Here is a 113,379-nt window from a genome sequence, read left to right on the forward strand (position 1 = left end):
GCGGACGTGTACGCGGTGGGCGTGTTGCTGTGGGAGCTGTTCGCGTGGAAGCCGCTGTCGCAGCGGGGAGACCCGGTGGAGCGGTGGCGGCGCGCGGCGTATCCGCAGTGGGAGCCGGCGGGGAAGCATCGGGAGGGGCTGCCGTCGAGCATCGAGGCGTTCCTGGCGAAGGCGCTGACGTCGGAGCCGGCGCAGCGCTTCCCGGACGCGGCGGCGATGGGCGCGGAGCTGGCGCGCTTGAAGGCGAAGCTTGCGCCCGGGGTGGGGGACGCGGAGCTGGGGAAGTTGTTGGCGCTGGTCTTCCCGCGGGAGAAGAAGGCGGAGGAGACGCTGCTCGAGGAGCTGCTGCGCGAGGAGGCGAAGCGCACGAACACCGAGCCGCAGCTCGTGGCCACGCTGGCGCCGCCGACGGCGCTCGCGTTCGAGCACAACGCCATCTACACGCCGGATGACTTCGTCCCGTCCGAGCGCGTCCAGGTGGGCCCCGCGCCGACGGCCGAGGACGAGACGATTCGTGAGCGGGGTGGGGGCGCGAGGCCCGGCGGCGACGAGACGATTCGTGAGCGGGATGGGCGCACGGGTCTCGGCGAGGACGAGCCGACGCACGCGATGGGCAGGCCCGGGCGCGGAGACGAAGCCCCGACGCTTCGGAGCGGGCGCACGGGGCATGTCAGCGGGTCCGCCGCGGGCCCCGGTGAGGATGAGCCGACCCATGCGATGGACAGGCCCAGGCGCGCGGATGAGCTGCCCACGCTTCGGGGTGGACGAACGGGGGCGGGTGATACCGGGCCGTCGCGTGTCGGCGGTTCAGCCGCGGGCCTCGGCGATGATGAGGCAACGCACGCGAGTGGTCGGCCTGGGCTCCAAGATGACGTCCGTCTGCCTCGTGGTGGCAGTGCGGCGTCTGGCGATGATGAGCCGACGCGCGCGAGCGGCAGGCCGGGACGCGGAGATGAAGTCCCCACGCTACGTGGAGGCGCTGCGGCGCCTGGTGATGATGAGCCGACACGCGCAAGCGGCAGGCCGGGGCTCGGCCATGAAGTCCCCACGCTTCGCGGTGGGAGCGCTGGCTCAGAGAGAGATGCGCCGACGCACGCGGCGAGAAAGCCCGGGCTCGGAGATGACGTCTCCACGCTTCGTGGTGGGGGCGCTGCCTCGACTGACGATGAGCCGACGCACGCGGCGAGAAAGCCCGGGCTCGGAGATGACCTCCCCACGCTTCGTGGTGGGAGCGCGACCCCAAGTGATGCGGAGCTGATGCATGCGCGCGGGAGCCCACGGCTCGGAGACGAAGTCCCGACGCTTCGTGGAGGGAGCGCGGGGCCGGGCGATGATGAGCCGACGCATGCGGTCGGCAGACCCGGTCGAGGAGTCGACGAGCCGACTCCCACGCAGGGTGCTCGAGGTCCTGGCGACGATGAACCGACGCGCACGGAGGTCGACGGACGCCGCTTGGGTCACCCGGGGCTGGACACCGAGGCCGCTCGCGGTATGGGGCCGCAGGGCGCGATGCGAGGCCCGGTCATCCCCACGTCGAGCCGTCCGGAGTTGGCGCACGAAGAGGGCTGGCGACTCGCCGACGAGGACGAGCCCACCGCTGTCGCCGTGCCTCCGCGTGTGGTGGCGGCCGACCCCTCCATCACGCTCCCGCTCGATATCGAGGCCATCGAGTCGCGGACCGCGCAATACGGCGTCGACACCGGAGCGCAGCGAGCCGCGCCTAAAACCAATATCGAAGCCACCGAGGCGCTCGAGGCCGCGAAGGTCCTGGTGGCCATCGAGAAGCAGGTCAAGGTCGCGCGGGCCAGCGCCCCCAGGTCCGAGGACACCGTGACTCCCGCCATGCCGAGCCCCCACCCCAGGCGTGCGCCCCGGGAGACACAGGTGGGCTTCGGCATCGACATCTCCCAGACGGTGGCCACCCAGGCCATCGAGGCCCGTCGGTTGGAGCTGGTCCGCGCCATCACCGGAGAGGACGAGGCGCCCGTGGTCGAACCCGAGCGCCCATCCGGGCGCTGGCTCCAGGCGCCTCGACTCGGGCTCGCCCTGGCGCTGTTCGTTGGCGCGGCCCTGGTAGGCCTGTTCGTGGTCTGGCTGACGGTGTGGCGGTAGGTCCCGCTCAGTCCGTCACCGCCATCCGGTAGCTGAAGCCCAGGCTCACCGTGGCCGTGGAGATCCAATTGCTGGTGAACCCGTCTCCGAACTCGTCGTCATTGTCATCGGACACGCCGCGCGCGCCGCCGCCCAGGTAGCGCAGGTTGAGGAAGGCCTCCAGCTGCGGCGTCACCCGAATCCCACCGCGCACCGACGCATCCAGCAGCGCGCCCGTGGTGTCGGAGTTGTCATCCCCGTTGATGAGGGCCGTGGGCGCATAGCTCCCATCCGCCTCCAATCCCAGCCACCACCGCTCGCTCAGCGCCCACTTCCCGCGCACCTTGAGCAATGGCACCGGCCCCACGTCGCGAGTCGCCCGCCGCAGCGTCCCATCCGCCGACGTGAAGACGAAGTTCGCGTTGCGCAGCTGCAATGAGACACCCACGGCCAGCTCGTCCTCGGAGACCCCGAGCAGGTCGAACAGGTAGCTGGCCCGATAGAAGGGGAAGCTGTAGCGCACGTTCAGCGGAGTCCCCTCGGGGAAGGTGAGCGCGTCGATGCGCACGTCGCGGCGCAGCACCACGTCCGTGTCGAACAACAGCGGCTGCACCAGGAACCCCACCGTGTGTCGCTTGCCGAGCGTCAGCTCCGCCGACAGGCGCACGAAGGTGTAGAGGTTGTCCTGTCCGCCATCCTCCGTGTAGCGGAACAGCGTCCCATCCCGCCCCTGGCGCAGGCTGTGCGAGAGCACGTCGAGGAAGCCCAGCTCACCCACGAACCGCAGGGACGTGCGCGGCTCCGCACGCGCGGGGATGCTCCCGAGACACAGCAACACGACCAGGACGCCGACAGGACGGAGCATGGACCTTCCTTCTCGAGGAATCACGGGACGGCGAGCAGTGGACGCGAGGACGCGGGTGCCTCCAGCGGCAGGTAGAGCCGGAAGCACGTGCCGGTTCCCGGCTGCGAGTCCAGGGTGAGGTGACCCTGGTGCGACTCGATGATGCGCTTCACCACGGCGAGCCCCAGCCCCGTGCCCTTGGCCTTGGTGGTGAAGAAGGGCTCGAAGATGCGCGCGCGCACCTCGGCGGTGATGCCCGGGCCGGTGTCGCTGAACTCCACCATCACCTCGGGCGAGCCGGCCGCCCTGCGCACCGCTGCTCGCAGGCGTCCACCCTGGGGCATGGCCTGCATGGCGTTGATGGCCAGGTTGAGGAAGGCCTGTCGCATCATCCGCTCGTCCACCGTCACCGGCGGCACGTCCTCCTCCAAATCCAGCTCCACCCGCACGGCACCAGGAGACTCCGCGAGCGCTCCGCGCACCGCGTCCTCCACCAGCGGCGCCAGGGGCACCGGATGTGGATGGGGCGCGGGCGGCCGCGCGAAGGTGAGCAGGTCCGCGACGATGCGGTTGAGCCGGTCGGCCTCCTCCGCGACGATGTCCACCAGCGGCTCGGCGGGGCTGTCCGGCCCGAGGATGCGCCGGATGGAGGCCACCGAGTTGAAGATGGCGCCCAGCGGGTTGCGCACCTCGTGGGCCACCACCGCGGACAGCTCGCCCAGGGCCGCCAATCGCTCACGGCGCACGAGCTGCTCCTGCGTCCGGGCCAGCTCCACGTAGCTGTCCTTCAGGTCCTCCACCAGCCGGGCGCCCTCGAGCGCCAGCGCGAGCTGGTTGGCGATGGCGCTCGCGCGCTCCACCTCCGCGGGCGTGAAGCGCCGGGTGCGCCGGGTCTCCGACGCGACCATCACCCCCACGGGCCGCTCGCGCACCACCAGCGGCAGTATCAGGAAGGATTGCGCGGAGGCGCTCTCGCGCAGGTCCTGGTCCACCCGGACGTCGGTGATGGCCTCCTCCACCATGAGCAGCTCGCGCGTCAGATAGGCCAGCCCCGTCGCGGAGCTGTCCGGCGCGCGCGCGGGCAGACACCGCCCGAGCAGCTCCGGGTGGCTGCCGCTCACCGCGCGCACCTCCAGCCACTCGCCCGAGGGGTCCGGCATCAGCACGTATGCATCCGGTGTGTCGATGATGCGCGCCAGGCTGGTGACGCCCGTGGCGAGCAGCTTGTCGAGCTCCAGCGTGGTGGCCAGCGCGCGCGCCACCTCGTGCAGCAGCGCCATGTCCTCCGCGCGCCCGCGCAGCTCCTGCAACAGGCGATGCGTCTCGATGGCCGCGGCGAAGTGCGTGCCCATGGCCTGGAGCGTCTCCAGCTCCAGCGGCGTGAGCGTCCTCGGCTCCCGGAACAGGACGCTCAGCGTGCCCACGCCGCGCGAGCGCACGCGCAGCGCGATGATGACCACGGTGTGGAAGCCGCGCTGCTGCAAATCCTCACGCAGCCCGTCCGGGCACTCGCGTGTCTCCAGCACCCGGGGCGCGCCCTCCTGCTGCGCCTGCGTGCACAGCCCGCCCGCGAGCCACAGCCGCGCGAAGCGCTCCGTGTCCGCCTCCTCCAGGTCCATCCCGCGCGCGTACGTCACCTCCATCCCGTGGTCCTGCGGCAGCAGGATGGTCACCGCGTCACAGGCGACCAGCCCGACAATCTCCTCCGTGCCCGGGCCGAAGAACGCGCGAGGGTGGGGCGCCGACGCCGCCTCCGACGCCAGCCGGTTGAGCGCCGCCAGCGCGTTGTTCTGCGCGGACAGTCGGGAGATGGTGAGCGCCGCGTCGAGCGCCGCGGACACCTGCGCGCCGAACAGCCGCACCGGCGCGAGCTCCTCCTCGCGCAGCCAGTCCCCCGCCAGGGCCAGCATCGCCCGGGGACGTCCCTCCACGTCGATGCGCACCGCGACGGTGTGGGACGTGCTCGCCCGCGACAGGACGCCGCGAGCCTCCTCCGCCAGCGCGCCCTCCAGGAAGTGGCCGACCTCCACCGACAAGTCCTCGGAGTACGCCGAGCCCTCCTTCCATGCCCGGGCCAGCATCGTCGGCCAGCGCCCCACCACGTCCCGCACCCACCTGCCGCTCAGCTGCCGCGCGTCCGGCGGAACCAACGGGATGGGGACATAGGTCTGTCCCAGCCGGACGCCCTCGCCCTCGGGAGACAGCCACGCGAAGGCGAACCCCAGCTCCTCCAGCCCGGAGAACATCCGCCGCAGCACCTCGCCCTCGGTGCGCAGCGAGGGGAGCCCCGCGCCCAGCTCCGCCAGTCGTTGCAGCACGCCCCTGCGCTGACTGCGGGACGTGACGTCGCGGACCAGCGCCACCCAGTCCGGGCCGCTCGGGATGAGGGTCATCTCCACCTGTCGTTCTCCGGTGGCCGTGCGCAGCGCGGCCTCATAGGTGCTGGGGACCGATTCGCCGCGGAGCCTGCGGGACTGGCGCTCGGTGACCTCCATCACGCTCGACTCCGTCAGGAGGAGCGTCGCCGGGCGGCCCACCAGCGTCTCGCGCGGGTGCCCCACCAACATGCCCAGCGCGTCATTCACATACACGAAGCAGCGCTCGCGGATGACGCAAACGCCCACGGACATCTCGTCGAAGGAGCCATAGGGGGCCCCGCCCCGGAGGGATGGATTCACGGCACCCACGACTCTTCCACCGCGTGCAAGCGTCGAGAAGTGCACCCGCCCGCGCTTCGATGACCAGACCACAGACGCGGCCAACGACTCGCGGTTTCCCCTTACATCCAACGTCTGTCAGGACATATCCAGCCGCCTGGACCGTCCTTGGATGGATGCAAGGGAATGCGGGCGGGCCGCCCTCCCGCAGCCACACCCGCAAGTCATTGAGGTCGAGGCCCGCCCGTGCTCCCAACGGGCAGGCTCCCGGGAACGTCCGGCTCAGGCCGACGCGCCCGGCACCGCCTCGGCGGCGCGGTGGTGGACCTTCTCGTACAGGCCGATGAGCTCCGCCTGCCCCAGGATGTGCCCCTCCATGGCCTTGAGCAGGTCCCGGCGGGTGGGCCGCCCCAGGTTCGGCAGCACCAGGTCCAGCGCGTACAGCTTGAAGTAGTAGCGGTGCCGGCCCACGGGCGGCATGGGGCCGCCGTAGGCCTGGTGGCCGAAGTCGTTCAGGCCCACGCGAATCCCCGGCGGCATCGTGTCCAGCTGGGCGCCCTCGGGCAGCTCCCGGGCGCCAGGGGGGATGTTGTAGAGCACCTGGTGGCAGAAGACGCGCTGGGGCCGTTGGGGGTCCGGCGCGTCCGGGTCCTCGACGATGAGCGCCAGGCTCTTGGTCCCCGCGGGCGGGTTCTCCCAGCGCAGGGGTGGGGCGATGTCCTCTCCCTCGCCGGTGAAGGCGATGGGGATGAGGTCCCCGTCGTTGAAGCGGGGGGACGACAGCACGAGGGGCTTGGGCATGGAGTCCTCCTGAAGTGGGCCAGGAGCAAGCTGGCGATGCGCCCACCCCGGCGCGGAGGGGCGACACCCCAGCCGCTGGAGCGCCGGGCACCAGGGGGACGAAGCGGCCGGGCCCTCGGTGTACCCCGGGGAGTCCTGCCTGCCCGCGCTGGAGGTGATAGCTGCGCTTGCGGCTCCCTCAACCCCCGCTGGGGGTGGCCCCTCCAGTGAGCTTGTACCGGTTGCACCTGTCGCGCATTCGGTGTTAAGCGGCGCCCGCGTGTGAAGGGGTTGGATCGGGTGGCATGGAAATCCGAGGGTTTCCCAGGGTTTGGGGAGGCGTCCGAATGGCGGCGAAGGAACCCCGGGAGCAGTCGGATGGGAGCGAGCTGGGGACCACGGCTCGCCAGATGAGGGCGGCGCAGCCCTACATCAACGCGGTGTGGAAGCTGGTGGGCGGGGCGGTGGTGGGGGTGCTGGGAGGCTACTGGCTGGACCGGAAGCTGGGGTCGGGGCCGTGGTTGCTGGTGGGGTTGAGCTTCCTGGGTATCTGCGTGGGCTTCTACGGATTCCTCCGGGAGATGGCCCGACTGGGGAAGCGCAAGTGACGGGGCAGGACGGCGAGGAGAAGGACCCGTTCAAGTCCCACGCGGGGCTGGCGGCCGGGGTGATGGTGGTGGGCGTGGCGGTGGGTGGGCTGCTCCCGACGGTGGTGGAGGACCGGGTGTCGGCGTTGTGGGGTGTGGGGCTGGCGTCGGTGACGGGCGTGGTGGCGCTGCTGCTCAAGCGGCGGGCGATGAAGCAGGACCTCAAGGCGGCGTTGAAGGTGGTCGGGGTGGTGTTCGGCCTGAGGATGGTGGCGGTGGTGGCGGGGCTCTTGGGGATGGTGTCGCGAGGAATGCAGCCGGTGCCGTTCATCGCCGGCTTCTTCGGGGTCTACTTCGCGCTGCAATGGATTGAAGTCAGCTACGTGATGGCCGCGTCGAAAAGCGCGGCGGGCGGAGACGAGTGATGCGCAAGGCAATGGTGCTGTTCGCCAGTCTGTTCGTGGCCACCGCGTGGGCCGCCGGGTCGGAAGGCCACGGCGAGGGGCACGAGCCGAGTGTGCCGGAGTACATCCTCCACCACGTCTCGGACACGAACGACTTCGAGCTCGAGGTCCCGCTCAGCAAGCCCATCCACCTGGGCGCGATTCCGCCGCTGCGCATCGGCAGCTGCGAGCCGGTCATGACGGACCACGGGCTGGTGGCCCCCTCCGGTTGGAGCGGCCTGTTCGCGGGCTGCCTGGACCTCTCCATCACCAAGCACACGGTGATGATGTGGCTGGCGGCGCTGCTGCTGCTGGGCTCCATGCTGGTGTGGAGCAACCGCGACAAGACCAAGCTGGTGCCGCGCGGCGCGGGCGCCAACCTCATCGAGATGCTGGTCCTCTTCGTCCGGGACGAGATGGCCATCAAGAACATCGGCAAGGAGGACGGCCCGCGCTACGTGCCTTATCTCCTGACCGCGTTCTTCTTCATCCTCTTCATGAACCTCTTGGGCCTGGTGCCCTGGATGGCGACGGCGACGGGCAACCTGGCCGTGACGGCGGGTCTGGCCATCTGCACGTTCATCGTGACGCAGGCGGCGGGCATCCGCGCGGCGGGCCTGGGCGGCTACCTGAAGCACCTGACGGGCGGCGTGCACTGGCTGCTCTGGCCCATCATGATTCCGGTCGAAATCCTGGGCCTGTTCACCAAGCCCTTCGCCCTCACGATGCGTCTGTTCGCCAACATGCTGGCGGGCCACATCGTCCTCTTCTTCCTCATCGGCCTCATCTTCATCCTGGGCCACCCCGCGGTCGCGGTGGTGAGCGTGCCGTTCGCGTTCGCCATCTACCTGCTGGAGCTGTTCGTGGCCTTCGTGCAGGCCTACGTGTTCACGCTGCTGTCGGCGCTGTTCATCGGCATGGCGGTGGCGACGGGCCACCACCACGACGAGCACGGCCACGCGGACGACCACGGCCACGGGCACTCGGAGCTGGGCCCCAGCCACGACCACGGCAAGGCGCACGCCTGAGACAAGTTAGCGGGGCGCCGGCAGTCGGGCGCTCCGGTCGGAGACCTGGCGATTCGAAAGGTCGCCAGAGGTAGTCCTGAAGGGCATCACGACCCCCCCACAAGCGGGTCCTTCGCTACGAAAAGAGAAGCACCGCCATGACCAACCTCGCTCTTGCCTTCCTCGCCGCCGGCCTCGGTGCCGGTCTCTCCATCATCGGCGCCGCCCTCGGCATCGGTAAGCTCGCCGCCGCCGCCATGGACGCGACGGGCCGTCAGCCCGCCGCCGGTGGCGACATCCGCACCACGATGATCATCGCCGCGGCCCTCATCGAAGGCGCCACGCTGTTCGCGCTGGTCGTTTGCGTGCTTCTGGCCACCAAGGCTTAAGGCCGCTTCGCAGGAAGCCTGGAACGCGCCGGCGCTCGCGACTTCGCGGGGGCCGGTGCTTCCCGGTGGTAGAACCCTTGAGATTTTCGCCGTCTGACTGACTCCCTCACGCCGGACACGCCGCCATGTTCCTGCCCTCCGTCCTCGCCGCCAGCAACCTCGTGAGCGTCCAGCCGGGCCTCATCTTCTGGACCCTCGTCACCTTCGTCATCGTCTTCTTCGTCCTGAAGTCGAAGGCGTGGGGCCCCATCCTCCAGCTGGTCGAGGAGCGCGAGAAGCAGATCTCCGCCGCCGTGGAGAGCGCCAAGCGTGAGCGCGCCGAGGCGGAGAAGCTGCTGGCCGACCAGAAGACGGCCATCGCCGAGGCCCGCCGTCAGGCCGCCGAGGAGACGCGCCGCAACCAGCAGGAGATGGAGAAGTTCCGCGAGGAGCTGATGGCCAAGAGCCGCAAGGAGGCGGAGGAGCTGAAGCTGTCCGCGCGTCGGGAGATCGACGAGCAGAAGACCAAGGCCATCGCCGAGGTGCGCTCCATGGCCGTGGACCTGGCGATGGAAGTGGCCGGCAAGCTCATCAACGAGCGCATGGACGACAGCAAGCACCGCGCGCTGGCCGAGCAGTTCGTGCAGGGCCTCCCCCTGAGCGGCACCGGCAACGCCGGCGTTCGCCGGTCGGCCTAGTTCGGGGAAGCGCGCCCACAGGCGCGCTTGTTCCAGGGAAACACCATGGCGCTATCCATCGGCATCGTCGGGCTGCCCAACGTGGGCAAGTCCACCCTGTTCAACGCGTTGTCGGCCGCGGGCGCGCAGGCGGCCAACTACCCGTTCTGCACCATCGAGCCCAACGTGGGCGTGGTGCCGGTGCCGGATGAGCGCCTGGACAAGCTTTCCGAGCTCATCAAGCCGCTGAAGAAGATCCCCACGTCGCTGGAGTTCGTGGACATCGCGGGCCTGGTGCGCGGCGCCTCCAAGGGCGAGGGCCTGGGCAACCAGTTCCTGGGCAACATCCGGCAGGTGGACGCGGTGCTGCACGTGCTGCGCTGCTTCGAGGACGACAACGTCACCCACGTCGAGGGCGGGGTGAATCCGGTGAGGGACCGGGACGTGGTCGACACGGAGCTGTGCCTGAAGGACCTGGAGACGGTGGACAAGCGCCGCGAGCGCACCCAGAAGAACACGAAGATGGGTGGCAAGGCGGGTGAGGAGGCCAAGGCGGAGATGGCGCTCCTGGACCGCGTGAAGGCGGGCCTGGACAACGGCGTCACGGTTCGCGCGCAGAAGCTGACGGAGGAGGAGAAGGCGGTCATCCACGACCTGTTCCTCCTGACGGACAAGCCGGTGCTGTACGTGGCGAACATCGGGGAAGGGGAGATTGGGAAGGAGGACGCCAACAAGCACGTCGCGGCGGTGAAGGAGATGGCCGCGAAGGAGGGCTTCGAGGTGGTGGTGTTGGCGGCGGCGCTGGAGTCGGAGATTCAGCAGCTGCCCGAGGCCGAGCGTCCGGGCTTCCTGGAGAGCGCGGGGCTGAAGGAGCCGGGTCTGCACAAGGTGGTGCGGGCGGGCTACAAGCTGTTGGGCCTGTGGACGTACTTCACGGTGGGCGAGCAGGAGTGCCGCGCGTGGACCATCCACCAGGGCTACAAGGCGCCGCAGGCGGCGGGCGTCATCCACTCGGACTTCGAGCGCGGCTTCATCAAGGCCGAGGTGATGCGCTGGGAGGACCTGGTGAAGCTGGGCAGTGAGTCCGCGGTGAAGGAGAAGGGGCTCCTGCGGATGGAGGGCAAGGAGTACGTCGTGCAGGACGGTGACTGCATGCACTTCCGCTTCAACGTGTGACGGTGGCGGCCCTTGGGGGCCGCGAGCCGGGAGTACCGCGCGGACGCGTTCTGGAGGGCCTTGGGGCCGTCTGGGAGCGCCCGCGAGGCGTTTGTGGGGTCAGAGGGTGATGCGCGGGCCGCGCACGGCGGTGAAGACCCAGAGGCCCAGGCCGACGAGGGCGATGAGGGTGGTGAAGATGGCGGCGCGCCGGGCCTGGGGGGCGGTGTCCGTCTGGCGGGAGGCGTAGAGCCACATGCCGCCCACGCGGAGGACGAAGAAGAGGGTGATGAGGATGCCGCCGACCACGGCCCAGCCCGTGGGCCGGGACAGGAGCACGCCCCAGGAGGCGAGGAAGGCGATGTTGCCCAGCAGGGCGGCGACGGCGAAGCGCGGGTAGGTGCGTCGAGGGTCCACGACGGACAGTGTCCACTGTGGAGGCCTTCCGGCCAACCCGGGAGTGAGTGGGGTGGTCGGAAGGTGACATCGCCTGAGTCGGAGGACGCAACACCATGACATCAAAGACAATCAAATAGGGCGCTCAGCGTGTCTGGGTGGGGCTCGAGTAGTTCGGCCATTCACATGACTGGAGCGTCCAATAGCTGCCATCCGTCATCTGGAAGATCGAGGCCACCTGATCCCCAACCAGGCAGAGCGCGACATCTTGGTAGATGACGCATTCGTTTGAGCAAAGTTCCACCTTGAAGAGTGGTGGATCGAGGCGGCAGGGACCCTTGGGGATTCCGCCCGAGGCACAGGGCTTCCCGCACCGGGTGATGACATGCTCGAGCTTGTCTCCGACGGAGACCATGCATCCGGCTCCATGTTGGGTGGGAATCGGCTCTTGTTTGGAGCAGGCCGCTATCGTCAGCGCTCCAGAAACCAGGAATGAGATGAGGGCGGAGGATTTCATATGCCATCCCTACTTTCGCGACGACTCCGTCGATGCCACGTAGCGCGCCCTGGGACGCAGCAGGTGCCCCTGCTCACGTTGCTCCAGGATGTGCGCGACCCATCCTGTCATGCGCCCCACGGCGAACAAGGTGGCTGCGGCGCCGGGCGGGAGGCCCAGTGCTTCCGCGAGCATGACCAACCCCAGGTCTATCGTCGGCTCCGGATGCCCGGCCTTGCGCATCGCATCGAGGACCGCCCTCGCCACGCGCACACTTTGCGCTTCGGGCTTCACCTCTCGCGCCGCGTCCATGATGGGCGGAGACCTCGGGTCGCCGTCGGGATACAGCTGGTGCCCGAAACCTGGCACCGCGTCACCTCGACGCAGGCGCTCGTGTACCACCGCCGTCGCTCGCTCCGGCTTCCCCACTTCCGACAACAGCGCCTCCACCCTGTCGCAGGCCCCGCCGTGCCTCGGCCCTGACAACGCCGCCAGTGCCGCGCTCACGCATGCGTACAGGTCCGCTCCCGAGGACGCCGTCACTCGGGCCGTAAAGGTCGACACGTTCAGCTCGTGGTCCGCGCACAACACCAGGGCTCGATTGAGCAACTCCGGCGCTCGCTTCACCTGAGTGTCCCACGCGATGGCGAGCGACTCGGCCACGGTCGGCGCTCGCAAGGCTCGGACGACTCGCCCGGGTGCTTGCGCCACGCTTACCCAGCCCGCCAGCTGTCTCAACAGCCGCCTCGCCCGTGTCTTCTCCTGCTCTGGCGGCGCCGCGAAACGCCCCGCATCCCTTGCCGCCAGCAACGGCACCAGTGCCGACAACGCCGCCACCGGCGTCGTTCCTCGCGGCAACAGTCTCGCCAACTCGGAGGGCGGCAACGCGGGCTCCTCGCTTGCCCAGCGTGGGTCCTCCTCGGGCAGCGCCCCCGACCACAGCAGCTCCGCCACGGACTCGAGGCTCCTCCCACTCGTCGCCAGCGCCACCGCGGAGTGCCCCCGGTACGCGAGTCCCTCCGCTCCCACCTGGGACACGGAGGAGTCGATGACCGGCTCTCCCCACCTCAGTGCACCCGAGGCCACAGCCGCGTGCCCCGCCCGCGCGTCGTGTCTGACCTTCAGCCGCTCCAGGTCCGAGCGCACATAGCGGTTCTCCTTCGAGCCCGGCTCCGGCACGCAGCGCACGAGCCCCCGGCTCACGTAGGTGTAGAGCGTCGCCCGCTTCACTCCCAGGAGCGCCGCGGCCTCCACCGCCGTCACCAGTTCGTCCTCAGGTCGATGGACGAATCGAGATTGAGAGCGTCCACCCTTGCGTCTACTCATTCTCTCGCAACCTCCCCGTCTCTCCATTCTCGACTCGACTCGATTCACTTGTCGATGTGAGCCTTTCCGCTCGCGTCCCACTCGTGATTGCGCCGAGAGGAGCACCGTCATGCCTTCTGTCGTCGACTTCGGACGCACGTCCTCCGACTACTCGAAACACCGCCAGGGCTTCCCGGACGCCTTCTTCACCCGGCTCGCTCGTGAAGGTGTGCTGCGTCCTGGCTTGCGCGCCGTCGACGTCGGCTCGGGAACCGGCACCGTTGCTCGGGGACTCGCCCGTCATGGCTGCTCCGTCACCGCGACCGATATCTCTGAGAACATGCTCTCGGCGGCCTGTCAGCTCGCCTCGGACGCGGCGCTCTCGATGGACTTCCGTGAGGCCCCCGCCGAAGCCACGGGGCTCCCCGCCAGTGCCTTCGACCTCGTGACCGCTGGACAGTGCTGGCACTGGTTCTATCGGCCCGCGGCTGCTCGCGAGGCACTGCGCCTGCTCGTCCCTGGTGGTCGGCTCATCATCGCCCACCTCGACTGGCTGCCACTGCCTGGCAATGTCGTCGAGGCCACCGAGGCGCTCATGAGCGCCTTCAATCCCGACCCTCCCGACCACGCACGCTTCGGCTGTGGCGTGGGACTCTATCCCCAGTGGCTCCGCGACGTCACCGACGCTGGCTTCACGCCCCTGGAGACCTTCTCCTTCGATGTGCTCTTGCCCTACACCCACGAGTCCTGGCGTGGTCGCTGCCGCGCCAGCGCCCTGGTCGCCGCGACCCTGCCTCCCGACGACGTGGAGCGCTTCGACGCCGCCCACGCTCGTCTCCTCGCCGAGAGCTTTCCACAGGACACGCTCGACATCCCTCACCGCGTCTTCGCGCTCCTCGCCACGCGTCCTTGAGAGAGGGCCCGTCAATCCCTCCGTCTTCTTCGCCACGCATCCCTGTCTCATCCCCACGTTGCTTGCGCCTCGGGCGCCGCACCCTCCCGAACCCACGGATCACACCCCATGTCCTCACATCCCCACGTCATCCACGAGCCGGACCTCCCGTGGACCGAAGTCACTCAAGGCCCTCGTGTGGCCTATCGTCGCAAGCAGCTCGGTGCCGCCGCGAAGGGACAGAAGCTCGGCTGCAGCCTCATGGAACTCTCGCCGGGCAAGCACGCCTTCCCGCTGCACTTCCACCTGGCCAACGAAGAGGCCTACCTCATCCTCTCCGGCACCGGCCTGCTTCGCCTCGGTGACTCGTCGCTCCCCGTGAAGGCCGGTGACTACGTGGCTCTGCCCCCAGGCGCCCAGTCCGCGCACCAGCTCCTCAACGACGGCACCGAGACGCTCCGCTACCTCGCGTTCTCCACCATGGTGGAGCCGGACGTCATGGTGTACCCGGACTCGAAGAAGCTCTGCGTCACCGCGGGCTCCGCCCCCGGCGGCGACAAGGCCTCTCGAACCCTGTTCACCGTCCTGCCCCTCTCCGCCGAAGTGGACTACTGGAGCGGCGAGGAGCGATAGGCTCCGCGCCCTCATGTCCTCCCTGCTCGACACCCTCACCAAGGAGCGCCTCCTCAAGGACCGCGATGCCGCCGCCGAGCTCGTGCGCCACGGTGAGCCGCCCCACGTCTCCCTGCTGCGCCTGTGCGACGCGGGCCTCCTCCAGGGCGGCCTCTCCGTCGCCTACGGCGTCCGCCCCGACGAGCTCATGGGCCCCCTCACCACCGCCATGGGTGGCCCCGCTCGAAACCTCAAGGTCGTCGACGTCCGCGAGCGCTCCGTCCTCGAACTGCACGTCCAGGTCGGCGACGTCACCGAGAAGTGGGAGGTCGAGGACCTCTCCGTCCTCGTCCACAACCTCAACGACCTCTACCGGGACGCCCCCGACGCCCGCGCCATCGCCGAGCTGGGCGAGTGGGAGGACGCACTCCAGCTCTGGTGTGTCGACAAGCGCACCCTGCAACGCTTCGCGCGGCAGCCCTTCTTCGCCCCTCGGAACGCCCGGGATCTGCGTTCCCGCACGGGGGAGTGAGGTGCGGGAGGACCTGTCACGCTCTCGCGATAATCCCGGGTTCTGAGGCAGCATGGGGGGACATGCGTCTCGTGTCCTGCCTCCCGCTGCTGTTGCTGTGGTCCTCGGCCGCCCTGGCCGAGCCTGACTCGTTCGGTCTGGGCGACGCGCTCAACGGCGCGCTCAGCGTCACCACCGCCAACACCGTCATCAACACCGCGATGCCCCTGGCGCTCGGCTCGGCGCGCGGGGACAGGTCGCTCGCGGTGACGTCCTCCGCGGCGCCTCCCGTGGGCGGCCTGGTGATGGTGCACCAGACGATGGGCTTCCCGGCGAGCACCCCCTCGGGCGGCACCGGCCAGACGAGCCCCGGTGGCGTGGGTCGCTGGGAGTTCGCGCGCGTGTCCCGGGTGACGATTGGCAGTCCCACCGTGCTCGAGCTCTCCGCGCCGCTCGTGAATCCCTACACCGCGCCCGGCGCGCAGGTCGTCACGGTCCCCGAGTACTCCCGCGTCACCGTGTCCTCCTCGGGCTCGCTCGTCGCGCGGCCCTGGGATGGGAGCTCCGGGGGCATCGTGGCCTTCCTCGCCACGGGCGCGGTGAGCCTCGAGGGCAACATCTCCGCCGACGGCGCGGGCTTCCGTGGAGGCGCCGCCATCAACAACATCTCGAGGTCCGGCTGCGCGGGAAACGACCTCGCTCCGTCCCAGGGCGGCACCTTCAAGGGCGAGGGCGTGGTGGTGCAGCGCTACGGCACGGCCTCCGGACGCGGCAACCTGGTGAACGCGGGCGGCGGCGGTATCTGCCACAACTCCGGTGGCGGCGGTGGCGGACACCGGGGCTTCGGTGGAACGGGCGGACGCTCCTCCTCCACGCTCGACAACTCGCGTGACGTGGGTGGCCTGGGCGGCACGTTGATGGAGTACTCCATCGTCGACGCCTTCCTCTTCGGCGGCGGTGGCGGCGCGGGCGAGGGTGACAACACCGTGGCGACCGGAGGTGGCGCGGGCGGCGGCGCGGTGTTCTTCCGGAGCGCCTCCCTCTCTGGAAGCGGGAGCATCACCGCCAACGGTCAGGCCGCGCTCTCGGTGACAGGGGAGGACGGTGCGGGCGGCGGCGGCGCGGGTGGCTCGGTCATCGTGAGGACCTCGGGCACGCTGGCGTGCAAGGTCGCGGTGCTCGGCGGGCGCGGGGGCGATGTGCGCGGCACGACCTCCCAGTTCGGACCGGGCGGTGGCGGCGCGGGCGGCTCCTTGCTGCTCCATGGCTCGTCGGTCTCGTGTGACATGGGGAGCTCGGGAGGCGCCGCGGGGGTGACGTCCACGGTGGGGGCGCATGGCCCCACGCACGGGGCGGGCGTCGGTGGGGGAGGTGACGCGAAGCTGTACTCGTATGCGTACGCCACGCCGACCAGGCCGGTCATCACCGCGCCCACCCAGAATCAGACCAACGTCTCCGAGCGTCCCCGCATCACGGGCCTCGCGGACCCGGGCATGCGCATCGTCATCTACGTGGATGGCGTGGAGGTGGCCCAGGTGACCTCGGGCGCCAGTGGTGACTTCTCCGCCGCGGTGGGCGATGGGCATCCGCCCCTGTCCTCGGGAGGCCACTCCGTCACGGCCATCGCCGACTCGCTGGGCGCGTACAGCAAGCCCGCGGACCTGGTGGCCTTCAATGTCTCGGGGCCGGATGCGGGCGCCATTCCCCAGCCCATCATCGTCGTGCCCGAGGAGGGCGAAGTGGTGGGGCCCACCCCTTACATCGCGGGCGTGGCGCCCAACGCGAGCACGGTGGGCCTATACGTGGATGACCGCGAGGAGGTCATCGTCTCCGCGGACGCGTTCGGTCGCTTCCGCTACCAGATTCCCGACGACGCGCCACTCGGGCCCGGTCCTCACCGCGTCAACGCGCACGGGCATGCCGCGAACAACCAGGACTATGGACCGGACTCGCCCAACACCGTCTTCGAGGTGGTGGAGGACGTCGACGGTGGAACGACGCCGCCTGATTCGGGAACGCCGGACGCGGGTTCTCCGGACGCGGGTTCTCCGGACGCGGGCTCGCCGGGCACAGGGGACGGAGGCTCCGTGTTCTCGGGTGACACGCCCGTGCTCGTGGTGCCCGCGGAAGGCGAGGTCGTCGACCCGACGCCCTTGTTCGCGGGAGTGGCTCGGCCCGGTATCTCCGTGTCGCTCGAGGTGGACGGGACTCGCGTGGCCACCGTCACCGCTGACTCGACGGGCGCGTTCCGGCACTCGGTGCCCACCGACAGCGCGTTGGCTTCGGGGGAGCATGCCGTGTCGGCGTACATGCTCAACGGCGAGTCCGGGACGCCGGGCCCCCGGTCCGCGGACACGGGGTTCCAGGTGCGTGGGCCCATGGCACTGGACGTGGGCTGCGGCGGTTGCGGCGCATCCCCCGTGGGAGCGGGGGCGTGGGTGCTGCTCGTGGGCGGGTTGGCGCTCCTGCGTCGTCGGCGCAGCTAGCACTCGAAGGGGGGCGTAGGGCGGAGGCCTCACGGACCTCCGCCGCCGCTGGAGACTTCCGTCCCTCAGTCGTCGCCGAGCAGCGAGCCCAGGCCGACGTTGCCGAGCACGCTGCCCTCGTCCCGCGCACCCCCCGGGCGCGCGGCGGAGAGGATGCGGCCCGCGAGCCGGCTGAAGGGCAGCGACTGGAGCCACACCTTGCCCGGGCCCCGCAGCGTGGCGAAGAACAGGCCCTCGCCGCCGAAGAAGGCCGTCTTGATGCCGCTCACCATCTGGATGTCGTAGTCCACCGTCGGCTGGAACGCGACGATACAGCCGGTGTCCACGCGCAGCACCTCGCCCGGGCCCAGCGTGCGCTCGCGCAGCGTGCCACCCGCGTGGATGAACGCGAGGCCGTCACCCTGCAGCCGCTGCATGATGAAGCCCTCGCCGCCGAACAGGCCCGTGCCCAGCTTCTTCTGGAACGCGATGCCCAGCGACACGCCCTTCGCCGCCGCGAGGAAGCTGTCCTTCTGCGCAATCAGCTCGCCGCCGAGTTCACCCAAGTTCACCGGGATGATCTTCCCGGGGTAGGGCGCCGCGAAGGCCACCTTGCGCTTGCCGCCGCCCCGGTTGAGGAAGACGGTGGTGAACAGCGACTCGCCCGTCAGCAGCCGCTTGCCCGCGCCGAGCAGCGAGCCCAGGAAGCCGCTCTTCTTCTCCGAGCCGTCACCGAAGATGGTCTCCATCTCGATGCCGTCCTCCATGTACATGAGGGTGCCGGCCTCGGCCACCGCCGCTTCCTGCGGGTCCAGCTCCACCTCGACGAACTGCAGGTCATCGCCGTAGATGTGGAAGTCGACCTCGTGCATCTGCGCCATGGGATTGCTCCGTCGAAAAGGGTCGGCGCACCATAGCCGCCCTCTCGCGGGGCTCAACCCATGTCTACTGCGCGAGCACGATGGAGAGCGCGGTGACCAGCCCGGCGTCGTCCTCGGCCAGCGCGGGAGGAATGGACAGCGTCACGGCATTGTCCAGCCTGCCGCCGCAGGTGCGCCAGCCGGTGTAGAGGTCCTTGCTCTTGCTCTTGGTGACCAGCTCGTAGCTGCATCGGCCGATGTTCCCGGCGATCTGGTCGGGGCTCACCCGGAAGTTGGAGAGCTGGCCGCCGAACGTCCCCACGGCCTCGAGCATGTCCCCGTCCTCCGTCACCTTCAGGTCCACCGGCCCCTGGCCATAGATGCCCTTCACGGTGTCGCCCTCCACCTGGAGGTTCACCGGTCGACCGAAGGCCCGGCCGCGCACGACGTCATCGCCGAAGTACAGCTGGAGCTGAGGGCCCGAGAGGTTGTCCTCCGTGACGCGGAGACTCACGGCGCGCTCCCGCGTCCGCAGGTCGAGGTACTGGTCCGGGGAGTTCGCCGCCAGCACGGGAGCGCTGGCGAGCAGGCCGAGGGCGAGGAAGCGCGAGGGTTTCATGTCCTTGAACCTACGCAGCCCGTGGCGTGGGTGTGCTCAGTCCGCTGGCAGGGCGGGCGTGCTGCCTCCGGCGGGAAGCTCCACGGAATCTTCTCCCTCCGGACGCAGCACCAGCCTGCGCAGCGTCCATGTCTCCGAGGTGTAGAACACCTGGGCCTCCAGCACGCCGCGCCCCTTGGGGCCCTGCACGGTGAGGTCGAAGTCCACCTGTCCTCCCCGGCGGTCGGTGGCGTCATGGGAGCGCAGCGTGATGAAGCTGCTCGTCAGGGGCGCGCCCAGCCGCTCGGTGGCGAGCGGGCTGGCCTCCGCGGTGCGCAGCGCGAGCCGGTGCACGTCGTCCCGGCGCAGCGCCTGTTCGATGTCCTGGAAGAGCGAGCGCGACACCCAGGCCACCCCCGCGGCGAAGCAGCCGAGCCCCCCGAGGACGAGCGCGGCCGCCACCATCCAGCTCTGCCAGGGGCTGTCCACGCGGCGCGAAGGCATTCGGGTCTCCGGGAGCCCCACACTAACGGGCGGGCGCGCGGGTTGCCGGGCAGGCGACACGGGCGGCCATTATGCTCCGCCTTCGCACCGGAGGTGCTGGACGTGGCGGAGCAGTCTCGAGCGGTGGAGCAGCAGTCACGACAGCGCCGCGCGGGCCCTGGGCGGGTGCTGCGCTGGCTGATGTCCCTGGGCGGCATCCTCGCGCTGATGGGCGGGCTGCACGCGTACCTGGCGGTGCGGCTGTTCGTGAGCCCGGCGTGGCCCTCGCCCTGGGGCGCGCTGGGCGTGGTGCTGATGGTGCTGCTCTTCGTGTCGATTCCGGCCGGCCTGTTCGCGGGGCGGGGCGAGCCCTCGACGGCCCAGCGCGTGTTGCAGTGGACGTCGTTCCTGTGGCTGGGGAGCTTCGGCATCCTGCTCAGCGCCGTGGTGGTGGCGGACCTCGTGGGCGCGGTGCTGGGGTGGACGGGCGTGGTGCCGGACGCGCTGGTGCTCGCGCGAGGCAAGGCGCTGGTGGTGGGCGCGGTGACGGTGCCTGCGGTGCTCTACGCGTTCGTGACGGCGCGGGGGCGCGCGACGGTGGAGCGGGTGACGGTGCCGATGACGGGGCTCGGGCCGGGGCTCGATGGCCTGCGGGTGGTTCAGATTTCAGATGTCCACGTGGGGCCCACGCTGGATGGCAAATGGCTGCGGCGCGTGGTGGAGCAGGTGAACGCGCTGAAGCCGGACATCATCGCGGTGACGGGGGACCTGGTCGATGGACACGTGGAGGCGCTGCGCGAGGAGGTGAGCCCCCTGGCGGAGCTGCGCGCGTCGCTCGGCGTGTTCTACGTGACGGGCAATCACGAGTACTACCACGGAGGTCCCGCCTGGGAGGCGGAGGTGGCGCGGCTGGGGCTCACCGTGCTGCGCAACTCGCACCGCGTGGTGGATCGCGACGGCGCTCGGCTGGTCGTCGCGGGCGTGACGGACCACGACGCGGGACACATCATCCCGGCTCATGCGAGCCGTCCCTCCGCGGCGCTCGCGAATGCTCCCGAGGGCGTGCCGGTGGTGCTGCTGGCGCATCAGCCCCGCTCGGCGCTGCACGTGGCGCGCGACGGCGTGCGCGTGGACCTGCAGCTGTCCGGACACACGCATGGCGGGCAGGTGTTCCCGTTCATGTTCTTCATCAAGCTGCAGCAGCCCGTGGTGCGGGGGCTCGCGACCATCGCCGGCGTGCGCGTGTACACGCATCGGGGCACGGGGTACTGGGGCCCGCCCTTGCGCCTGGGGCCGTCGCCCGAAATCGCCGAGCTGACGCTGGTGCCGGCCACGGCGTGAACGGGGCCGGGCGTGTCATGCTCGGCGACGTGCCATCGTCGAGCCGTGGGGAGGTGTTCACATGACGTCTTCGGGATTCGAGGCGCTCCTCGAGGCCGTGCGCGGACCGGCCTCGGTGAATGTCCTGGTCCTCACCGGCGCGGGCATCAGCCTGGCCAGTGGCATTCCGACGTTCCGGGGCACGGACCCGGGCGCGGTCTGGTCCAACGAGGTGATGGAGAAGGGGACGCACGCGTTCTTCCAGCGCGCGCCGCACGAGTCCTGGAAGATGTACCTCCAGCGCTTCGAGCTGGCGCGGGCCGCGAAGCCGAACGCGGCGCACCGGGCGCTCGTGGCGTGGGAGGCGTGGCAGGAGGCGCAGGGGCGCGGCTTCGCCGTCGTCACCCAGAACGTGGACTCGCTGCACGAGGACGCCGGGAGCCGGCAGCTCGTGAAGGTGCACGGGAGCCTGCGATTGGCGCGCTGCTCCGCCCAGGGGTGCGAGCTGGGCGCTCCTCGCGGCACGGTGCCGATGGCGTCGGTGGACTTCTCGGCGTTCCACGCGAACCCGAGCCCGGAGACGGTGCCGCGCTGCCCTCGCTGCGACAGCCGCCTGCGGCCGCACGTGCTCTGGTTCGATGAGAACTACACGGAGCACGACACCTACGAAATCGAGCGGACGCTCATCCTGGCGCGACAGAGCCGCGTGATTGTCTTCGTCGGGACGTCCTTCTCCGTGGGCGTGACGGAGCTCGTCTACCGGCGGGGCCGGAAGCTGGACGCGAGGATGTTCAGCATCGACCCCTCGAACGTGTCGCTGGACCGGGGTATCGAGCCCGTGACGGCCCGCGCCGAGGAGGCCCTGCCCGAGCTGGTTCGCGCGCTCCAGTCCTGAGTCATCCCAGCACCTCCGGGCACCCTTGCGGCCCGGAGGTGCTGCTGTATGTCGAACCGAGGCACGCGGACGCACCTGTCAGGTCGATGAGAAACCCCTCGTCGGGTGGCGTCCGCCGTCGGGCGGCTTGAGTTCACACGACATGACGAGGGAGCGTAACCGTGACGACCTTCGCAGTGGACGCTGTCGAGGAAGCAAGGACTCCGCTGGACACCGTTCCGCTCGGGACGCTGGTGGGAAAGACGCACTGGATGGCGCCTGGCGCGGACACCCCGGTGGTGGACCCCCAGGGCATCCACCCGCTGCTCGCCGCGGTGCATCAGGCCTTCGCCGAGCACCGGCCCCTGGTGCTCTCCCCGGACGTGGTGTGGCTCACGCTGGCGCAGGGCGTGGCCCAGCACATCCGGTTGAATGCCGAGCGGCTCCGGGAGCGACTCGTCCGTCACGAGGGGCGCCGGAATCTCAAGGTCCAGGTGGGCGCGGTGCCTCGGACGGACGAGGACTTCCTCGCCATCCTGGAGGACTTCCGGGGACAGCTCCGCGAGGCGATGGGACCGGGCCTCCCCCGCCTGATGTCGTGTGACTTCTCCACCAGCACCGACATCGAGCGCATGGCTGGCGACGTCGTCCTGATGGATGCGATGTCGCCTTACTTCGACTTCACGTTGGCCATCCGGTGCGGCATCCCTCGGGTCACCCTGCTGGGCACGCCCGAGGACTGGCGGGCCATTCGTCGCCGCATCGACGTCATCGCCGAGCTGGACCTGGCCTGGTGGACGTCCTCGCTCATCCCCATCGCGGACGAGCTGGTGCGCGCCTCGGAGGGGCAGCCGGACCGTCAGCTCTGGACGGAGCTCTACAAGCCCGCGGCCGCGTATGGCTGGGACCGCATGGCGGGCTGGGTGATGCGGCTGTTCCCCTACATCGGCCAGTCCGGGAGCTTCGACCAGCGAAACCCGCTGCTCGCGCAGTCCCACGCGGAGTTCCTGAAGTCGCGGGACGCGGCCTTGGACGACTTCGATGTGCCGGGCGTCGCGCTGCACTGGGTGCCCGCGGGCCTGTCGTGTGTGCCGTTGCGCGTCCAGGACGAGCCGATGACCTGGCGGGAGACGTGGTCCCTGGAGGCGGGCGTGCTCGCGGTGACGGTGGCGGCCGACGGGGCCCTCATGCCTCGCGCGGGCGTCATGGTCCGCTCGGGGGGCGCCTCGGTGGACCTGCTCATCGAGCGGCTCGTCGCGGAGCACTCCGTCGTCCGGGCCACCCAGCCGAGCACGTACCGGGGCCTCGCGGAGCTCAACGCGCTCTATGACCACCTGGCCAGCGCCACGCTCTTCCCGGGGACACGGCCCTGGCGCGTGCGGCCCACCGCCGAGCATGTCGAGGTCCACATCCCCCTCGAGGGCGACGACTTCACGCCGGTGCGCTGCGTGGTGGACCTGCCGGACGGGACGGTGCTCGCGCTGCGCTCCTGCAGTGGCCGGCGCCCCTCCTGCTTCGTCCGGCTGCGCGCGGATGCGCTCGAGCCGATGGGGCTGGCACCCGGCGTGACGGCCGCGGAGACGGTGATGTTGGACTGCGAGACGCTGCGCACCCCCCTGCGCTCCCGCCAGCGGGCCACCGACATCCCCGTCGTGGGGACCTCGCTGACAGCGCTGCTCCTCCAGGCGCTGGACCAGGGCGGCGCCACCGAGCTGCCCGCCTCGGGCTCGCTCGCTGATCAGCTGGAGGCCTGGGAGAACCCCGGGGCCCGACGGCGACCGTCGTCTCCCTGACACTGTGTCGCGAGGGGTTGGGTTGAAAGAGACCCACTGAACGGATGGCATATCCCACGGGCCTGTGACGGGGCTCGTGGGATGTGGCATGGCTGCCTGGAGCAAGAGCGGACTAATCGGATAATTGAAGTGGAATTTGATATTTCCGCTATTGCTGGCTACAGTCCGATGCGTGCCCCCCTCCACGATTGCCCAGCCCCGGCTGCTCGAGTCCGTTTCCGTGCCTCGCTTGAGGGAGGTGGGCGTCCTGGGCGTGTCTGGGGCGCGACGTTCCCTGAAGGGCTCGGGTGGGCCGACGGTGATGGTGGTCTCCGAGTCGCCGTTCTCGCGGCTGCTGATGGGGCGGGAGCTGGCGCCGTCCTTCGGGTTGATCCACGCGCAGGGCGTGGCGTCGGCGGGGCGCAGGTTGGAGATGGGGACGGTGCCGGCGGCGGTGGTGGTGGACCTGGACTCGGAGCCTCGCGCCGTGTCGCACGCGTTCCTGGCTCGACTGGTGGAGAAGGACTTCCAGGGGCCGCGGGTGCTGGTGTCGTCGCGCTTCTGTCCGGAGCTGGCGGAGGCGTTCAGCGGCTCGTGCCTGACGCACTTCGCGCTCGCGCGGCCGTGGCGTCCGGGGATGCTGCGCTCGCTGGTGGAGTCGGTGCTGGGACAGCGCGCACCGCTTCGCGCCGCCGCGGGGCGCTGAGGGTTTCGTCGTGAGTCGGGTGTCTGGGGTTCCCGCCCGTCTGGCGGACGCGGGGTGGGGTCTGCTCACCGGTGCGTTGAGCGCCGTGCGCGGCCTGGTGCTGGGGCTGGTGGTGGTGCTCTCGGGCGTGGTGCGAGGGCTCGTCGCGCTCGTCCTGGGGCGTCGCCGCGAGGGGTGGTTCCAACTGCGGCGGGGACTGGTGCGCGTGGCGCAGCTGCCGGTGGACGTGGTGCTGATGCTGGCCGGGCGGCTGGTCAGCGCGGTGCAGGTGCTGCTGGGCCTGGAGCCGGTGGGGCGTCGGCTCACAGGCTTCGAGGTGTCGCTGCTGCGGCCCGTGTTCGGCACGAGCCTGGACTACGCGGCGGTGCGGGTGAAGGAGGGACCGGTGGGCGTGCTGGGCATTCCCGGGCGGGCCTTCGTGCATGGGGACACCGTGTTCATCCCGCCCAGGAGCGGGCCCACGGACGCGGCGTTGCTGGCGCACGAGCTGACGCATGTGTGGCAACACCAGCACGGTGGCACGGCGTACTTGAGCGCCGCGCTCGCCGCGCAGTTCTGGGGAGACGGGTACGACTGGCGCAAGGGCGTGCAAGCGGGACTGCGCTGGGAGGAGCTCAATCCCGAGCAGCAGGCGCAGCTCGTCGAGGACGCCACCGTGGCGGGCCTGGTCCATCCGGGCCAGGCGGCGCTGTCCCAGCGGGTTCGATTGAAGGGATGGACCGAGACCGCGCTGCCGGTGCTCGATGAGGCCCTCGCGAGCCTGCGGGCAGGGCGGGGCGCGCCGTAGAAGCGCTGGCTCGCGGACAGGGTGAGGGGGCGTCACGCGAACTCACGGGACGTTGGCGCGGTGGCGGCGCCTCCGTCGCCAGGCCCGCGACGCGGTGAAGATGCTCGGAGCCAGCCCACGACGAGGCCCTTGTGGGCGGTCGTCGCTCAGGCCTGGGTGGCGCACGCGATGCACCGCGCGGCCTCGCTCGCCACGCAGCCGTTGAGCCCGGCGCCCCAGGCGGCGTTGGCCTCGAGGAGGACCCAGCCTCGTCCCTCGACGAGGGCCGCGTCGAGGACACAGGTGCGCGGGAGCTTCTCCCACGCCGCCACGGTGGCGAGGAATGCCCGTGCGTCCTCGACGCTGCCTTCACCTTCGTACATCGCGCACGTGAGCACGCGGCCGTCGAGCATCCACGCACGGGCCTCGGCTCGCACGACGACGACCTCGGATGACAGCACCGGCGTCTCGGGTGGCAACCCCCGACACTCTTCCATCAAGGGTTCTGGCCCGGGCCACACGGCCGCGCGGAACACCTTGGGGACCATCGGCTTGATGAAGCGTGGGAAGGGGCCCGTGACGACGCGCTCCAGCGTGGAGCCGTGCACCTCGCGCTTCACCCAGACCGCCTCCGCCTGGAGCAACAGGTCATCGGGCGGAGAGACGAGGGTGAGCCCCAGCTTCTGGGCGACCACGAGGCAGAACGTGTCGTTGCCATACAGACGGGTCCGCGCGGGCTCGACGTCGGGCGGGCTCCAGAAGCGGTCGAGTCGCAGCACCGTGCCGCCCCCATCTTCCCAGGCGCGCGCCACGGCGTCGCGCTCCGGGTCGACCTTGGCTGGAATCAACAACTGGAGTCCCTGGAACATCATCGCTCGACGTTAACGCATCCCGCGCGGACCCAAAGGTGACGCGGAAGCCGGCTACAGCTTCGGAGGCGCGATGGGGTCGTGCTCGGAGAGCATCTTCGCCACGCGCGCCTCGTCCAGACGGGCGCCGAGCTGCTCCATCTCGTGCTGGTCGCGCACCGTCTTCGACAAGCTGAACGCGGAGCCCACGCTGAACAGCAGCCCCATGGCCATGAAGGACTTCACCCACGTGTCCACCGGCAGGTGCCAGATGCCGATGGCGGTGACTCCCACGGAGAGGGCGAAGGACAGCCAGGTCTGGATGACCCAGGCGGAGCTGTGCGCGACGACGACCTTGGGCGTGGAACGGGACATGGTTTCTCCTCGGGAGCGAGCCTTGGCTCGCTGATGGGGAAAACATGCCGCGTCCCATCGAAAAGCGCATGGAACTAATCGATGCGTGATTGATAACCTGAAGTGTATGATTCAGCTCCAGCGCCTCGAGGGCTTCTACCGCGTGGCCCGCGCCGAAGGCTACGCGCGAGCCGTCCGCTCATTCCCGTACCCCATCACCCAGCCCGGCATCCACCAGCAGGTCAAGCGACTGGAGTCCGAGGTGGGCGTGGCGCTCTTCGAGCGCGTGGGCAAGGACCGCGTGGTGCTCACCCCCGAGGGCCGCGCGCTGTACTCACACGTCGCGCCGTTCCTGGAGGGGCTCGACGCCGTGGTGCAGTCGCTGCGCAAGGGCGAGGTGGGCGGCACATTGCGCATCCACGCCTCCGGCCACGTGCTGCGCCACCTGCTGCCCGCGTGGCTGCGGCGACTGCAGGCCCGCCGCCCGGACATCGAGGTCGTCCTGCACGAGTCCAAGGTGCCCGCCGTGGACATCCTCTCCGCGGGTGACACGGATCTGGTGGTGGACCACCTCCCGGAGGTACCCGAGGACGTGGAGGCCCGCGTCGTGGGTCACACCGCGCCCTTCCTGGTGCTGCCCTCGAATCATCCCCAGGCGAAGAGCCGACGCGTGCGGCTGGACCTGCTCCGGGACGACGCCTTCATCGCTTACAGCACGGACAAGTACCTGCGTGAACTCCAACTGGCGGAACTGGCGCGCGCGGGAGTGCGGCCCCGGCGGTTGCACGCGGCGGACTCGTCAGAGACCATCCTCGGCTTCGTCTCGGCGGGGCTGGGCTATTCGCTGCTCGCCTCGCTGCTGCCGGGAGGTCCTCGCGAAGCGGGCGTGGTGGCGAGGCCGCTGCCGGGCGCACCATCGGGCGCGATTCAGGCCGCGTGGCGGCGGTCCTCCGCGCGCAGCCCGCTCATCCAGGCCGCGCTCACGCTCGCGCCGAAGCCTTGAGACGCCCCTGACGTACGACGGGGCCTCGCTTCCGCGCGTGGCGGAGGCGAAGCCCCGTGGGCACTGCGAAGGCTCGGTGTGGGCTCAGCCCTGGTACTGGTGCACCGACATGATGGGGTAGTTCATGCTGCTGATGGTGATGCGCTGCGAGCCGTCGGGGTTGACGTTGTTGGAGCCGATGAACATCGGCTTGCCGTTCTCCCAGCCGGCGAACATCACCACGTGCTGGCCGCTGCCCACCTTCATGGAGACCACGTCGCCGGGCTTGGCGTCCTGGAGCGACACGCGCTTGAAGTCCGGGTCCCGGTCCAGCTTGGCCTGAAGGCCCATCACGCTGTTGTCGTGCTGCGCGTCGGAGATCTGCCCCGCCTGCTCCAGACACGCGGAGACGAAGTTGGCGCAGTTGACGTTGTTGGGGACCCAGTCCTCCATGTCCGCGCCAACTCCGCTGCCCTCGAGCTTCAGCGAGCCCGCGTTCTTGTTCAGGTGCGAGCGCGCGATGTCGAACGGGCTGCCACCGGGGCCCTTGGTGCCCTCGCCCGTCGTCATGTTGGCCGGGTAGTTCGTCGTGCCGCCCGTGAGGTTCGGGCCCGAGCGCGACGGCGCCGAGTCGAAGCCGTCCTTGGCGCCGGGGATGTTGAGCGTGTCCCCCGTGTAGATGAGGTCCACGTCCTTGATTTGCGGATTCGCCTTCTGCAGGGCGTCCACGGTGGTGCCGTAACGAAGCGCGAGCGCGGACAGGGTGTCGCCGGACTGGATGCGGTAGCTCATGAGCGAAGGGCTCCGAATGGGGGGCGGTGACGCGCGGGGAAGGTCGCGTACAACTTGCCCCTATTCTCGGAAGCCAAGAGCGCGAGTTGCGTGGACGCGTGCCTGATTCCGCTGATCTGTCGATCACCTCGATGCAGGTCGCGCACTTGCGCGAGGGCGGCTCACGGAGGGTGCGACCTCGACCCCCTGCGTCATCCACGCTGCGAGTCGTGCTGTCACACAGCCGCCATTGAGTCGGCCGTGGCACCAAGGTCCTTGAACAGGTGGGACGCTCCGCGCATGGTGGCCGGCGTGAGCACCTCCATTCCTCATCCCGACTTCGCGGCCGAGCAGTTCACCCGCTGCCCGGACGCCCGCTTCGAACCCGCGCCGGCGGACGGCGTGCTGCCGGAGGGTTTCTTCACCACCACGAACCTGCCCACCTACGTGCGAATCGACGGCGCGTGGCGCATGCCGCGGGAGCCGCGCATGGACGGCGCGCTGGTGCTGGATGCACAGGGCGAGTTGTGGATTCGCGAGGGACGCCGCGTGAAGGCGGGCGAGCGCGTGGTGGTGGGACACGCGGAGGACGGCTCCGAGGGCGTGTACGTGAACATGGCCTACCTCGGCGGAGGCGGGGAGGGCGAGTTCAAGTTCATGACGAGCGAGGTGTCCCGCGAGAAGCCCATCGACTACGCGCAGATGGCGCGGGTGCTGGTGGAGGAGCGCGAGCGCGGCGGCTACCCCATCTGGGTGACGGGGCCGGCGCTGGTGCACTCGCGAGCGCGCGCGGACATGACGTGGTTCATCGCCAACGGCTTCGTGGGCGCGCTGCTCGCGGGCAACGCGGTGGCGGTGCACGACATCGAGGCGTCCATCTTCGGCACCACCCTGGGCATGAGCGGCACGGGCGAGGCCACCAGCGGAGGCCACGGCCTGCACATGCGCGCCATCAACAAGGTGCGCGCGGCGGGCTCCATCGCCAAGGCGGTGGAGGCGGGCGTCATCACCAACGGCATCATGCACGCGTGCGTGGTGCACAAGGTGCCCTTCGTCCTCACCGGCTCCATCCGCGATGACGGCCCGCTGCCGGACGTGGTGACGGACAACGTGGGCGGCCAGGACGCCATGCGCCAGCACGCGAAGAAGGCGACCATGGCGGTGCTGGTGGCCACCGCGCTGCACGCCATCGCCACCGGCAACATGCTGCCCGCGTTCGTCACGGAGAAGGACGGCTCGCTGCGCGAGCTGGCCACCATCTGCGTGGACTCGTCCGAGTTCGTCGTCAGCAAGCTGAAGGACCGGGGCACGCACCAGGCTTTCGGCGTGGTGACCAACGCCCAGGACTTCATGCACATCCTGCGGCTGTATGTGGAGCGCGAGCTGTCCGCCCGGAAAGCCTGAGTCGCACGGGGACCCGGGCCCGAGCGCCGGGTCCCCCGCGCCGGTGCCTCACTGACAGGACGAGGCCTCGGCGCCGACGCAGCGGCCGCTCACGCAGCTGTTGTCGATGTCGCACAGGCCCAGCGTGGGGCCGCAACGCTCTCCCTGGTGGACGATGGGCAGGCAGCGCGACGTGCTGCCTTCGAGGCAGGCGTAGCCCCTGGGGCAGAAGCGGCTCACGTTGTCGCACGCGTCGTCGGGACCCGTGGCCTTCACGCAGATGCCCCAGACCCCCGCCTCGGGACGGGCGTCCTTGCACCACAGCCCCTCCTGGCACTCGGTGTCCAGACGGCACTCCTGCCGCTCGGCGCGGCGGGGACGGCACAGCCCGGGGTTGGACGGGTCCGCGTCGCAGAAGAGCTCGCGCTGGCACACGGTGACTAGAAAACCGAGGCTCACGTCATAGGGGGGCGCGTTGCACAGATGGCCCTCCTTCACGTGCGGCGCGCAGCGGTTGCCATTGCACACCAGCGAAGGTCCACAGGGGTAGTAGCCCACGTCCTCGCAGACGTCCCCCTCCGCGCCCACGGGCCGACAGGTCCGGTAGCCATTCCAGTCGCACCAGAGCCCCTGCGCGCAGGGCAGCGAGAAGCTCGTGCCGTTGGGGTGCTGGCGCACGCACGAGACGTTCTCCTCCACGGGCTTCATGCAGGTCCGGGTCGAGCCCTCGAACACGAGCCCGGGCGCGCACTGCCAGGGATGGGTGACGGCCTGTCCCTCCGCGCCTCGCGGCGTGCACGTGCCCTCACAGGCGTTCTGGGAGGTGTGGCCGCAGTAGGCCTCCGCGCCGCAGTCCAGGTTCATCCCGCACCCGCTCGCGGAGCCCTGCTGGACGAACAGCTGACAGGCCGGCTCGTACTCGATGCCGTACTGCCACGCGGCGTCGGACAGGGCGGGCTCGGAACAGCTCCTGCCTCGGAGCGCGTCCAGACAGCGCTGGGCCGCGGCCCCATCGAAGCGCAGCCGGCCGGACTCCAGCGAGTCCTCGTACCGCGTCCCCAGCCCCAGGGACTGGGGCCGGTTCCACTGGCGCATGTCGTCCTCGCACGCGCTCGCCCGGACGTATTCGCCGCACCGCTGGGCCCGCGCGCAGAGCGCCTGGACGACCTGGGTGCCGAAGTCCTCCATCGACACGTCCTCGTCGCCGCCACATGCCCACAGCCCCAGCAGCATCACCCCGAGTACCGCTCGCCAGTCGCGCATCGCTCGCCTGCCCATCCGTGATGGGGCCCGGCCCAGCAGGCCCCGCCTACGACATACGGACCGAATCCATACTTCAGGCCAGGCCGGCGCCGCACCCCTCGACGAGGTGCGGGTGGGCGACGGCTCGCGACTCAGTACGACTCCTCGGGGACCTCCATGAGGTCCAGCGTGCCGGACTCCACCATGCGCGCGGCGTGGGCGAGGCCCGGGAGCACTTCCGCGCAGTACCAGCGCGCGCTGGCGAGCTTGCCCACGTAGAAGGCGCGGTCGCCGGGGTTGGCCTTCATCCGCTCCAGCGCGACGCCCGCGTGACGCACCAGCAGCCAGCCGATGACCACCTCCGCCACGCCCGCCAGCACGCGGTTGCCCTGCAGGCCCACGTGGTAGACGGACTCGCCCAGCTTGCCCATCAGCGTGCCGAGCATCAGCTCCAAGTCACCGAGCGCCTTGCCCAGCGCGGCGCGCTCCGCCTGGAGCTCCTTGCCGCCCAGCTCACCCTCGGCCGTCTCGCGCACCTGGCCGAGCAGCGCCTGCAGCGTCGCGCCGCCGTCACGCGCCACCTTGCGCATGAGCAGGTCCAACGCCTGGATGTGCGTGGTGCCCTCGTAGAGCGTGTCGATCTTCTGGTCCCGGATGTACTGCTCCACCGGGTAGTCCGTCAGGTAGCCGGAGCCGCCGTGCACCTGGAGGCTCAGCGCGAGCAATTCGTACGCCTTCTCCGAGCAGTAGCCCTTCACCAGCGGCAGCAGCATGTCGTTGAGCGCGTCCATCTCACCGGCCTCGGTGGCGCGGTGGCCGCCCTTGAGCTCCACGCCGTCCTGCACGGAGGCGGTGTAGAGGCACAAAGCGCGCATGCCTTCCGCGAACGCCTTCTGGGTCATCAGCATGCGCCGCACGTCCGGGTGGCGGAAGATGGGCACGCGCGGCGCCGTCTTGTCGCGCGCCTGCAAGAGGTCCGCGCCCTGGAGCCGGTCCTTGGAGAACGCCAGCGCGCGCTGGTAGCCCGCCGACAGCGTGGCCATGGACTTCACACCCACCGCCATGCGCGCCTGCTCGATGATGTAGAACATCTGGCGCATGCCGTCGTGGACCTCGCCCAGCAGCAGGCCGCGCGAGGGCTTGCCGTCGCCGAACGTCAGCTCGCACGTGACGGAGCCCTTCAGGCCCATCTTCTTCTCGAGCTTGGTGCACACGACACCGTTGTGCTCACCCAGGCTGCCGTCCTCGTTCACCCAGTACTTGGGGACGACGAACAGCGACAGGCCCTTGGTGCCCGGGGGACCGCCTTCCGGACGCGCCAGCACCATGTGGATGACGTTCTCGGACATGTCCGAGTCGCCGTTGGTGATGAAGCGCTTGACGCCTTCAATCTCCCAGACGTCGCCGCCCACCGGGCGCGCCTTGGTGCGCGCGGCGCCCACGTCGCTGCCGGCGTCGGGCTCGGTGAGCACCATGGTGCCGCTCCAGCGCTTGTCCAGCATGTGCGGCAGGAAGCGCTGCTTCTGCGCGTCCGTGCCCAGCCGGTCGATGATTCGCGCGAGCAGGTTGCCCAGCGTGTAGAAGGCGAGCGAGGCGTTGGCGCCCACCATCAGCTCGAACGCGGCCCAGCCCAAGGACGGCGGCGCACCCAGGCCGCCCAGGTGCGGCGGCTGCTCCAAGAGGTGCATGCCCGCGTCGAAGAACGCCGCCATGGACTTCTTCAGCCCGGGGGGCAGCGTCACCACGCCGTTCTCCAGCTTGGGCGGGTTGTGCTCCGCCTCGTCGAACGACGGCGCCAGCTCGTTCGCGCACAGCACGGAGAACGTCTGGAGCATCTGCCGGGCGGATGTCTCGTCCAGGTCGCCGAAGGGCGCGCGCCCCAGCGACGTTCGGCCGATGTCGAGGAACTCGAAGAGGTTGAACTCGATATCGCGCAGGTTGGGGACGTAGTGGTTGGCGGACGACGACATCTCAAGCTCCTCACGAGGACGAAAGGCCCACGAGGGTAGCCGAGATTGATTTTCGAGTCAGCCGAAGGCGCCCGCACCGCACCCATGGTGCATGACGCATGGAGCCGTGATGCACGAAGGGCCCCCGGGGAACCGGCCCCAGAGGCCCTTCGTCACGACAATTCCACGTGCGTGTGTGCTCAGCCCTTGAGCTGGAGCGACGGCACGGCGCCCTCGCCGAGGACCAGGTGGACCTGGCCCACCTTGGCGGCGAGGTCCTTGTAGGCCTCGAGCTCCTTGAGGCGCACGAGCAGCGGGTTCTCGGCGAGCACCTTGGCCGTCTGGGCGAGCGAGCGCGTGGCGGCGGTCTCCTCGCGGCGGGTGATGACGTTGGCCTCGGCCTCCTTCTGGGCCTGGATGACGCGGTTGAGCAGCTCCTTCATCTCACCGGGCAGCACGACGTCCTTGATGCCGAAGCGCAACAGCTCCAGGCCCACCGACTCGGCGCGCTCCTTCACCTGGGCGAAGAGGCCGTCGGCCAGGGCCTCGCGGGAGGCGAGCAGCTCGTCGAGCGTGCGGGTGGCGACGGCCTCGCGGGCGGCCAGCTGCATGGCGAGGTAGAGGATGTCATCCGGCGCGCGGGCGACGACGGCGAGCCGGCGCGCGTCCGCGACGCGGAAGGCGGTGGACAGGTTGAGGCGCAGCGTGACGCGGTCCTGCGTCATGACCTCCTGGCCGGTGACGTGGAGCAGCCGCTCGCGCAGGTCGATGACGGCCAGCTGCACCTTGTGGGCGACGGTCCACGCGGCGTGGCGGCCCGCGGGCAGCACGGCGTCGAGCGTGCCGTCCACGTAGCGCAGCGTCACCGAGCCCTCCGTGGCCGTGGCCTCCGTGTAGTCGCTCGCGGGGACGATGGCGCGCACGTCGTCGCGCAGGGGCGCGGTGGAGACGCCGGTGGTGTCCACGAGCTCCACGCGCACGGCGGGGGTGGGCGGCGTCAGGGCGCGCGCGGGGACGTGCTCCACGGTCCAGACCTGGTGCTGGCCGCGGCCGAGCCACTTCAGGGGGCGGCCCCGGTGGTAGAGGATGGCGCGCTCGTCGGCGCCCAGGTCGACGACCTGCAGGTCCGAGGGCGGCACGAGCGCGAGCAGCTCCGCGTCCAGGTTGGCCAGGGGCAGGCCCGTGGCGACGCGGACGATGCGCACGTTGCGGAAGGGGTAGGTGAGCCGGTAGCGGCCCGGCACGAGGTAGCGCGTCGGCACCTCGTCGACGAGGACGAACGCCCGCTCGTGCTGCACGACATCCACACGCATGAAGAAGCTCATCGCGCACCTCCTTTCCCCCGGAGGGGGGAGTGGTGAGACCGGGGCGCGAGGTGGCGCGAGAGGCGCGCGTCCCGGGGACTGCGAGAAAAGTGAAGGCTCCAGCCTTCGCGGGTGGAGAGCGCCGACTGCGTGCCCGGGCCCCATCGACGCATCCCGCGCTCGCGGGCCGGACCGGGCGCGGACGACGACAGACATTCCGCTGACGGCGCGGAAGGGGACTGTCGTCCTGGCGGACGGCGTGGCTTCGCGGTGGGGGAAGGTTGGGTGGAGTGGGCCAGCGCTTCTACCGGCTCGGGATGGAGCCTTCTGGCGGAACCGATTTTTCAGATCGGGTCAGAACGAAGGATTCGAACCTTCTCCTCAAGATCCAATATCTTGTGCTCTACCGGGTGAGCTAGTTCTGAGCAGTCCCTGGAAGGGGTTGCTCGCTTTGGCTTTCGCGGCGGCCGGCCGGACGCCCCGATGTGAGGGAGTCACCGCGGACGATGGACCCGGGGGACACCCTGTCCGGGACACGAGCGCAGAGCACCCATGTCCGGATTCGGGAGCCCGGGGACAGCCCCGTGACACCTCTGGAATGCGTCGGGGGCGAGGGACGCGGGTGCCGCGCCGGGGCTGACAGCGGGAGATGCGAGGAGTTCGACTCAGTAGGCGACGAAACTAGCGAACTCGCCTGCGGCGAAGGTGCGCAGGGTGCCCAGGCCCACGGCCTGGCCGGTGCAGTCCGCGGTGCGGTATGCGAGGACTTGCTGGACGTTGCTCCAGCCCACGAGCGAGTCCGCATCGGCGGGGAAAGCCGTGCACGTGCCGTCTGGCTGCGCCACGTTCAGGACCGGCTGGGTGAAAGTCCTGGCGTAGAACGTGAGCCCGGTCTGCCCCTCATCGGACGAGGCCTGCGCCACGCCCGTGGTGAGGGCGGCTCCCATGAGCGCCACGGTGGTGAGGACGAGCTTCGAGCGCATAGCCGCATCTCCTGTAAAACGAGTAAATTCGCTGTGCATCCTGAACCCGCCGGATGGGAGGGTCAATCGGGGGGGGCGAGCGGGGCCAGGGGATGTCTGGAGCCAATGTTCATGACGAAGCCCTTCGTGTTCTGGAGCCTGTGGGTGGTGTGCCTGGGGTGTGCGGGGAAGCCCGGAGGTAGAGCCGCGAGGCTCCTCGGCATGGAGCACCCGTGATGGGTTGGCCGAGGAGTACACCTATGTCGAGCTCACGTCCGACGCGGACCTGGAGACTCGTGCAGGCGCATTCCTCCCCACGGGTTGGGCGCGACAGGCGCTCGGCGATGATGTGGATCCACTCAAGGGCGCCATCGCCACCCGCCCCGTGCGACGCACGCCAGGAGCAGGTCCGCTGCGCAGACCTCCTCTCCTGACTCCACGACCCGCGCCACTCCAGGCTCAAGTCCAGGCGCGACGCACAGTGGATGCTGCTGTGGTGCTCCAAGCAAGGAAGCTCTACCAGCAACGCCTTCAGGAGGCTCAGACCACGTACCCGAACAGCGCGGGATACGAGAACCATCACCTCGTTCCGTTGTACCTGGGAGGGGCGAAGGATGGGCAGACGTACCGTTTGCCCACGGCGTATCACAAGGCCATCACCCGGGCTTTCCGTGAGGAGTGGCGTTATGGTCAGGGACAGCGACCGGATGCACGAGCACTGACGGACATCCTGGTGCGGGTCTATTCCCGGTACCCCATCCCTCAACTCATCGGAATCCCTCCCTGACGATGCGCGAGACGTTCGAGTTCAGGATTGCGGAGGAGCGGGCCCGGAAGTTCCTGGCGCCTGGGCTCGGCATGCTCGTGAACGAGGGGCTGCGCAAGGTGGTGTTGCCCGGGGATGATCCCCGCGTGCGGGAGATTGGCGCCATCGAGCGCAAGCTCCGCGCCGAGGGTGACCTCTTCTTCACCTACTGGAACGTCGAGCGCCGCTACTCGGCTCGGGAACTCGAGTCGGCGGAGTTGTTGAACCTCGTCATCCGAGGGGCCTTCGCGCCCACCGGAGCCATGTGCGGCACGGGCTATGATGCGTCGGAGGCCTGCCCGCATTGTGGCGTTGGAGCACGGCAGACGACGGACCTCATCCTCGACACGCGCCGGATTGCCAAAGACCGTGACTTCGCGAAGACGCTCGCGGGAGAGGTCGTGGTCTCTTCCAGGTTCGTCGACGCCTTCCAGGAGGCTGGACTGCGAGGCGCGGAGTTCCGCCCCGTGCTGCACCTGGGCGGCAAGCCTTCGCGCCAGCCGGAGTGGTATCAGCCCGTCACGACCTCGAAGCCGCTGAAGCTGGATGCGAAGACGGTCTCGGGCAACAACCCCTTCGACCTCGACGAGCGTGGTGAGCACCGGTGCCCGAAGGGGCATGTCGCGGGCCTCAACCTGCTCTCAGCGCTCCATGTCGACCGGGCCTCGCTCGATGGCTCGGACCTGTTCATCACGGACACACGCTGGGGCGACAGGCGCGGCGAGCTTCGCCCAGAGCCTCGCTGGCTCATCTCTGCTCGGCTCCGGGACCTGATGACCACCCTGAAGGTGAAGGGGCACGTGCTGGAGGTCGCTCACCTGGCCTGAGGTCGCGGCACGCTTGCTTCAGCTCATCTTCTCCAGCAGGGCCCGCAGCTCCGCCTGCTGGGCGGCGGTCAGCCGGCCGAGCTTCGTGCCGAACGCCTCCGAGAGCAGCGTCGTCCCCTGCTGCATGACCTTGCGGCCGGCCGAGGTGAGCTGCAGCCGGTGACGCCGCAGGTCCGCGGTATCAATTTCACGGCGCAGGAACCCAGCGGCCTCGAGCCGCTTCACGTACAGCGTCACCGAGGGCTTGGGGATGCACAGGGACGCCGCCAGCTCGGCCGGGTAGGGGTGGTCGTCCACCTCCGCCAGCACGAACAGCTCCTTCGTCTCCACGCCCAACGCCGCGATGTCCGAGGCGACACTGGCTATCACCGACATCAACAGCCGGTGGTTCAACGACCAGATTCTCGCCGGGTCGATTTTCGACATGGGCCCTTGCGCGGAAATTGGTTCAAAATTAATCCAGTTCCGGATTGAACTAAATCGTCGTCCTCACAATGTAGCACTCCCCTGGAGCCCACATGCCTCTCAACCACTACGTGACGCTGGGCCGCTCGGGCCTGCGCGTGAGCCCGCTGTGCCTTGGTGCCATGACGTTCGGTGAAGACCTCGGCTGGGGGTCCAGCGTGGAGGAGTCCCAGCAAATCATCGACCGCTACATCGAGCTCGGCGGCAACTTCATCGACACGGCGAACTTCTACACGAAGAGCCACTCCGAGAAGATTCTCGGAGACCACGTCGGTCGCCACCCGGCCCGGCGGGACAGGCTGGTCCTCGCGACGAAGTTCAGCGGGAATCTGTACCCCGGGGACCCGAACGGCGGCGGCTCGGGCCGCAAGTCCATCATCGCGGCCGCCGAGAACTCGCTGCGCCGCCTGCAGACCGACTACATCGACCTCTACTGGCTGCACAACTGGGACATCCACACGCCGATTGAAGAGACGATGGCCGCGCTCGAGGACCTGGTGCGCGCCGGCAAGGTCCGCTACCTCGGCGTCTCCGACACGCCTGCGTGGAAGATTGCCCAGGCCAACGTGATGGCCCACTTCCGCGGCTGGTCCTCCTTCATCGGGCTGCAAATCGAATACTCCCTGCTCGAGCGCAGCGTGGAGCAGGAGCTGGTGCCCATGGCGCTGGAGCTCGGCCTGGGCATCACCCCCTGGTCGCCGCTCAAGAGCGGCGCGCTCAGCGGCAAGTACACCCGCGCGAACGCCGGCCAGCAGAAGGGTGACCGCGGCGCCTTCGTGGAGTCGTACCTGAACGAGAAGACCTACGCGCTCGTCGACGCGCTCGGCGTCATCGCCAAGGAGCAGGGGACCAGCATCGCGCGCGTGGCGCTGGCCTGGGTGCAGGCACAGCCGGGCGTGAGCTCGACCATCATCGGCGCCCGGCGCCTGTCCCAGCTCGAGGACAACGTGGGCGCCCTCGAGGTGAAGCTGAGCGCCGAGCAGCTCGGCCGGCTCGACGCGCTCAGCAAGCCGACCTTCGGCTTCCCCCAGAGCATGCAGCCCATCTTCCCCGCCATCCACAACGGCGGCACGACGGTGAACGGCGTCTTCATGGAGCCGTCCCCGTTCGGCGTGGTGAAGGGCGAGAAGCCCTACTGAGGCTGGAGCCTGGGCAACAGCGGCAGGGGCACTGAGGCCGTCGTCTGGGATTGCGCCGGAGGCACGAGCGTGGGCTCGGCCTCGGGCGGCTCGGCGGGCGTCATCGGCTGACAGCTCGCCGGCTCGGGGGACGCCTCCGCCTCGCTCGACGTCGTGGCCCTCGGGGCGCCGCGCTTCGCGGGCAGCGAGCACATGGACGCGGGCGTCGCCACCGTGGGCCGTGCCACGCGGGGCGGCGTCGCGTCACCGCGCGCGCGCGAGTCGCCTCGTGACTGCGAGTCGCTGCGCGTGTCCGCCCGGCCTTCACTCGTCGACGAGGAGGTGGCGGTCGCCACCGCGGACGGGGTCGGGCGCTTCGCCGCCTCGCCGAGCGCCGTCGCCAGGCGCCCATTGCTCTCGTGCATCTGGTCTCGCGCGCGGTCCAGGCTCGCCTGCGAGTGCGCGCGCTGCTGGTCCATGCTGTCCTGGAGCCGCTCGCGCTCCTTCAGCAGCTCCGCCTGGGCGGCCTCGCGCTGGGCATCCAGCTTCGCGCGGTACTGCTCCCGCTCCTGCTCCTGGTGGGCGCGCAGGCTGTCGCGCTCCTTGGAGACGTCGCTGAGCTGCGCCTCCAGCGCGCCCTTCTCCGCGGAGAGCATCCGCTCCGTGGTCACCATGCACGCCTCGAGCACCTTCTCGTCCGGCTCGCGCACGGGCAGGGGCTCACCCCGGTTCCACGCCACCATGGCGCTGCTCTGCCAGCGGTAGTCCGCGTGCATCACGCACTCCTGCACCAGCCGCGTGAGCCGATCCGCGGACCACTCGGGCTTCGGCCGCGAGCATGGGCCCACCTCCTCCCTGAATGTGGAGGGGAACGTGCGGGTCTGCTTCACCCAGCAACCGTCGCGCTGCTCCACCTTCACCGATGCGCACCCGCTCGCCGCCAGCACGAGCACCCACGTCGCCACTCGCCTCATGACGCCCCTCCTCCGTCCCACCCGCCGGCCCAGGCTCCGCGCTTCGCCCCGGATGCACGGTAGGAACGTCACCAACACCTGCCCATGCGGCGCAGCCTTCGCGCACCAGACGCATGTCGTGCATCGGACGGCTGACGGCAGACAGCCGAGCTCGCGATGACCCATCCCCGTGTGCTGCCCAACGCTCTCACCTGAATCCGAGGGTGAGCAGCCGGACGAGAGCCCTGCGCCTTGCTCGTGCGCGCGAGATGCGGAGGCTCAGCGGAGCAGGGCGCGGGTGTGGTTCAGCAGCTCAGGGCCACCCGGAGCGCCATGGCCCGGGACGATGATGCGTGTGTCGGGATAGCGCGCCTGCACACGCTCGAGGCTCGCGGGCCACTCGGAGACCACGGCGTCCCCCAGGTTGCCCAGGTCCTTCGCCGCCGCGTCCTTCACGAAGCACCCACCGAACAACACCTGGCTGTCGCGGTGCACCACCACGATGTTGTCGGGCGCGTGGCCCGCACCAGGGAAGAACAACTCCAGCGGACCGAGCGTCGCGACTTCCGTGAAGGCGCGCGTGGGCACCGGCTTGCCGCGCTCCTTCGCGATTCTCACGGTGTCCTCCAGGCCGTGCACCGGGATGCCCCTGGCAACGAGCACGGGGATGCCCGCGGTCCGGTCGTCGTGGAAGTGCGTCGCCACGGCCGCGCGGACGGGCTTGCCCAGCGAGCTCGCGGCCCAGTCGACGAGCTGCTCGGCCTGCTGCTGGTTCCAGCCCGTGTCCACGAGCAGCGAGCCGTCCCCGTCCTCGACGATGAGTCCGTTGGCGGGAACGAAGCCGAAGTCCTCGTCCGAGAGCGTCGTGTGCATCCAGACCCCCGGAGCGATGCGCCGCACCGTGATGTCCTTCGCGAGCGTGTACTCACCTGCCCCTGTCGCCCGCGCCGCCTCCGCGGCGTTCGGACGCACGGGCGCCGAGGTGCAGGACTGCGTCAGCACGAGAAGGGGAACGAGGACGCGAAGCGGGCGTGAGGTCATGGGTTCAGTCTCGCGAGAGAGAGGAGCGGTGCACGCCTTGGCAACCTTCAGGCCAGTCCATCGCCCGGGTCCGTGTGCATCCTGGCGCGCGCGTGGCCCCCGGATGTGTCCGGGCAGCCACGGCGCCGTGTCCACGGGGCCGCGCTCCTGCCCGGGACTTCAGCTCGGCGCGTCGACGATGACGGTGCACTGGCCGGCGACCACCTGGGGGCGCTCGTCCACCCACTGCCAGACGCGCGTGTAGCGCAGCTGCGCGGCGAACCCGGTGCCCGCGGACTGGCCCGCGACGGAGGCCTGCACGACGACCACCGCGCCCGCGGAGAGGAACCGGATGACGGGGGGACCCAGCTCCAGCCGGGTGAGTCGCAGCGCGCCCGAGCCATGGCCTTCCAGGTCCGCATCCTTGTTGAAGACCTGTCCCAGGTGGTTGACGAAGACGAGGTCCTCGGAGAGGAGCTGGTCGAGCATGTCCACGTCGCTGGCGAGCATGGCCTGGCGCAGCGTCTCCTCCGCCGCCAGGATGTCTTCTTCCGTCATCATCCGCAGTGCGCTCCTGGCTGACCGACCGGGCAGTGTCGCCCGACACGTCGCGGGACTACCGACGCTCGACCTCCCACCAACCGAACCACAAAGTCCGCTCCTCGGCGAGCTGAACCCACCCGGGGGCATGCACGTAGGCACGCGGCTCCAGCCCCGCGTCCGTGACGGCGCGCGAGGCCTCCTCGAAGGAATACAAATGCAGCGTCACGGCGGGCCCCGCGGTCCGCACCTCGCGCGTGGGGGCCTCGTGTCCCTCGTGGCCGGGCCTGCGCTCCAGCGCGGTGAACAACAACCGCCCGCCCGGCGCCAGCATGTCCGCGATGTGCCGCAGCACGCGCCGCAGGTCGTCGCAGAAGTCCAGACAGCCCAACGCCAGCGCCACCTGGAAGCGCCCCCACTCCGCGGGGAACGGCTGGTAGTAATCATGCGCGTACCACTCGCCGGAGGGACGGGCCTGTCGCGCCAGCTCCAGCATCTGCGGCGACAGGTCCGTGCCCACCACGTGCACGGAGGGCTCCAGGCCCTTGGTGTGCAGCCCCGGCCCACAGCCCACGTCGAGCACCCTGCAGCCCGGGGACACCGCGTCCGTGAGGAACCGCTCGACGCGGTCCTCGTACCGGCCCAGCACGGGGAAGAGGGCCTCGTAGGCGGACGCAATCTCCCCGTAGATGGCCCGGACGGCCTCTTCCTGGGGACTACCGCGGGACATGGCGCTTCGCTCGCATGGGGACGGCCGTTCTACCGTGCCCCGAGTCCCAGGGCGCGCTGAACCTTCACGTGTGTCCACTGTCGAAGGACCACTCGGACGCAAAGTGTCTTCACCCGCGCACGCATCGCGCTCCAGGCGTGCGCGCACGCGTCCGCCGACAAGCGAGCACCCCGAGCCACGCATCGCCCGGGGTGCCGCGCTCCTTCAGCGCTCCACCTGCCGGAACACCGCCATCGAGCGCCCCTCCAGCTGGAACCTGCCTTGGGAGGGCACCTTCTCCGCGCCCCGCGCATCGTCCGCCGTGTACAGCTCCAGCTCCCACTTCTGTCCGTCCGTGAGGGCGGGCAGCGTGTAGGCCACCGGCTCGTGGTGGGCGTTGAGCAGCACCAGCAGCGCGTCGCCGATGATGCGCTGGCCGCGCTCGTCGGGCGTGGGGATGGCGTCGCCGCCGAGCAGGAACGCCAGCGAGCGCACGAAGGGCTTCTGCCAGTCCTCCTCGCTCATCTCCGAGCCGTCCGGACGGAACCACGCCAGGTCCTTGTGCTCGGAGTCCCACAGGTGCGCGCCCTTGAAGTAGCGGCGGCGCTGCAACACCGGCTGCCGGTGACGGAAGTGGATGAGCTTCTGCGTGAAGGCGAGCAGCTTCTTGCGCCGCTCGTCCAGCGACCAGTCCACCCACGACAGCTCGTTGTCCTGGCAGTAGGCGTTGTTGTTGCCCTGCTGCGTGCGCCCCATCTCGTCGCCCGCGACAATCATCGGCACGCCGGTGGACATGAACAGCGAGGCCAGGAGGTTTCGCTTCTGGCGCTCGCGCAGCGAGACGACGCCCGGGTCGTCCGTCTCACCCTCCACGCCGCAGTTCCAGGACTGGTTGTCGTCCGCGCCGTCGCGGTTGTGCTCGCCGTTGGCCTCGTTGTGCTTGTGGCTGTACGTCACCAGGTCGTGCAGCGTGAAGCCGTCGTGCGCGGTGACGAAGTTGATGCTCGCCTGCGGCTTGCGCCGCGCCTCCGCGTACAGGTCCGAGTTGCCCGTGAGCCGGTAGCCCACCTCGCCGGCGAGGTTCTCGTCGCCCTTCCAGTAGCGCCTCAGCGCGTCGCGGTACTTGCCGTTCCACTCGCGCCACGGCGCGGGGAAGCCGCCCACCTGGTAGCCGCCGAGCCCCACGTCCCACGGCTCCGCGATGAGCTTCACCCGGCTGAGCACCGGGTCCTGGTGCAGGATCTGGAACAGCGCCGCCCTCGGGTCGAAGCCGCCCTCGCCCGTGCGTCCCAGCACCGTGGCCAGGTCGAAGCGGAAGCCGTCCACGTGCATCTCGTCCACCCAGTAGCGCAGGCTGTCGACGATGAGCCGGGCGCCGTTCGGGTTGGACGCGTTGATGCTGTTGCCGCACCCGGTGAAGTCCAGGTAGTAGCGCGCGTCCGGCATCAGCCAGTAGTAGCTGGCGTTGTCGATGCCCTTGAGCGACAGCGTGGGCCCCAGGTGGTTGCCCTCGCACGTGTGGTTGTAGACCACGTCGAGGATGACCTCGAGCCCCGCGGCGTGCAGCGCGCGCACCATGGCCTTGAACTCGGCCACCGCGCTGCCCGGCGTCTTGCGGCTCGCGTAGTACTGCTCCGGCGCGAAGAAGCCGAGCGTGTTGTAGCCCCAGAAGTTGGACAGCTTCTTGTCGTCCAGGAACGAGTCGTCCGCGAAGGCGTGGATGGGGAGCAGCTCCACCGACGTGACGCCCAGCTTCTTCAAATGCTCGATGATGGGCGGTGAGGCCAGGCCCGCGTACGTGCCGCGCAGGTGCTCGGGCACCTCCGGGTGGCGCATGGTGAGGCCGCGCACGTGGGCCTCGTAGATGACCGTCTTGCGCCAGGGAATCTCCGGCCGGCGGTCATCGCCCCAGTCGAAGGAGTCGCTCACCACCACGCTCTTGGGCACGCCCGCCGCGCTGTCGCGCTCGTCGCGCGCCAGGTCCTGCTGCGCGTGGCCCAGCGGATAGCCGAAGACCGGCTGCTTCCAGTCCACCTCGCCGTACAGGGCCTTGGCGTACGGGTCCACCAGCAGCTTGTGCGGATTGCAGCGGTGGCCCTTGGTGGGCTCGTAGGGGCCGTGCACCCGCAGGCCGTAGAGCGTCCCGGGCTCCAGGCCGGGGACGTAGCCGTGGTGGACGAAGTCCGTCGCCTCCGGCAGCGTGAAACGTTCGATTTCGCGCGTCGGGTTCGCCGAATCGTAGAGGCAGACCTCGATGCGGGTCGCCGCCTGGGAGAAGACGGCGAAGTTGACTCCGGTGCCATCGAACGTGGCGCCGCGCGGCCAGGGCTTGCCCGGCCAGACCTCCCTGCTCATACAGGCTCTCGATTCCTCTCAAGGAAAATGCCCGCTGAATGTGGGATGGCCCTGGCGGACCGGCAAGCGTCAGGCCGCGGCGGCGTGGTCCAGCGAGCGCCATGTCCCCAGGGCCCAGTCCTCCTCCTCCGGGTCCGCGAAGCTCACCACGCACAGCGCCCGGTGGCGCCCGGAGCTGCACAGGGCCGTCAGCCGGCACTCGCCCGGCTCCATGTGCAGCGACGCGCGGCCGCTCACCCGCTCGCCCTGGTACTCCAGCTCCAGCGCGCGGCGCTCGGCCGTGGTGGTGGCGAAGTGCTCCTCCGCGTCGTCCTCGAGTGGCACGAATCGGACACTTCGCCGATGGTCCCGGGCCACCCACGTCCCGTCCTCCAGGTGCGCCTCCGCGAGCGAGCCGGGGATGCGGATCTCCCAGCCCGCCGGCAGCGCCACCTGCACCGCCCCGCGCCGGTAGCCGATGGACGGGCCGCGCGCCCCGTGGTGGTCCGCGTGGTGATGGACCGTCTCCGCCAGCGTGCCGCCCACGCCCAGGTAGCCGAGCACCTCGCGCCACTCGCGCCAGGGGTAGGCCAGCTCCGGGTCCTCGCGCCACGCCAGCTCCAGCGAGCGGGCCACGTCGCGCAACAGCCGCCGCTCCTCCTCGAGCAGCGGCGGGCGCCACACCACCTCCGTCCACAGCCGACACAAGGCGCGCCCCAGCCGCGCGTGCGCGCCGACGCCCTGTCGCCACCAGGGGAACACGTCCATGCCCACGCGCGGGTCCTCGTACACACGCCGCATCCAGCGCTCGTCGCGAGGCCCCAGCGGCGTGAGCAGCGCGCCGGGGTGCTCGAACATGTGGCCGAAGCGCAGGGACATGGAGAAGCCGGACTCACCCAGGCTGCGCATGCGCAGCACCTGGGCCACCGTCTCCTGCAGCCACGCCAGCATGTAGACCTCCACCGGCCCCGCGTCGCCCGTGTGGAAGTAGCCCGTGGGGTCTCCGACGTCCAACGTGTCGTCGGCCTGCACCCACTGGATGTCGAGCGCCTGGCCCAGGGCCTTGAGCGTGTCGCACAGGAACACGTGGTAGCCGGGGCCCACCGCGGAGGTCTCCGCGGAGATGACCACGCGCGAGCCGCTGGCCGCGAGGAACGAGACCTCGCCCGCGGCCGGATGCAGCCGCAGCCGCAGCTGCGGCGCGCCTCGGGGACCGGTGCCGAAGCGACTGCTCTCCAGCCACTCCGACACATTCATCTGGAACCAACGCTCGACCTGACCCAGCCACGTGCGCGCGTTCTCGGATGTCGGCGAGTGCGGTGCGTCCCCCCCACGCCAGCCGGCCAGCAGCAACTTCAAACTCATCACGCCTCTCTTGGGTTCGGGGCCCCCCGCGCATCGGGGACCGGGCATGTCTCCGCGCCTTGTCAGGAAAGCGCGTTTCACGCTGAAGGTGCCACCGACCCGGTGTGCCGGCCGGCCCGTGCTCCACGTCGCGCGAAGGCCCGAGTGCGCGACGGAGCGCTGGCTCGCTCGGCTGCCGTGTGGACGGGCCAAGGCGAGGTGCCGGGTCTTCCGCGCCCCGGTGAGTGCGGGCGCGGAAGGTGAATGGTGATTCAGTTTTTCAAGAAGGGTGAAGCGTCAGTTCTGGGTGGTGGCGGCCGGGGCGTCCTTGCGGGCGTTGGCGGCGACCTTCTCGGCGATGCGGCTCCAGGCGGCGTGGGTGCGCACGGCCTCGAGCGAGGGCTCGGTGGTGAGGGACTGGGTGGCGGAGAAGCCCTCGTCGGCGGCGCGCTCCAGCCAGACGATGCACTCGTCGAGGCTGCCGGCGCGCGCGGCGATGACGCCCGCGTAATAGAGCCCGTCGGGGTGGCGGAAGCCGTCGTTCCACGCGCGGCGGTAGAGGAAGAGCGCGTCCTCGTAGCGGCCGTCCTCGAGCAGCTTGTCGGCCTCGGTGCCCAGGCGGCGCGCCTCGCTGGCGTCGGGCGGGACGGGACGCGGCACCGGCGGTGTCGGGTTCTGCGGGTCGTTGGTGTGCGTGGTGGCGCAGGCGGTGAGCTGGAGGAGGGCGAGGACCGCGAGGAGACGGCGCATGGCGTGAATACTCCGGGTTGCGAGGTTATCCGGAGAGGACGCTGCCAAGGCCGGGGCCACCATTCAAGCAGGCGCACGCTGCCCGCAGGCACTGGGGACATCACCTTGCGGGAAAGGAGGCCGTCATGAGCAAGAAGGACGTGTTGAAGATTCCGACCGAGAACCTCCCCACCATCCCCAAGCATGACGCTGGCGCCGAGGACGAGCCCAGGCGTCGTGCCCCCAAGACGCTGGACCCGAACACGGGGCCGGGTGGGACGCCGGGCGTGGATGACACCCCGCGCATCATCGAGCCGCAGACGACGCCCGGGCGCTATCCCGGCGTCAGCGTGAGCTGAGCGTCGACAGCGTGACGCGCGGCGAGCAGGCCCATGCCCGAGGCGGGGCGTGGGCCTGCTGTCGTTGCGCGGTCGTGACGGGGTGGGCGCGTCCCCGGGTCGGCCGGAAACACAGAGGCCCGCGCCGGTCGGGGCGCGGGCCTCCGGAGCTCCACTCGCCTTGGCGCCACGGTCAGCGCCTGGGCAGGGGGCTTTGCCTAGCGGCCGGACTCGGGCTCACGGGGCAGGGCGTCCGGAGCGTACGGGTCCTCGCGGTTGCTGGAGTCGGGCGCCGTCAGGTCGCCGTCGCCCGTGGTGCCGGGGTCCACGGCGGTGTCATCGGCGGGGTCCAGCGTGCCGGAGCCGCCGGTGCCCGGGTCCGTCGACGGGTCCATGCCCGTGGGCGGGCTCACCGGCGTGTCACCGGTGGAGGGCGGCGGGCTCATGGACGGGTCGTCCACGCCGGTGCCACCGGTGCCCGGGTCCAACGTGGGGTCCGTGGCGGGCGGCGGGCTCATCGTCGGGTCATCCATGCCCGTGCCGCCCGTGCCCGGGTCCTGGGTGGTGCCGGTCGGAGGCGTCGTCGTCGTGTCCGTGCCCGTCGTGGTGCCCGTGTCCGTCGTCGTGGGCGCCGTGGTGTCGTCGCGCTTGGCGCTCGAGTCGGACTTGCACGCGGTGCTGAACATGAGCGCGCCGGCGGCGAGCGAACCCAACACGACCTTCGTCTTCATGAACTTCTTCATGGTGGTTCCCCTCATTGGAAAGTTCTGGAGTGCTGCGGTGGTTGTGGCTGGCTGCTGCTGGCCGGGAACGTGAGCAGCCGGAACGCGGTGTGCAGGGAACGCTCCTCCGGCTGCCTGCTCTCCTGACGACGGCGGGGGCCCGACGTGGGGGCGACTTGTCGGGGCGGGACTGTCATTTGTCACCCGCACGGGGAGGCGGCCGCCGTTTCGATACCGTCCCGAGGTGCGGGGTGGAGTGTTTGTGATTGACGCCTGTCCCAGGCGTCGCGCGTCTCGTGGTGGTGTCGAGACAGGGCGTTTCCGGAGGTCCTTCGAGCGCCGCTTCGCGCGGCTCAGCCGTCGCTGTTGGGGCCGGTGAGCCGGGGGGCGTCGTCTCCCCGATTCCCCTGGGCGCGGCGGTGCAGGGACTCGCGCCACCTGGGGGTGAGCAGGAGACAGTCGGCCAGGGCCGCGGCGTCCTCGGGCCGCTGCTCGTGCATGGCCTGGTTGGCGAAGGTGACGGTGAAGCGGGGGTGGGGACGCTCCACGAGCTCCAACACGTCTCCCGCGCGGACCTCGCCCTCCTGGAGGACGCGGAAGTACCAGCCGGTGCGGCCGGTGCGTTGGATCAGCAGCGCCAGCTCCTTGTGGCGCCAGCGCCGCGCGGGCTTCCAGCAGGGCTGTCTTGGCTGGGACACCTGCACCACGGCGGTGCCGACCTTCAGCACGTCGCCGATGCAGACGCTCTCCTCCGCGCCGCCGGAGACGACCCAGTTCTCGCCGAAGGCGCCCGGGCCCAGGTCCTCGCGGCCGAGCTGCTCGCGCCAGAAGGCATGGTGTGACGCGGCGTAGGCGAGCACGGCCTTCTCGGGGCCTCCGTGCACGCGCAGGTCCGCCTGGCCGTCACCGGTGAGCCCCGTGCGGGTGAGCCACACGGGCCCCGTCACGGGCTGCTTGTGGATGCCGCTGGTCCACGGCCGCTCCATCGGGTCGGCGGCGCCGGGCGTGCCGAGCTCGCGGGGCATGCCGATGTGGAGCGAGAGGATGCGGGGCGTCTGGGTCTGCATCGGCTTCGCGACAAAGCAGGCGCGAGGGGGGCTGTCCAGCGTCGAGCCTGTGCCTGGGCCACGCGACGGGAGCGGAAGACGTCTCCAGCGAGTCGCCCTCCGCTCCCTCAGGTCGCGCTCAGGCGCGAGCGGACGTCAGTACGTGCCGCCGTCCAGCACCGAGCCACCCGCGGGCGGCGTGAAGGTGCCGGAGGCGTTGTCGTCCGCGGGGCCCGGCACGGTGGTGGGGCCCGAGCCGCCCATGCCCGCGTCGCCGTCGAATGTGGGCAGGCTGCCGGGCGCCGTGGTCGTGCTGCCCGGAGCCGTCGTGGTGTCACCCGGCATCGTCGTGGTGCTGCCCGGGTTCGTGTCCGGCGTGCTCGGCACCGTGCCCGGCGTCGACTGCGTCGGGTCCTGCGTCATCGGGTCCGTCGTGGTGGGGCTGGGCGTCGTCGTCGTCGTGCCCGAGCCGCCCGTCGCGGGCTCACTCGTCGTGGTGCTGGGGTCCGCCTGGGCCACCATCACCGGCGCTTCCGTCGCGCTGCAAGCCGTGCCCAGCGCCAGGGTCCCCGCCATGGCACCCGCCCACATCCACCGCCTCATGTGCTTCACCATTGCCGCCTCCGTTCGTGGGTATGTGTTGCTTCAGCTCAAGGCGTCGCGTGCTCGGGCCCCGTGCCCCCCGCCGCCGCCCTCTCCTTCACCTCCGAGTCCAACCGCGCTCGCCGCTTGCGGTGCCCCCGCGCCGTCAGGACCAACAGCAGCGCGGGGAACGCCACCAGCATGACCAGTAGATTGGTGGCGAATCCCAGACTGGCCAGTGCCCCCACCGAGTTCAGGCCTGGATGCCTGGCCAGGAAGAGCGCGCCGAACCCCATGGCGCTCGTCAGCAGGCCGCCCGCAATCGCACGCCCCGTCTCCGAGTACACCGCCACGAAGTCGCTGCCCGGCGACGCCAGCCGTGTCAGCAGATGCACGCCCGCGTCCACCGTGGTCCCGATGAGCACGGGGATGATGAGGATGTTCAGATAGTTGAACTCCAACCCCACCACCGGCATCAGGCCAATCAAGGCCAGCAAGGACACCACCGTGGGCAGCAGGCACAGCACCGCCATGCGCAGCCCTCCCAGGGTCATCCACATGGCGAGCAGCACCGCCAGCGTCGCGCCTCCGAGGATGAGCGGCGCCTCGTGCGTCACCATGTCCAGGATGTCCGCCATCACCATGGACTCGCCCGCCGCGGACACGCGTCCGCCTCCCGGGGGCGTGACGCCGCGAATCTCGCGCGCCAGCGCTCGCACGGCCTGGCCGTCCGACTGGTTCACCGCCGGGTACACCAGCACGAAGCCACCCGTCGTCCCCTCGCGTCCGGTGAACTGCTGCCGCACGCTCGCCGGCAGGTCCGCGAGCGTGAAGGGCGGCGCCTGGGTCTGCCGACGCAGCTGCGCCACCTGCGCGCGCTGCTCCGCGGACAGCCGCTCCTCCGGGACGTTCTCGAGCAGCGCGTGGATGTCGCGCAGCACCACCTGTTTGCTCGGCTGGTCCCGGGGCACCAGCGAGGACAGCGAGGCCACGAAGTCGATGGTGGAGTCCTTGCCCCGCTCCCGCTGACGCCGGGCGAGCGCGGACGCCATCGCGTGCTCCTCCTGCTCGTCCCGCGTGAGCACCACCACGGGCGTCTGTGAGTAGCCGATGATGTCGTTGACCTGTCGGTCCAGGACGAACGACGGCAGGTCCTGGTCCTCGAGCGTCCCGAAGTCGTAGTCGAAGCGCACCCGAGGCACCTGGGAGAAGAGCCCCACCAGCACCACCGCGGAGATGGCGGTGATGGCCACGCGGTGGCGCACCAGCACCCGGCCCATCGAGGACTCGCGCGGCGCGACGCGCGCGTGTCGCGGCCGCCAGCCGAGGCGCGCCGTCAGCCCCAGCAGCGCCGGCAGCACCAGCACGTACGCCGCCACGAGCACCAGCATGCCGATGCCGGCGATGACGCCGAACTCGCGGAACGCTCGGAAGCGGGACGTGCCCAGCACGAAGAAGGTGAGCGCCGCCACCAGCGCGGACACCAGCGCCGCGCCGCCCGTGTGCGTGAAGGACTCGCGCGTGGCCCGCTCGGAGTCCTCTCCCTGCGTGCGCAGCTGGAGATAGCGGCCCAGCAGGTGGATGCCGTGCTCGACGCCCAGGCCCCCCAGGATGGCGCCGAGGAAGCCCGTCAGCAGATTCACCTGTCCATACAGGAGCGCGACCAGCCCGTACGTCCACGCGAGCCCCGCGCCCACCGGCGTCAGCACCAGCCCCACCGCCACGGGGCTCCGGAAGTGGAAGAGCAGGTAGAGCAGCATCAGCGCCGTGGCCACGGCGGACGACACGGCGATGTCGCGGACAATCTGCTGCTGCTGGTCCAGCTTCTTCTGGAAGGTGCCGGTGATGTCCACCCGGAAGCCGGGGCCGTACTTCGACAGGTCCTGCGCGTCGATGAGCCCGCGCACCTCGTCCACGATTCGCCGCGAGTAGGCCAGGTCCGCGGACGTGGTCTCCGGCTTGGCCAGCACGACGACGCGCCCGGCCTTGGCGTCCAGGTAGTAGTCGTCCTGGGCGCCCGACAGCTTCTGTCCGGCCGCGCCGCCGTACTTCGCCTCCAGGTCGGAGAAGTCGAGCGACGGCTCCGGCTCGTCCACCAGCGGCACGTAGAGCGGATTGGCCCGCTGCCGCTCCCACGCCAGCCGCGCCTCGAGCCGACGGTGGACCTCCTTCAGGTCCTCTTCCGACAGGAAGTAGAGCGCCCTGTCGCGGAAGAACGCGCCCGTGCGCTCCTTCTCCACGAAGCGGATGCCCGGCAGCTTCTCCAACTGGGGCGCCAGGTCATCGGCGAAGCGGCGCAGCGACGCGGTGTCGCCTCCCTCGCCCACCACCGCCACCCAGCCGAGCGCGCCGAAGCGCGACTCCAGCTCCCCCAAATCTTGGACGCTCTCGAAGGAGCGGGGAAGCAGGTCCACCAGGTTGGCGTTGAGGCGGAGCTTGAGCGACAGCACTCCTCCCACCGCCGCGAGCAGCACCGCCAGGCCCAGCGCGAGCACCGGCCGCCGGTGGCTGCGCGCGGCCAGGGCGCCGAGCCCCCGCTCCACGCGCTGCATCCAACGGCGCTCTCCCTGCGTCGATGTGGTCGGCTCCGAGTCCATCCGTCGCGCGGGCGTCCCAGCCTCCCACCCCCGGAGAAGTCCGACGGCGTGGAAGGTGGCACGGCTTCCCCTCCCTCGGGTGTCCGCGAGAGCGGCCCCATGTGGGCGGGAACCTGGGGACGCGGCGCGGGGTGTGCAGTCCGCGCCGCTCGGCCGTCTGCCCTCCAGGAGGCCTTCGGGCCCGGTGCGCGCGGTCCAGATGCGCGACGCAGGGCCGTGGGCGTCACGAGCCCGCAGGCGGCCGTGCGGACAGTCGAGCGGGGGACGTGGGGGCCTGTTACAGAGGGAAAGTCATTCGGGGCCTTACATTCCGGCTTACGGCATAAACGCGTTGACTCCCCGGTTGGCGCATGCCCAAGGTGGGCCGCGGGTCGGCCCGAAAACAACACAGCAGGTGTCGCAACATGGGTGAGAAGCGTTGGTCGGAGCGGTTCGAGGGGGCGATGGGCCAACTCGCCGCGCGAAGCCATCGGCGTCCGATGCATGCGGTGGTGGTGGCGGTGGTGCTGACGCTCCTGGGTGCGTACTTCGCCAGGAACCTGACCCTCAGCGCGGACTTCGTGGGCCTGCTGCCCAAGTCGTTCCCGAGCGTCCAGGACATCGAGAAGATGCGCAAGCGCTTCGGTGGCCAGGGCAACGTGGTGGTGGTGGGGATGGGGGCGGAGCCCGAGGCGCTCAAGCGCTTCGTGGATGACCTGTCGCCGAAGCTCGCGCAGCTGTCGGAGATCCGCTACGTCAACTCGCAGCGGCCCAGCGAGTTCTTCAACGAGCACGCGCTGTATTACGTCGACCTGGAGGACCTGAAGACGATTCAGGGCCGCATCGACGCGCGCATCGCGTGGGAGAAGGAGCAGGCCAACCCGCTCTTCGTCCGGCTGGACGAGGAGCCCGCGCCGTCGGTGGACTTCTCCGACATCGAGCAGAAGTACACGGGCCGCGCCAACCAGCGCCTGTCGGGCCAGGGGGACCTGTACTACCTGGACACGACGGAGCGGATGGTGGTGCTGATGGCGAAGCCCAAGGGCAGCGCCGCGGACCTGAACTACTCGAAGAAGGTCGTCACGCAGGTGGAGGAGTTCCTGGCGACGCAGGACCTGTCGAAGTACGGGCCGGGCTTCAAGACGGCGGTGACGGGGACCTTCAAGAAGAAGATCGACCAGCAGCGCGTCATCGTGAGTGATCTGGCGCGGGCGTCCACGCTGGCCATGGTGTTGCTGGTGGTCTACCTGGTGTTCCACTTCCGCAGCGCGCTGTCGGTGGTGCTCACCATGGTGCCGGTGATGGCGGGCCTGGGGTGGACGTACGGCTTCGTGGGCCTGGCGTACGGGCAGGTGAATCTGCTGACGGGCTTTCTGGCGGCGGTGCTCGGCGGCCTGGGCGTGGAGCACGGCATCCATCTGCTGGGGAGATACGGGACGTTGCGCTCGGAGGGGATGACCTCCGAGGCGGCGGTGCAGGAGTCCTTCCGGCACACGGGCTTCTCCGCGCTCATCGCGGCGCTGGTGGCGGCGCTGACGTTCCTGAGCCTGGCGATGTCGGAGTTCAGGGCGTTTCGCGAGTTCGGCATCATCGCGGCGGTGGGCATGCTGGTGAGCATCTTCGCGTACGTGCTCATCCTGCCGGCGCTGTTGGGGATGGCGTCGCGCTTCGGGTGGGCGCCGCGCACGCAGGAGGAGGGGGCGGGGCCCATGGCGCTCCTGGGGCGCTGGCTGCCGCGCTCCTACCGTGGGGTGGCGGTGGTGATTGGGGTGGGCGTGGTGGTGCTCATCTCGCAGGCGTACCGCATCTCGTTCAACTACGACTCGCGCACGTTGGAGGACTACAAGCAGGCGTCGGCGGTGCTGGACCAGAAGGTGAACAACATCCTGGGCTACTCGCAGACGCCGGTGGTGGTGCTGACGGACTCGCAGGACATGGAGCGCGAGGTGGTGCGGCAGCTCGAGGCGCGCAAGGCGGCCCGGGGCAAGGAGTCCACCATCGACTTCGTGGGGGCGCTGGAGGACCTGGTGCCCCGGCAGCAGCCGGAGAAGCAGGCGGTGCTGGAGGCCATCCGGGCGCGGCTGGAGAAGCTGGACCCGGAGCGGCTGCCGGAGGACACGCGGGTGGCGCTGGCGCGGGCGTTGAACATGTCGAAGGCGAAGCCCTTCACGCAGGCGGAGCTGCCGGCGAGCGTGCGTCACCAGTTCGAGAGCCTGGATGGGAGCACGGGCGGCGTGGTGCTGGTGTACGCGGGCGGCGGGGTGAGCCTGTCGGACGGTGAGGGGACGCGGCGCTTCTCCAAGGAGGTGCGCGGGCTGCAGATGCCGGACGGCAGTCAGGTGTCGGCGGCGGGTGAGGCGCTCATCCTGGCGGACATCCTGGACATGGTGTCGCGCGAGGGTCCGCGCATCCTGGCGGCGGCGGTGTTGAGCGTGCTGGCGGCGATGTGGCTGACGTTGGGGAAGCTGCGCACGGCGCTCATCTGCATGGTGCCCACGCTCTTGTCGGTGGCGGGGCTGGTGGGGCTGATGGCGCTCTTGGATTTGCAGTTCAACTACCTGAACATCATGGTGCTGCCGGTGCTGGTGGGGACCACGGTGGACGCGGGTGTGCACCTGGTGCAGCGGTTGGGTGAGCCGGGGGCGGACTTCATCTCCGTGTACGCGGAGACGGGGCGGGCGATTACCGGCGGCCTGCTGACGAGCGCGATTGGCTTCGTGGCGCTGGTGTTGGCGAAGCACCCGGGGTTGAACTCGATTGGCGACCTGGCGAATCTGGGGTTCGGGTTGAACCTGGTGATTGTGCTGTTGGGGTTCCCGTCGCTGTTGCTGCTGGTGGAGCGCTGGCGGCGCAAGCACGGCGCGACGGCGGAGGAGCCGGCGCCGGGGGCGTAGCTCAGGAGGGCAGCGTGATGATGCGAGGCGAGGCGCTCGGGTGGTTCGCGGCGGTGTCGATGGCGGTGGCCCTGGTGGGGTGTTCCCACGGGGGCCAGCGTGAGGAGAAGAAGGGCGACACGCGCTGTGAGGAGTCGCGGAATCTCTCGTGCATCACGGGCACGGAGTGTTCCATGGACCGCGACCGGGGCTGTGAGGTGTGCCGCTGCTCGCCCGCGGATGCGCTGACGCCCACGGACAAGCGCCGGCCCACGGCGATGGAGCCGGAGCGGCGCTGGTAGTCAGAGCTCCGCGAGGATGCGTCCCCTCGCGTCGATGGCGTAGACCGCCCCCGCATCCATGATGGGGGTTTCGAGCTCGATGCCGCAGCGAGAGAGCTTCGGGAGGAAGCTGACGAAGTAGAGGTCGTCATTCTCCTTCAGCACGGTGGTGTCATAGGTGTCACGACGCGCCAGACAGCGCGCGAGCGCTTCATCACGTGCCTCCGGGCGGCGGTTGGGCGGTAGGAACGCGTTCATGGCGACCTCGAGTGCCGCCATGGCGGGTCCATCGAGATGCGTTCCTTGCTCGAACGAGTCGGGGAACGTCACCTTGGTCGACTCGGCGGCTGGTGCTCGCTCGGCCTGCTTCGGTTTGTAGTGGCCCGGCAGGGAGCACCCACTCAGGAACACCGGGCCACCGATGATGGTGGCCATCACGAACCACGACGTGGTGCTCATCGCTTCCCTCCCTCCGGGCTTACGAGCGTAGCACCTTGGGTTCGAAGCGCAGTGGCAGGCGCTTGGGGCCGTGGATGTGCAGCGCCTGTCTCGGCTCCCACGGCGCGTCGCTCGCGAGCCTGAAGTCGCCCAGCATCTCGAGCAGGTCCGTGAGCGCCACCCTCGCCTCCATCCGCGAGAGCGCCGCGCCCAGGCAGAAGTGGATGCCGTGTCCGAAGGCGAGGTGCGGATTCGGCTCCCTGCCGATGTCGAACCGCTCCGGCTCCTCGAAGTGCCGCGGGTCCCGGTTCGCCGAGCCAATCATCGGCAACACGAACTTCCCCGCCGGAATCACCCGACCGTTCAACTCCACCGCCCGCTTCGTCGACCGATACATCGACTGCGCCGGCGACCGGAAGCGCAGCACCTCCTCGATGGCCGAGCCCAACAGCTCCGGCTGTCTCCTCAGCCGCGCCAACTGGTCCGGGTACTCGAGGAAACACAAGAGCGCGTTGTCGATGAGGTCCGTCGTCGTCTCCGTCCCCGCCGCCAGCAGCAACTGGAAGAAGCCCAGTATCTCCTTCTCGTCCAACCGTTCCCCATCCACCTCCGCCTCCACCAGTCGCGTCAGCAGGTCATCCCTCGGCTCCCTCCGACGCTCCTCCAGGATGGTCGAGAGATACCCCCGCATCTCGTCGCGCATCGCCGCGTTCTCCGCCCGCGCCCGCTCCGCCTCCTCGCCCTCGGAGATGGTGTGGCTGAGCTTCTGGATGATGTCCCCCCACCCGAGGAGCCGCGCCCGGTCCTCCACCGGAATCCCAATCATCTCCGCGATGACCATCGTCGGAAGTTGACTCGAATACTCCGCCACCACGTCCATCTCCCCACGCCCCACCAGCGGCCCGAGCAACCCACGCGACAGCTCCCGCACATGCGGCTCCAGGTTCGCGATGGAGCGCGGCGTGAACGCACGCATGATGATTCCGCGCAGCTTCGTGTGCCGGGGCGGGTCCGAGAACAACAGCCAGTCCGGTGTCCGCCCCGTCACCGTCGTCACGACGGAGCTGAACACCTCATGGTCCTGCAGCGCCCGCTTCACGCTGTCGTAGTCGAACAGAATCCACAGGTCCGCTCGCGGCTCGTGCAACAGCGGCGAGCGCTCACGCAGCTCGGCGTACAGCGCGAAGGGATTCCGACGCACGTCATCGGTGAACAGTCCCAACATGACGAGAGGTCTCCAGTGGACGGAGCACGCGCCCGGAGCACAGGGGCCGCGCCACCCGCCGCGCACATCTCCAACGTAGGAGCCCGCAACCGCGGAACGCAGTCCCCGCCACCACGAGTGTCCGTTCGTGGAAGGCCCTACCGTTGCCAGGAGTCGAGGTCTCGAAACCACGCCGCGCCCACCGTCGAACGGCGAGCACCACGAGCCGCCGCTACGCCGCGCGCCCGGACCGACGGGCCACCCACGCGGTGACGAAGTCCGCGAGGCCGCCGAGCTGCCGGTCATTCAACGTGCACTGCCACCGGGCCTTCCTCAGCGCGCGGTACGCATCCGGCGCCTCCCAGCCCTTCGCCACCATCACCGCCAATCCCATCAGCGGCCCACGCCCGACACCGTGCTCGCAGTGCGCATACAGGTGCCCGCCCCTCTCCAGCCGGGGCAGCGCCCACTCCACGCCCTGCACCAGCTGCTCCACCGTCGGCGGATACCGGTCCGTCACCGGCAGGTTGAGCAGCTCGATGCCCAGCGCCGCCAGCGCCTTCGCGTCGTCCACCCGCTCCGCGCGCAAATCAATCACCGCCGTGATTCCGCGCGCCTTGAGCTCCGCGTACCGAGACGGCGACACCGAGCCGCCCACGTGCAGCCACTCGTTCACCTGCGACACGTTGAGGCCCTGGCCCGGCAGCTTCGTGGTCCACTCCACGCAGCGCGCCACCGAGCGCAGCACCTGCTTGCGCACCCAGCCTCGAACCCCCGGCACGTGGTGCACGTCCCGCAACAACGACACGCTCACAAATCACCCTCGAGCGTCACTTCCATCAGCCCCGCCACCGGCGTCTTCCCCGAGCGCTCCAGCACCGCCCGGTGCAGGTACGTCACCGGCGAGCCCACCACCGGCTTGATGAGCCCACCCAGCATGCCCAGCTCCTCCACGGGCGCGCTGCGCTGCAGGAGCGACGTGGACTTCAGCACCATGGCCTTCGCGCCATCGCCGCCGAACACGTCCACCGTCCACACGCTGCGCTCCTTCGCGCCCTCGCGGCTGAGCGTGAACGACTCCATCGCGTTCGGCGCGCCACCCTCCGTCCACGAGTACACCGGGCCGAACTCACCGTCCTGTCCCTCGCGCGCGAGCAACACCATCCGCTCGCCACCGTCGCGCAGCGCCCGGAAGCGCACCCACCGCCGCGCCAGCTTCCCCGGGGGAATGGTGGACCGCGTGTGGTCCGCGTACCCGCCGCCCGACAGCGTCACCGCCGCGCCCTTGGGCTGCTGCACCGTCGCCTTCAGCGGGCTGAACGCCAGCGTCACCTCGTGACGGTAGCGCGCGCTGCCCACCTCCACCTCGGAGCCCTCCGGCGAGCGCGGCTCCACCTGCGCCGCGTACTCCAGCACCACCCGCCCGCCCTCCAGTCCCGCCTCCACCTTCGTCACCCCGTCCGCGGAGCGCGCCGAGCACGCTCCCACCCGGAAGGTGCTGGTGGCCGCGTCATAGCTCCACTCCTTCGCGCCCACCTTCTTCTGCGGCGTCCACGCGCGCTGCCCCGGCTTGAGCACCGTCGCCCGGCAGATGCCCGTGCGCGAGCCCGGGCCGATGTTCGTCACCTGCAACTGCACCAGCACGAAGGTGCCGTCCTCCAGGTCCCCGATGAAGGTGAAGCTCTCCCCGTAGTTGTCGCTCGGGGAGAGCGTGGGCTCCAGCGCCGCGCCCGCCGCCGCCACGGTGGGCAGCAGCAGCGTCAGCAGGAGTCCCAGGACCTGGGACCGTCCCTCACGCCGCATGGGGGCGCTGCTCCATGAGCGCGTCCGACGAGTTCGTGTCGTTGAAGACGTAGTCGCGCTGCAGCGGCAGGTTCCACGCGAAGTACACCACGCCGCGCACCAGCCACCAGCCCAGCGTGTACGCCAGCTGCGGATGCAACGTGAGCAGCGCCACGCCGCCCGCGTTGAGCAGCGCGCTCGTCCCGCTCACCACCGCGTAGCGCATCATCTGCCGGCCCACCGCGGCCGTGCTGCGGAAGGTGAGCACCCGGTTGATGGAGTAGTTCACCACCGCGCCCAGCAGCGCGCCCAGCACCGTTGCCCACGCGGGCAGCAGGCCCATCCACTCCACCAGCGCCAGCACCACCGCGAAGTCCGCCACCGTCGCGATGGCGCCCGCCGCCGCGTTCAGGCTCACAATCGCCTTCTCCGAGCGCGCCTCCTGGCGCTTCGGCGCCAGCGCCTTCACGAGGTTCCTGAACCGGGAGATGGCCGTCAGGTTGCTCATGATGGCGACGAAGACCAGGCCCACCACCGCCATCCAGTGCATGGGGTGCTTCTCCTCGGGCCAGAACACCGCCTCGAGGATGGGCGACAGCGCCGTGCCCGCGCCCAGGAACAGCACGCGCTCCAGCCGCTGCATCGCGCCGTCGCGCACGTTGACGCCCAGGCCCTCGCCCTTGGCGCGCACGTACGGCACCAGCGACGAGCCGAGCAGCGCGCCCAGCGCGGGCAGCAGCACCCACGTGTCCCGGTAGTACCAGGCCAGGCCCATCAACATCGCCGAGTCCACGTACCGGTCCAGCACCGAGTCCAGCGCCGCGCCCGCGGGGTTGGCCTCCTTGCGCGTGCGGGCGATTCTCCCGTCCATCACGTCCAGGATGCCCGCCGCCAGGAACAGCCAGCCACCGAGCGCGAAGCGCCCCGCCGCCACCGCCACGCCCGAGGAGATGCCCAGCAGGCCCGACAGCATCGACAGCGCGTTGGCCGGCAGCCCCGAGCGCAGGATGACGGCCCACAGCGGCTGGATGACCCAGAAGAAGTAGTGGCGCAGGAAGTAGCCCACGAAGCCCGCATTGCCCCGCTTGAGCGTCTCCTCGTCGCGCGGCACGCCCTTGAAGGCGACGCGGATACAGAAGATGAGCAGGCCGCCCAGGAAGTACACACAGGCGAGGATGGCGGGGCCCAGCGCGGTCCAGATGCGGGCCGACGGAGACAGGTTTCCGGTCAACCAGGCAACCAGGTTCTCAAGCACGGGTGTCCCCTCCAGGTGTCAGCGGCATCGAAACAGTCATGGGCGCGCTCTTGCGAGAGAACGCGAGCTCCACCGCCAGGAAGGCCGCGAGCGCGAAGGCGAGGCCCGCGAGCACGTCCAGGACATAGTGGTGCGTCAGATAGATGGCGGAGAATGCGACGAGCAGGGCGAACGCCCCGGTGCCCACCCGCCACTTCCACCCATCCCTCCACACGAACAGCATCACCATGAAGGGGTAGGCTGCGTGCAGCGAGGGCATGGCTCCGAACACGTTGGGATTGCGCGCGTAGAAGCCGGCGAAGTAGTTGATGCCCAACAGGGCATCGAAGCGCGCCGTGCCCGCGGGGCTGGGCAGGGCGGCCAGGTTGGCGGGACCCGGGCCGTAATCCAGGATGTACCAGGGCGGCGCGGCCGGATAGAGCAGGTAGGTGACCACGCCCAGGGCGTTCACCACCAGGAAGGCCCAGCACAGCTTCTCGAAGCGCGCGTCCTTCTTCACGAAGAAGAAGATGGCCATCAGGAAGACTTCGTAAAGGTAGGCCGCGTAGGCGAAGCCGCACAGCAGGTCCAGCACGACGTTCGAGCGCGTGCTCCACCACTGGGGCCAGTTGACACCGCCGGGGGCGGGGAACCACTGCGTCTCCCACACCCACAAGTCACCTGTATGGATGGGGCCGCGCAGGAACAGCCAGAGCCCCTGGCTGTCCAGCAGCATGCCGGTCAGCCACAGCGGGAACCCACCGAAGAGGAAGCGGCGCGTGCGGGGGCCCGCCCAGGCCACCCCCAACAGCGCCGCGTCCGCCGCGACGTGGTCCCACCGGAGCCGACCGGTGGCCGTCACCAGCATCAAATGGCCCATCGCCAACAGGGTGACGAGCCAGATGAACGCCGGAGTCTTAGCGAGCGAGCGGGAGGTCATCCCCGTAGTAGTCGAGTCCGAGGTGGGTGATGGGCTCCTCACCGGCCACGACGCGCAGCGTGTTCTTCAGCTTGGTGAGCTGGATGAACAGGTCGTGCTCGACGGGCAGGCCCGGCTGCGCCATGGGGCTCTTGAAGTAGAAGGACATCCACTCCTGGATGCCCCGCCACTCCAGCCGCTTGGCCAGGTCCAGGAACAGCGCGATGTCCAGCACGAGCGGCGCCGCCAGGATGGAGTCGCGGCAGAGGAAGTTGACCTTGATCTGCATCGGATAGCCGAGCCACCCGATGATGTCGATGTTGTCCCAACCCTCCTTCGCGTCGCCGCGGGGCGGGTAGTAGTGGATGGACACCTTGTGCGAGTACTTGCTGTACAGCTCGGGGTAGAGCTCCGGCTGCAGGATGGTGTCCAGCACGCTCGACTTCGTCACTTCCTTGGCCTTGAAGGCCGCGGGGTCGTCGAGCACCTCGCCGTCGCGGTTGCCGAGGATGTTGGTGGAGAACCAGCCCTCGAGGCCGAGCATGCGGGCCTTGAGCGCGGGGGCGATGACCGTCTTCATCATCGTCTGGCCGCTCTTGAGGTCGCGGCCCGCGATGGGGACGCCCGCCTGCTTCGCCAGCTCCTGCAGCGCCGGCGTGTCCACGCTGGCGTTGGGCGTGGCGTTGGCGAAGGGCACGCCCTCCTTGATGGCCGCGTAGGTGTAGAGCGCGGTGGGGTTGATGTCCGGGCTGTTCTCGTCGAGCGCCTTCTCGAAGGCGGCCAGCGTCTTGAACGCCTCGGGCAGCGGACGGAAGGTCTCCACGCTGCTGCACACCACCATCACCGCGCGGGTGGCGCCGAGCTCCTTGATGAAGTCACGGATGTCCTGGCGCAGCGCCTCGACGCTCTCGCGATGCGTCTTGGTGGACTTGGTGTGGTTGGCCTCGATGCGGCGGACGAACTCGGGGTCGTGCACGCCCTTCTTCGGCTTGATGCCCTGCAGGAACGGCTTGACCTGCTCCAGGTGCTTGTCGTGCAGCACGCCGGAGCGCACCGCCACCTGGTACGCGTCCTCGCTGATGATGTCCCACGCGCCGAAGACCACGTCACCCAGGCCCGCCAGCGGCACCAGCTCGCCCAGCTTCACGGTCCGTCCGTCCGTGCGCTTGCCCAGTCGCGCCGTGCCCATCTGCGTCAACGAGCCGATGGGCGCGCCCTTGCCCTGCCGCGCCAGCTCCACGCCCGCCATCAGCGTCGTGGACACCGCGCCCAGCCCGGGCACCAGCACCGCCAGCCTGCCCTCGGGCTTCGTGACCGACTTCTTGTTCTCCATCGTGGGGTTCCTTAAGGGGGGCGGGGGGCCGCCCTGTGGTGAGTCTTCTCGGACTTGCCGCTGCGCACCGACTGGATGCCGTGGGGTTTGCGGAAAATCTCGGATGCGGATGGTTGATACGCTAAAGCGTTCGTGACTTCAACGTGATGTGGGGCAGGCTGGTTACCACGGTGTGGCGCGGACTGATGGATCAGCGCAGGCCCAGGTACAAGCCGCCGCGAACGCGCCTGTCAGAGAAACACCACGTCGTGAGAAAAATGACACCTACCTGACCTTCCATGGGCGTGGAGGGTAGGTCCGGGGTCGCTAGGACCCGGGGTGAACTGACAGGGTGAGTGTCGAGGGGTGGGGGAAGCCTTCGAGGGGTGTGGGACGGCCCGCGAGCCAACAGTCGGCTGCGGGCCTGTCATGGCGCCCATGTCGCCGTGGCGCAACCCCAAGTGTCAATGGGAGCGCGGGTCGCCCAGCACCAGGGACTGGTGGTCGCCCGGGGCGTAGCTCTTGCCCGTGAGCGCGGCCTTCACCATGCCGACCAGCTGCACCATGCGGCTGGAGGGGGTGTCCCAGTACTCGGCGCGCTCGACGCGCACGCACAGGAGCGCGAGCTCGGGATCATCCATGCCGTCGGGGAACCAGGCCTTGAGCGCGGGGCTCCACAGCTCGCGAACTTTGCGTGGGTCCTTCACCAGCCGGCAGCGGCCGCTGACGGAGACGTAGCGCTCGCGCGCGGGGTCGGAGAAGGAGACGTTGACGTGGTGGTCCTGCTCCACCTCGTCCACCTTGTGCGAGTGCTCGCGGGTGAAGAACCAGAGCTCTCCGTCGAAGTCATGGTCCTGGGTCCACATGGGACGGCTGTGCAGGCTCCCGTCGGCATCCACCGTGGTCATCATGGCGACCTTGATGCCGTGGATGAGCTGCCCCAGGTGTTCGACGGCGCCTCGCGTGCCCTGCTCCTGCTTCTTGCTCATGGCTGCCTCCTGACCTTGAAAACTAGGCAGTGTCCGGAGGCCGGGGCGGGTGGGGCCGGCTGGATGGCGCCAGGGCAGGCGGGCGGTGTGGTAGTGGGCGTGGAGAGCCCTCACGGTGGCGGGGTGGTTGCCGTGTCCGGGGATGGAAAGCGAGTGCGACGATGCTGAAGACCGCGTGGAACGAGTGGTGCCTCAAGGCGCTGCAGATTGAGACGGCGCTGCTGGCGCTGGAGGAGATCGAGCTGCCCGAGGAGATGCACGGGCTGCAGGACGCGGCGGAGGAGAAGCTGTTGGAGCTGGGGCGGGCGTGGAAGGAGCGGCAGCCGGCGAAGGACGGGCGTCGGTGGGAGAAGCAGACCCTGGACAAGGGCACGCCGAGCGACGCGGAGCTGGAGGAGATGGTCCGCGAGTTCCGCGAGGACGGCAAGCCGTGGACGCTCCTGCGCGCGACCAGCGACAAGCAGGAGGTGGTGGAGACGGTGGTGTCGGACGGCCGCGCGTGCATGGTGGCGGGCGGCTCGTACTACCTGGGCCAGTGGGACGCGAAGGACGAGGTGCTGGAGGTCGGCCGCGATGACGACGCGGGCGAGCCGGGCACCGGCGTGGTGCTCGCCGCCACCGGTGAGGTGCAGTACACGCCGGACCCGGAGCTGTAGCTCAAGTGTCCAGCACGCGGGCCATGCGCTCGCGTGTCTTCGCGTCGGGCATGCGTCCGAAGCCCGCGCGCACGTTGTCGGCCACGTGTCTGGGATTGCTCGTGGCGGGCAGCGGGCAGTTCACCGCGGGGTGGCCGAGGATGAACTTCAGGAAGAACTGCGCCCAGCTGTCGCAGTCGAACTCCTGGGCCCACTCCGGCAGCGCGCGGCCCTTTACGCGGCTGAACAGGTCGCCGGTGGCGAAGGGCTGCATGACGAGCACCGCCACGCCATTCGCGGCGGCGGCGGGCAAGAGCCGCTTCTCCGCCTCGCGGTCCGTGAGCGAGTAGGGCAGCTGGATGAAGTCCAGCGTCTCCTCCTTCAACAGGCGCTCCAGCTCCGGGAAGGCGCTCTTCTGGTAGTGGGTGATGCCCACGTAGCGCACGCGCTTCTGTGCCTTCCACTCGCGCAGCACGGGCAGGTGGGTGCGCCAGTCGACGAGGTTGTGGACCTGGAGCAGGTCCATGCGTCCGCGCCCCATGTCGCGCACGGACGTCTCCAGCTGCTCGAGCCCCGCCTCCTTGCCGGTGGTCCACACCTTGGTCGCGAGGAAGGGCCTGGGCGCGTCCGGCAGCTGGGCGAGCACGTCGCCCACCACGCGCTCGGCGCGGCCGTACATGGGGGACGAGTCGATGAGGCGCGCGCCCGAGTCGAGGAAGCGTTGCAGCACGTCCTTCAAGGGGGCGCGCTCGGCGGGGGAGGCGCCCACGTCGAAGGTCTGCCAGGTGCCGAGGCCGATGACGGGCAGCGCCTCGCCGGATTTGGGGATGGGGCGGGTGAGCATGGTGGGCTTGGGGACAGGCTGGGCGGCGTGGGTGAGCGGGGACAGCAGCGCGGCGCCGAGTCCCGCGACGAGCACGTCCCGACGCGAGGGTGGGGAGGGGGGCTGGGACATGGCGGGACTCTAACGGGTGACAGTATTTCGTGGGACCGGTGTTCCGTTGCGCGAGGGGGGCGTCACAGCCTCCCGCGAAGCAACCGTGGCTCGTGTGCCCGCGTGAAGGTGGGCCGAGCCCCTCTGGGAAACAACTCAGGAAGGTCCAGCGATGAAGCGCAAGGTCTCGGTGTGTGCGGGCGTCATGGCGGCAATGGTGGCGATGGCCGCGGGGGCCGAAGAGGCGAAGGCGGGCGACCAGGCGCCCGTGGCCTCGGCGGGAGGGGAGGGGTTGGTGGAGGGGCCTGGCGCGGAGCGGGTGATGGCCCCGCCTCCGCTGGTGGAGGCGACGACGGTGGCGGGGAGCTCGGCGCCGGTTGCTGACGCGCCCACGGAGGTGGAGGCCAAGGCCACCTCGGAGGCTTCGCAAGAGGCGGAGGTCCACGTGCCCTTCAGCTTCACCGTCGTCCCGGGGCTGAGCACGTCGGGCTTCAGCCAGAAGAACCAGGTGCATGACGTATCCATCGGCCTGCTCGCCACGCACGCCAAGCGGGTGCGGGTGATGGGGCTGGCCTTGGGCGGCAACTGGGTGACGCATGGCGCGAGCGGCGTGCTCGCCTCGGTGGGCGTCAACGTGTCGGGCGGACCGGTCAGCGGCACGCTGCTGACGGTGGGGGGCAACGTGGTGGGGGCGGACACGGAGGGGCTGCTCGCCGGCGTGGGCGCGAACATCGTGCGCGGCACGATGAAGGGCACGCAGCTCACGGTGGGCGCCAACGTGGCGACGCAGGCGCTGGACGGCGCGCAGCTGGGCGTGGGCGCCAACGTGGCGGGCGCCAACGTGGTGGGCGCGCAGCTCTCGGTGGGCGGCAACCTGGCGGGGGGCACGCTCAATGGCTTGCAGATGGCGGTGGGCGCGAACGTGGCGCGCGGCGTGTCTCGCGGCGTGCAGATGGCGGCGGGCGTCAACGTGGCCTCGGAGCTGACGGGCCTGCAGATGTCGTCGGGCGTCAGCTACGCGAGCAGGTTGGCCGGCGCGCAGGTGTCCATCATCAACGTGGGCGGCGACGTGGACGGCGCGCAGGTGGGCCTGGTGAACGTGGCGCGCCACATGGACGGCGCGCAGGTGGGGCTGCTCAACTTCGCGGGTGAGACGGAGGGCGAGTCGGTGGGCCTGTTGAGCTTCGTCGGCAACGGCCAGGCGCACGTGCAGGTGTGGGCCAGCGACGTGGCGCTGACCAACGTGGGCGTGAAGCTGGGCGGACGTCACCTGTACACGCTGTTCACCGTGGGCCTGAACCCGCCGATGGGCGGAGAGCGGCGGCGCTACACGCTGGGCGCGGGCGTGGGCGGGCACATCCCCGCGGGGCGGTTCTTCTTCGACGTGGACCTGCTCGGCTCCAGCGTGCACGCGAACCGGCTGTTCGACTTCGACGACGACACGAACCACGTGCTCGGGCAGCTGCGGGTGATGGCGGGCTGGCAGCTGTCCAAGCGCTTCGCGGTGTTCGGCGGCGTCAGCGCCAACACGCTCGTCACCTGGAACGGGAGCGACCCGTGGAAGGACCTGGGCATCGGTCCGGAGTGGCGGGAGGTCTCCGACAGCGGGCGCACCATCGTGCGCACCTGGCCGGGCATCCTCGCGGGCGTGCAGATTTGAGCGGGAGGAGCGGGCGCTTCCCGACGTGGAGGGCCCGCCCCATGTTCCCCTTGGACGCGCTCACCTGGGGTGGGCAGTCCGGGGGGCGGGCCCATGGAAGGCACCATGCGCGTGATGGCGCTGCACGCGCCGGGACAGCCGCTGCGCGAGGAGCGCTGGCCCATCCCCCATCCGGGGCCGCAGGAGGTGCTGTTGCGCGTGAGGGCCTGCGCGGTGTGTCGCACGGACCTGCACCTGGTGGACGGTGAGCTGCCCCGCCCCAAGCTGCCGGTGGTTCCCGGCCACGAAATCGTGGCGAGCGTGGTGGAGGTGGGCTCCGAGGTGCTGGGGCTGGAGCCGGGCACGCGCGTGGGGGTCCCCTGGCTCGGCTGGACGTGTGGCCAGTGCCGCTTCTGCGTCTCCGGGCGCGAGAACCTCTGCGACTTCGCCCGCTTCACCGGCTACCAGATGGATGGCGGCTACGCGGAGTACACGCTGGCGCATCACGCGTTCTGCTTCCCGCTGCCGCCAGGGCTCGATGACGTGCACGCGGCGCCGCTGATGTGCGCGGGGCTCATCGGCTATCGGAGCCTGCGGATGGCGGGCGCGGGCGCGCGGCTGGGGATGTATGGCTTTGGCGCCGCGGCGCACCTGCTCATCCAGGTGGCGCGTCACCAGGGGCGGCGGGTGTTCGCCTTCACGCGTCCGGGTGACGAGGCGGGGCAGGCCTTCGCCCGGGAGCTGGGGGCCGAGTGGGCGGGAGGCTCGGAGGTCATTCCCCCCGAGCCGCTGGACGCGGCCATCCTCTTCGCGCCCTCGGGGAGCCTGGTGCCGGCCGCGCTGCGCGCCGTGGACAAGGGCGGCGTGGTGGTGTGCGGCGGCATCCACATGAGCGACATCCCCACGTTCCCCTATGCGTGGCTCTGGGAGGAGCGCGTGGTGCGCTCGGTGGCCAACCTGACGCGGGCGGACGCGGTGGAGTTCCTGTCGCTGGCCCCCCGCGTGCCGGTGCACACGCGGGTGCAGGTGTTCCCCCTGGCGGCGGCGAACGAGGCGCTCCTCGCGCTGCGCGAGGGACGGGTCCACGGCGCGGCCGTGCTGGAGGTTCGCGGGTAGGTGGGGCCATCCGCCCCGCAGGCTCTGCGCGCTGTCCCATTCCTCCGCAAAGCCTGCGGCCCGTGCCGCGCGAACCCCTGACATTCCGCGGGGTTGGTGCTGGCAGGGGGGATGCAATGAGAAGGGGTGCAACCCGAGCCCCGCACGAGCGGGGACAGCACCCGAGGTCGACGATGAAGCGAGCGTTGCAGATCACCTACCGGGGCATGGCGACGAGCGAGGCACTGAACGAGCACATCCGCGACCACGCGGAGAAGCTGGAGCAGTTCTTCGACGGCATCGTCGGATGCCATGTGGTGGTGGATGAGCCGCATCGACACAAGCACCAGGGAAACCACTTCCGGGTGCGTGTGGACCTGCATGTGCCCGGCAAGGACCTGGTCGCCGCCAGGGACCCCGACGAGCATGCCGCGCACGAGGACCCGTACCAGGCCGTGACGGACGCGTTCGAGGCCGTGCGCCGACAGCTCCAGCACTACACCGGAGCGCTGCACGCGCATCACCGCCACGGTTGAGCGCGGTGTGGGTCGGAGAGGGTCCGCGTGAGGGGCCCTCTCCGGGGGCTCATGCCGCCGCGCGCACCATGCCCAGCACCACCACGAAGTGCAGGGCCGCGGCGACGAGCGTCAGCGCGTGGAACACCTCGTGGTAGCCGAAGACGCCAGGCAGGGGGTTGGGGCGCTTGAGGGCATACGCGAGCGCGCCCAGCGTGTACGCCAGGCCGCCGGCGAGGATGAGCAGCGTGGCGCCGAGCCCCACCGCGCGGAAGACGTCGCCGAAGTACGGCATCATCGTCCACCCGACGCCGACGGCCAGCGCCGCCGTCACCCACTTGGGCGCGTTCACCCAGAACATCGACTGGAGGATGCCCAGGAGCGCGCCCGCGTAGAGCCACGGCATCAGGCGGTTGCCCACCTCGGGCGGCAGGCCCAGCAGCATCACCGGCGTGTACGTGCCCGCGATGAGCAGGAAGATGGCGGCGTGGTCCGCCCGGCGCATCCAGGTGCGCCCGCGCGGCGACCAGTTCACCCGGTGGTACGTCGCGCTGATGGTGAACAGGGAGACCAGGCTCACCACGTACGCGCCCGCGGCCACGGCCGTGCGCCACGTGGGCGCCATGGCCACCAGGACGATTCCCGCGCCCACCGCGAACGTCGCCGCCCACTGGTGCAGCACGCCGCGCAGCTTCGGCTTCTCCCCGGCGAGCACCGCCGCGGTCATGGCGCCACCCCGCCGGAAGCGATACCCATCCAGACGGAAGCATCCATGACGACGGCCCTCTTGGTTCGTCCCTACCGCATGGTAGGTTCCGGTCGGGTAGGTTACTGGTGAGTAGGTTCGAGGTCAACGTGAAGAAGAAGCAACGGCTCACGGGCGCCGAGCGCCGGGTCCAGCTGATGGAGATTGGCCGGGAGGTCTTCGCGGCGAAGGGCTACGAGCCCACCTCCATCGAGGAGGTCGCGCAGCGGGCGGGCGTGTCCAAGCCCATCGTCTACGAGCACTTCGGCGCGAAGGAGGGGCTCTACGCGGCCATCATGGAGCGGGAGATGGACGACCTGGTGGCGCGCGTGTCGTCGAGCATCACGGACGGCTCGCCGCGCCGGCGCTTCGAGGGCGCGGTGCTCGCGTTCATGGCCTACGTGAAGGACGAGCCCGCGGGCTTCGCGGTGTTGACGCGGGATTCACCCCTGGCGACGGCGCGGCGCGGCCTGACGCGCGTCATCGACGACCTGGCCCACCGCGTGGGGGATGTGTTCCGCAGCGAGTTCGAGCGCGCCGGGTATCCATCGAAGGTCGCGCCCATCTACGCCAACGCGCTCGTCGGGATGGTGACGCAGGTGGGGCACTGGTGGGCCGCCGAGGGGAAGTCGTTCTCCACCGAGAGCGTGGCCCGTCACGTGGCGGCGCTCGGCTGGATGGGGCTGCGGCACCTGCCCAAGGCCCCGTCGCTGCCCGCGCGCGAGCAGGGCGTGGACGGCAAGCCCGCGAAGGCGAAGTCCGCGCGAAGTGCTCCGCGCGCGAAGTCCCCGGGGCGTTGAGGAGCGGGCGCCTCCGGGGCGAGACGGCGCGACGCCTCGCCCGCGAGTCGCCAGGGAGATGGCTGGCAACGCGAGATCGCCTCCTCCATCGCTTGGGATGGAGCGCGCGAGGTCGCCTGCCCGACGCGCCCGTTCGACGATGTGGCGCGGACAGCGCGAACTCGACCCTTCCATCGCTTGGGACGGAGCGCGCGAGGTCGCCTGCCCGACGCGCGTTCGACGCCGCGGCGCTGGCCCGCATGGCGCGCGCTCGGAGCGCCGAGGCGCCGGAGCCGTGTGCGGGACGTCCGCCGGATGACGCCTGTCGCCTCCCCCGCGCGGGTGTGGGTGCTCGCCATCTAGCGCTCGTGTGCAGGGTGCCAGTGAGTGGCGAACAGTCCTGCGCATCCGCGGACGCGCGCGTGGACCGCTCGTTATCCTCGACGTCTGCCCGCCATGAATGCTCCGCGGCTCCAGGTCCTGGTGGTGGATGACGAGGCGCCCGTCCTCGCCACCACCGCCGCCGTGCTCTCCGAGGACTTCGACGTCCAGACCGCGCGCGACGCGTTCGCCGCGCGCCGGCTGCTCGCGCGTCATCCGTTCGACGTCCTCTGCACGGACCTCCACATGCCCGGGCCCAGCGGCATCCAGCTGTTGCGCCAGTCGGTCATCCGGGACCCCTTCCTCGCCGGGGTGCTCGTGACGGGCTCGCGCGAGTACCTCGACTGGCGAGACAGGCTGGACACGCAGGGCCTCTTCTATCTGGTGCTCAAGCCCTATCAGCCCTCGGACCTCATCGGGATGATCCGCCGCGCCGCCGAGTCCGCCCGCCTCAAGCGGGAGATGAGCCAGCTCTCGCTCGGCCTGGCCGAACACAAGTGGGGGCCTCGATGAGCCCTCCCTCCGGTTCTCCGGGGGGAAGCTCACGACGAAGCCCCCTCGACACACGGCGCTCGCAGCCGGACCTCGCGCCCTCGTGCCGACATCCCCTCACCCCGGGCCGTTCCCCACGAGTCCTCCACCACCCTGGCGCACGACGCACGGCGCCGTGTGTTCCCAGGGCCGCTGCTTCCAGGGGAGCGAGCAGGCACGCGGGTTTGCAGTCATCACTTCCGGACATTCCTTGGCCTATGATGCGAACGGTCTACGGCCCCGTACCGGAGGAACCGCCCGCGGCCCGGGCCACGAACACCCCATGAAGCCCACGGAGGATGTCAGCGGCCCCACGGTGGCTCTGAAGGAACGCGCCGTCCTGCTGTTCCACGAGCACCTGGGCGCCGTGCGCCGTCGCACGGACCGGCTGTTCGCGGGGTTGATGCTCGCGCAGTGGGCCGTGGGGGTCCTGGTGGCCCTCTTCGTGTCGCCCTATGGCTGGTCCGGCGAGGACCGCGCGCTGCATGCACACGTGTACGCGGTGCTCTTCCTGGGCGCGGCGCTCACCGTGTTCCCCATCGCGCTGGCGCACTGGCGGCCCGGGGCCACCTCCACCCGGCACGGCGTGGCGCTGGCGCAGGTGCTGTGGTCCTCGCTGCTCATCCACCTGACGGGTGGGCGCATCGAGACACACTTCCACATCTTCGTGTCGCTCGCCTTCCTCTCGCTGTACCGCGACCCGTGGGTGCTGCTCACGGCGACGTGCGCCACCGTGGCGGACCACGTCATCCGGGGGCTGCTCTGGCCGGAGTCGGTGTACGGCCTGCCCAATCCGGAGTGGTGGCGCTTCCTGGAGCACGCGCTGTGGGTGGGCTGCCTGGACCTGGTGCTGCTGCACGCGGGGAGGGTGATGCGGCGGGAGATGCGCGAGGTGGCGGTGCGGCGCGCGGAGCTGGAGCTGGCGCGCGAGCGCGAGGAGGAGAAGTCCGCCGAGCTGGACCGCGCGCTGCGCGAGCTCAGCGGCTTCCAGGAGCACCTCATCCGCGTGGAGAAGCTGGCCGCCGTGGGTCAACTCGCCGCCAGCGTGGGTCACGAGCTCCGCAATCCCCTGGCCGCCGTGCGCAACGCGCACGCCTACCTCTCCCGACGGTTGAGCCGGGATGCGATTGGGGCCGCGGATGACCCACGCGTGCCCCAGTTCCTGGGCGTCATGGAGCGCGAGCTGGGGGCGTGCGCGAAGATCATCTCCGACCTGCTCGACTTCGCGCGCGAGCGTCCCCCCGCGCTGCAGCCGTGTCCTTTACGACCTCTGGTGGACGAGGCCATCGGCGTGGTTCCCTCCCGGGAGGGTGTTCGCATCGTGAACGATGTCCCGGAGTCATTGCCCGTGCCCAGCCTGGACAAGGAACAATTCCGTCAGGTGCTGGTGAATCTGGTGCAGAACGCGGTGGAGGCCATGCCTCAGGGAAGGACGGGACAGGTTTCAGTGCTGGCGGAAGGTGGAGACGCGGGGCCCTGGGCCATTCGCGTGGTAGATGACGGGACGGGCATCCCACCGGATGTGCTGCCCAAGATTTTCGAACCGCTGTTCACAACCAAGACGCGCGGCACCGGCTTGGGGCTGGCCATTGTGGCCAACATGGTGCAACGTCACGGAGGCACAATCTCTGTGCGAAGCGAAGCCGGCCGGGGTAGTGAATTCCATATTCATCTCCCGGCAACCGCGGCGGCGCAGGCCGCATGATGGAGGACGTGGCTTTGGGCCCCGCTCGCATCCTTTTGGTCGACGACGAGGAGGGGCTGCGCATCACGCTCGCGGCGAACCTGGAGTTGGAGGGCCACACCGTTCTGGAGGCCTCCAACGGCGAGGAAGCGCTGCGCCTGCTGGGTGAACACCCGGTGGACGTGGTGCTCAGCGACATGCGCATGCCGGGCTTGCACGGGGTGGACCTGCTCCGCCGCATCAAACAGGCGCGACCGGACATGCCCGTGGTGTTGATGACGGCCTTCACGGCGGAGGAGCTGGTGGAGGACGCGCTCGCGGAGGGCGCGTTCACCGTGTTGCCCAAGCCCTTCGACGTGGCGCACGCGCTGGACACCATCCTGCGCGCGGCGCGGGCGCCGCAGGTGTTGGTGGTGGACGACACGGAGCCGGTGGCGCGCGCCATGGTGCGCGCGCTGAGCACGGTGGGGCTGCGCGCGCGGGCCGTGTACAGCGGCGAGGAAGCGCTGACGTGGCTGCGCTCGGGCGACTTCGACGTGTGCGTGCTGGATCTGGTGATGCCGGAGATGAGCGGGCCGGAGCTGGTGGCCAAGGTGAAGGCGGCGGACCTGTCGGTGGCGGTCATCGCCATGTCGGGCCACGTGGTGCCGGAGCTGCTCCGGAAGGTGGCGGCGCAGGGGGCGGTGGTGTGCATGACCAAGCCCGTGCCGCTGCGGGAGCTGGTGCAAGCGATTGCCCGGGTGAGGGGTCAGCCGAGGGCGCAGGGGCCCGCGGGGACCCAGGGCGCGAGGAATTGACGGATGGGCGCGCGCGCAGACCTCCAGGCTCGGGAGCGGGCCGCGGTGGCGGACGTCGTGGCCTCCACGTTGCGGCATGACCTGCGCAACAAGCTGGCCAGCGTCCGCAATGCCTCATTCTATCTGATGCGGAAGATGCAGAAGACGGACGCCTGGGGCGCGGATGCCCGGGTGGAGGCCTTCTTCCAGCTCATCGACAAGGAGCTGGCGGCCGCGGAGGAGGTGCTCACGCGCCGCGCGCCGGTGTCGAGCAGCGACCGGCCGCTGTGTCACGCCAGCGAGGCCGCCGAGCGCGGGCTCGCGGAGGCGCGGGTGCCCGAGCACGTGCGGGTGGTGCGCGAGCTCAAGGCGCGCGACACGGTGCCGCTGGACGTGGAGGACCTGGCGCTGCTGGTGCGCTGTCTGGTGGACAACGCCGTGGAGGCGATGCCGCGCGGCGGAATGCTCACGCTGCGGACCTGGGACGTTGAGGAGGGTGAGGGCGGCGTGGGGATTCGCGTGGAGGACTCGGGAGAGGGGCTGACGGCGGAGGCGTATTCGCGTGCCTTCGAACCTTTCTATTCCACGCGCCCGGGACACGCGGGGCTGGGGTTGAACATCGTGCAGCGGTTGGTGCTGCGCCAGGGTGGGAAGGTGACGCTGGATGGGGGGCCCTCCGGGGGGACCCACGTCGAGGTCATCTTTCCCCATCGCCCGGAGGCGCGCGGCCGGACGCGGCTGGGGCAGGACGAGATACGGGGGAGCAAGTGATGGAGACGAGTTGGACCTTCGGGCGATGCCTGCTGCTGGTGGAAGATGACCCGTCCAACCGGATGACGCTCGCGGCGCTGCTGGAGGAGGCGGGGTTCGCGGTCGTCACGGCGGGCTCCTATTCGGAAGCGGAGCGGTGGCTCAACCAGCCGCGGCCCATCGACGCGGTGCTGCTGGACCAGAGCCTGGGGGACGGCTTCGGGACGGGGCTGATTCCGCTGGTGCGTCACCACATGCCGGGCGCGAAGGTGGTGTTCGTCACCGGAGCGGACAGTCCCATCGACATGCCGGTGGACGCGGTGTTCCGCAAGGGCGACCACTTCGACAACCTGCTGGCCTTCCTCTTCAAGCTGTTGCCGCAGCGGCCGCTGGGGATGTCGTCGTCCTCGGGCCCGCGTCGTCCGTAGTCAGCGTGGCGCTGGCGCCGTGTCCTGGGGCGCGGCGATGTTGTGCGCGAGGACGACCCACCAGTGGCCGTCGCGCCGCTGGCACACGTCGGTGAAGTGCCCCACGTCCGTCACCTCGGTGCCATCGGGCAGCCGCACGCGAGCGCGCTGCGTGCCCATCAGCACGCCGGTATCTCCGAAGACGTGAGCGCTCACCGACTCGGTCTCCACCGCGAGGATGGTGCCGGGGATGGACGCGACGTTGTCGAGGAACGTCGCCCGGTCGGTCTGCGTGTCGCCCATCCGGAAGACCAGGTCCTTCGCCATGAGGCCCTCCAGGGCCCGGGTGTCGCGCGCGTGGATGGCGCGGACGATGGACTGCTCGAGGGACAGCAGCGCCTGGACATCCTCGGTGGGCTTCTGGGGCGTCATGGGTGTGAGCTCCTGAGCGGGACGTGGGTGGGGGTTGTACCCATTCCCTCGTGCGCGCGTCGAAGTGCTCCGCGGTGTGACGGGGTGCGAGCGGCTCGCTGGCGTGGGATGTCGGTGTGCAGGCGTGGCACGTCGCCGTGTTCGTGCGCGAGCGGTGATACAGCGGACAGCGAGCGCGTGCCCGGGCGGTGAAGCGTCATGCGTCGGACAGACGCGCTGGCGTGCGCCGGACCCATCCCTACGTTGCGAGCCCTGGCGCGAGACGGGTCGCGCGGTCGAGGGGAGGGGTGTGTGGGCGAGCTTCTGACTGGAGGCGAGGAACGGTTCCGCGCGCGGGACCTGGGGGCTCCGGAGACGGAGGGCCTGGGGTCCGAGGATGCGAACGACGCGCTGAACGTGATGGAGGCGCTGGAGGGAGACCTCGACGCGTACCTGGACCGCGCGCTCACGGTGGGCGAGGGCGAGGTGGTGGATTCGCCGTCGTCGCGTGAGGTGACGGAGGGCATGCGCGCGCTGCTGGAGCTGGCCGAGGAGGAGACGCGGTGGCTGGCGGACCTGCCCGCGCCCTCGTGCTCCGATGAGGAGTCGGACGTGGTGGCCACGCCCGAGTCGGTGCCCGTGGTGATTCCCGAGTGGATGCGCGCGAACCCCCAGGTGCCTGTCGCGGACCCCGTGCGGATGGCGTGGTCGTACTCGAAGGAGGCGCCGCGGGTCGTGCGCGCGGCGGGTACTTCGGAGGCTCCGCTCAATCTGCAGGAGCGACCGTGGGGGATTCCCCTGGTGCCGCCCTCCGCGCTGGAGGGGAGTGACGCCGAGGGCGCGCGCACTGACTGGGATGGCGCCATCGCGCCGGGGATGTCGAACCCGTGGAGCATGACGAACGGGGGCGCGGCGCAGGGGCGCGGCGCGCAGGCGTCGCGTCGGAGCCGTGATGTGGTCTCGGGCGTCCTGCTCGGTGTCGCGGGCGTGGGCGTCGTCGCGGCGGGGATGCTCGTGGTCGCGAGCGTTCGCATCTGGGAGCAGGGCTCGAGCGCGTCGGTTCCGTACGAGCGCGCGGGCGCGATGGGGAGCGTCGCTGGCGCGTCCGTGAACACGGCGGGTTCACCGATGCACGCGTCGGGTGCATACGCCGGGGGCGCCTCGGGTACGTCCGTGAACGTGGAGGGCTCGCAGGTGGGGAGCCTCACGGGTGTCTCGACGCAGGCCTCGGGCTCGTACGTCGGCGGCGCTGCGGGTGTGTCACCGAACGCGGCGGGTTCGCAGGTGGGGAGCCTCCCAAGTGTCTCGACGCAGGCCTCGGGCTCGTACGTCGGAGGCCCTGCGGGTACGTCACCGAGCGTGGCGGGTGCGCAGGTGGGAGTCCTCGCGGGCGCATCGATGCTCGCTTCGGGTTCGTATGTCGGGAGCGCTGCGGGTGTGTCACCGAACGCGGCGGGTTCGCAGGTGGGGGAGGTGATCCCCGGTGTGTCCACCTGGACGGGCATCGGCTCGACGGGCCCCATCGGTGTCCTGCGTCCCGTGCCCTCGGAGGCGTGGTCCCTCGGCGGTGTCCCGGGCGTCTCCGCCGGTGCTGCCCTGCCGGGTCTCGCGAGCGTCGGCACGCCGGGCGCGAGCGTGGGCACGAACGCGCGTCCCACGTCGAGCACGGGCCCCAGCCACGCGGACCTCATGGCCCACCGTGACACGCAGGCGGTGAAGAACGGCGAGCGTCGCTCCCGCGTGGAGCCACCCGCGCCCCTGCCCACCGCGAAGCCCGCGGCCCCTGCGGTCGCCGCCGTGGCGACCGCCGCCGTGCAGGAGATGACCTTCGACGAGCCCGACACCGGCAACGACGCCGCTAGCGCGCCCGCCGACACCGGGGATGACTCGGACGCCGCCAACGAGCCGGAGTCCGAGCTGGATGAGGAGTTCGCGCGCGAGCTGGGCTTCACGGAAGAGGCCGACGCCCAGGCCGAGGAGGACACCGCGCCGACCCGCACGGTGTACGTGCCTCCGGCGCTCGAGGCGAAGCAGCACCTGACGCCGGAGGACGTGAAGCAGGTGGTGCTGGCGAATCAGCCCGCCATCACCGCGTGTCTGCGCCAGCACGCGGCAGACACCTCGGCCGAGAAGAGCGGCCGCTTCGTGATGCGCTGGTCCGTGCAGCCCGGCGGCGAGACGACGAACGTCGCCATGGACACGCAGGCCCTGCGCGCCACGCCGCTCGCCGGCTGCATCGAGGGCGTGGTGCGCACCTGGAAGTTCCCCGTGCACGCGGTCCGCATGCAGGAGCCCATCCGCTTCCCGTTCGTCTTCTAGTCCGCGCGTCGACGAGGGGGCGGGGCCGTGCTTCAGGCCTCGCCTGTCTCGTGTCCGAAGACCTCGCCGGGGTTCGGCGCGGCGGGGCCCTCCGGCGCCTTCTTGACCAGCGGCGTGCGCCACCGGCCGGAGAAGTAGTAGGCCATGCTCACGGCCAGCGACACCGCGAAGCTCAGCGCCATCGCCAGCCACACGCCCGTCACGCTGTTCATCCGGTGCGACAGCCAGTACGCCACCGGCACGCGCACCACCCAGAGGCTCACCAGCGAGAACACCGTCGTCACGAACGTGCGCCCCGCGCCGTTGATGATGCCGTTGCTCACGAAGATGAGCGCGAACAGCACGTAGGTCGTCCCGACGATGTGCAGGTAGGAGACGCCCGGCGCGATGACCGCCGGGTCCGAGATGAAGATGCGCAAGAGCGCTTCCGGGAACGACACCGCCACCAGCGAGATGAGCAGGGTGATGCCGCCGCTGAACAGGCAGCCCCACTTGAAGATCTCCTGCACGCGGTCATACCGCCCCGCGCCCAGGTTCTGTCCCGCCAGCGTGGACACGGCCATGCCGAACGTCATCGCCGGCATGAACGCAATCTGGTCGATGCGCGACGCCGCGCCGAAGGCCGCCGTGGCCACCTCGCCGAAGCTGTTGACGATGCCCGTCACGAACACCATGCCGATGGACACCAGCGACTGCTGCACCGCCGCCGGCACGCCGATGCGCAGCGTCTTCAACGTGGTGGGGCCCAGGTGGCCCAGCCGGGGCATGCGCGGCGCGACGGGCACGTCCTTCTTGCGCAGGTAGATGATGAGCGCGGTGAGCGCGAGCAGCTGCGAGACGACCGTGGCCCACGCCGTGCCGTTCAGCCCCAGCTTGGGCAATCCCATCCAACCGAAAATCAGAATGGGGTCCAGCACCGTGGTCAGCAGCAGCGAGGCCGCCTGGAAGTACAGCGGCGTCTTCGAGTCCCCCACGCCCTGCAGCAGGCTGCGCGTCAGGAACAGGCCGAAGCCCAGCGGCATGGAGAGCAGGAAGATGCGCAGGTAGCTGACCGACTCCGCGTGGATCTCCGGCGGCGTGGCCATCAACGTGAGGATGGTCGGCGCCAGCCACTCGCCCAGCAGCGTGAGCACCAGGCCCAGCGCGTAGATGAGCAGCGTGGAGCTGTCCACCACGCGGCGCAGCTCGTCCATCCTCCTGGCGCCGTAGCTCTGCGACACCAGGATGCTCGTCGCCATGGTGAGGCCCATGCCGATGGAGAACAGGACGAAGACGACGGGGAAGCTCACCGTCACCGCCGCCAGCGCCTCGGTGCCCAGGAAGCGGCCCACCCAGATGGCGTTGACGAAGCTGTAGGCCGTCTGCAGGAAGCTCCCCACCAGCATGGGGATCGAGAAGGCGACGATGTGACGGGGGATGCTGCCGGTGGTCAGGTCGCGACCGAATGACGGTTTCATGAGCCGAAGCTCTCGTTCAGGGGGTCCATCGAAAGTCCCTCAGGAGCGGCCCTCACCCGAGCATGGGCCATGAAAGGAACTCGCCAGGAGCCTGAGCGGGCCACGCGATTCCAGCGGAGGGTGACGTCGTCTTTCCGGGTCCGGGCGTCCCTCGACACCCATGAGGCAGCTTACGGAGCCCCCCTGTCGTCGCAAGGTCTTTCGTGGGCGCGCCAGGGAGCCTGTCAGGCGAGCATGTGTGCGGCGCGCGGCGCGTGTTGGCCTTAATGTTTCGAAATGTCGCGCAAGCCCCCCCCACCCGAGGCCCCGCCCGGCGCTCCCGCGACGGAGCTGCACGTCTGTCACAACTGCATGGTGCGCCTGGACTCGAGCCTGGGTGGCGTGGATCTGCCGCGCCGCATCCGCGAGGCCGTGGCCGCGCGAGGCCTGGGACCGACGACGCGCGTGTTCTCCTCGGGATGTCTGGGCGAGTGCCCGCTCGGCCTCGTCACCGTGCTGGTGCTGCCTCCCAACGGCACGGGCTCGAGCCTCCAGCTCATCGACGCGGCGAAGGACGGCGAGGACCTGGCCGAGCGCCTCGCGAACCCACCGCCGCCAGCTGGGCGGCCTTGAGCAGCGCCTCCACCATGGGCACGCAGCTCGCCTCGCCCTTGCCCGCAATCGCGTAGGCGGTGCCGTGGTCCGGCGACGTGCGCGGCACCGGCAGCCCCAGCGTCACGTTGACGGTGCGCTCGAAGTCCAGCGCCTTGGCCGGGATGAGCCCTTGGTCGTGGTACATGGCCAGCACCGCGTCGTACCTGCCGGCGATGTCATCCGGCCTGGCGAACAGGCCGTCGGCGGGGAGGGGCCCGTGCGCGTCCACCTTCGCCGCGCGCGCCCTGCGGATGGCGGGGCCGATGACCTCCACCTCCTCGCGTCCCAGCAGGCCACCCTCGCCCGCGTGTGGATTGAGCCCCAGCACGGCGATGCGAGGCTTGCGGCCCACCACCGGCTCCAGGCTGCGTGACAGGAGCTTGAGCTGCGCGACGAGCTTCTCCACCGTGAGCAGCGAGGACAGCGAGGACAGCGGCACGTGGTTGGTGGCCAGCGCGATGCGCACGCGCGGCCCGTCCATCATCATGAGCACGTCCGCGCCGAACGCCTCCGCGAGCACCTCCGTGTGGCCCATGAAGGGAATGCCCGCGCGCGAAATCTGCTCCTTGGACACCGGCGCGGTGCACAGCGCGTCCACGTGTCCCTCGCGCATCGCCTCGATGGCGCGGGTGATGAACGCGAACTGCGCGCGGCCGCCGACGCGCGAGGGCTTGCCCGGCACGCGCTCCGCCTCGTTCAGCCGCGTCACCTCCACCACGGTGGGGGACTCGACGCGGCCCAGCGCGGCGAGCTCCACGCGGGCATAGCGGCGGAAGAGGGGGAAGCGCTCCAGCGTGGGCCCGTCCCCGAAGACGACGGGGATGAGCGCGCGACGCACGGCGGGGCGGGCCAGGGCACCGGCCGTCACCTCCGGCCCGATGCCCGACACATCACCCAGGGAGATTCCGACGAGGGGGAGGCTCACGCACCCGAGCATCCCCCGCCGGACCTCCGTCCGGCTACATCTTCACTTCGACGTTCGCCTTCTGCCGCAGCTCCTGCACGTACTGGTCGAGGAACTTGTCCGTCTTCTCCTGGAGCAGCTTGTTCTCCAGCTTCGGACGCATCTCGTCGTACGAGGTGGCGGCCACCGAGCGGCGCTCCTCCACCTTCAGGATGTGCCAGCCGAAGTTGGTGCGCACCGGCTCGCTGACCTCTCCCTCCTTCAGGTTGAAGGCGACCTTCTCGAACGCGGCCACCATCACGCCGCGCTTGAACCAGCCCAGGTCTCCGCCGTCCTGCGCGCTGGGGCCCTCGCTGCGCGCGCGCGCCAGGGAGGCGAAGTCCATGCCCTCGCGGCGGGCCTCCTGGGCGATGCCCTCGGCCTTCTTGCGCGCGGCGGCCACCTGCTCCTCGGTGGCCTTCGGGTCCACCTGCACCAGGATGTGGCGCGCGTGGACCTCCGAGTCCTCGCTCTCCACGCGGGCGTACTGGTTGTAGGCCGCCTTCAGGTCCTCCTCGGTGACCTTCACCTTGGGGCCCACCTTCATGCGCAGCAGGCGGTCGCGGAGGATGCGCTTGCGCAGCATCTCCCGGTAGGCCTTCATCGTCAGGCCCTCGGCGGCGAGCACCTGCTCGAACTGCGACGGGTCCGTGATGTTGTTCTGCCGGCGCACGTCGTTGACCAGCTCGTCCACCTCGCCCTCGGTCGCGGAGATGCCCATCTCCGTGATTTCGGACTCCATCAGCTTCTCGCCGATGAGCGTGTCGAGCGCCGTCTTCATCAGCTGCGCGCGCATCTCCGCGCGCTTGCGTGGATCCGGGTCGTTCAGGCGCGACACCTCCGGCGCCGCGCGCTGCTGCACTTCCGACAGCGCGATGACGTCGCGGTTCACCACCGCGGCCACCTTGTCCACCAGCTCCGCGCGCGCCGACGTGGCGCCCCCCAGGAGCGCCGCCGCAGCGACGAATGCCACCAGCTTCTTCATTCCGTGCATCCTTCCGCACCACCCAGGCGCCGTCCAACCTTCCGACGACCCCCTGCATTTCCCGTCACTTCGCCGCCTGCGGGACCACCGCGGGCACTCCGCGGATGGCCTGCAGCGTGGCCTCGTTCACCTGGACCTGCGCCTTGTCCCGCAGGTCCTTCTCGAAGGCTTCCTGGGCCTCGGTGCGCTTGTGCTCCAGGAGCTTGGCCTCCACCCACTGCCGGGCCTCGGCGAAGTCCCGCTTGCGGGCGGGCTTTCGCTCCAGCACCTTGAACAGGTGGTAGCCGTACTCGGTGGACACCACGTCCGAAACCTGACCGACTCCCAGCTTGAATACCACCTCGTCGAAGGCCGGCGGCATCTGTCCTCGGGGGAAGAAGCCCAGGTCGCCTCCCACCTTGGCGTCCGCGCTCAGCGAGTACCTGCGCGCCAGGTCCGCGAACTTCTTGCCCGACTTCAGCTGCGCCTGCACCCGGCGGGCCTCGTCCAGGCCCTTCACCACGATTTGCGCCGCGTGCACCTGCTCGCTCTCGTTCAGCTCCGCCTCGTGCGCGGAGTAGTACGCGCGCAGCTCCTCCTCCGTCACCGCGACGCGCGAGTACACGTGGCTGGCGAAGAGCTTCTCAATCGTGAGCCGGCTCGCCTCGCGGGCGCGCAGCTCCGCCATGGACAGCTGGCCCTGGGCCAGCACCTCGTTGAAGTTGCCGGCCGGGTAGTCGCCCGACAGCCTCAACACGCCCCGGTCCACCTCTTCGGGCGTGACGGTGAGGTTGTTCTTCCGGGCCGCCTGCAAGAGCAGCATCCGGTGGATGTACGTGTCCAGCAGCGTGCGCTTGAAGGGCTCGATCTCCTCCGGCGTGCGCTGGGACACGTCCGTGGACGCCAGCTCCCGGGCCAGCTCCTGCTCGAAGTCCGTGCGCGACAGCACCTCGCCATTCACGGTGGCGACCACCGTGTCTTCCGGCGCGGACTTGACCGGGGTGTTGCAGGCCGGGCCCAGCGCCAGGGCGAGCACCAGGGACAGAAGGGGGGCGCGGGTGGGAGAAAAGCGCATGCGCGAGGTCCTGGGGGAAGGGTGGGGGCGACTCCCAAAGGTGGGGATGGCCCCCCGAGCTGGCAAGCGAGCCCTCATGGGCTGTGCGCCCTGTCGGACGCCCCGTCGTCGCGCCGCCCGCCGTCCCGGGCGCGCTCGGCCGGCACGTGTCCACCAGGGGCGGCGGCCAGCGGGGCGGGGCGTGGGAGGCGGGGGAACAGACTCATGGGGGAGAGGCTCAGCGGGGTAGCACGCGGCCGAGGAGGGGACAACCCGGGCCCAGGCCCTCACGTCGGCCGGCTCACGGCCGGGTGGCGTGCGCGGAGAGGAACGCCTCCACCAGGGGGAAGATTTCATCCGGGGCGCGCCGGCCCAGCACCAGGTCCGCATGCCCGTAGTCCGCGCCGAAGCCGTGCCCCCGCCCGGCGACGAGGAACTTCACCGGGCCGCCCAGGGCCTCCTTCGCCCGCGCCACCGACATGGGCGGGGCGAGCAGGTCCTTGCTCCCCGCAAGCAGCAGGAAGGGGATGCGCACGTTCGACAAAGCCTCGCGGTAGTCGAAGCCGCCGTCGTAGGTGGTGAAGCGGTTGGTCGAAATCCACCGGGCGAACTGGCGCCCCACGCCGCCGGAGATGTTCGCGGGCACGTTGGCCAGAGCGCGCCGCACCACGTCCGGCTCCATGTTCTCCGCCAGCATCATGTACCGGCTCAGCGGGCCCGGCGGCGCGCCGAGCAGCGCGATGCTGGTGACGCGGCCGGTGGGGATGACCTTCAGCCGCAGGAGCGGCTCCACCTTCTGGATGAAGGTGCGCAGCCCCGGCTGCACCGCGAAGGTGAAGGGGCTGCCGAGGATGGCCGCCGCGCGCACCGGCGCTTGCGGATTTCGCGCCAGGTGGGCGTAGAGCATCAGCCCGCCCTTGGAATGCCCCACCCAGAGTACTTCCTTGGAACCGGTGGAGACCACGGTGCGCAGCGCGGTGCGCACGTCGTGCTCGGCCTGATCATCGAACGTGAAGTCCGAGCAGTCGCCCGCCAGCCCCCGGCCGCGCAGCTCCATCACCCACGTCTCGAACCCCGAGCGGGCCAGGTAGCGGGCCAGGCTGTACTGCTCGTCGAAGTCCAGGTGGAAGCGGTTGGCGCCCAGCCCGTGGCAGAGGATGACGGGCTCGGCGTGCCGGCGCTCCCCTCGGGCGTGGTAGCGCCCCAACGAGATGGCCGCGCCGTCGTCCGTGGGCACCCGATAAAGCTCGTCCGGGCGGAACGTCAGCGTCAGCAGCCCCTCTTTTCCGCGCGTCATCGTCCGCGAGAAGAGGTCCGCCATCCGCCCCAGCCGCGCCGCCTGTCTACGTGTCACACCCCTACTCTACGCCGGTCCAGGGCTCGTTGCCGTGTCCAATCCTGGGCAGTCACCCCTGTCGGCAGGGGGGTTGCAAGGAGATGTAGGCATATCCGTTCGGAGGAAACTGGATGCGGCAAAACCGGGCAATCAAGGAAGCATTGTCATCCTTCATCGCCACCGTTTTTCCCACAGACACCCTCCTGCGTGCCCTGAGGGTGATGGAGCGGCACCAGGTACAGCTGTTGGGCGTGGTGGGGGAGGGGGGCGGGCTGATGGGGTTGGTGAGCGAGCAGCACATCCTGGCGGCGTGGCGGGGAGATCCGCTGGCCCCGGTGTCGGCGGTCATGGCGAGGGTGGGCGAGCCTCCTCCGGAGCGGCAGCGCTTCCGGCTGAGGTTGCCGAAGCTGACCCTGCGGCGTGGGGGCAAGGGGCGCCTGCCCACCTGACGTCCGGGGGCGCGCCGGGCGCGGCGTGGCGCTACAGTGGCGCCCCCCGTGCCGGACGACGCCCCCCGCTGGACTGTCTACATGCTGCGCTGCCGTGATGGCTCGCTCTACACCGGCGCCACCAACAACCTGGAGCGCCGGGTGGCCACCCATGGTCGGGGGCGGGGCGCGGCCTACACGCGGGCGCGGCTGCCGGTGACGCTCGTCTGGAGCGAGGCGGCCGAGGACCGGAGCGCGGCCCTGCGGCGGGAGGCCGCCATCAAGCGCCTGTCCCGGGGCGACAAGCTGCTGATGGTGGAGGCGGCCCGTCCACCCGCAAGGCGCCGCCCGCGCTGAAGGCGGCGGCTCGACGTCATACCTCGGAGCGGGGATGTCTGTTGCTCGGTGAGCCTTTCTCCGCGCATGTGTTTTCATCCCGGAATCCGGGTCTTTTCCGTTCCGGATGCCGATACACGAAACCCGGCCCACGCGTTACCGTGCAGTCATTCCTCACAGCAGGGGTCGGTCATGCTTCGGTCTCGTTCGGGAGTCTTCCTCGCGTTGGTCATCTCCGCCCTGGGTACCGGTTGCGGGATGGTGGTGAACCACTCCCCCGAGGTCACCGCCGGGCCCATCCCCAGCCCGAAGACGGTGGCGCCGGGCGAGGTGGTGCAGATGCTGTTCGAGGTGAAGGACCCGGACGGGGACGGCATGGAGTACTACTGGACGCAGTCGCCCGCGGAGCCCGCGGGCCGGTTCAGTGACCCTCACGCGCGCGCCCCCACGTGGACGGCGCCGGACGTGGATGGGCCCAAGCACTTCCTGCTGCAGGTCAACGTGGTGGACAACGAGGGCGGCGGCTTGCTCGGCACGGCGCCGTCGGTGCTGGTGCGGGTGCCGTAGTGCTTCAGGGGGCCGTCTGGGGGGCGGCCGGGGGCGGAGCGCCCGTGTCCCGGGCCTTGCGGTTGGCGCGCATGACGAAGAGCACGCCCAGCACCAGGAAGATGAAGGCGCCCACGCCGGCGCCGATGGTCTGGTAGTGGATGAGGTCCGTGGTGACGTTGCGAATCACCTCGGGCAGGTTGCACATCGTCTGGCTGGCCAGCGGCGTCTCGTTGTACCAGCCCAGGTAGTTGGGGCCCACCCAGGACGCCACGAGGACGCCCAGCAGCGTTCCCAGCAGGACGAAGTTGAGCAGCGTCTTGGCGGCGTTCATGGGCAAGCACCTCGGAAGGAGGACGGCGGGCCGTGCTTAGTATGTGCACGGCGCGCGGGCCAGGGGGGAACGTGTTAAGGGAGGGGCGTGCCGCTGCTCCCGCTCGCCCTCCTGTTCAGTCTCGTCGCGCTGGTGTGCGCCGCCTTCCTCCTCGTCCACGCCTTCCGTCGCAGCGTGGGCACGGGGGTGATGGTGCTGCTCATCCCCTGCTACGTGTTCTTCTACGCGTTCAGCCAGTTCGAGCACCGCCACAAGGGCTTCATCGTCGCCGGCTTCGTGTCGTGTGCGGCGCTGGCGGCGGTGTTCCTGGGGCTGGGCGCGCATGCGCTCGCGCCGCCGCCCATCCGCTTCCCTCCGCCGGGCTTCTGACGCTCCGCCGTGGCGCGCTGCGGCCTTCATCCGGAAGAGCCCGCGGTCGCCACCTGCGCGCGCTGCGGCACCTTCCTGTGTGCCGAGTGCGTGGAGCTGGTCCCGGAGGGCTCCGTGTGCGAGCCGTGCCGGGCGCGGCTGCGCATGGACGGGCCCGCGTCGCGCGTGGCCTGGGGTGCGCTGGGGTTGGGCGTGGCGGGGCTTGTGCTCCTGCCGTGCTCGCTGGGGATTCCCCTTCCGACGCTGGTGGCGGGCGCGGGCGCCATGGTGCTGGGGCTGCGTGAGACCGGGCGCATCCGCAGGGCCGAAAGCCCCGTCCGGGGGAAGTGGCCCGCGCGCGTCGGCTGGGTGCTGGGGGGGCTGACGCTCCTGCTGGTGCTCGTCTGGGTGGCGATGTTCCTGTTCCTCGCCATCGACAGGTGAGGCCCGTCGTCAGACGCCGCGCTCGTTCGGGTCCCACATGTACTTGTGCATCTGGAGCTGGAAGCGGACGGAGAGCCGGTCCTCGATGGTCCACTCCGCCAGCTCGCGCGGGTGCAGCTTGCCGAACACGGTGGAGAACAGCAGCGAGAAGGGCTTCTCGGTGAGGCGGTGCTCGGCGATGAGCGCCTTGGACCACTCGTAGTCCTCGCGCGAGCCGATGACGAACTTCACCTCGTCGTTGGCGTTCATCGACGTGAAGTTGCGCAAGTCGTTGCGCGCGCACTCGCCCGAGGACGGCGTCTTCATGTCGACGATCTTGTGCACCGCCGGCGGGACCAGGCGCACGTCGATGGCGCCGCTGGTCTCCAGCAGCACGATGAGCCCCGCGTCGAGCATCGACTGCATCAGCGGATACACGCCGGGCTGCAAGAGCGGCTCGCCGCCCGTCACCTCCACGCGCGGCGTGCGCAGGGCCTTCACCTGCTCCACCACGTCCGCGTTCTTCATGCGCGTGCCGCCGTGGAAGGCGAACTCGCTGTCGCAGTACGTGCAGCGCAGGTGGCAGCCGGTGAGGCGGACGAAGGCGCACAGCAGGCCCGCGTGCGAGGACTCGCCCTGGAGGGAGAGGTAGATCTCCTTCACCACCACGGAGTCGGCGGTGGGGACCAGACGGGGCTCGATGTGCGGGCGCGCGGCGGGCATGGCTTCTTCGTGAGACGGGAGGGAGCGGCGCTTCAACCCCAGTCAGCCCACGAGGTCAAGCCGCTCCCCCAATCCCGAGCCAACGCCCCGGCCGCGCCACCGGATTCCCCGCCCGGCCCCAGGGCTCCAGGGGGCGGGAACCCCGAGCAATCTGGAGGACTTGCGGCTGTCCGGACGCCCGGGTGCGCCCAGGCCTTCAGGTGCCGGCGGTGCCCTGACGGGGCGGAGCGGCCTCGGGCTCCGCGGTGGGGGCGGCGGCCGGGCGGTGGTGATGCACGGGGCAGCCCTTGGGGAAGGTGCCCAGCTTCTCGACGTCGAAGCCCTGGGGGTAGGTGCGCAGGTTGGAGCCCTCGCGCCCGAACAGCGGCGTCTCGCGAGGCGACAGCGCGTAGCGCACGAACCGGCCGCGCAGCCACAGCGCGGAGCGGAACACCTTCCGGCTGAGCGAGGACGGGCGCGGGTAGTGGAAGGCGTCCAGCAGCGCATCCTCCATGAGCGTGCGCGCGAACAGCGTGACGAGCGGCTTGGGCGCGAGGTTCGACGGAGGGAAGGTGGTGAGCAGCTCCAGCGTGGCGTCGGCGACGGCGCGGCTGCGCGAGTCGAAGGCGAAGTGCTTCGCCTCGTAGTCGTCCAGGAGGGTGACGAAGTCCTCGTACGTCCCGGGGATGTCCTGGATGCCCATGTGGCGACCCATGGCGCGGTAGTAGTGCGTCCACGCCGTCACCTCGTGGGGCGTCAGCGCCCTCCAGCCGAACTCCGCGAGCCAGCGCACGGGCGTGACGACGAAGGTGGACAGCACGTAGCGCATGTCATCGTTGGAGATGTCATAGGCGCCGTGCATCTGGTTCATCCGGCGCAGGGCCGTGCGCCCCGCGGTGCTGGCCATTCCGTGCTCGAGGATGGCGTCGAGGATGAGCACGGTGTCGTCGTAGCGCTTCTGGGGGCGCGCGGTGAACTCGCCGGTGTCGTGCAGCAGCACGCCGATGCTCGGCACCGCGTAGGTGCGGAACAGCGCGAAGCTGAGCGCCTGGGTGATGTCCCAGGGGAACTCCTGGGTGGCGAGGATGCGGACGATGTCCTCGTACTGCGTCACCGCGTCCAGGCGGTCGGTTCGGTCGCGCAGCGCGAAGCGCTTCATCCGGGTCCCTCCTGCGAGAGCTGGCGGGCACTGTACCGAATGCCCGTGGCGCCCGCTTGTTGGCACTCGCGGGCTCACCGCCCGGTGGGAGGGCGGGCCTTCACGCGCTCGACGAAGGCGTCGATGAGGTGTCGGGCGATGCTCAGGCGCGGCGGGACGCGGGGCAGGTTGTCCGGGTGGAACCAGTGGGCCTCGGCGATCTCCTTGCCGTCGACCTGGATGTCGCCGCCCGCGTACTCGGCGGTGAAGCCCACCATCAGCGAGCGCCCGAAGGGCCAGGGCTGCGAGCCGAAGTAGCGGATGTTCTTCACCTCGATGCCGACCTCCTCCTTCACCTCGCGCGCGACGCACTCCTCCAGCGACTCACCGGCGTCCACGAAGCCCGCGAGCGTGCTGAACATGGGCTCCGGCAGGGTGGAGTTGCGCGCGAGCAGCATCGTGTCGCCCCGGGTGACGAGGACAATCATCGCGGGGGAGATGCGCGGATAGAACGGAGTGTTGTCCACCGGGCACCTGCGGGCGCGCTCCCCGGAGACGAGCTGCGTGGGCTGGCCGCAGCGTCCGCAGAAGCGGTGCTGCACGTCCCACTCGGAGATGGCGAGCGCGCGCCCCGCGATGGCGAAGCGCACCTCGTCCAGCCGCTTGTAGAGCGCCCGGGCGGGCACCAGCGTGGTGCCCTCGGGCGGCGTGAAGTCCCGGGGAAGCGGCGCGGTGTAGCAGTCCACGCCGTCCAGCGTACCCAGGTAGTGCGCCGCCGGGACGACGTCGGGGAACGCCGCGCCGGTGGGCAGGACGATGGCGCCATCGCGCTCGGAGATGAGCAGCTCCATGCCGCGCGCGAGGAAGAGCAGCGCGTTGTCGCGAGGACGCGCGGGCGGCTCGTGGCTGGGGAGGAAGATGGGGGTGGGGCTCACGGGGGGCAGCTTAATGGGCCGGGCCCACGCACGCAGGACTCGTTCCGGGGGCCCCGGGTGGCTTCACGGGTTCGTGGCGCGGGGGCTGGGACGTCACGTCAGCCCTCCCTCGCGTGGGGACGGGGGCTTTCAGGTGCCCTGCTCGATGAGCTCGACGCGGTAGCCGTCCGGGTCCTCGACGAAGGCGATGACGGTGGTGCCGTGCTTCATCGGCCCCGGCTCGCGGACGACCTTGCCGCCGGCCTCGCGGATGGCGTCGCACGTCTTGCGGATGTCCTTCACGCCCAGGGCCACGTGGCCGTAGGCCGTGCCCAGCTCGTACTTCTCCACGCCCCAGTTGTGGGTGAGCTCCAGCGCGGGGTGCGTGTCCTCGGGGCCGAAGCCGACGAAGGCCAGGGTGAACTTCCCATCGGGGTAGTCACGGCGGCGCAGGAGCGTCATGCCGATGATCCGGGTGTAGAAGTCGAGCGACTTCTCCAGGTTCCCCACGCGCAACATGGTGTGCAGGATTCGCATGCCGCGCTTCATAACGCCCCGGGCGCCGCGCGTCTCGCGCGGGCTGTCGGCACTCGGACTATGGGTTCACGGAGGACTCGTTCGCCCGGACCTTCCGTGGAACGGTGAACGTCCCCACGGCCACCCGGCCATCGGACATCGGCCGTCCCGGCGCCTCGAGCAGGGGCACGCGCGACTGGTCGCCGCCCGCGTGCCACAGCCCCACCAGCACCGTCCACTCGCCCTGGGGCCAGCCGCGCGTGGACACGGAGAACGCGTCGCGCAGCAGCGTGTCCCTGGGTGCGTCGGTGAAGAACCAGGTGCCGCCCACCACGTCGTGGTCCGCGCCGAGTCGACGACCATCCGCCGCGACGATGTGCACGAAGATGCCCACCGAGCGCGGCACCGGCCCCGTCACGCGCCAGTTCAGCACCATGGACGCGATGCCCTCCGCGTCGGGCTCCTCGGGAATCTCCGCGGCCACCAGCTCCACGGGCACACCGAAGCGTGCGTTGATGGGCGTGGCCTTCGCGGGCAGCTGCGCCACCGTCAGCGGAGAGCCATCCTGGTTGCGCGGGTCCGGCTTCGCCACGGGCTCGCTCCAGGCGGTGGCCACGGCGCCCCACGCGACGAGGGGCACCAGGGCCACGCCCACCGTCGCGGGCCAGGACAGCCGCTGTCCCCGACGCTCGCGCCACAACAGGAAGCCGAGCCCCACCCACGCGAGCACGGACACCAGGGTGCCGCCGAGCCCCGAGCGGGGCAGGAAGCTCAGCACCAGCTGATGGCGACCCTCGGGCACGCGCACGCCGAGCAGGCCGTCGCGCGAGACGACCTCGCCCTGTGAGGACTTCCAGCCGGGGTGCCAGTTCTGGTTGACCAGGAGCACGGTGGGCCGCGTGGCCTCCACGTCCACGGTGACGCGGTTGGGCGTCCACTCCACGCGGCGCGCGGTGCCGGAGCCGGGCTCCTCCAGGTACTCCTCCTGGTTCAGGTCGCCGCGCAGCTTGGAGGACATGGGCACGGGCCACGCTTCACCGCAGGCGATGGAGCCTCGGTTGAGCGCGAGCAGGTGGCCTTGGGACCAGCGGTTGCCGCGCGCCTGCGCGAAGGGCTGCTCCTTCTCGACGGGCTGCGGAATCATCTGCGCCCAGTGAGAGAGGTTGTCGAAGGCGCGAAGCTGGAGCCCCCAGCTCGCCAGGGCCACCGCGCACGCGGCCGCCGCGGCCCAGGTCCACCGCGCGGGCGAGCGCCACGTGCGCGCCAGCAGGACGGCGAGGCCCAGCGCGGCCAACTCGGCGAGGAAGAAGCAGGTGGGGACGAGGAAGCGCTCGGGGTAGCGGAACGTCTCGAAGATGGGCAGCGTGCGCAGGCCCGCGAACAGCGACGGTGACGCCGCGTAGCCCGCGGCCATCCACGCGCAGAGGCTGGCGACGATGGCGGGATACAGCGCGCGACGCCACGCGAAGGCGAGGGCCGGCAGCGCGAGGGCGAGCGCGGCGGGGGCGAAGTAGAAGTTGCCGGTATCGCTGTAGCCGGAGCGTGCCGGCAGCTCGAGCAGCATCTTCACGAGGGGCGTGAGGTCGTTGCCCGGCGTGCCGGCCATGACGCGCGGCGAGGAGCGCATCGTCTCGAGGATGGGCCACAGGCGGAAGGCGCAGGCGGCCAGCGTGAAGCACGCGGTGGCGCCCAGGGACCACAGGGCCTGGAGGCGGCGGGGCGTGCCGCGAAGGGCGTAGAGCGAGCGGCCCGTCTCGAGGACGACGAAGAGGGCGCCCATGGGCACCGGGTAGGTGCCGCCGAAGGCGAGCAGCAGGGAGAAGACGGCGGCCACGAGCGCGGCGCCGGACAGTCTGCCCTCGACGGCGCGGCGGGTGCCGACGAGCAGCCACGGCAGCAGGAGGAAGCCCGCGAAGTTGAGCCAGCCGATGGACCAGGACAGCGCGGTGAAGCCCATCAACCCGAAGAGGGGCGCGGCGCCGAGCGCGCCTGCCGCGGAGCCCACGCGTCGTCGGGCGTAGTGGAAGAAGCCCTCCATGCCGAGCACGAGGAACATCCACAGCAGCACGGGCTCCGCGCGGCGCGGACCGATGAGCGAGGACACGAGCACCGTGGGCGCGAAGACGCGCGTCTGCGGACTGCCGAGCGCGTACTGGCCGCCGCAGGACCAGGGGTTCCACAGCGGGAGCTGTCCGTAGTTCGTCACGCTGCGGGTGCCCGCGTCCTCGTACGAGTCGAGCAGGTGCGAGTCGCGGAAGTCGTTCAGCCCGCCGGCGACGGACAGGGGCCGCCAGCACGCGATGAGCGCGATGACGCCGAAGAGGGCCAGGCGCACGCTGGTGAGCGAGGCGGCGCGGTGCACGGCGCGGAGCAATCCGTGGGACGAGGTCGTCATGCGCGAAGGGGCGCGCCGTGGAGCGCGAGAGCGGGAGAGGTGGCTCGCATCCGTCGAGGATGGAGTGAGGAAGCGGTGGGACGGAGCACTTCATCGGCTCCGGGCGGCGTCACGCGCGAGGTACTTCCGCGCATCGGCGAGTGAACATCGGCCGTCGCCGCCCATCCAGAATGCAGTGAGGAAGCGGTGGGGCAGAGCGCTTCATCGGCTCCGTACGACGTCACGTGTGAGGTGCTCCCGTGCATCGGCGAGAGCGCATCGGCCAGCGGCTCCCACCCAGAATTCAGTGAGGAAGCGGTGGGACGGAGCGCTTCATCGGCTCCGGGCGGCGTCACGCGCGAGGTACTTCCGCGCATCGGCGAGTGAACATCGGCCGTCGCCGCCCACCCAGAATGCAGTGAGGAAGCGGTAGGACGGAGCGCTTCATCGGCTCCACACGACGTCACGTGTGAGGTGCTCCCGCGCATCGGCGAGAGCGCATCGGCCAGCGGCTCCCACCAAGGAGCCAGTGAGGAGTCGGCGGGGCGATGCGCTCCGTCCGTCCCGGGCGACGCCTCGTGTGGGAGGCTCGCCCGTGGCATCGGGAGGTCAGCGACTGTCGCTGCCCACCGTGGTTGCAGTGAGCAACCGGCGAGGCCAAGCGCTCCGGTTGCCCCGGGCGACGTCACGCGCCGGAAGCCCCCTTGCGTCGGAGCGCACTCCTCATCCGCCCGCTCGCGAGCGCCGCCGTCGCGCGAGGCACGCGCGGACCACGCGAGGTGAGAGGTCTCGCCGCGCATCAGTCGTAGAACGGCCGTGGCTTGCACGGGCTCGCGGTGGCCTTGCGAGGCGCCGTCACGGGCGACGAGGCGCGCAGCTCCGTGTCGATGGCGTCGAACACGTCCGTGACGGGCACATCGCGCCGTCGCGCCTCGCTCATCACCCAGCCGCGCTCGGAGGCGCCGAAGTCGTCATCCTGGGACCAGTGGTCGCCGGGGAACGAGTGCATCGAGCGCCGCCGCCAGTGGGGCTCGGCCTCCGCGGCCATCCTGCCCAGCAGCTCGCGCTCCTCCGGGGACAGGCGCCGCGAGGGGGCCCTCACCTCCGAAGTCACCGCCCGCGCCACCACCACGCCGCCGCACAGCGCGAGCCCGAGCCATCCCGAGAGTGCCACGCGTCGCCAGTGCGCCTGCGTCTTCGTCATCGTCATGGAGCCCACCCGTCGTCGATGGGTTCCTACTCCAACTCCCACGGCCGCATCACCCGAATCCTCCGCCCGAGACCAGGCGGGCGGAGCGCCGTCCGTCCGGCCTCAGGAGCGGTCGTTCTCGTCGGTGTCCGCCTCCAGCTCGTACGGGTTCGCGAGCAGCCGGTGCGCCCCCTCCATCATCTCCACCACGATCTGCCCGGCGGGCTGCACGCTCTCGATGCGCGCCATGCTGGAGCCGCTGGCGGGCAGCACCATCTCCTCCAAATCCCCCTGCGTGTCGGGCGTGGGCACGAAGGCGCTGAAGCGCGGCATCGTGTACAGCGCGTCACCACCCGCGAGCCCCGGGAACAGCCGCGTCGTGCCGATGGTGTCCTGCGTCTGCGTCGGCGCCTTCGCCTCCCGGCCCGCCCACTCGCGCACCACGCGGTTGCGCAGCACCCGCTGCCTCGGGCCGCTCCACTCCGGACCGAAGAGCGTGGTGAAGTCCGAGTCGCGCGCGTCCCCGTCGACCAGGCGCTGCTTGTAGCCCGGGTGCGCGTATGCCTCCACGGAGGCCACCATGCGCGTGCCCACCCAGACGCCGTCCGCGCCGTGATACATCGCGCGCGCCGCGCTCAGCGCGTCCGCGATGCCTCCCGCGGCCAACAGGGGCAGCTCGCTCGTCAACGCGCGCAGCTCCCGCACCAGCTTCAACGTGGGCGTGGTCCCCCGGTTGTAGCCCGCCGCCTGTCGCCCCTGCGCGATGAGCCCGTCCACGCCGAGCGCCAGCGCGTCCTTCGCGAACTCCACCGAGCCCGCCTGCACCCAGACGCGGATGCCCGCGGCCCTCAAGTCCTTCACCCACGCGGCCGGAGGCAGGGCCCAGTGGAACGCGACCACGGGGACACGCTCGCTGATGCACGTGTCGATGTGCTCGCGCGTGGTGAGGTCCCCGGCCCGCGCATGGTCCAGGATGAAGTCCACGCCGAAGGGCCGCTGCGTGCCGGCGCGGATGGACTGGATGCGAGCGCGCAGGAACGGAGCGGGCTCGGGCGCCGAGCCCAGCATGCCGATGCCACCTGCTTCCGACACCGCGATGACCAGCGGCGGCAGCGCCACGAAGGCCATGCCCGCGCTGACGAAGGGGTAGTGCACCCCCAGGTCCTTCGTCAGCCGTGTGTGCAGCGTGTTGTCCTCCATCACCTGGATGGGGCGGCGAGGCGCGCGCTCGGCCTCCGCGTCGGAGGCGAGGCCCTCGTCCTCCAGCTCGCTGTCTCTGGGAGCTCCCGAGGGGCCGGCCCAATGGGAAGGGGGCGCGCCGCGTCCGTCGTTCGTTCCGTTCATCGTCTCTCCTCGATGTCGCTGGCTCGCTGACCGCGCTGGAAAGGTTACCAGCATCCCCCGGTTGTTGAGGTCAGGGGGCGACACGGCGATGGTCCGCCCGGATGCTCGACGACATGCGCCGGTGTCCGCTGGTGAGCACCGCTCCCGCGCCTACGTCCCGAGTGACTTCCGCATGTGCCGGTGTGGAATGCCGACTTCCAGGAACGCTTCCGCGTACGTGGAATAACCCAGCCGTTCGTAGAAGGGGACGACCACCTGTCGGGCATGCAGGTGGACCTGGGTGAGGCCTCGCCGCACGAGCTCCGCCTCCAACGTCCGGACCAGTCGGGCGCCCAGCCGCTGACCCTGGAGCTCGGGCGTCACGGCCATCTGGAACAGCCGGCCTCCGTGCGTGTCCTCGGGATGGAAGAGGACACAGCCGCGCACCTGTCCGCCCACGTGCGCCACCAGATGGAGGCTTGTGTCCTCGAAGGGGAACGTCACCTGCTCGCGCGTGTAGCCGAGCGGCTCGCGCAGCACCCGGAAGCGCAGCTCCAGCTCCCCGGCATACAGCGCGTGGCCGGGTTCGATGAAGTCGAGCGCGAGCTCGGACGGCGCGGCGCCGGACCCGCTCATCAGAACGTCCCGGTCAGCTGCAGGGTGAAGGTGCGACCGTACTGGGGCACCGGCGCGATGGAATTCTCGTCCGACACCGGAATCCGATAGCTGGTGTCGAGCAGGTTGTGGACGCCGGCGAAGTAGCGCAGCGGGCCGTAGTCACCGGAGAGGCCGAAGCTGATGAGCAGCGCCTCGCCGCTGTCGGCGCCGCCCTCTCCGGTGGGGCGCGCGCTCTGGTAGGTGGCCTGGGTGGCCAGCCGCATATCGCCGCCGCCGATGGGCATCAGCAGGCGACCGGAGACCAGGTGCGCGGGGGCCGCGGCGGCCACCTCGTCCGAGGCGTTGCGCAGCCGCACGTACGAGTAGCTCATGTCCACCAGCAGGTAGCGACCCGGCTGCCAGTGCACGCCCGCCTCCGCGCCCCACGCCAGCGTGGTGCCGCTGTCGTTGCCGAACACGAGGCACTGGGTGCTGGTGCCGCACTGGCCGGAGGGGTTGGCCTCCTCCTGCAGCCGAACCAGGTTGGAGATGCGGTTGTGGTAGCCGGCCACGGTGAGCCGCAGCTCGTCCGTCAAATCGTGGCCGTGCTCCAGCTCGAAGGTGGTGATGGTCTCCGGGTCCAGCGCTTCCGGCGCGGCCTGGGTGATGCCGTCCGCGTAGTGCAGCTCGTAGATGGTGGGCGCGCGGAAGGCGTTACCGGCCACCAGCTTGGTGAGGCCCGCGTCGTAGGGGCGGGCGATGAGCGCCACGCGAGGCGTGATGGGGGTCTCGTCCACGTCCGTGTACTTGTCCAGGCGCAGGCCCGCCGACAGGCTCAGCCGGGGGTGCAGCTTCCACTCGTCGAGCAGGTACGCGGACAGGATGGTGCGCGTCTTGGTCTCGAGGATGGGGCCGGGGTTCGTCGACTGCCGCACGCCCAATTGGCCCTGGGCCTCCACGCCGAGGGTGAGCCGGTTGCCCTCGAACAGCCCCACCCGCGCGCGCAGCTCCGCGTTGACCCAGTCCGCGTCGCCGGTCTCCTCGCGCGGGCCGCCGGCCGACTCCTGGTACACGTAGATGCCGTCGTAGCGGCTCAGGTCGAACGAGCCGCGCGCGGACAGGCTGAAGTTCTCCGAGAACTCGTGCTCGTAGCGCCCCTCCGCGAAGAAGCGCAGGTCCTTCACGCGGTTGCCCTCGGTGCCGGGGACGGTGCCGTAGGGGGCGGTGGGCAGCTCCTTGGAGCGCACGTTGAGCATGGCCTGGAAGGCGAAGTCGCCCACGCGCGCGCGCATGGAGCCGGTGGCGGCTCGCTCCGCGTCCAGGCCGGTGACCAGGTACTCCCGGTCGGCGAGCAGCCGCGTGGTGTCCGCGCCCGAGGCCGTCAGGGCCGCGGCGCTCACCAGGATGGAGCGGTTGCCGTTCGCCCACGCCGCCGTGGCGTGTCCACGCGTGGTGCCCAGCGCGCCCACGGCGCCCGTCACCTCCAGGTGCTTGTCCTGGCCGAGCGACTCGCGGGGCACCACGTTGATGACGCCGAAGAAGGCGCCGGTGCCGTAGAGCGAGCTGCCCGGGCCGCGCACCACCTCGATGCGCTCGATTTCGAGCAGGTCCACGTTGAAGTCGTGCGCGGCGAAGCCCTGGCCGGCCCACACGTCGTTCATGGGGTGGCCGTCCCAGAGGATGCTGATGCGCGTGTTGAGGTCGCCCGGGGGCGAGAAGCCGCGCACGCCCAGATAGGTGTACGTGCGGTCGTCGGTGAGGAAGAAGCCGCGCACGCCGGACAGCGCCTCGGCGAGCGTGCGCCAGCCGAACGCGCGCAGCTCCTCCTGGGTGAGCACCGTGGTGGAGGCGGGCGCGTCGTCGACGGCGACCAGGCTCTTGGACGCGGCGCGCACGGGCGGGGGCGCGTACCTGAGCTCCGCGTGGACCTTCACCTCCTGGTCGGCGATGACCGTCACCTTCTGGCGCAGGGGGCGCACCTCGCGGCTCTCGACCTCCAGCTGGTGCTCGCCCTCGGGGAGGGTGACGACGGTGGGCGTGAAGCCCGCGGGCTGGCCGTCCACGCGCACGGTGGCGCCGTCGCGGTTGGCGGTGACGACGAGCCGGCCCGAGGGGCGGTCCTGCACGCGCAGCGACACGGAGAGCGGCACGCTGCCGTCGGCGGGCACGTCCACCACGTACTGGCCGGGGGCGTAGCCGGGCGCGCGCACGTAGAGGATGCGCTGGCCGGGCGGCAGGCGGGCGCGGCCGGGCAGCTTGGTGATGACGGGGCCGTTGGGGGCGTCACGCACCTCGGCGCCCTCGGGGGTGCCGGTCAGCTCCACGCCGCCGGTGATGAGGAACAGGTCGAAGGTCTGCTCCGTCTCCTTGCCGCGCGCCACGGTGACGGTGGCCTCGGTGGGACGGTAGCCGTCCTTCTTCACCATGATTTTGTGCCGGCCCGGCGACAGCGCGAGCGTCTGCGGCGAGCGGCCCCGGCTGCCCAGGTCCATGCGGTCCACGTAGACGTCCGCGCCCTTGGGCACGGTGGTGACCTTCACCAGCGCGACCTTGGGGCGCAGCCGGTCCAGCGAGCGGGAGACCTCCGAGGCGTCCTCGGTGGGCAAGTCCTCGGTGAGCAGGTCGTTGTAGTAGCGGTACGCCTCGTTGAACTTGCCCAGCGCCTCGAAGCAGCGGGCGATGTTGAAGAGCACGTTGCGGTTGGGCACCAGCCGGTAGCTGGTGAAGTACGAGCGCAGCGCCTCGGTGTACTGCCCCTTGGCGTAGGCGTCATTGCCCAGCTCGAAGGCGATATCCGCCTCGTCGGCGTTGTTGTCCGCCCACGAAGGGGAGGACAGGAGCAGGAGCGACAGGACGAGCAGGCCAGAGCGTGAGGGAACCATGGGGCGGCGACATTCTTCCCTCTATGGAATGGGAGGTCCATGGGGGCTTTTGGGTGGGGGTTCAGATGTCAGACCCATGAAGTAGGAATGAGTGGACACGCGGTATGGGGTGGGGTTCCACTTCGGGGAGGCGGCGCGGATGTTGGAGGGGTGGGGTGCGGGCGGTGAGAGGAGCAAGGCGATGGGAGAAGGACCGAAGCGACCGGCGACGTACGAGGACCTGCTCGCACTGCCGGAGCATGTGGTCGGGCAGATAGTCGACGGGGAGCTCATCGTGATGCCCCGGCCGGCGAGTCCGCATGCGAAGGCCAACTCGGGTTTGTATGGCGAGCTCTATGGTCCCTTCGAGCGGGGACGAGGCGGGCCCGGTGGGTGGTGGTTCCTCGTGGAGCCGGAGCTGCACTTCCGCAAGGACGTGCTGGTGCCCGACCTGGCGGCCTGGCGAAGGGAGCGGATGCCGGAAATCCCGGACGTGCCGTATTTCACGCTCGCGCCGGACTGGGTCTGTGAGGTGCTCTCTCCCTCCACGGCGCCGTTGGACCGGGTGAAGAAGAAGCGCATCTACGCGCGCGAGGGTGTGGGCCACGTGTGGCTGGTGGACCCGAAGGCGCGCACGCTGGAGGTGTTCCGACGGGACGGGGCGCGGTGGGTCGAGCTCGGCACCTTCTCGGGAGACGAGCGGGTGCGGGCCGAGCCCTTCGAGGCGCTGGAGCTGGCGCTGGGCGACCTGTGGCTGACTGCGGAGGTGAAGCCCGGGTCGCCCTGAGCCGGGTGCTCAGTGCAGGGCGCGCTTGTCGGGTGTGTCCACGGTGAGCGGGGCGGGCTGGCGCATGAGCACCTCGCCCACGCGCTGGAGCACCTGGGTGGTGGCGCCCTCCGGGTCACGGAAGAAGTGGGGCGTCCAGAGCCGCACGAGCTTCCAGCCCTGGCCCTCGAGCACGCCGGTGCGGAACAGGTCCCACTCCACGCGGTCCGCGGCCTTGGGGTAGCGGGTGCCGTCGCACAAGAGGCCCACGGTGACGTCGCCGGGCGAGGTGGGGTGGTGCAGGGCCACGTCCACACAGAAGCCGTCGTTGCCCCAGTGCACGTCGGAGGAGACCTGGTGGCGGCGGGCCAGGTGGTGGGCCAGCGCGCGGGCGAAGGTGGAGCCCGCGTCGGTCTCGCGCTCGTGGACGACGAGCTCCCGGGGGGCGGCCTCGGGCGTGGTGGGACGCTGTGGCTGGGAGAGGGACTCGGCGAACTGGAGGTAGGCGAAGAGCAGCCAGCCGCCGTTGGGCTGCCGGCCGGGCTCCACGGGGGGCAGGGCGGTGTACGCGTCGCGAGGGATGGAGGTGACCAGGTGCACCTGCTGGCGTGCGCGGGTGACGAGCACGTTGAGGCGCCGGCCACCGCCCGCGCTGCCGAGCGGTCCGAAGCGGCGGTAGAAGCGGCCCTGTCGGTCCGGGCCGTAGGTGGTGCTGATGATGAGGTGGTCGCGCTCGTCGCCCTGGACGTTCTCCAGGTTCTTCACGAAGAGGCCCTCGAAGGAGCCGGCACCCCGGCGGGTGCGCGCGGTGGCGAGTCGTGCGGAGAAGGTGGCGTCCTCAGCGGCGAGTTCGTCGAGCACATCGGTGATGGCATCGCGCTGGGACAGGTTGAAGCAGGCGATGCCGATGGATGGGGGCTCGGGCCGGGCGAGCAGCTCCTTCACGAGCTGGCCCACGGCACGGGCCTCGACCTGGTTGACGCGCTTCTCATAGGTGCCGCCCACGGGGAGCAGGCGCAGGGCCGCGTGCGGCGCGCGGTGTGAGGGGTGGGCGGGGATGGCCTGGAGGCGCTTGTCGTAGAAGTGCTCGTTGCTGAAGGCGATGAGGTCCGCGTCGCGCGAGCGGTAGTGCACGTCGAGGTAGCACTGGTCGATGTCCAGGTTGAGGGCGGCGGAGAGCAGGTCCTCCACCTCGGACTGCTGCTCCTCGAAGAGGCCCTGTTCGGTCTCGGCCTCGGTGTCCTGCTGGCTCTGGACCACGGCGGACTCGAAGAAGCGCGTGGGCGGAAGCTGCTTCGGGTCTCCGGCGATGACGACGCGCCTGGCGCGCGTGAGCACGGGCAGGGCCTCCTCCAGTCGGCACTGCGAGGACTCGTCGAAGATGACGACGTCGAAGATGGGGCGGCGCGGGAAGATTTGCGCCACCGTCTGGGGACTGGCCATCCACACGGGTCGGGCGTCGAAGAGCGGGTCTCCGCCGTCGATGTCCAGGCCGGTGGCGATGACCTGTCGCACGCGCATGGCGCGCTCTCCGCGCAACATGAGGCGTCGGCGCAGCTCCGCGCCCTGGCTGTTGAGTCGACCGCCGTTGGCCGCGAGCAGCCGCTCACGCTGGCGCTGCGTCCACTGGTGGAGGATGGCGTCGCGCACGAGGCCGCGCTTCTTCTCCTCGAGCACGCGGTAGCGCGCCTGGGTGGCCTGGGTGCGCTCGGCGTCGACGTGCTGGAGGGTGGAGTCCTCGCGAAGGCGCGAGGTCGCCTCGGCGGCGAGCGTGGCCTTGAGCACGGCCGTCCAGCCCGTCCGCGCGTCCGCGCCCAGGCGGGCGAGCGACTCGACCGAGGCCGCCAACGCCGGGGGCATGCCCGACAGGAGCGAGCGCAGACGCAGCATCCCCTCCACCGTGGACAGACGTGACTGGAGCGCGGTGGCGACGGGAGTGATCAGGGCGCCGGCGCGCAGTTCGTGCACGCGGAGGGTGAGCCACTCGGAGGAGCACAGCCCTGTCTCGGCGAGCCGCTGCTCCAGCCTCGCCACGGCCGCGCCCCGGGCGGCGGAGCGTCGCAGTCCCGTCAGCAGCGCGGCGCGTGTCGCGGCGTCCGTCGTCAGGGCCCGTCGCACGGCGTCCCGGCACGAGGCGAGTCGTGGCGTCGAGTCCAGCGCACCGAGGACCTCGAAGAGCGCGGCGTGGGCGCGCAAATCTCGGGCGAGCGTCTCATCGGGCAGGCTCGCGGAGGTGGGGACGAGGGTGGCGCGGTGGAACTCGCCCAGGAGCGCGCGAGCGCGGGCGCCAGTGAGGAAGTGACGGACGCGCTCGGCGGTGGCCGCGCCCAGGGTGAGGCCGAACTGCTGGAGCACCTTTCGCGCGCCGGCCTTCCGGGCGAAGCAGAAGAACGCGTACCACTTGCGGGCGATGCCCAGGTACGCGCCCAGCGTGGCGAGCGCGGTGGACAGGGCACCCAGGGCCTGCGGCTGCTCGCGGTGAATCAGCGCGAGCTCGGTGTCGAGCGGGCCCTCGGAGAGCACCTGGACTTGAGGGGAGAGGCTTTCGAGCTGGGCCTTCGCGGTCCGCACCGTGTCCGGTGAGGCCGCGGCCCAGCGGGCGAGGGACTCCGGGTTCGTGGTCTCCAACACGGGGGCGAGCTGTTCGGCGAAGTGGGCGCGCGCGAGCCCCTCGGCTTCCGGCTCCGCGCCGAAGGCTGGGATGTCCGGCGAGGTGAGCGCGTCCGCGTCACGGGCCGCCTCGACGGTGGCGCCGAGTCGCTCGCGCCAGGTGGTGAGGGGCGTGGCGAGGTAGGTGGCCAGGTCGATGCCCAGGGCTTCGCGCCAGGGGTTGTCCGGGTAGCCCTCCTTGAGGGCGCGCTCGAACACCTCGCGTGCCTCGCGCTCGCGAGCGGTGACGTCGGCGAGGCGCGCGGAGGTGAGTGACGCGGTGGCGGGCGTGAGCGCCTCGGGGGACTCGAGGGCGAGCCACTGGCCCACCAGCTCGTGGAAGGACGGGGCGGAGCCGTCTTCGGGGCGCGCGGAGAGGGCGTGCTCGGCGGTGGTGAGCTCGTCGTGGAGCGTCTGGAGTTCCGTGTCCACGCGGGACAGCTCGCGCGGGACGGCGGCGTCGGTGCGGGTCTCCGCCAGCGTGTCGAGCTGCTCGCGGATGCCCATGTAGAGGTCGCGCTGGTCCCGCTGGGCGTCGTGCACGACGGCGCACAGGCTGCCGAGGCCCAGGTGGTCCAGGCGGTGCTTCACCACGTCGAGCGCGGTGCGCTTGTCGCAGACGAACAGCACCCGCTCACCCCGGGCGAGATGGTCTCCGATGGCGTTGGCGATGGTCTGGGATTTTCCGGTGCCCGGAGGGCCGTGGATGACGAGCCCTCGGCGACTGCGCGCCAGGCGCACGGCGCGGGCCTGGCAGGGGTCCGCGATGGTGACGAGCCGCTCGTCCTCGGCGCGCTTGAGTCCCTCCAGGTTGCGCTCTCCGCCGCCTGGGTGGGTGGGCTGGTCGAGCGACACGTCCACGCGCAGGAAGCTCTCGATGGGGCCGGAGAGGGGCTCGCCGTCCACGAGGGCGCGCATGTCGTCCACGAGGCTCTGGTTGGACAGCGGGTACAGGCCGAGCACGGCGCTGGGGAGGATGGCGGCCTGCGTGGCGGCGTCCTCGTCCGGACGGGGCACGGCGGACAGGGCCGTCTGGGCCGTGAAGGGCTCGGGGACGGGCAGCTCCAGCGACTTGGAGACGAGGGCGACCAGCTCGTTGACCTCGCGCCACGGGTCCTCGCCGGTCTCGTCGGCGAAGAGCTCGCCGAAGCGCTGGCCGGTCTGCTGTTCCAGCCAGGCGAGGAGGGCGGTGTTGGGGGCGACGCGGTCGACCCCTTCCTCGGCGCCCTCGAACTCCACGGACGGGGTGCGCCCCTTCTTGAGGGTGATGCGCACGGGGACGAAGGCGATGGGGGCCAGGATGCGCCGGGTGCCGAAGCCGCGCTTGTCCTTGGGGCCCGGGGGGAGCTGCAGCAGCGGGAAGCCGACGTGGAGGACGTGCGCGCCGGTGTCCTGCTCGAAGATGCGCGCGTCCTCGACGATGGCGGCGAGCTTGCGAAGCAGCGCCTGTTGCTCCTCCTCGGCGCGGGTAGGGGCGGCGCGGTCGTCGCTGTCTTCGTCCTCGAAGGCACGCTCGTCGCGGATGAGCGCTGGGGTGTCGCGCTCGATGCTCACCTCACCTTCGGGCCGGGAGGATGCGGCGAGCGCAATCGCATCATCCGCCACGGGGGGGGTAGGCTCGTCGCGGGTGTTGTCCTCGTGGCGCGTCGAGGTGCTCGCCGCACGAGGCGGGGCGGGGTTCTCGTCGCGGGTCTTGTCCTCGTGGCGTGTCGAGATGCTCGCCGCACGAGGCGGGGCGGAGTTCTCGTCGCGGGCGTCGGCGGCCAGGCGAGCGGAGCTGGTTCTGGCGCCGCCGGGTGCGGTCAGACGCCCCTTGGACACGGGAGGCTTCACGGCGAGCCGGACGGTGGCCTTGTCGCCGAGGAGCGCGGCCAGCACGGCGTGAGGTGAGGTGCCGTCGAGTCGGGTCAGCGTGGCCAGGTCCAGGCGCTGGCGGCTGTGGTGGGGGCGGCAGTTGAGGCTGGGGCCGGAGGCGAGCGCGGCGTAGAGGCGCTCGAGCATCTTCTCGAGGACGCGGTTGCGGGGCTCGGACGACACGGGCGGTACCTCTCGGGAGGAGGGAGAGGGTGGGTCTAGCACGTCCCCCCGAGTGGGGACCTCAGCCGGACAGTGCGGCGGCCAGGGCGCGAGCGGCGGCCTCCAGCGCCTCGGCGGGCAGGTGGTCGGCGACAGGGGCGTCGAACACGGCGCGGCCCCACAGGCGCTGGGGCGTCCCGGCGAAACGAGGCACCAGGTGCAGGTGGCAGTGCCGGAGCACGTCGCCGATGGCGAAGGCATAGGCGTGCTCGGCGCCAAGGACCTCGCGTTGGGCCCTCATGACGCGGGCGGCGAAGGCTCCCAGTTCCCGGGAGGTCCCGTCATCCAGCTCGTACCAGGCGCGGGCGTGCTGCTCGCTGGAGATGACCACCCACCCCGGCACGGGGCTGGGACCGGCGACGCCGTGCAGCACGAGCCCGGGAGCGCGAGCCAGGATGCCTCCGACGGGGCGGTGCTCGCCGCGAGTGATGGCGCAGCCGAGACACGGTTCATTCACATCCACCATGCGGGCAAGGTATCAGCCATCCGCTCAGGTAACGCGTCTCAATGGATGAGATTCAACCCATCAGGGTCTGGATGGACCCCGGTGTCGGACCCAGGAGGTATGTGATCGCCGGGGCATGCCGCCGAGTGGTGATGCACCCGCGACTGTCGCCTTCTTGACGGGGAGGGCCCGGGTCGGAGAGTGTCCGATGCGCGCTCTTTCGGGGTTTTGGGGCGTCAGAGCCAATCCAATACAAGGTGGGGAAGATGAAGAAGCATCTGGTCATGGCCGTGGTGCCGTTCCTGGCGCTCGGGTGTGGAGACGATTTCAAGGACGAGAACGGGGACGGAATCGCGGACGGTGTGCGTGAGCCGGACAACGTCACGGTGGTGACGCCGGCGACGCCGAAGGGGACGGTGTCGGGCCAGGTGTTGGGGACGGACCTCAAGCCGCTGGCGGATGCGTCGGTGGAGATCACGATTGGCAGCTCGGATGAGCCGCTGGCGGGGACGACGGACGCGAAGGGCAACTTCGAGTTCAAGGGTGTCCCGGCGGGCTCGCACGTGCTGCTGACGTTCACGAAGACGGGCTACGCGACGCTGCGCGCCACCTCCGAGATTCCGTCGTCCGCGGGCAACGTGCCCCTCAACAACGCGAACGTGAGCTTCGGTCCGGTGACGCTGACGCGGCTGGATGGCTCGCTTCGCTTCCTGCTGGTGACCCCGCAGGGGCGCCCCGCGGCGAACGTGCGCGCGACGCTCGAGGCGTCTCCCGCGGGCACGGTGGTCCTGTCGAACGGTGACAACACGACGGGCGTGCTGAGCACGGTGGTGGTGGAGGCGACGTCCGACGAGCAGGGCGTGCTGCTGTTCCAGAACATCCCGACCGCGCAGGAACTGGCGCGCTTCACGAACCAGACGGGGCAGTACCGTCTGTGGGTGGCGCCGACGGACTCGAACGGCGACGGCGTCCCGGAGATCAACGGCTACGTGGATACCTACTCGGCCGCGTCCGTGGTGTCGGTCGGCACCACGCGCATCCTCAACCTGCCGGCGTCGCGTCCCACGGGGAGCGCGTTGGTCGTCGAGTCCAGCAACGTGGCCATGCTGCGTGGAGCTTCGAGTTCGCAGCCGCTGCACAACATGGTGCGCCCGGGCGAGCCCATCTATCTGTACTTCAACCAGCCCGTGCAGCAGGGCTCGCTGCTGGCGCGCCTGACGGACGAGTACGCCAAGGAGGCGCTGCCCGTCACCGTGGCCCTGGGGAACGGCGGCTACAGCGCCACCATCACCCCCTCCACTGGCGCGATTCAGACGGGCAAGGAGTACAACCTGGACCTGAGGGCCGTCTCCGTGGAGACGGGGCAGCTCTACGAGCGAGTCGGCTTCTTCTTTGGCGGTGAGCCGACGGCCCCCGCGGCGGTGACCATCACGGAAGCTCGTTACAGGGAGAGCTCGCTTCCTCCCGCTGCGCAGCAACTCACGACAGGGGAACGAGTTTACTTCACCTTCAGCTCGCCCCTCTCCCCGTTGCGTGTCGGGGACGGGCAGGTCCAGGTCTTGTTCAATTACGACCTCGACGGCAATGGCACTGTGGGTGGTGTCTCGTACGGTGAGGTCAATAACATCAGTGGACAGGGCTTCCCCCTGTACATGGATGAGCCGACCGCGCCGTTCGTCACGAATGCAAGCCAGCCCGAGCGGCCCGTTTTCGCCATCACGAGATCCGGATTCAGCACCCGTTATTACTTCACGTTCGAGCATCCCTCTGGGGCGGCTTATGCGCCCATCAATCCAACCCTCGTTTCTGGGTTCACGGTTGCATTCTCGAAGCTGGCCAGCCGTGGCATCAACCAGACGTACGAGAACATCTGGGGCCAGCCTGTCGTCACGGACCTCACGGTGACTGGCCTGGGCATCACCCCCGCCCCGACTCCCTGAGACAGCCCCGCCGAATGATGGCTCGACGTATCGCCGTCCGAGGCTGATGACGCCCCCGTGGATTTCCACGGGGGCGTTGCTGTTTGTGGAGGCCCATCGAGGATTCATGGGCCCAGTAGGTCGACGAAGTGTCCTTCCATGTGGACGCCCGTCTGCTGTTTGAGATTTCTTCAGGGGCCTTGTGAGTGGCCGGGCTCCGTCCCGGGGGCTGAGCGAGGCCCGGCATCGATGGAATGCAAATTGCCCTCCTGTCACGTCATGCGTCATTCCACATTGCGTCTTGTCGTCGTCTCCCTCGGGCTCCTCTGGAGCGCTTGCATCGATATCCCAGGCATCCAGGTGGAGGAGCCTCCGGTGGTCGAACTCGACGCTGGGGTGCCCACCGTGGGGGCACGGCTCATCCTGTCCCGGGCGGCGACGAACGGTGGTGTCGACCTCCAGGTCGAACTGACGGGAGCCTCACCGGAGAAGGTGGAGTTGCTGGTGGATGGTATTGCGGTGGAGACGTTGCTTCCTCCGTACAGGCTGCGCCTGGAGACGCAGTCGTTGTCAGAGGGAGACCACGAGCTGCTCGTGCGGACGACACTGGCGGAGCGGGTGTTCCTGAGCGAGCCACGATTGTTGAGGGTGGATAGAACAGCTCCGGTCCTCTTGTCGCGCGTTCCCTCGCCAGGCGACTCTCAAGTCCGAGCTGGTCATACGGTTCGCGCTGAGTTTTCAGAGGGGCTCGAGCCGTCGACAGTTCATGTGTCCTCCGTTCGTCTGGAGGTGGACTCCAAAGTCATCGCAGGGGACGTGGCCCTGTCCTCAGACGGTAGGGTGTTGACGATAAGTCCAGCGAGCCGACTGCCGAAGGATGTGGCTGTCCAGGTGGTGATGGATTCCTCTGTGACAGACTTGGCTGGAAACTCAATTCAGCAGGGTGATGAATGGCGCTGGACGGTTCCTGGCTTCCTCCCGCTGGGCAATGCGCTTACGAGCGACCCTCCTCAATACAGCACGCCCAGCTTTCCCGAGGTGCTCGTCCCGACGTCGGGCAGGCCCCTTGTCGCATGGGGAGACAGCGGTAGCGGAGGCGTGTTCATTCATCAATGGGCGGGCGCTGCCTGGGAATTGCTGGGCGGAACTCCACTGAGGGTTGCTGGGAGGGTCACCTATTTCAATGCGCGCCTGGATGAGAGTCAGCACCCGGTGGTGGGGTGGCTCGACGATGAAGTGGGGGAAGTTCATGTCCGGCGATGGACGGGGAGTGAATGGGTCTCGATGGGTGCCGTGATTCGTGCCCCGAAAACCTACTGTTGGGGACTCTCCTTGAGAACGAATGGGACGGGGCGTTGGTTCGTGAGCTTCGCCATCCGCGAGGAGTTCTTCGTTTATGAATGGGATGGCACAACCTGGCTTCGACGGGGCCTGTTTCGACCCGCAGAAAATTGGAGTGTGGGCTCGACGGCGATGGAACTCGATGGGGGCGGGAATCCAGTTATCATCTGGGGAGAGATGAATGCCTCGGGTGATACCATTCGCTACGAGACGCGCTGGTGGAGTGAGGGAGAATGGAAGAGCACGCCATTGACGCTGGGGCACCCGAGTGGATGGGCCTGGGGTGTGGGGGCCCCTGGGCGCCCTCTCGTGGCGATTCATGATGCGGCAAAACTCTCTTTTTGGGAGTGGCGGAGCGCTGCATGGCGCGAGCTTGGCAGTGCCTTCGAAGAACGGTTCCCAGCTGGGGCTAGGGCTGAAGTGCGTCGCTTCGCTTTGGATTCCTCGGGGGCGCTGGTGGTCCTCCTGGGGGAGCCGGAGGCCGCTGGGCAGCCCGAGACGCTGCACATGCGAAAGCTCGTTGGTGGCGAATGGGTTCCTCTCGAGGGGCTGCTGCGTCCGCCGCCCGATTTGACTCCGAATCCCTCGCCCCGATTCGGAGTCACTCCGGACGGACGGTTCCTGGTGACTCGAATCGAATCCACGGGTCAGCCGCCGAATGCGCAGCACTTCATCCAGGTCTACATCTCCAACGACTGACCCCCGCGACACGGGGCCACGCCGCGCACCACCGTTCTCCATTGAACGGTGGTGGGGTGCCCCCTGGGGCGATGTGGGGTGGGCGCGATGACGGATGCGTGCATAGATTGTCGTGTCTACCGCTGTTTCCCTACACGCGAGGCACCTGCTTCATGAAGCGCACGGCCACCCAGACTTCGGAAGAGCCGGTGGCGGACGCGACCCCGGCCGTGTCCCCCGTGAACCGCAAGCGCATCCTTGTCGTCGACGACTTCGACGATGCCCGCGAGATGTATGCGGAATACCTGGAGTTCGTCGGCTTCGAGGTGGACACCGCCCGGGACGGCGTCGAGGCGGTGGAGAAGGCCCAGACGAGCGAGCCGGACATCATCCTCATGGACCTCTCCCTGCCCGTCATGGACGGCTGGGAGGCCACCCGACGTATCAAACAGGACACTAGGACCCGCGATATCCCCGTCATGGCGCTGACGGGCCACGTGCTCGCGGGCAACGCCGAGCACGCCCGCGAGGCCGGCGCCGACGAGTTCGTCGCCAAGCCGTGCCTGCCTTCGGACCTGGAGAACAAGATCCGAAACATGCTCAAGCCGAGCAAGACGCGTAAGCCGAACGGGCAGGAAGGCTGACACCTCCCACCGGCGGGAAGTGACGACCACCCGACATCGGGTGGCCCCTCCCGGCGCGCTCCTGCCCTTTCGGACGGGGGAAGGGGTTGCCGCTGGACGTCCGGATGCCTAGCCCGTGGGAGTGGGCACCCCCGCCACCTTCCGGCCGCCAGACTCGTGGACTCCTCCGGAGGAGTTCGACGAGTACCGAATCGTTCGGCCCATCGGCCGGGGACGCACGGGGCGGGTGTACCTGGCCCAGGACACCCTGCTCGAACGCCCCGTGGCGGTGAAGTTCATCCCCGCCCTCGGCCCCAATGCCCTGGCGCGCTTCCTCGTCGAGGCCCGCGCCGCCGCCCGCATCCAGCACCCCAACGTCGTCACCCTCTACCGGGTGGGACAACTCGACGAACAGCCCTACCTCATCTCCGAGTTCATCCGCGGCGTCAGCCTGGACCGGCTCGTCAAACCCCTGCGCTGGGAGCGTGTGCTCGCCATCGGTCGGGACCTCGCCCGGGGCCTCAGCGCCGCCCACCGTCGGGGCGTGCTCCACCGCGACATCAAACCCGGCAACGCCGTGCTCACCGAGAGCGGCGCCGTGAAGCTGCTCGACTTCGGCCTCGCCAAGCTGCTCGACGGCGCGGTGGGCGACGAGGTGCCCTCTCCTCGCACCACCACCCCACCCGAGCTCCCCATGGACCTGGACCCGGAGCTCAACCCGCACTTCTCCGCCCGCTCGCTCGACGGCGTCTTCCTGCCCTCGCTGCCCCAGGGCGCCCTCGTCGGCACGCCGTACTACATGTCCCCCGAGGCCTGGGCCGGCGAGGACCTGTCGGCCCGCAGCGACGTGTACTCGCTGGGCATCGTCCTCTACGAACTCTGCGTGGGCCGGGGCCCCTACCGCGACGTCGTCTGGCGCGAGCTGCCTCACGTCGTGCGCACCCAGGACGCCCTGCCCCTGGGCGAAGTCTCTCCGCAGGTGGACCCGACCTTCGCCGCTATCATCGACCGCTGCCTGCGCCGCGAGCCCTCCGAGCGCTTCGCCTCCGCCGCCCAGCTCCTCGAGGCCCTGGAGGCCCTGTGCCGCGAAGACACGCCCACCCACGTCCCCGAGGGCAATCCCTATCGCGGCCTGCGCGCCTTCGAGGCCGAGCACCGCGCCCTCTTCTTCGGCCGCCGCCGCGAGTGCCGCGCCGTGCTGGAGCGCCTGCGCGGCGAGTCCTTCCTGCTCATCACCGGCGACTCCGGCGTCGGCAAGTCCTCCCTGTGCCTCGCCGGCATCCTCCCCGCCGTCGTCGAGGGCGGGCTCGAGGACGGCCGTCGCTGGCACACCGTCCGCCTGGTCCCGGGACGCAAGCCCCTGGTCGCGCTCTCCGCCGCGCTCGCCGCGCTCCTCGCCACCGAGGAGGAGCTCCTCGCCGAGGCGCTGCGCGCCGAGCCCGCGTGCCTCGCCCGTCGCCTGCGCGCCCGTCTGGGCGCCCGTGAGGGCCTGCTCGTCTACGTGGATCAGCTCGAGGAACTGGCGACGCTCGCCGAGCCCAACGAGGCGGCGCTCGCGGGACAGGCCCTCGGCAGCCTCGCGGAGGGGGCCAGCGGGGTGCGGCTGCTCGCCTCCAGCCGCAGCGACTTCCTCACCCGGCTCACCGCCGTGCCCGGCCTGGGCGCCGAGGTCCCCCGCGCGCTGTACCTCCTGCGCGCCCTCACCGCCGAGGAGACCCGCGAGGCCGTCACCGGCCCCTCACGCGTCAAGGGCGTCCGCTTCGAGTCGGAGTCCCTCGTCGACGCGCTCGTCACCGCCGCGGCCGAGGGGGGCCTGCCGCTGCTCCAGTTCGCGCTCGCCGAGCTCTGGGAGGCCCGCGACACGAAGACGCAGATGATCACCCAGGCCGCGCTCGATTCGATGGGTGGCGTGGCCGGAGCCCTGGCCCGACACGCGGACGCGGCGGTGGAGCGCCTCTTGCCAGACCAGCGCGTCGCGGCGCGAGGCGTCCTGCTCCGACTCGTCACCGCCGACGGAACCCGCGCGCGCAAGACGGACCGCGAGCTCGCCGGAGACGACCCGCGCTACCAGGCCGCGCTCGAGGCCCTGGTCCGCGCGCGCCTGCTCGTGGCGCGCGAGGCCCCCGAGGGCACGTCCTATGAGCTGGCCCACGAGGCGCTCCTGTCGGGCTGGGACTCGCTCGCGCACTGGCTGACCGAGGCCGCCGAGCGGCGCGAGGTCCAGGCGCTGCTGGAGACGGCCGCGGCCCACTGGGAGAAGCACCACCACTCGCGCGAGCTGCTCTGGGGCTCACGTCAGCTCGCCGAGGCGGCGGTGCTGGACGTGGCCGAGCTCAACCGCCGCGAGCGCGACTTCCTGCGCGCCTCCCGCCGCACGCTCATCCGCAGTCGCGGTCTGCGCCACGCGCTCGTGGTGGGCTTCGTCCTCTCGCTCGGCCTCGTCTACGGGGGCCTCAAGCTGCGCGAGCGCTGGAGCCTGGAGCGTCAGGTGCGCGCGGAGCTCGAAGAGGCGCGCAAGTCACTCGAGTCCGCGCTGGAGACCAAGGACCTGCTCCACTCCGAGCGCTCGGAGGCCTTCCGTCTCTACGGCAGCGGCCAGAAGCCCGAGGCGGAGCGGCTGTGGGGCAAGAGCGTCGCGCGCGCCGCGCAGGTGCGCCATCGCTTCGATGGAGTCGCAGGACGACTCGAGCGGGCCCTCGCGCTCGCGCCCGAGCGGCCCGAGGTCCGCGACGCGCTCGCCGACTTCCTCTTCGAGCGCGCCCTGTGGGCCGAGCAGGACGGAGAAGTGGCCATGGTGCCCACGCTGCTCCAGCGCCTGCGACTCTACGACGCCCACGGTGAGCGCTGGCGGCGATGGACCGCGCCCGCCCGGCTCACCCTGGGCGTCGCCGCGCACGACGTGCAGGTGGAGCTGCGTCCGCTGACGCGCGACACGCTCGGCAACGAGCAGCCCGGTGAGCCGCTGCCGCTGGAGTCCGAGCCCTGGATGGACGTCTCCGTGCCACCGGGCGCCTATCGGCTCACGTTGCGCGCGCCGCACCACGAGGCCGTGACGCAGCCGCTGCTCCTGCGTCGCGGAGAGGCACGGCGACTGGAGTTGCGCCTGCCGCGCGAGGGCTCGATTCCCTCGGGCTTCGTCTTCGTTCCCCCGGGCGAGGTCCGCTTCGGCAGCGCCGCGGACGCCAGCGTGCGCGAGTTCTTCAACGCGGTGCCGCAGCACGCGGTGCAGGTGCCGGGCTTCCTCATCGCGCGGCACGAGGTGACGTACGCGGACTGGCTCGTCTTCCTGGAGACCCTGTCCCCCGAGTCACGCGCCGCGCACAGCCCCCGCGTGGGCACGGGGGGCTATGCGGGGCACCTCGCGCTGGACCAGGTGGACGGTGTCTGGCGGCTGCGCTTCCAGCCCGGCAACGTGCCCTACGAGGCCCGCGCGGACGAGCCCATCCGCTACGCGAACCGCACCCGCCGCGGGACGCAGGACTGGCTGCGCTTCCCGGTGAGCGGCATCTCCTTCTCCGACGCGGAGACGTACGTGTCCTGGCTGTCCTTCAGCGGAAGGGTGCCGGGGGCGCGGCTGTGCTCGGAGCTCGAGTGGGAGCGCGCGGCGCGCGGTGTGGACGGACGCGAGTTCCCGCACGGCGACAGGCTGGGCCCGGACGACGCGAACATCGACACCACGTACGGCAAGCAGCCCGGAGGCTTCGGCCCGGACGAGGTGGGCAGCCACCCCGCGTCCCGCAGTCCGTTCGGCGTGGATGACATGGCGGGCAATGTCTGGGAGTGGACCCGCTCGTGGCTGGAGCCGGGGCGCGCGGTGGCGCGAGGTGGGAGCTTCGCGTTCGCGGCCACCTCCGCGCGCTCGACGAACCGCGAATTGCCCGAGCCCTCGTTGCGCGACGTGACGATGGGCCTGCGCGTGTGCGCGGACCTGTCCGCACCCAGGCCGTGAGCCTGCCCGGATGTGGGTCCGGGGAGTGGCCCGGCACAGGACGTTGGAAGCGCCCGTTCACCCTGTCGTGCCTGCTCGCCACCCCCTCGAGGGTGGGACGATTGTCGTGGGGTCATCACTCCTCCTTGCGAGCGGGCAGGCTCCTGCGAACCTTGTGTCCAGTAGCGCAGGGCCGGGGAGGGTCGGGGCATGGTGGCGAGGCGGATGGTGGGGGCGATGGTCATCGCCTGCGGGCTTTGGGGTTGTGGAAGCGCGGTGGAGGTCGAGGAGTCCCGGACGCTGGGGACCCAGGTGGCCGGGTTGTCGTCGCCCAATGGGCGCAACCTGAATGGCCGCAACCTCAACGGGCGCAATCTCAACAGCACGGAGCTGGGGCAGATGCTGGTGTCGGTGCGCTTCGCGGGCGCCGAGCGCGCGGACGCGGGCGCTCCCGCGCTGTCGGACACGTGGCTGGACGGCAGCGTCCTCCACGGCGCGACGTCGCAGGGCGTGGTGTCCGGGATGGACTTCCTCGGGGCGCGCTTCGTGGGGGAGCTCGGGAGCGGGGACACGGTTCCCCTGCGCATCGATGACATCCAGCCGGCCACGGGCGCGAGCGCGGATGTCTGGGTGTATCGCGTCTCCTACTACGCGGCCGACGAAGGGGCGTGGAAGCCCGCGTGCCAGGCGGCGGATGGCTCGGCGCTCGGGGCGATTGCGCTGACGGGGCGCTGGGACTACCGGCAGGGCGTGGCGGGCGGCGGCGCGAAGATCGAGGACGCGCAGGCCTTCACCTTCGCGTGCGAGGGCGCGGCCCTGGCCAAGTGCGTGCGCTTCGGCTACCGCCCGTGGGCGGGCAGCGTGAATGGCCAGAGCCTGGGCGAGCTGCACCAGGCCTGCACGCGCATGGTGCGCGCGGACTTCTGTGGCGACGGCACGTCGTATACGACGGATGGGAACTGGGTGAACCTGTACGACGCCGCGGGCGTGCAGCAGGACACCGAGAGCTGGAGCCTGGAGGCGGAGTGGGACGCGGCGGGAGCGCGCTGCCGCTCGCAGACGACGCGCGCGGGGACGCAGGCGGTGGCGTGCGCGTCGGGCACGGTGGTCCCCACCTGTGGCCCGTCCTCCAGCTTCGAGACGGGCGGCACGCTGCTGATGAGTGAAGTCCCGGTGGCGCCGTAACCACGGACGCGAAGGGCGCGGCATCCGCTCGGTGAGGCTGGCTGCCCGCTGTGCCCGGGAGCAGGCGGCCTGCCTTTGTCTCCTGGGGTGGGCGACACGAGAGGCCGACTTCCGGAGGCGAGGGGCCGACACCACGTTTAGCCGGCCCGCCAGGGGCAGGGGAGGGACTGGCGGAGGACGGAGACGCGCGGTGAGACGAGCCCGACGGATGAGAGGGACGGTCGCTGGCGGAATCAAGGGGGTGCTGCTGGCGGCGGCCTGCGCGGTGGCCGGATGCAAGAAGGGCTCGGAGGAGGCGGCCCCTCCGGCCCCGCCCGTGCTGACCTTGGGACAGGAGAACGTGGCGCGCGTCCAGGCGAGCGAGCTGCGCTCCGGCCCCGGCATCTCCGGCACGCTCCAAGCCCGCACCGCGGCGGCGGTCCGCGCGCAGGTGGGCGGCACCATCCTCGACCTCAAGGCGCAGCAAGGCCAGGTGGTGAAGCAGGGCCAGGAGCTGGCGCGCATCGACGACGCGACGCTGAGGGACCAGGTCATCGCCGCGCGCACCGCGGTGGCGACGGCGCGCAATGCCTTGCAGGTGGCCGAGGCCGAGCAGGAGCGCAGCGCGAAGCTGGCCCAGGCGGGGGTCATCACCCAGCGGGACTTCGAGCGGGCCCAGCTCTCCGTGGCGCAGGCGAAGGGGCAGCTCGCGGAGGCGCGCTCGCGCTACGCGTTGGCGCAGGAGCAGTTGGGACGCACGCGCGTCGTCGCGCCCTTCGCGGGGGTCGTCAGTGAGCGGCAGGCGAGCGCCGGTGACGTGGTGCAACCCGGTGCGCCGTTGTTCACGGTGGTGGACCCGCGCACGTTGCGCCTGGAGGCCTCCGTGCCGGCGGCGAACCTGGACCAGGTGAAGGCCCGGACGCCCGTGGAGTTCCGGGTCACCGGCTATGGGAACCGCGCGTTCACCGGGCATGTGGAGCGCATCAACCCGGTGGTGGACCCGAACACGGGGCAGGTGCGCATCTACGTCGCGATTCCGAACACGAACCTGCAATTGCTCGCGGGTCTGTTCGCGGAGGGACGCGTGGCCTCGGAGTCGGTGCGAGCGCTGGCGGTGCCGTTGGACGCCATCGACGACGCGGAGGGCAGGCCCTCCGTGCTGCGCGTGCGCGACGAGAAGGTGGAGCGCGTGAGCGTCACGCTGGGACTGCGTGACGACGTCGAGAAGCGGGTGGAGGTGCGCCAGGGGCTCCAGCAAGGAGACGTGGTGTTGCTCGGCTCGGCGCGCGATGAGGTGAGCGAGGGCATGCAGGTGAAGGTCGCGCCGCCGCGTGAGGGGGACTCGCCGCGCGGGGACGAGGGCCCGGGCGTCGGCGGTGGTGGCGCGCAGCAGGGCGAAGGCGCCGCGCCCAGGTCACCACCGGCCGGGCGCGACGACGGTGCAGGTCCCACGCAGTCACCGCGAGGCTCCACCGAGGGCGCGACGCAGCCCACGCCCTGAGCCCACGTCGTTCCTTCGCCTCCTGTCGGGAGTCACCCCGTGTTCATCTCCGATTTCGCCATCAAGCGGCCCATCGTCACCATCACCGCCATGGTGACGCTGGTCGTCTTCGGCCTCGTCGCCTTGTGGCAGCTCGAGACGGACGAGTTCCCCGACGTGCAGGCGCCCGTCATCGCCGTCACCATCGTCTACCCGGGCGCCTCACCCGACACGGTGGAGCGCGAAATCGTCGAGCCCATCGAGGACGCCATCTTCGCCATCAGCGGCGTCGACCCGAAGGAGACGACCGCCACCGCCACCGACGGCCTGGCCACCTTCACCGTGTTCTTCGAGTTCGAGAAGGACATCCAGGAGGCCTCGCAGGACATCCGCGACGCCATCTCCAGCAAGCGCGCGGACCTGCCTCGCGAGATGGAGGAGCCGGTCCTCACGCGCTTCGACCCCGCGGATGCACCCATCGTCTCGCTGACGCTCACCTCGGAGCGGCTCGATGTCGCGGCGCTGTCGCGCGTGGCGGACCCGCTGGTGGTGGGTGAGCTGCGCTCGGTGCCGGGCGTGGCGCAGGCGGACGTCGTCGGCGACGTCGAGCGGGAGATGACGGTGCAGCTCAGGCCCGAGGCGCTCCAGGCCGCGCGCGTCTCGCTGGCGGAGGTGGTGCAGGCGCTGCAATCG

At 70.3% G+C, this 113,379-nt stretch carries 103 protein-coding genes and 1 tRNA gene (2 of these 104 cut by a window edge); 48 read left to right on the forward strand and 56 right to left on the reverse strand.

Annotation, left to right across the window (positions count from 1 at the left end):
• Positions 1-2,112, forward strand: partial view of a serine/threonine protein kinase gene (locus tag K8625_RS07080; protein ID WP_223782243.1) — the 3' portion only. 630 nt of this gene lie to the left of the window's left edge; 2,112 of the gene's 2,742 nt are visible here — the last part of the coding sequence; its start codon lies beyond the left edge, outside the window; the stop codon is at positions 2,110-2,112.
• A 7-nt stretch (positions 2,113-2,119) separates the two neighbouring features.
• Here K8625_RS07080 and K8625_RS07085 read toward each other — a convergent pair whose 3' ends face one another.
• The 3 genes from K8625_RS07085 to K8625_RS07095 form a co-directional block, all read right to left on the reverse strand.
• On the reverse strand, positions 2,120-2,956 hold the full coding sequence (locus K8625_RS07085) for a hypothetical protein (RefSeq protein ID WP_223749730.1): 837 nt from the start codon (positions 2,954-2,956) through the stop codon (positions 2,120-2,122).
• A 20-nt stretch (positions 2,957-2,976) separates the two neighbouring features.
• Positions 2,977-5,613 (reverse strand): ATP-binding protein, encoded by a 2,637-nt coding sequence (locus tag K8625_RS07090; RefSeq protein ID WP_324289132.1) that lies wholly within the window; start codon positions 5,611-5,613, stop codon positions 2,977-2,979.
• 261 nt (positions 5,614-5,874) lie between these two features.
• Positions 5,875-6,393, reverse strand: coding sequence for a YbhB/YbcL family Raf kinase inhibitor-like protein (locus tag K8625_RS07095; RefSeq protein WP_223749731.1), 519 nt, complete (start codon positions 6,391-6,393; stop codon positions 5,875-5,877).
• Positions 6,394-6,719: 326 nt separating this feature from the next.
• On the opposite strand from K8625_RS07095, the gene K8625_RS07100 reads away from it, so the two are divergent.
• From K8625_RS07100 to ychF, 6 genes are all read left to right on the forward strand, one after another.
• Positions 6,720-6,980, forward strand: coding sequence for an AtpZ/AtpI family protein (locus tag K8625_RS07100; RefSeq protein ID WP_223749732.1), 261 nt, complete (start codon positions 6,720-6,722; stop codon positions 6,978-6,980).
• The gene (locus K8625_RS07105) at positions 6,977-7,384 is read left to right on the forward strand and encodes a hypothetical protein (protein ID WP_046710601.1); all 408 of its coding nucleotides are present in this window, start codon (positions 6,977-6,979) and stop codon (positions 7,382-7,384) included. Before K8625_RS07100 ends, K8625_RS07105 begins: the two co-directional genes overlap by 4 nt.
• The gene (gene atpB, locus K8625_RS07110) at positions 7,384-8,430 is read left to right on the forward strand and encodes a F0F1 ATP synthase subunit A (protein WP_046710602.1); all 1,047 of its coding nucleotides are present in this window, start codon (positions 7,384-7,386) and stop codon (positions 8,428-8,430) included. Before K8625_RS07105 ends, atpB begins: the two co-directional genes overlap by 1 nt.
• Before the next feature lie 137 nt (positions 8,431-8,567).
• Complete coding sequence (locus K8625_RS07115) at positions 8,568-8,798, forward strand: ATP synthase F0 subunit C (RefSeq protein ID WP_141324688.1); 231 nt, start codon at positions 8,568-8,570, stop codon at positions 8,796-8,798.
• A gap of 125 nt (positions 8,799-8,923) precedes the next feature.
• Complete coding sequence (atpF, locus tag K8625_RS07120; protein ID WP_046710604.1) at positions 8,924-9,475, forward strand: F0F1 ATP synthase subunit B; 552 nt, start codon at positions 8,924-8,926, stop codon at positions 9,473-9,475.
• Between the two features lie 45 nt (positions 9,476-9,520).
• Positions 9,521-10,630 (forward strand): redox-regulated ATPase YchF, encoded by a 1,110-nt coding sequence (gene ychF, locus K8625_RS07125; protein ID WP_141324687.1) that lies wholly within the window; start codon positions 9,521-9,523, stop codon positions 10,628-10,630.
• Positions 10,631-10,729: 99 nt separating this feature from the next.
• Here ychF and K8625_RS07130 read toward each other — a convergent pair whose 3' ends face one another.
• Both K8625_RS07130 and K8625_RS07135 read right to left on the reverse strand, forming a co-directional pair.
• A complete protein-coding gene (locus K8625_RS07130; RefSeq protein ID WP_074948531.1) occupies positions 10,730-11,026 on the reverse strand; it encodes a hypothetical protein in 297 nt (98 codons plus the stop codon).
• 505 nt (positions 11,027-11,531) lie between these two features.
• On the reverse strand, positions 11,532-12,827 hold the full coding sequence (locus tag K8625_RS07135) for a citrate synthase (RefSeq protein WP_223782244.1): 1,296 nt from the start codon (positions 12,825-12,827) through the stop codon (positions 11,532-11,534).
• 109 nt (positions 12,828-12,936) lie between these two features.
• On the opposite strand from K8625_RS07135, the gene K8625_RS07140 reads away from it, so the two are divergent.
• The 4 genes from K8625_RS07140 (at position 12,937) to K8625_RS07155 (ending at position 17,307) form a co-directional block, all read left to right on the forward strand.
• The gene (locus K8625_RS07140; protein WP_223782245.1) at positions 12,937-13,719 is read left to right on the forward strand and encodes a class I SAM-dependent methyltransferase; all 783 of its coding nucleotides are present in this window, start codon (positions 12,937-12,939) and stop codon (positions 13,717-13,719) included.
• Between the two features lie 108 nt (positions 13,720-13,827).
• A complete protein-coding gene (locus tag K8625_RS07145; RefSeq protein WP_223782246.1) occupies positions 13,828-14,331 on the forward strand; it encodes a cupin domain-containing protein in 504 nt (167 codons plus the stop codon).
• Positions 14,332-14,344: 13 nt separating this feature from the next.
• Positions 14,345-14,842, forward strand: a complete 498-nt coding sequence (locus tag K8625_RS07150; RefSeq protein WP_223782247.1) for a hypothetical protein — start codon at positions 14,345-14,347, stop codon at positions 14,840-14,842.
• A 62-nt stretch (positions 14,843-14,904) separates the two neighbouring features.
• Positions 14,905-17,307 (forward strand): hypothetical protein, encoded by a 2,403-nt coding sequence (locus tag K8625_RS07155; RefSeq protein WP_223782248.1) that lies wholly within the window; start codon positions 14,905-14,907, stop codon positions 17,305-17,307.
• A 65-nt stretch (positions 17,308-17,372) separates the two neighbouring features.
• On the opposite strand, the gene K8625_RS07160 is transcribed toward K8625_RS07155, so the two are convergent.
• The 3 genes from K8625_RS07160 to K8625_RS07170 all read right to left on the reverse strand — a co-directional run bounded on the left by K8625_RS07160 (position 17,373) and on the right by K8625_RS07170 (position 19,248).
• On the reverse strand, positions 17,373-18,167 hold the full coding sequence (locus K8625_RS07160) for a TIGR00266 family protein (RefSeq protein ID WP_046710615.1): 795 nt from the start codon (positions 18,165-18,167) through the stop codon (positions 17,373-17,375).
• Between the two features lie 64 nt (positions 18,168-18,231).
• A complete protein-coding gene (locus K8625_RS07165; RefSeq protein WP_223782249.1) occupies positions 18,232-18,765 on the reverse strand; it encodes a hypothetical protein in 534 nt (177 codons plus the stop codon).
• A gap of 36 nt (positions 18,766-18,801) precedes the next feature.
• Positions 18,802-19,248 carry a cytochrome c oxidase assembly factor Coa1 family protein gene (locus tag K8625_RS07170; protein ID WP_223782250.1) on the reverse strand — a complete coding sequence of 149 codons (447 nt, stop codon included), beginning with the start codon at positions 19,246-19,248 and terminating at the stop codon, positions 18,802-18,804.
• 180 nt (positions 19,249-19,428) lie between these two features.
• Here K8625_RS07170 and K8625_RS07175 point away from each other — a divergent pair, with 180 nt between their 5' ends.
• The 5 genes from K8625_RS07175 (at position 19,429) to K8625_RS07195 (ending at position 24,686) form a co-directional block, all read left to right on the forward strand.
• Complete coding sequence (locus K8625_RS07175; RefSeq protein WP_370641897.1) at positions 19,429-20,568, forward strand: metallophosphoesterase; 1,140 nt, start codon at positions 19,429-19,431, stop codon at positions 20,566-20,568.
• Between the two features lie 61 nt (positions 20,569-20,629).
• Entirely contained in the window at positions 20,630-21,442 is an 813-nt protein-coding gene (locus tag K8625_RS07180; RefSeq protein WP_223782252.1) for a Sir2 family NAD-dependent protein deacetylase, read from the forward strand.
• 161 nt (positions 21,443-21,603) lie between these two features.
• A complete protein-coding gene (locus tag K8625_RS07185; protein ID WP_223782253.1) occupies positions 21,604-23,214 on the forward strand; it encodes a DUF4419 domain-containing protein in 1,611 nt (536 codons plus the stop codon).
• A gap of 220 nt (positions 23,215-23,434) precedes the next feature.
• Entirely contained in the window at positions 23,435-23,899 is a 465-nt protein-coding gene (locus tag K8625_RS07190) for a hypothetical protein (protein WP_223749746.1), read from the forward strand.
• Positions 23,900-23,909: 10 nt separating this feature from the next.
• Complete coding sequence (locus tag K8625_RS07195; RefSeq protein ID WP_223782254.1) at positions 23,910-24,686, forward strand: DUF4157 domain-containing protein; 777 nt, start codon at positions 23,910-23,912, stop codon at positions 24,684-24,686.
• A gap of 146 nt (positions 24,687-24,832) precedes the next feature.
• Here the strand turns inward: K8625_RS07195 and K8625_RS07200 are convergent, their stop codons facing one another.
• Together K8625_RS07200 and K8625_RS07205 are read right to left on the reverse strand one after the other, a co-directional pair.
• A complete protein-coding gene (locus K8625_RS07200) occupies positions 24,833-25,534 on the reverse strand; it encodes an ATP-grasp domain-containing protein (protein ID WP_223782255.1) in 702 nt (233 codons plus the stop codon).
• A 54-nt stretch (positions 25,535-25,588) separates the two neighbouring features.
• Positions 25,589-25,888 (reverse strand): YiaA/YiaB family inner membrane protein, encoded by a 300-nt coding sequence (locus K8625_RS07205; protein WP_074948559.1) that lies wholly within the window; start codon positions 25,886-25,888, stop codon positions 25,589-25,591.
• A gap of 106 nt (positions 25,889-25,994) precedes the next feature.
• Here K8625_RS07205 and K8625_RS07210 point away from each other — a divergent pair, with 106 nt between their 5' ends.
• A complete protein-coding gene (locus K8625_RS07210) occupies positions 25,995-26,870 on the forward strand; it encodes a LysR family transcriptional regulator (RefSeq protein WP_223782256.1) in 876 nt (291 codons plus the stop codon).
• Between the two features lie 84 nt (positions 26,871-26,954).
• On the opposite strand, the gene K8625_RS07215 is transcribed toward K8625_RS07210, so the two are convergent.
• Positions 26,955-27,641 carry a LysM peptidoglycan-binding domain-containing protein gene (locus tag K8625_RS07215; protein ID WP_223782257.1) on the reverse strand — a complete coding sequence of 229 codons (687 nt, stop codon included), beginning with the start codon at positions 27,639-27,641 and terminating at the stop codon, positions 26,955-26,957.
• Positions 27,642-27,932: 291 nt separating this feature from the next.
• On the opposite strand from K8625_RS07215, the gene K8625_RS07220 reads away from it, so the two are divergent.
• Entirely contained in the window at positions 27,933-29,024 is a 1,092-nt protein-coding gene (locus K8625_RS07220) for a hypothetical protein (RefSeq protein WP_223749751.1), read from the forward strand.
• A 48-nt stretch (positions 29,025-29,072) separates the two neighbouring features.
• On the opposite strand, the gene K8625_RS07225 is transcribed toward K8625_RS07220, so the two are convergent.
• The 5 genes from K8625_RS07225 to K8625_RS07245 all read right to left on the reverse strand — a co-directional run bounded on the left by K8625_RS07225 (position 29,073) and on the right by K8625_RS07245 (position 34,481).
• Positions 29,073-30,266, reverse strand: a complete 1,194-nt coding sequence (locus K8625_RS07225; protein ID WP_223782258.1) for a Dickkopf N-terminal cysteine-rich domain-containing protein — start codon at positions 30,264-30,266, stop codon at positions 29,073-29,075.
• A 131-nt stretch (positions 30,267-30,397) separates the two neighbouring features.
• A complete protein-coding gene (locus K8625_RS07230; protein ID WP_223749753.1) occupies positions 30,398-32,215 on the reverse strand; it encodes an acyl-CoA dehydrogenase in 1,818 nt (605 codons plus the stop codon).
• Positions 32,216-32,394: 179 nt separating this feature from the next.
• On the reverse strand, positions 32,395-33,519 hold the full coding sequence (locus K8625_RS07235; protein WP_223782259.1) for a slipin family protein: 1,125 nt from the start codon (positions 33,517-33,519) through the stop codon (positions 32,395-32,397).
• A 332-nt stretch (positions 33,520-33,851) separates the two neighbouring features.
• Positions 33,852-33,923 (reverse strand) — tRNA-Gln (locus tag K8625_RS07240).
• Positions 33,924-34,163: 240 nt separating this feature from the next.
• Positions 34,164-34,481, reverse strand: coding sequence for a hypothetical protein (locus K8625_RS07245; RefSeq protein ID WP_141324668.1), 318 nt, complete (start codon positions 34,479-34,481; stop codon positions 34,164-34,166).
• Positions 34,482-35,249: 768 nt separating this feature from the next.
• Between K8625_RS07245 and K8625_RS07250 the strand changes: the two genes are divergently transcribed.
• Complete coding sequence (locus tag K8625_RS07250) at positions 35,250-36,092, forward strand: hypothetical protein (protein WP_223782260.1); 843 nt, start codon at positions 35,250-35,252, stop codon at positions 36,090-36,092.
• An 18-nt stretch (positions 36,093-36,110) separates the two neighbouring features.
• Here the strand turns inward: K8625_RS07250 and K8625_RS07255 are convergent, their stop codons facing one another.
• Entirely contained in the window at positions 36,111-36,518 is a 408-nt protein-coding gene (locus K8625_RS07255) for a MarR family winged helix-turn-helix transcriptional regulator (RefSeq protein WP_223782261.1), read from the reverse strand.
• Positions 36,519-36,610: 92 nt separating this feature from the next.
• Between K8625_RS07255 and K8625_RS07260 the strand changes: the two genes are divergently transcribed.
• Complete coding sequence (locus tag K8625_RS07260; RefSeq protein ID WP_223782262.1) at positions 36,611-37,696, forward strand: aldo/keto reductase; 1,086 nt, start codon at positions 36,611-36,613, stop codon at positions 37,694-37,696.
• On the opposite strand, the gene K8625_RS07265 is transcribed toward K8625_RS07260, so the two are convergent.
• From K8625_RS07265 to K8625_RS07295, 7 genes are all read right to left on the reverse strand, one after another.
• A complete protein-coding gene (locus K8625_RS07265; RefSeq protein WP_223782263.1) occupies positions 37,690-38,649 on the reverse strand; it encodes a hypothetical protein in 960 nt (319 codons plus the stop codon). The two genes, K8625_RS07260 and K8625_RS07265, sit on opposite strands and share 7 nt — an antisense overlap.
• 258 nt (positions 38,650-38,907) lie before the next feature.
• Positions 38,908-39,669, reverse strand: a complete 762-nt coding sequence (bla, locus tag K8625_RS07270) for a subclass B1 metallo-beta-lactamase (RefSeq protein ID WP_223749759.1) — start codon at positions 39,667-39,669, stop codon at positions 38,908-38,910.
• Between the two features lie 159 nt (positions 39,670-39,828).
• The gene (locus K8625_RS07275; protein ID WP_223749760.1) at positions 39,829-40,209 is read right to left on the reverse strand and encodes a nuclear transport factor 2 family protein; all 381 of its coding nucleotides are present in this window, start codon (positions 40,207-40,209) and stop codon (positions 39,829-39,831) included.
• A 55-nt stretch (positions 40,210-40,264) separates the two neighbouring features.
• On the reverse strand, positions 40,265-40,918 hold the full coding sequence (locus K8625_RS07280) for a class I SAM-dependent methyltransferase (protein WP_223749761.1): 654 nt from the start codon (positions 40,916-40,918) through the stop codon (positions 40,265-40,267).
• Positions 40,919-41,122: 204 nt separating this feature from the next.
• The gene (glgX, locus tag K8625_RS07285; RefSeq protein WP_223782264.1) at positions 41,123-43,252 is read right to left on the reverse strand and encodes a glycogen debranching protein GlgX; all 2,130 of its coding nucleotides are present in this window, start codon (positions 43,250-43,252) and stop codon (positions 41,123-41,125) included.
• A gap of 69 nt (positions 43,253-43,321) precedes the next feature.
• Positions 43,322-44,596: a hypothetical protein gene (locus tag K8625_RS07290; RefSeq protein ID WP_223749763.1), complete on the reverse strand. Its 1,275-nt coding sequence runs from the start codon at positions 44,594-44,596 to the stop codon at positions 43,322-43,324.
• 276 nt (positions 44,597-44,872) lie between these two features.
• Complete coding sequence (locus tag K8625_RS07295) at positions 44,873-45,325, reverse strand: hypothetical protein (RefSeq protein WP_223749764.1); 453 nt, start codon at positions 45,323-45,325, stop codon at positions 44,873-44,875.
• A 125-nt stretch (positions 45,326-45,450) separates the two neighbouring features.
• On the opposite strand from K8625_RS07295, the gene K8625_RS07300 reads away from it, so the two are divergent.
• Positions 45,451-45,663 (forward strand): hypothetical protein, encoded by a 213-nt coding sequence (locus K8625_RS07300; RefSeq protein ID WP_141324659.1) that lies wholly within the window; start codon positions 45,451-45,453, stop codon positions 45,661-45,663.
• A gap of 197 nt (positions 45,664-45,860) precedes the next feature.
• Here K8625_RS07300 and K8625_RS07305 read toward each other — a convergent pair whose 3' ends face one another.
• From K8625_RS07305 to K8625_RS07320, 4 genes are all read right to left on the reverse strand, one after another.
• The gene (locus tag K8625_RS07305; RefSeq protein WP_223749765.1) at positions 45,861-46,385 is read right to left on the reverse strand and encodes a hypothetical protein; all 525 of its coding nucleotides are present in this window, start codon (positions 46,383-46,385) and stop codon (positions 45,861-45,863) included.
• Between the two features lie 332 nt (positions 46,386-46,717).
• A complete protein-coding gene (locus K8625_RS07310) occupies positions 46,718-47,431 on the reverse strand; it encodes an MOSC domain-containing protein (RefSeq protein ID WP_223749766.1) in 714 nt (237 codons plus the stop codon).
• Between the two features lie 135 nt (positions 47,432-47,566).
• A complete protein-coding gene (locus K8625_RS07315) occupies positions 47,567-47,986 on the reverse strand; it encodes an Erp protein (protein ID WP_223749767.1) in 420 nt (139 codons plus the stop codon).
• A gap of 74 nt (positions 47,987-48,060) precedes the next feature.
• Positions 48,061-50,544, reverse strand: a complete 2,484-nt coding sequence (locus tag K8625_RS07320) for an RND family transporter (protein ID WP_223782265.1) — start codon at positions 50,542-50,544, stop codon at positions 48,061-48,063.
• 449 nt (positions 50,545-50,993) lie between these two features.
• Between K8625_RS07320 and K8625_RS07325 the strand changes: the two genes are divergently transcribed.
• Together K8625_RS07325 and K8625_RS07330 are read left to right on the forward strand one after the other, a co-directional pair.
• The gene (locus K8625_RS07325; RefSeq protein WP_223749769.1) at positions 50,994-53,462 is read left to right on the forward strand and encodes an RND family transporter; all 2,469 of its coding nucleotides are present in this window, start codon (positions 50,994-50,996) and stop codon (positions 53,460-53,462) included.
• Positions 53,463-53,479: 17 nt separating this feature from the next.
• Positions 53,480-53,743, forward strand: a complete 264-nt coding sequence (locus tag K8625_RS07330; protein WP_223749770.1) for a hypothetical protein — start codon at positions 53,480-53,482, stop codon at positions 53,741-53,743.
• On the opposite strand, the gene K8625_RS07335 is transcribed toward K8625_RS07330, so the two are convergent.
• The 8 genes from K8625_RS07335 to K8625_RS07370 all read right to left on the reverse strand — a co-directional run bounded on the left by K8625_RS07335 (position 53,744) and on the right by K8625_RS07370 (position 61,600).
• Positions 53,744-54,181 (reverse strand): hypothetical protein, encoded by a 438-nt coding sequence (locus K8625_RS07335; protein WP_223782266.1) that lies wholly within the window; start codon positions 54,179-54,181, stop codon positions 53,744-53,746. It lies immediately after the preceding gene.
• 19 nt (positions 54,182-54,200) lie between these two features.
• Entirely contained in the window at positions 54,201-55,385 is a 1,185-nt protein-coding gene (locus K8625_RS07340) for a cytochrome P450 (RefSeq protein WP_223782267.1), read from the reverse strand.
• 211 nt (positions 55,386-55,596) lie between these two features.
• Positions 55,597-56,178 (reverse strand): phosphatase, encoded by a 582-nt coding sequence (locus tag K8625_RS07345; protein WP_370640399.1) that lies wholly within the window; start codon positions 56,176-56,178, stop codon positions 55,597-55,599.
• On the reverse strand, positions 56,175-57,167 hold the full coding sequence (locus K8625_RS07350; RefSeq protein ID WP_223782268.1) for a hypothetical protein: 993 nt from the start codon (positions 57,165-57,167) through the stop codon (positions 56,175-56,177). The genes K8625_RS07345 and K8625_RS07350 overlap by 4 nt, the downstream gene beginning before the upstream one ends.
• Entirely contained in the window at positions 57,157-58,401 is a 1,245-nt protein-coding gene (locus tag K8625_RS07355; RefSeq protein ID WP_223749776.1) for a GtrA family protein, read from the reverse strand. The genes K8625_RS07350 and K8625_RS07355 overlap by 11 nt, the downstream gene beginning before the upstream one ends.
• Positions 58,394-59,320: a phosphatase PAP2 family protein gene (locus K8625_RS07360; RefSeq protein WP_223749777.1), complete on the reverse strand. Its 927-nt coding sequence runs from the start codon at positions 59,318-59,320 to the stop codon at positions 58,394-58,396. Before K8625_RS07360 ends, K8625_RS07355 begins: the two co-directional genes overlap by 8 nt.
• Positions 59,298-60,632 (reverse strand): inositol-3-phosphate synthase, encoded by a 1,335-nt coding sequence (locus K8625_RS07365; protein WP_141333149.1) that lies wholly within the window; start codon positions 60,630-60,632, stop codon positions 59,298-59,300. Before K8625_RS07365 ends, K8625_RS07360 begins: the two co-directional genes overlap by 23 nt.
• Positions 60,633-61,075: 443 nt before the next feature.
• Positions 61,076-61,600: a pyridoxamine 5'-phosphate oxidase family protein gene (locus K8625_RS07370; protein WP_223749778.1), complete on the reverse strand. Its 525-nt coding sequence runs from the start codon at positions 61,598-61,600 to the stop codon at positions 61,076-61,078.
• A 161-nt stretch (positions 61,601-61,761) separates the two neighbouring features.
• Here K8625_RS07370 and K8625_RS07375 point away from each other — a divergent pair, with 161 nt between their 5' ends.
• Complete coding sequence (locus K8625_RS07375; protein ID WP_223749779.1) at positions 61,762-62,256, forward strand: hypothetical protein; 495 nt, start codon at positions 61,762-61,764, stop codon at positions 62,254-62,256.
• Between the two features lies 1 nt (position 62,257).
• Here K8625_RS07375 and K8625_RS07380 read toward each other — a convergent pair whose 3' ends face one another.
• Complete coding sequence (locus K8625_RS07380) at positions 62,258-63,190, reverse strand: aldo/keto reductase (protein ID WP_255665506.1); 933 nt, start codon at positions 63,188-63,190, stop codon at positions 62,258-62,260.
• Positions 63,191-63,341: 151 nt separating this feature from the next.
• Here K8625_RS07380 and K8625_RS07385 point away from each other — a divergent pair, with 151 nt between their 5' ends.
• The 3 genes from K8625_RS07385 to K8625_RS07395 all read left to right on the forward strand — a co-directional run bounded on the left by K8625_RS07385 (position 63,342) and on the right by K8625_RS07395 (position 66,439).
• Complete coding sequence (locus K8625_RS07385; RefSeq protein WP_223782269.1) at positions 63,342-64,829, forward strand: LA_2272 family surface repeat-containing protein; 1,488 nt, start codon at positions 63,342-63,344, stop codon at positions 64,827-64,829.
• A 93-nt stretch (positions 64,830-64,922) separates the two neighbouring features.
• Positions 64,923-65,924 carry a zinc-dependent alcohol dehydrogenase family protein gene (locus K8625_RS07390; RefSeq protein ID WP_223782270.1) on the forward strand — a complete coding sequence of 334 codons (1,002 nt, stop codon included), beginning with the start codon at positions 64,923-64,925 and terminating at the stop codon, positions 65,922-65,924.
• A gap of 173 nt (positions 65,925-66,097) precedes the next feature.
• Positions 66,098-66,439: an HPF/RaiA family ribosome-associated protein gene (locus K8625_RS07395; protein ID WP_046710649.1), complete on the forward strand. Its 342-nt coding sequence runs from the start codon at positions 66,098-66,100 to the stop codon at positions 66,437-66,439.
• A gap of 49 nt (positions 66,440-66,488) precedes the next feature.
• Here K8625_RS07395 and K8625_RS07400 read toward each other — a convergent pair whose 3' ends face one another.
• Positions 66,489-67,145, reverse strand: coding sequence for a hemolysin III family protein (locus K8625_RS07400; RefSeq protein ID WP_223782271.1), 657 nt, complete (start codon positions 67,143-67,145; stop codon positions 66,489-66,491).
• A gap of 128 nt (positions 67,146-67,273) precedes the next feature.
• Between K8625_RS07400 and K8625_RS07405 the strand changes: the two genes are divergently transcribed.
• From K8625_RS07405 to K8625_RS07435, 6 genes are all read left to right on the forward strand, one after another.
• A complete protein-coding gene (locus tag K8625_RS07405; protein WP_223782272.1) occupies positions 67,274-67,963 on the forward strand; it encodes a TetR/AcrR family transcriptional regulator in 690 nt (229 codons plus the stop codon).
• Positions 67,964-68,398: 435 nt separating this feature from the next.
• A complete protein-coding gene (locus K8625_RS07410) occupies positions 68,399-68,836 on the forward strand; it encodes a response regulator (RefSeq protein WP_141331305.1) in 438 nt (145 codons plus the stop codon).
• A 301-nt stretch (positions 68,837-69,137) separates the two neighbouring features.
• Entirely contained in the window at positions 69,138-70,559 is a 1,422-nt protein-coding gene (locus K8625_RS07415) for a sensor histidine kinase (RefSeq protein ID WP_141331303.1), read from the forward strand.
• Positions 70,559-71,335, forward strand: a complete 777-nt coding sequence (locus K8625_RS07420) for a response regulator (RefSeq protein ID WP_267701146.1) — start codon at positions 70,559-70,561, stop codon at positions 71,333-71,335. The genes K8625_RS07415 and K8625_RS07420 overlap by 1 nt, the downstream gene beginning before the upstream one ends.
• 3 nt (positions 71,336-71,338) lie before the next feature.
• Positions 71,339-72,085: an ATP-binding protein gene (locus K8625_RS07430; RefSeq protein WP_223749784.1), complete on the forward strand. Its 747-nt coding sequence runs from the start codon at positions 71,339-71,341 to the stop codon at positions 72,083-72,085.
• On the forward strand, positions 72,085-72,492 hold the full coding sequence (locus tag K8625_RS07435) for a response regulator (protein WP_046710657.1): 408 nt from the start codon (positions 72,085-72,087) through the stop codon (positions 72,490-72,492). The genes K8625_RS07430 and K8625_RS07435 overlap by 1 nt, the downstream gene beginning before the upstream one ends.
• Here K8625_RS07435 and K8625_RS07440 read toward each other — a convergent pair whose 3' ends face one another.
• The gene (locus K8625_RS07440) at positions 72,493-72,903 is read right to left on the reverse strand and encodes a nuclear transport factor 2 family protein (protein WP_223782273.1); all 411 of its coding nucleotides are present in this window, start codon (positions 72,901-72,903) and stop codon (positions 72,493-72,495) included.
• Between the two features lie 291 nt (positions 72,904-73,194).
• On the opposite strand from K8625_RS07440, the gene K8625_RS44395 reads away from it, so the two are divergent.
• Complete coding sequence (locus K8625_RS44395) at positions 73,195-75,201, forward strand: AgmX/PglI C-terminal domain-containing protein (RefSeq protein ID WP_223782274.1); 2,007 nt, start codon at positions 73,195-73,197, stop codon at positions 75,199-75,201.
• 32 nt (positions 75,202-75,233) lie between these two features.
• Here K8625_RS44395 and K8625_RS07450 read toward each other — a convergent pair whose 3' ends face one another.
• Positions 75,234-76,658, reverse strand: a complete 1,425-nt coding sequence (locus tag K8625_RS07450; RefSeq protein WP_223782275.1) for an MATE family efflux transporter — start codon at positions 76,656-76,658, stop codon at positions 75,234-75,236.
• 276 nt (positions 76,659-76,934) lie between these two features.
• Between K8625_RS07450 and K8625_RS07455 the strand changes: the two genes are divergently transcribed.
• Positions 76,935-77,270, forward strand: a complete 336-nt coding sequence (locus K8625_RS07455; RefSeq protein WP_223749787.1) for a (2Fe-2S) ferredoxin domain-containing protein — start codon at positions 76,935-76,937, stop codon at positions 77,268-77,270.
• Here the strand turns inward: K8625_RS07455 and pdxA are convergent.
• From pdxA to K8625_RS07475, 4 genes are all read right to left on the reverse strand, one after another.
• Positions 77,194-78,216: a 4-hydroxythreonine-4-phosphate dehydrogenase PdxA gene (gene pdxA, locus K8625_RS07460; RefSeq protein WP_223782276.1), complete on the reverse strand. Its 1,023-nt coding sequence runs from the start codon at positions 78,214-78,216 to the stop codon at positions 77,194-77,196. The two genes, K8625_RS07455 and pdxA, sit on opposite strands and share 77 nt — an antisense overlap.
• A gap of 34 nt (positions 78,217-78,250) precedes the next feature.
• Positions 78,251-79,219, reverse strand: a complete 969-nt coding sequence (locus K8625_RS07465) for a peptidylprolyl isomerase (protein ID WP_046710662.1) — start codon at positions 79,217-79,219, stop codon at positions 78,251-78,253.
• A gap of 64 nt (positions 79,220-79,283) precedes the next feature.
• Complete coding sequence (locus tag K8625_RS07470) at positions 79,284-80,273, reverse strand: peptidyl-prolyl cis-trans isomerase (protein ID WP_223782277.1); 990 nt, start codon at positions 80,271-80,273, stop codon at positions 79,284-79,286.
• A gap of 280 nt (positions 80,274-80,553) precedes the next feature.
• Positions 80,554-81,573 (reverse strand): alpha/beta fold hydrolase, encoded by a 1,020-nt coding sequence (locus K8625_RS07475; RefSeq protein WP_223749885.1) that lies wholly within the window; start codon positions 81,571-81,573, stop codon positions 80,554-80,556.
• A gap of 236 nt (positions 81,574-81,809) precedes the next feature.
• On the opposite strand from K8625_RS07475, the gene K8625_RS07480 reads away from it, so the two are divergent.
• The 3 genes from K8625_RS07480 (at position 81,810) to K8625_RS07490 (ending at position 82,919) form a co-directional block, all read left to right on the forward strand.
• Complete coding sequence (locus K8625_RS07480) at positions 81,810-82,037, forward strand: hypothetical protein (protein WP_370640400.1); 228 nt, start codon at positions 81,810-81,812, stop codon at positions 82,035-82,037.
• An 81-nt stretch (positions 82,038-82,118) separates the two neighbouring features.
• Positions 82,119-82,373, forward strand: coding sequence for a GIY-YIG nuclease family protein (locus K8625_RS07485; RefSeq protein WP_141333092.1), 255 nt, complete (start codon positions 82,119-82,121; stop codon positions 82,371-82,373).
• Positions 82,374-82,544: 171 nt separating this feature from the next.
• Positions 82,545-82,919, forward strand: coding sequence for a hypothetical protein (locus tag K8625_RS07490; protein ID WP_141333091.1), 375 nt, complete (start codon positions 82,545-82,547; stop codon positions 82,917-82,919).
• 4 nt (positions 82,920-82,923) lie between these two features.
• Here the strand turns inward: K8625_RS07490 and K8625_RS07495 are convergent, their stop codons facing one another.
• Positions 82,924-83,232, reverse strand: coding sequence for a hypothetical protein (locus K8625_RS07495; RefSeq protein WP_223749791.1), 309 nt, complete (start codon positions 83,230-83,232; stop codon positions 82,924-82,926).
• A gap of 87 nt (positions 83,233-83,319) precedes the next feature.
• On the opposite strand from K8625_RS07495, the gene K8625_RS07500 reads away from it, so the two are divergent.
• Together K8625_RS07500 and K8625_RS07505 are read left to right on the forward strand one after the other, a co-directional pair.
• A complete protein-coding gene (locus tag K8625_RS07500) occupies positions 83,320-83,601 on the forward strand; it encodes a hypothetical protein (protein ID WP_046710668.1) in 282 nt (93 codons plus the stop codon).
• Between the two features lie 9 nt (positions 83,602-83,610).
• On the forward strand, positions 83,611-84,024 hold the full coding sequence (locus K8625_RS07505) for a B-box zinc finger protein (protein WP_223782278.1): 414 nt from the start codon (positions 83,611-83,613) through the stop codon (positions 84,022-84,024).
• Positions 84,025-84,033: 9 nt separating this feature from the next.
• Here K8625_RS07505 and K8625_RS07510 read toward each other — a convergent pair whose 3' ends face one another.
• From K8625_RS07510 to K8625_RS07550, 9 genes are all read right to left on the reverse strand, one after another.
• Positions 84,034-84,726, reverse strand: a complete 693-nt coding sequence (locus tag K8625_RS07510) for a radical SAM protein (protein WP_046710670.1) — start codon at positions 84,724-84,726, stop codon at positions 84,034-84,036.
• A gap of 196 nt (positions 84,727-84,922) precedes the next feature.
• Entirely contained in the window at positions 84,923-85,864 is a 942-nt protein-coding gene (locus tag K8625_RS07515) for an oxygenase MpaB family protein (protein ID WP_223782279.1), read from the reverse strand.
• Positions 85,865-85,938: 74 nt separating this feature from the next.
• On the reverse strand, positions 85,939-86,778 hold the full coding sequence (gene nudC, locus K8625_RS07520; protein ID WP_223749794.1) for an NAD(+) diphosphatase: 840 nt from the start codon (positions 86,776-86,778) through the stop codon (positions 85,939-85,941).
• A 129-nt stretch (positions 86,779-86,907) separates the two neighbouring features.
• Positions 86,908-87,294, reverse strand: coding sequence for a lactoylglutathione lyase (gene gloA, locus K8625_RS07525; protein ID WP_223749795.1), 387 nt, complete (start codon positions 87,292-87,294; stop codon positions 86,908-86,910).
• A 58-nt stretch (positions 87,295-87,352) separates the two neighbouring features.
• Positions 87,353-89,668 carry a hypothetical protein gene (locus tag K8625_RS07530; protein ID WP_223782280.1) on the reverse strand — a complete coding sequence of 772 codons (2,316 nt, stop codon included), beginning with the start codon at positions 89,666-89,668 and terminating at the stop codon, positions 87,353-87,355.
• 778 nt (positions 89,669-90,446) lie between these two features.
• A complete protein-coding gene (locus tag K8625_RS07535; protein ID WP_223749797.1) occupies positions 90,447-90,857 on the reverse strand; it encodes a hypothetical protein in 411 nt (136 codons plus the stop codon).
• A gap of 102 nt (positions 90,858-90,959) precedes the next feature.
• The gene (locus tag K8625_RS07540; protein WP_223782281.1) at positions 90,960-92,180 is read right to left on the reverse strand and encodes a nitronate monooxygenase family protein; all 1,221 of its coding nucleotides are present in this window, start codon (positions 92,178-92,180) and stop codon (positions 90,960-90,962) included.
• Positions 92,181-92,330: 150 nt separating this feature from the next.
• On the reverse strand, positions 92,331-92,795 hold the full coding sequence (locus K8625_RS07545; protein ID WP_223782282.1) for a GNAT family N-acetyltransferase: 465 nt from the start codon (positions 92,793-92,795) through the stop codon (positions 92,331-92,333).
• Positions 92,795-95,638 carry a TonB-dependent receptor domain-containing protein gene (locus K8625_RS07550; RefSeq protein ID WP_223782283.1) on the reverse strand — a complete coding sequence of 948 codons (2,844 nt, stop codon included), beginning with the start codon at positions 95,636-95,638 and terminating at the stop codon, positions 92,795-92,797. The genes K8625_RS07545 and K8625_RS07550 overlap by 1 nt, the downstream gene beginning before the upstream one ends.
• 181 nt (positions 95,639-95,819) lie before the next feature.
• On the opposite strand from K8625_RS07550, the gene K8625_RS07555 reads away from it, so the two are divergent.
• Positions 95,820-96,404 carry a Uma2 family endonuclease gene (locus K8625_RS07555; RefSeq protein ID WP_223782284.1) on the forward strand — a complete coding sequence of 195 codons (585 nt, stop codon included), beginning with the start codon at positions 95,820-95,822 and terminating at the stop codon, positions 96,402-96,404.
• Positions 96,405-96,413: 9 nt separating this feature from the next.
• On the opposite strand, the gene K8625_RS07560 is transcribed toward K8625_RS07555, so the two are convergent.
• Both K8625_RS07560 and K8625_RS07565 read right to left on the reverse strand, forming a co-directional pair.
• Positions 96,414-101,069 carry an AAA domain-containing protein gene (locus K8625_RS07560; protein WP_223782285.1) on the reverse strand — a complete coding sequence of 1,552 codons (4,656 nt, stop codon included), beginning with the start codon at positions 101,067-101,069 and terminating at the stop codon, positions 96,414-96,416.
• 61 nt (positions 101,070-101,130) lie between these two features.
• The gene (locus tag K8625_RS07565; protein ID WP_223749802.1) at positions 101,131-101,574 is read right to left on the reverse strand and encodes an HIT family protein; all 444 of its coding nucleotides are present in this window, start codon (positions 101,572-101,574) and stop codon (positions 101,131-101,133) included.
• 245 nt (positions 101,575-101,819) lie between these two features.
• Here K8625_RS07565 and K8625_RS07570 point away from each other — a divergent pair, with 245 nt between their 5' ends.
• The 7 genes from K8625_RS07570 to K8625_RS07600 all read left to right on the forward strand — a co-directional run.
• On the forward strand, positions 101,820-103,493 hold the full coding sequence (locus K8625_RS07570) for a carboxypeptidase-like regulatory domain-containing protein (protein ID WP_223782286.1): 1,674 nt from the start codon (positions 101,820-101,822) through the stop codon (positions 103,491-103,493).
• Between the two features lie 354 nt (positions 103,494-103,847).
• Entirely contained in the window at positions 103,848-105,512 is a 1,665-nt protein-coding gene (locus tag K8625_RS07575; RefSeq protein WP_223782287.1) for an Ig-like domain-containing protein, read from the forward strand.
• 152 nt (positions 105,513-105,664) lie between these two features.
• The gene (locus tag K8625_RS07580) at positions 105,665-106,135 is read left to right on the forward strand and encodes a response regulator (RefSeq protein WP_223782288.1); all 471 of its coding nucleotides are present in this window, start codon (positions 105,665-105,667) and stop codon (positions 106,133-106,135) included.
• Positions 106,136-106,256: 121 nt separating this feature from the next.
• Positions 106,257-110,063, forward strand: coding sequence for a bifunctional serine/threonine-protein kinase/formylglycine-generating enzyme family protein (locus K8625_RS07585; RefSeq protein ID WP_223782497.1), 3,807 nt, complete (start codon positions 106,257-106,259; stop codon positions 110,061-110,063).
• A gap of 189 nt (positions 110,064-110,252) precedes the next feature.
• Positions 110,253-111,227, forward strand: a complete 975-nt coding sequence (locus tag K8625_RS07590; RefSeq protein ID WP_223782289.1) for an ADYC domain-containing protein — start codon at positions 110,253-110,255, stop codon at positions 111,225-111,227.
• Between the two features lie 208 nt (positions 111,228-111,435).
• The gene (locus K8625_RS07595; protein WP_223782290.1) at positions 111,436-112,707 is read left to right on the forward strand and encodes an efflux RND transporter periplasmic adaptor subunit; all 1,272 of its coding nucleotides are present in this window, start codon (positions 111,436-111,438) and stop codon (positions 112,705-112,707) included.
• Positions 112,708-112,746: 39 nt separating this feature from the next.
• Positions 112,747-113,379 carry the 5' portion of an efflux RND transporter permease subunit gene (locus K8625_RS07600; RefSeq protein WP_223782291.1) on the forward strand. The gene runs 2,568 nt beyond the window's last position, so only the first 633 of its 3,201 coding nucleotides appear in the window; its start codon is at positions 112,747-112,749; the stop codon falls past the right edge of the window.

Origin of the sequence: Myxococcus sp. AS-1-15, from assembly GCF_020037055.1 — a bacterium.
In the GTDB taxonomy this organism is placed as follows: Bacteria; Myxococcota; Myxococcia; order Myxococcales; family Myxococcaceae; genus Myxococcus; species Myxococcus fulvus.

Coding starts and splice junctions, on each gene's coding strand:
- K8625_RS07085 (WP_223749730.1), bottom strand. CDS start 2,956: ATGCTCCGTCCTGTCGGCGTCCTGGTCGTGTTGCTGTGTCTCGGGAGC.
- K8625_RS07095 (WP_223749731.1), bottom strand. CDS start 6,393: ATGCCCAAGCCCCTCGTGCTGTCGTCCCCCCGCTTCAACGACGGGGAC.
- K8625_RS07100 (WP_223749732.1), top strand. CDS start 6,720: ATGGCGGCGAAGGAACCCCGGGAGCAGTCGGATGGGAGCGAGCTGGGG.
- atpB (WP_046710602.1), top strand. CDS start 7,384: ATGCGCAAGGCAATGGTGCTGTTCGCCAGTCTGTTCGTGGCCACCGCG.
- K8625_RS07115 (WP_141324688.1), top strand. CDS start 8,568: ATGACCAACCTCGCTCTTGCCTTCCTCGCCGCCGGCCTCGGTGCCGGT.
- atpF (WP_046710604.1), top strand. CDS start 8,924: ATGTTCCTGCCCTCCGTCCTCGCCGCCAGCAACCTCGTGAGCGTCCAG.
- ychF (WP_141324687.1), top strand. CDS start 9,521: ATGGCGCTATCCATCGGCATCGTCGGGCTGCCCAACGTGGGCAAGTCC.
- K8625_RS07135 (WP_223782244.1), bottom strand. CDS start 12,827: ATGAGTAGACGCAAGGGTGGACGCTCTCAATCTCGATTCGTCCATCGA.
- K8625_RS07140 (WP_223782245.1), top strand. CDS start 12,937: ATGCCTTCTGTCGTCGACTTCGGACGCACGTCCTCCGACTACTCGAAA.
- K8625_RS07145 (WP_223782246.1), top strand. CDS start 13,828: ATGTCCTCACATCCCCACGTCATCCACGAGCCGGACCTCCCGTGGACC.
- K8625_RS07150 (WP_223782247.1), top strand. CDS start 14,345: ATGTCCTCCCTGCTCGACACCCTCACCAAGGAGCGCCTCCTCAAGGAC.
- K8625_RS07155 (WP_223782248.1), top strand. CDS start 14,905: ATGCGTCTCGTGTCCTGCCTCCCGCTGCTGTTGCTGTGGTCCTCGGCC.
- K8625_RS07160 (WP_046710615.1), bottom strand. CDS start 18,167: ATGGCGCAGATGCACGAGGTCGACTTCCACATCTACGGCGATGACCTG.
- K8625_RS07165 (WP_223782249.1), bottom strand. CDS start 18,765: ATGAAACCCTCGCGCTTCCTCGCCCTCGGCCTGCTCGCCAGCGCTCCC.
- K8625_RS07170 (WP_223782250.1), bottom strand. CDS start 19,248: ATGCCTTCGCGCCGCGTGGACAGCCCCTGGCAGAGCTGGATGGTGGCG.
- K8625_RS07175 (WP_370641897.1), top strand. CDS start 19,429: ATGTCCCTGGGCGGCATCCTCGCGCTGATGGGCGGGCTGCACGCGTAC.
- K8625_RS07180 (WP_223782252.1), top strand. CDS start 20,630: ATGACGTCTTCGGGATTCGAGGCGCTCCTCGAGGCCGTGCGCGGACCG.
- K8625_RS07200 (WP_223782255.1), bottom strand. CDS start 25,534: ATGTTCCAGGGACTCCAGTTGTTGATTCCAGCCAAGGTCGACCCGGAG.
- K8625_RS07205 (WP_074948559.1), bottom strand. CDS start 25,888: ATGTCCCGTTCCACGCCCAAGGTCGTCGTCGCGCACAGCTCCGCCTGG.
- K8625_RS07210 (WP_223782256.1), top strand. CDS start 25,995: ATGATTCAGCTCCAGCGCCTCGAGGGCTTCTACCGCGTGGCCCGCGCC.
- K8625_RS07215 (WP_223782257.1), bottom strand. CDS start 27,641: ATGAGCTACCGCATCCAGTCCGGCGACACCCTGTCCGCGCTCGCGCTT.
- K8625_RS07225 (WP_223782258.1), bottom strand. CDS start 30,266: ATGCGCGACTGGCGAGCGGTACTCGGGGTGATGCTGCTGGGGCTGTGG.
- K8625_RS07230 (WP_223749753.1), bottom strand. CDS start 32,215: ATGTCGTCGTCCGCCAACCACTACGTCCCCAACCTGCGCGATATCGAG.
- K8625_RS07235 (WP_223782259.1), bottom strand. CDS start 33,519: ATGAGCTTCTTCATGCGTGTGGATGTCGTGCAGCACGAGCGGGCGTTC.
- K8625_RS07245 (WP_141324668.1), bottom strand. CDS start 34,481: ATGCGCTCGAAGCTCGTCCTCACCACCGTGGCGCTCATGGGAGCCGCC.
- K8625_RS07250 (WP_223782260.1), top strand. CDS start 35,250: ATGCGCGAGACGTTCGAGTTCAGGATTGCGGAGGAGCGGGCCCGGAAG.
- K8625_RS07255 (WP_223782261.1), bottom strand. CDS start 36,518: ATGTCGAAAATCGACCCGGCGAGAATCTGGTCGTTGAACCACCGGCTG.
- K8625_RS07260 (WP_223782262.1), top strand. CDS start 36,611: ATGCCTCTCAACCACTACGTGACGCTGGGCCGCTCGGGCCTGCGCGTG.
- K8625_RS07265 (WP_223782263.1), bottom strand. CDS start 38,649: ATGAGGCGAGTGGCGACGTGGGTGCTCGTGCTGGCGGCGAGCGGGTGC.
- bla (WP_223749759.1), bottom strand. CDS start 39,669: ATGACCTCACGCCCGCTTCGCGTCCTCGTTCCCCTTCTCGTGCTGACG.
- K8625_RS07275 (WP_223749760.1), bottom strand. CDS start 40,209: ATGATGACGGAAGAAGACATCCTGGCGGCGGAGGAGACGCTGCGCCAG.
- K8625_RS07280 (WP_223749761.1), bottom strand. CDS start 40,918: ATGTCCCGCGGTAGTCCCCAGGAAGAGGCCGTCCGGGCCATCTACGGG.
- glgX (WP_223782264.1), bottom strand. CDS start 43,252: ATGAGCAGGGAGGTCTGGCCGGGCAAGCCCTGGCCGCGCGGCGCCACG.
- K8625_RS07290 (WP_223749763.1), bottom strand. CDS start 44,596: ATGAGTTTGAAGTTGCTGCTGGCCGGCTGGCGTGGGGGGGACGCACCG.
- K8625_RS07295 (WP_223749764.1), bottom strand. CDS start 45,325: ATGCGCCGTCTCCTCGCGGTCCTCGCCCTCCTCCAGCTCACCGCCTGC.
- K8625_RS07300 (WP_141324659.1), top strand. CDS start 45,451: ATGAGCAAGAAGGACGTGTTGAAGATTCCGACCGAGAACCTCCCCACC.
- K8625_RS07305 (WP_223749765.1), bottom strand. CDS start 46,385: ATGAAGAAGTTCATGAAGACGAAGGTCGTGTTGGGTTCGCTCGCCGCC.
- K8625_RS07310 (WP_223749766.1), bottom strand. CDS start 47,431: ATGCAGACCCAGACGCCCCGCATCCTCTCGCTCCACATCGGCATGCCC.
- K8625_RS07315 (WP_223749767.1), bottom strand. CDS start 47,986: ATGGCGGGGACCCTGGCGCTGGGCACGGCTTGCAGCGCGACGGAAGCG.
- K8625_RS07320 (WP_223782265.1), bottom strand. CDS start 50,544: ATGCAGCGCGTGGAGCGGGGGCTCGGCGCCCTGGCCGCGCGCAGCCAC.
- K8625_RS07325 (WP_223749769.1), top strand. CDS start 50,994: ATGGGTGAGAAGCGTTGGTCGGAGCGGTTCGAGGGGGCGATGGGCCAA.
- K8625_RS07330 (WP_223749770.1), top strand. CDS start 53,480: ATGATGCGAGGCGAGGCGCTCGGGTGGTTCGCGGCGGTGTCGATGGCG.
- K8625_RS07335 (WP_223782266.1), bottom strand. CDS start 54,181: ATGAGCACCACGTCGTGGTTCGTGATGGCCACCATCATCGGTGGCCCG.
- K8625_RS07340 (WP_223782267.1), bottom strand. CDS start 55,385: ATGTTGGGACTGTTCACCGATGACGTGCGTCGGAATCCCTTCGCGCTG.
- K8625_RS07350 (WP_223782268.1), bottom strand. CDS start 57,167: ATGCGGCGTGAGGGACGGTCCCAGGTCCTGGGACTCCTGCTGACGCTG.
- K8625_RS07360 (WP_223749777.1), bottom strand. CDS start 59,320: ATGACCTCCCGCTCGCTCGCTAAGACTCCGGCGTTCATCTGGCTCGTC.
- K8625_RS07365 (WP_141333149.1), bottom strand. CDS start 60,632: ATGGAGAACAAGAAGTCGGTCACGAAGCCCGAGGGCAGGCTGGCGGTG.
- K8625_RS07370 (WP_223749778.1), bottom strand. CDS start 61,600: ATGAGCAAGAAGCAGGAGCAGGGCACGCGAGGCGCCGTCGAACACCTG.
- K8625_RS07375 (WP_223749779.1), top strand. CDS start 61,762: ATGCTGAAGACCGCGTGGAACGAGTGGTGCCTCAAGGCGCTGCAGATT.
- K8625_RS07380 (WP_255665506.1), bottom strand. CDS start 63,190: ATGTCCCAGCCCCCCTCCCCACCCTCGCGTCGGGACGTGCTCGTCGCG.
- K8625_RS07385 (WP_223782269.1), top strand. CDS start 63,342: ATGAAGCGCAAGGTCTCGGTGTGTGCGGGCGTCATGGCGGCAATGGTG.
- K8625_RS07390 (WP_223782270.1), top strand. CDS start 64,923: ATGGAAGGCACCATGCGCGTGATGGCGCTGCACGCGCCGGGACAGCCG.
- K8625_RS07395 (WP_046710649.1), top strand. CDS start 66,098: ATGAAGCGAGCGTTGCAGATCACCTACCGGGGCATGGCGACGAGCGAG.
- K8625_RS07400 (WP_223782271.1), bottom strand. CDS start 67,145: ATGACCGCGGCGGTGCTCGCCGGGGAGAAGCCGAAGCTGCGCGGCGTG.
- K8625_RS07410 (WP_141331305.1), top strand. CDS start 68,399: ATGAATGCTCCGCGGCTCCAGGTCCTGGTGGTGGATGACGAGGCGCCC.
- K8625_RS07415 (WP_141331303.1), top strand. CDS start 69,138: ATGAAGCCCACGGAGGATGTCAGCGGCCCCACGGTGGCTCTGAAGGAA.
- K8625_RS07420 (WP_267701146.1), top strand. CDS start 70,559: ATGGAGGACGTGGCTTTGGGCCCCGCTCGCATCCTTTTGGTCGACGAC.
- K8625_RS07430 (WP_223749784.1), top strand. CDS start 71,339: ATGGGCGCGCGCGCAGACCTCCAGGCTCGGGAGCGGGCCGCGGTGGCG.
- K8625_RS07435 (WP_046710657.1), top strand. CDS start 72,085: ATGGAGACGAGTTGGACCTTCGGGCGATGCCTGCTGCTGGTGGAAGAT.
- K8625_RS07440 (WP_223782273.1), bottom strand. CDS start 72,903: ATGACGCCCCAGAAGCCCACCGAGGATGTCCAGGCGCTGCTGTCCCTC.
- K8625_RS07450 (WP_223782275.1), bottom strand. CDS start 76,658: ATGAAACCGTCATTCGGTCGCGACCTGACCACCGGCAGCATCCCCCGT.
- K8625_RS07455 (WP_223749787.1), top strand. CDS start 76,935: ATGTCGCGCAAGCCCCCCCCACCCGAGGCCCCGCCCGGCGCTCCCGCG.
- K8625_RS07465 (WP_046710662.1), bottom strand. CDS start 79,219: ATGAAGAAGCTGGTGGCATTCGTCGCTGCGGCGGCGCTCCTGGGGGGC.
- K8625_RS07470 (WP_223782277.1), bottom strand. CDS start 80,273: ATGCGCTTTTCTCCCACCCGCGCCCCCCTTCTGTCCCTGGTGCTCGCC.
- K8625_RS07475 (WP_223749885.1), bottom strand. CDS start 81,573: ATGGCGGACCTCTTCTCGCGGACGATGACGCGCGGAAAAGAGGGGCTG.
- K8625_RS07480 (WP_370640400.1), top strand. CDS start 81,810: ATGGAGCGGCACCAGGTACAGCTGTTGGGCGTGGTGGGGGAGGGGGGC.
- K8625_RS07485 (WP_141333092.1), top strand. CDS start 82,119: ATGCTGCGCTGCCGTGATGGCTCGCTCTACACCGGCGCCACCAACAAC.
- K8625_RS07490 (WP_141333091.1), top strand. CDS start 82,545: ATGCTTCGGTCTCGTTCGGGAGTCTTCCTCGCGTTGGTCATCTCCGCC.
- K8625_RS07495 (WP_223749791.1), bottom strand. CDS start 83,232: ATGAACGCCGCCAAGACGCTGCTCAACTTCGTCCTGCTGGGAACGCTG.
- K8625_RS07510 (WP_046710670.1), bottom strand. CDS start 84,726: ATGCCCGCCGCGCGCCCGCACATCGAGCCCCGTCTGGTCCCCACCGCC.
- K8625_RS07515 (WP_223782279.1), bottom strand. CDS start 85,864: ATGAAGCGCTTCGCGCTGCGCGACCGAACCGACCGCCTGGACGCGGTG.
- gloA (WP_223749795.1), bottom strand. CDS start 87,294: ATGCGAATCCTGCACACCATGTTGCGCGTGGGGAACCTGGAGAAGTCG.
- K8625_RS07530 (WP_223782280.1), bottom strand. CDS start 89,668: ATGACGACCTCGTCCCACGGATTGCTCCGCGCCGTGCACCGCGCCGCC.
- K8625_RS07535 (WP_223749797.1), bottom strand. CDS start 90,857: ATGACGATGACGAAGACGCAGGCGCACTGGCGACGCGTGGCACTCTCG.
- K8625_RS07540 (WP_223782281.1), bottom strand. CDS start 92,180: ATGAACGGAACGAACGACGGACGCGGCGCGCCCCCTTCCCATTGGGCC.
- K8625_RS07545 (WP_223782282.1), bottom strand. CDS start 92,795: ATGAGCGGGTCCGGCGCCGCGCCGTCCGAGCTCGCGCTCGACTTCATC.
- K8625_RS07550 (WP_223782283.1), bottom strand. CDS start 95,638: ATGGTTCCCTCACGCTCTGGCCTGCTCGTCCTGTCGCTCCTGCTCCTG.
- K8625_RS07555 (WP_223782284.1), top strand. CDS start 95,820: ATGGGAGAAGGACCGAAGCGACCGGCGACGTACGAGGACCTGCTCGCA.
- K8625_RS07565 (WP_223749802.1), bottom strand. CDS start 101,574: ATGGTGGATGTGAATGAACCGTGTCTCGGCTGCGCCATCACTCGCGGC.
- K8625_RS07570 (WP_223782286.1), top strand. CDS start 101,820: ATGAAGAAGCATCTGGTCATGGCCGTGGTGCCGTTCCTGGCGCTCGGG.
- K8625_RS07580 (WP_223782288.1), top strand. CDS start 105,665: ATGAAGCGCACGGCCACCCAGACTTCGGAAGAGCCGGTGGCGGACGCG.
- K8625_RS07590 (WP_223782289.1), top strand. CDS start 110,253: ATGGTGGCGAGGCGGATGGTGGGGGCGATGGTCATCGCCTGCGGGCTT.
- K8625_RS07595 (WP_223782290.1), top strand. CDS start 111,436: ATGAGAGGGACGGTCGCTGGCGGAATCAAGGGGGTGCTGCTGGCGGCG.